The organism is Microvirga antarctica, assembly GCF_017921815.1.
GTDB lineage: Bacteria > Pseudomonadota > Alphaproteobacteria > Rhizobiales > Beijerinckiaceae > Microvirga > Microvirga antarctica.
This window is the reverse complement of record NZ_JAGEMM010000002.1, coordinates 452,147-567,489: the sequence shown is the minus strand read 5'-3', so window position 1 is coordinate 567,489 and position 115,343 is coordinate 452,147. Positions and strand designations below refer to the sequence as shown.

95 protein-coding genes and 3 tRNA genes (2 of these 98 running past the window's edge) are annotated in these 115,343 nt (G+C 63.5%); 20 read left to right on the top strand and 78 right to left on the bottom strand.

The genetic code is table 11. The annotated features are described in order from the left end of the window. Both J4G32_RS10005 and J4G32_RS10000 read right to left on the bottom strand, forming a co-directional pair. Window positions 1-846, bottom strand: partial view of a glycosyltransferase family 2 protein gene (locus J4G32_RS10005; RefSeq protein WP_210489425.1) — the 5' end (the start) only. It extends 993 nt beyond the left edge of the window; only the first 846 of its 1,839 coding nucleotides appear in the window; its start codon is at window positions 844-846; its stop codon lies off the left edge, out of view. Between the two features lie 270 nt (window positions 847-1,116). Further along, complete coding sequence (locus J4G32_RS10000) at window positions 1,117-1,575, bottom strand: hypothetical protein (RefSeq protein ID WP_210489415.1); 459 nt, start codon at window positions 1,573-1,575, stop codon at window positions 1,117-1,119. 842 nt (window positions 1,576-2,417) lie between these two features. Here J4G32_RS10000 and J4G32_RS09995 point away from each other — a divergent pair. Next, window positions 2,418-3,596 carry a polysaccharide pyruvyl transferase family protein gene (locus J4G32_RS09995; RefSeq protein WP_210489409.1) on the top strand — a complete coding sequence of 393 codons (1,179 nt, stop codon included), beginning with the start codon at window positions 2,418-2,420 and terminating at the stop codon, window positions 3,594-3,596. A 68-nt stretch (window positions 3,597-3,664) separates the two neighbouring features. On the opposite strand, the gene J4G32_RS09990 is transcribed toward J4G32_RS09995, so the two are convergent. The 6 genes from J4G32_RS09990 to J4G32_RS09965 form a co-directional block, all read right to left on the bottom strand. Continuing rightward, window positions 3,665-5,425, bottom strand: coding sequence for a tetratricopeptide repeat protein (locus tag J4G32_RS09990; RefSeq protein ID WP_210489399.1), 1,761 nt, complete (start codon window positions 5,423-5,425; stop codon window positions 3,665-3,667). Further along, window positions 5,422-6,267, bottom strand: a complete 846-nt coding sequence (locus tag J4G32_RS09985; RefSeq protein WP_210489392.1) for a glycoside hydrolase family 16 protein — start codon at window positions 6,265-6,267, stop codon at window positions 5,422-5,424. The genes J4G32_RS09990 and J4G32_RS09985 overlap by 4 nt, the downstream gene beginning before the upstream one ends. Beyond that, window positions 6,264-7,619, bottom strand: a complete 1,356-nt coding sequence (locus tag J4G32_RS09980) for a polysaccharide pyruvyl transferase family protein (RefSeq protein WP_210489387.1) — start codon at window positions 7,617-7,619, stop codon at window positions 6,264-6,266. The genes J4G32_RS09985 and J4G32_RS09980 overlap by 4 nt, the downstream gene beginning before the upstream one ends. After that, window positions 7,619-10,489, bottom strand: a complete 2,871-nt coding sequence (locus J4G32_RS09975) for a glycosyltransferase (RefSeq protein ID WP_210491359.1) — start codon at window positions 10,487-10,489, stop codon at window positions 7,619-7,621. The genes J4G32_RS09980 and J4G32_RS09975 overlap by 1 nt, the downstream gene beginning before the upstream one ends. Before the next feature lie 7 nt (window positions 10,490-10,496). After that, window positions 10,497-12,023 carry a DUF6212 domain-containing protein gene (locus tag J4G32_RS09970; RefSeq protein ID WP_210489367.1) on the bottom strand — a complete coding sequence of 509 codons (1,527 nt, stop codon included), beginning with the start codon at window positions 12,021-12,023 and terminating at the stop codon, window positions 10,497-10,499. A gap of 375 nt (window positions 12,024-12,398) precedes the next feature. After that, entirely contained in the window at window positions 12,399-13,121 is a 723-nt protein-coding gene (locus J4G32_RS09965) for a GGDEF domain-containing protein (RefSeq protein WP_210489357.1), read from the bottom strand. Between the two features lie 178 nt (window positions 13,122-13,299). Here J4G32_RS09965 and J4G32_RS09960 point away from each other — a divergent pair, with 178 nt between their 5' ends. After that, window positions 13,300-14,274: a hypothetical protein gene (locus J4G32_RS09960; RefSeq protein WP_210489348.1), complete on the top strand. Its 975-nt coding sequence runs from the start codon at window positions 13,300-13,302 to the stop codon at window positions 14,272-14,274. A 28-nt stretch (window positions 14,275-14,302) separates the two neighbouring features. Here the strand turns inward: J4G32_RS09960 and dnaE are convergent, their stop codons facing one another. The 32 genes from dnaE to J4G32_RS09795 all read right to left on the bottom strand — a co-directional run bounded on the left by dnaE (window position 14,303) and on the right by J4G32_RS09795 (window position 49,694). Beyond that, the gene (gene dnaE, locus J4G32_RS09955) at window positions 14,303-17,776 is read right to left on the bottom strand and encodes a DNA polymerase III subunit alpha (RefSeq protein ID WP_210489339.1); all 3,474 of its coding nucleotides are present in this window, start codon (window positions 17,774-17,776) and stop codon (window positions 14,303-14,305) included. Between the two features lie 470 nt (window positions 17,777-18,246). After that, entirely contained in the window at window positions 18,247-18,576 is a 330-nt protein-coding gene (locus J4G32_RS09950) for a DUF1330 domain-containing protein (RefSeq protein WP_210489326.1), read from the bottom strand. Between the two features lie 89 nt (window positions 18,577-18,665). Further along, entirely contained in the window at window positions 18,666-19,361 is a 696-nt protein-coding gene (locus J4G32_RS09945; protein ID WP_210489313.1) for an ABC transporter ATP-binding protein, read from the bottom strand. A gap of 4 nt (window positions 19,362-19,365) precedes the next feature. Then, window positions 19,366-20,664, bottom strand: coding sequence for a lipoprotein-releasing ABC transporter permease subunit (locus tag J4G32_RS09940; protein WP_210489301.1), 1,299 nt, complete (start codon window positions 20,662-20,664; stop codon window positions 19,366-19,368). Window positions 20,665-20,672: 8 nt separating this feature from the next. Next, a complete protein-coding gene (proS, locus tag J4G32_RS09935) occupies window positions 20,673-22,001 on the bottom strand; it encodes a proline--tRNA ligase (RefSeq protein ID WP_210489268.1) in 1,329 nt (442 codons plus the stop codon). A 480-nt stretch (window positions 22,002-22,481) separates the two neighbouring features. Next, window positions 22,482-22,817, bottom strand: coding sequence for a DUF1467 family protein (locus tag J4G32_RS09930; protein WP_210489257.1), 336 nt, complete (start codon window positions 22,815-22,817; stop codon window positions 22,482-22,484). An 11-nt stretch (window positions 22,818-22,828) separates the two neighbouring features. Further along, window positions 22,829-23,233 (bottom strand): methylmalonyl-CoA epimerase, encoded by a 405-nt coding sequence (mce, locus tag J4G32_RS09925; RefSeq protein ID WP_210489246.1) that lies wholly within the window; start codon window positions 23,231-23,233, stop codon window positions 22,829-22,831. 52 nt (window positions 23,234-23,285) lie between these two features. Beyond that, window positions 23,286-24,959, bottom strand: coding sequence for a ribonuclease J (locus tag J4G32_RS09920; protein WP_210489231.1), 1,674 nt, complete (start codon window positions 24,957-24,959; stop codon window positions 23,286-23,288). A 3-nt stretch (window positions 24,960-24,962) separates the two neighbouring features. After that, a complete protein-coding gene (locus J4G32_RS09915; protein ID WP_210489224.1) occupies window positions 24,963-25,787 on the bottom strand; it encodes a biotin--[acetyl-CoA-carboxylase] ligase in 825 nt (274 codons plus the stop codon). A gap of 1 nt (window position 25,788) precedes the next feature. Then, the gene (gene nuoN / locus J4G32_RS09910; protein WP_210489203.1) at window positions 25,789-27,228 is read right to left on the bottom strand and encodes an NADH-quinone oxidoreductase subunit NuoN; all 1,440 of its coding nucleotides are present in this window, start codon (window positions 27,226-27,228) and stop codon (window positions 25,789-25,791) included. A 7-nt stretch (window positions 27,229-27,235) separates the two neighbouring features. Then, window positions 27,236-30,787, bottom strand: coding sequence for an NADH-quinone oxidoreductase subunit L (nuoL, locus tag J4G32_RS21760; RefSeq protein ID WP_246504937.1), 3,552 nt, complete (start codon window positions 30,785-30,787; stop codon window positions 27,236-27,238). A gap of 19 nt (window positions 30,788-30,806) precedes the next feature. Next, on the bottom strand, window positions 30,807-31,115 hold the full coding sequence (gene nuoK, locus J4G32_RS09895) for an NADH-quinone oxidoreductase subunit NuoK (protein WP_210489176.1): 309 nt from the start codon (window positions 31,113-31,115) through the stop codon (window positions 30,807-30,809). A gap of 11 nt (window positions 31,116-31,126) precedes the next feature. Beyond that, the gene (locus J4G32_RS09890) at window positions 31,127-31,738 is read right to left on the bottom strand and encodes an NADH-quinone oxidoreductase subunit J (RefSeq protein WP_210489162.1); all 612 of its coding nucleotides are present in this window, start codon (window positions 31,736-31,738) and stop codon (window positions 31,127-31,129) included. A gap of 199 nt (window positions 31,739-31,937) precedes the next feature. Beyond that, window positions 31,938-32,426 (bottom strand): NADH-quinone oxidoreductase subunit NuoI, encoded by a 489-nt coding sequence (nuoI, locus tag J4G32_RS09885; protein ID WP_210489149.1) that lies wholly within the window; start codon window positions 32,424-32,426, stop codon window positions 31,938-31,940. Window positions 32,427-32,442: 16 nt separating this feature from the next. Beyond that, a complete protein-coding gene (nuoH, locus tag J4G32_RS09880; protein WP_210489130.1) occupies window positions 32,443-33,468 on the bottom strand; it encodes an NADH-quinone oxidoreductase subunit NuoH in 1,026 nt (341 codons plus the stop codon). Window positions 33,469-33,479: 11 nt separating this feature from the next. Further along, on the bottom strand, window positions 33,480-35,558 hold the full coding sequence (gene nuoG / locus J4G32_RS09875; RefSeq protein ID WP_210489116.1) for an NADH-quinone oxidoreductase subunit NuoG: 2,079 nt from the start codon (window positions 35,556-35,558) through the stop codon (window positions 33,480-33,482). A 9-nt stretch (window positions 35,559-35,567) separates the two neighbouring features. Continuing rightward, window positions 35,568-36,869 (bottom strand): NADH-quinone oxidoreductase subunit NuoF, encoded by a 1,302-nt coding sequence (gene nuoF, locus J4G32_RS09870; RefSeq protein ID WP_210489101.1) that lies wholly within the window; start codon window positions 36,867-36,869, stop codon window positions 35,568-35,570. A gap of 14 nt (window positions 36,870-36,883) precedes the next feature. Beyond that, window positions 36,884-37,945, bottom strand: coding sequence for an NADH-quinone oxidoreductase subunit NuoE (gene nuoE, locus J4G32_RS09865; RefSeq protein ID WP_210489088.1), 1,062 nt, complete (start codon window positions 37,943-37,945; stop codon window positions 36,884-36,886). A 110-nt stretch (window positions 37,946-38,055) separates the two neighbouring features. Further along, entirely contained in the window at window positions 38,056-39,246 is a 1,191-nt protein-coding gene (locus J4G32_RS09860) for an NADH-quinone oxidoreductase subunit D (RefSeq protein WP_210489071.1), read from the bottom strand. A gap of 9 nt (window positions 39,247-39,255) precedes the next feature. Further along, on the bottom strand, window positions 39,256-39,858 hold the full coding sequence (locus J4G32_RS09855; protein ID WP_210489056.1) for an NADH-quinone oxidoreductase subunit C: 603 nt from the start codon (window positions 39,856-39,858) through the stop codon (window positions 39,256-39,258). Window positions 39,859-39,872: 14 nt separating this feature from the next. Next, window positions 39,873-40,460 carry a NuoB/complex I 20 kDa subunit family protein gene (locus J4G32_RS09850; RefSeq protein WP_425515506.1) on the bottom strand — a complete coding sequence of 196 codons (588 nt, stop codon included), beginning with the start codon at window positions 40,458-40,460 and terminating at the stop codon, window positions 39,873-39,875. Then, complete coding sequence (locus tag J4G32_RS09845) at window positions 40,451-40,816, bottom strand: NADH-quinone oxidoreductase subunit A (RefSeq protein WP_210489040.1); 366 nt, start codon at window positions 40,814-40,816, stop codon at window positions 40,451-40,453. Before J4G32_RS09845 ends, J4G32_RS09850 begins: the two co-directional genes overlap by 10 nt. 399 nt (window positions 40,817-41,215) lie before the next feature. Beyond that, on the bottom strand, window positions 41,216-41,341 hold the full coding sequence (locus J4G32_RS09840) for a low affinity iron permease family protein (RefSeq protein ID WP_210489027.1): 126 nt from the start codon (window positions 41,339-41,341) through the stop codon (window positions 41,216-41,218). 187 nt (window positions 41,342-41,528) lie between these two features. Further along, window positions 41,529-41,605, bottom strand: a tRNA-Asp gene (locus J4G32_RS09835). 155 nt (window positions 41,606-41,760) lie between these two features. Then, window positions 41,761-42,303, bottom strand: coding sequence for a hypothetical protein (locus J4G32_RS09830; protein ID WP_210489008.1), 543 nt, complete (start codon window positions 42,301-42,303; stop codon window positions 41,761-41,763). 32 nt (window positions 42,304-42,335) lie between these two features. Beyond that, a tRNA-Val gene (locus J4G32_RS09825) sits at window positions 42,336-42,411 on the bottom strand. A gap of 147 nt (window positions 42,412-42,558) precedes the next feature. After that, window positions 42,559-42,837, bottom strand: a complete 279-nt coding sequence (locus J4G32_RS09820; RefSeq protein WP_210489000.1) for an HU family DNA-binding protein — start codon at window positions 42,835-42,837, stop codon at window positions 42,559-42,561. 191 nt (window positions 42,838-43,028) lie between these two features. Next, a complete protein-coding gene (gene lon, locus J4G32_RS09815) occupies window positions 43,029-45,458 on the bottom strand; it encodes an endopeptidase La (protein WP_210488987.1) in 2,430 nt (809 codons plus the stop codon). Window positions 45,459-45,878: 420 nt separating this feature from the next. Next, the gene (gene clpX, locus J4G32_RS09810) at window positions 45,879-47,147 is read right to left on the bottom strand and encodes an ATP-dependent Clp protease ATP-binding subunit ClpX (RefSeq protein WP_210488970.1); all 1,269 of its coding nucleotides are present in this window, start codon (window positions 47,145-47,147) and stop codon (window positions 45,879-45,881) included. Between the two features lie 228 nt (window positions 47,148-47,375). After that, on the bottom strand, window positions 47,376-48,008 hold the full coding sequence (locus J4G32_RS09805; RefSeq protein WP_210488963.1) for an ATP-dependent Clp protease proteolytic subunit: 633 nt from the start codon (window positions 48,006-48,008) through the stop codon (window positions 47,376-47,378). Between the two features lie 79 nt (window positions 48,009-48,087). Then, the gene (tig, locus tag J4G32_RS09800; protein WP_210491336.1) at window positions 48,088-49,500 is read right to left on the bottom strand and encodes a trigger factor; all 1,413 of its coding nucleotides are present in this window, start codon (window positions 49,498-49,500) and stop codon (window positions 48,088-48,090) included. Window positions 49,501-49,609: 109 nt separating this feature from the next. Next, window positions 49,610-49,694 (bottom strand) — tRNA-Leu (locus J4G32_RS09795). 188 nt (window positions 49,695-49,882) lie between these two features. Here J4G32_RS09795 and J4G32_RS09790 point away from each other — a divergent pair. Continuing rightward, window positions 49,883-51,229, top strand: coding sequence for a multicopper oxidase family protein (locus tag J4G32_RS09790; RefSeq protein ID WP_210488956.1), 1,347 nt, complete (start codon window positions 49,883-49,885; stop codon window positions 51,227-51,229). Here J4G32_RS09790 and J4G32_RS09785 read toward each other — a convergent pair. Next, entirely contained in the window at window positions 51,222-52,706 is a 1,485-nt protein-coding gene (locus J4G32_RS09785) for an NAD(P)H-hydrate dehydratase (RefSeq protein WP_210488943.1), read from the bottom strand. The genes J4G32_RS09790 and J4G32_RS09785 overlap by 8 nt on opposite strands. Window positions 52,707-52,899: 193 nt before the next feature. Between J4G32_RS09785 and J4G32_RS09780 the strand changes: the two genes are divergently transcribed. Beyond that, window positions 52,900-53,238 (top strand): P-II family nitrogen regulator, encoded by a 339-nt coding sequence (locus tag J4G32_RS09780; RefSeq protein WP_210488927.1) that lies wholly within the window; start codon window positions 52,900-52,902, stop codon window positions 53,236-53,238. A 67-nt stretch (window positions 53,239-53,305) separates the two neighbouring features. Then, window positions 53,306-54,715, top strand: a complete 1,410-nt coding sequence (glnA, locus tag J4G32_RS09775; protein WP_210488914.1) for a type I glutamate--ammonia ligase — start codon at window positions 53,306-53,308, stop codon at window positions 54,713-54,715. Between the two features lie 547 nt (window positions 54,716-55,262). Here the strand turns inward: glnA and J4G32_RS09770 are convergent. Together J4G32_RS09770 and J4G32_RS09765 are read right to left on the bottom strand one after the other, a co-directional pair. Next, window positions 55,263-55,916, bottom strand: coding sequence for an outer membrane protein (locus J4G32_RS09770; protein WP_210488882.1), 654 nt, complete (start codon window positions 55,914-55,916; stop codon window positions 55,263-55,265). Between the two features lie 97 nt (window positions 55,917-56,013). Beyond that, window positions 56,014-56,712, bottom strand: a complete 699-nt coding sequence (locus J4G32_RS09765) for an alpha/beta fold hydrolase (RefSeq protein ID WP_210488869.1) — start codon at window positions 56,710-56,712, stop codon at window positions 56,014-56,016. Window positions 56,713-56,875: 163 nt separating this feature from the next. On the opposite strand from J4G32_RS09765, the gene J4G32_RS09760 reads away from it, so the two are divergent. Next, window positions 56,876-58,480, top strand: coding sequence for a DEAD/DEAH box helicase (locus J4G32_RS09760; RefSeq protein WP_210488849.1), 1,605 nt, complete (start codon window positions 56,876-56,878; stop codon window positions 58,478-58,480). A gap of 37 nt (window positions 58,481-58,517) precedes the next feature. Here J4G32_RS09760 and J4G32_RS09755 read toward each other — a convergent pair whose 3' ends face one another. Both J4G32_RS09755 and J4G32_RS09750 read right to left on the bottom strand, forming a co-directional pair. After that, complete coding sequence (locus tag J4G32_RS09755) at window positions 58,518-58,913, bottom strand: TfoX/Sxy family protein (RefSeq protein WP_210488832.1); 396 nt, start codon at window positions 58,911-58,913, stop codon at window positions 58,518-58,520. Window positions 58,914-58,915: 2 nt separating this feature from the next. Continuing rightward, window positions 58,916-59,296 carry a HesB/IscA family protein gene (locus J4G32_RS09750; RefSeq protein WP_210488804.1) on the bottom strand — a complete coding sequence of 127 codons (381 nt, stop codon included), beginning with the start codon at window positions 59,294-59,296 and terminating at the stop codon, window positions 58,916-58,918. Window positions 59,297-59,472: 176 nt separating this feature from the next. On the opposite strand from J4G32_RS09750, the gene ybaL reads away from it, so the two are divergent. After that, window positions 59,473-61,242 carry a YbaL family putative K(+) efflux transporter gene (gene ybaL, locus J4G32_RS09745; protein WP_210488779.1) on the top strand — a complete coding sequence of 590 codons (1,770 nt, stop codon included), beginning with the start codon at window positions 59,473-59,475 and terminating at the stop codon, window positions 61,240-61,242. Here ybaL and J4G32_RS09740 read toward each other — a convergent pair. The 7 genes from J4G32_RS09740 to J4G32_RS09710 form a co-directional block, all read right to left on the bottom strand. Beyond that, on the bottom strand, window positions 61,229-62,485 hold the full coding sequence (locus J4G32_RS09740) for an FAD-dependent oxidoreductase (protein WP_210488747.1): 1,257 nt from the start codon (window positions 62,483-62,485) through the stop codon (window positions 61,229-61,231). The two genes, ybaL and J4G32_RS09740, sit on opposite strands and share 14 nt — an antisense overlap. 45 nt (window positions 62,486-62,530) lie before the next feature. Further along, the gene (locus tag J4G32_RS09735) at window positions 62,531-62,827 is read right to left on the bottom strand and encodes an SUF system Fe-S cluster assembly protein (protein WP_246504936.1); all 297 of its coding nucleotides are present in this window, start codon (window positions 62,825-62,827) and stop codon (window positions 62,531-62,533) included. Between the two features lie 97 nt (window positions 62,828-62,924). Then, complete coding sequence (locus J4G32_RS09730) at window positions 62,925-64,163, bottom strand: cysteine desulfurase (RefSeq protein WP_210488721.1); 1,239 nt, start codon at window positions 64,161-64,163, stop codon at window positions 62,925-62,927. 49 nt (window positions 64,164-64,212) lie between these two features. Beyond that, window positions 64,213-65,508, bottom strand: coding sequence for a Fe-S cluster assembly protein SufD (gene sufD, locus J4G32_RS09725; RefSeq protein ID WP_343232625.1), 1,296 nt, complete (start codon window positions 65,506-65,508; stop codon window positions 64,213-64,215). 19 nt (window positions 65,509-65,527) lie between these two features. Beyond that, entirely contained in the window at window positions 65,528-66,280 is a 753-nt protein-coding gene (gene sufC, locus J4G32_RS09720; RefSeq protein WP_210488661.1) for a Fe-S cluster assembly ATPase SufC, read from the bottom strand. A 128-nt stretch (window positions 66,281-66,408) separates the two neighbouring features. Then, a complete protein-coding gene (sufB, locus tag J4G32_RS09715; protein WP_210488625.1) occupies window positions 66,409-67,881 on the bottom strand; it encodes a Fe-S cluster assembly protein SufB in 1,473 nt (490 codons plus the stop codon). Window positions 67,882-67,948: 67 nt separating this feature from the next. Then, window positions 67,949-69,121 carry a cysteine desulfurase family protein gene (locus tag J4G32_RS09710; RefSeq protein WP_210488589.1) on the bottom strand — a complete coding sequence of 391 codons (1,173 nt, stop codon included), beginning with the start codon at window positions 69,119-69,121 and terminating at the stop codon, window positions 67,949-67,951. Between the two features lie 222 nt (window positions 69,122-69,343). Between J4G32_RS09710 and J4G32_RS09705 the strand changes: the two genes are divergently transcribed. Continuing rightward, entirely contained in the window at window positions 69,344-70,000 is a 657-nt protein-coding gene (locus J4G32_RS09705) for an alpha/beta hydrolase (protein ID WP_210488562.1), read from the top strand. A 154-nt stretch (window positions 70,001-70,154) separates the two neighbouring features. Here J4G32_RS09705 and J4G32_RS09700 read toward each other — a convergent pair whose 3' ends face one another. Beyond that, window positions 70,155-71,948 (bottom strand): M10 family metallopeptidase, encoded by a 1,794-nt coding sequence (locus tag J4G32_RS09700; RefSeq protein ID WP_210488548.1) that lies wholly within the window; start codon window positions 71,946-71,948, stop codon window positions 70,155-70,157. Window positions 71,949-72,314: 366 nt separating this feature from the next. Here J4G32_RS09700 and tyrS point away from each other — a divergent pair, with 366 nt between their 5' ends. Next, complete coding sequence (gene tyrS, locus J4G32_RS09695) at window positions 72,315-73,577, top strand: tyrosine--tRNA ligase (RefSeq protein WP_210488524.1); 1,263 nt, start codon at window positions 72,315-72,317, stop codon at window positions 73,575-73,577. Window positions 73,578-73,586: 9 nt separating this feature from the next. Here tyrS and J4G32_RS09690 read toward each other — a convergent pair whose 3' ends face one another. Beyond that, window positions 73,587-77,042, bottom strand: a complete 3,456-nt coding sequence (locus J4G32_RS09690; RefSeq protein WP_210488424.1) for a hypothetical protein — start codon at window positions 77,040-77,042, stop codon at window positions 73,587-73,589. Window positions 77,043-77,188: 146 nt separating this feature from the next. Here J4G32_RS09690 and bcp point away from each other — a divergent pair, with 146 nt between their 5' ends. Both bcp and J4G32_RS09680 read left to right on the top strand, forming a co-directional pair. Continuing rightward, complete coding sequence (bcp, locus tag J4G32_RS09685) at window positions 77,189-77,653, top strand: thioredoxin-dependent thiol peroxidase (RefSeq protein ID WP_210488411.1); 465 nt, start codon at window positions 77,189-77,191, stop codon at window positions 77,651-77,653. A 109-nt stretch (window positions 77,654-77,762) separates the two neighbouring features. Further along, on the top strand, window positions 77,763-79,025 hold the full coding sequence (locus J4G32_RS09680; protein ID WP_210488390.1) for a M10 family metallopeptidase: 1,263 nt from the start codon (window positions 77,763-77,765) through the stop codon (window positions 79,023-79,025). A gap of 20 nt (window positions 79,026-79,045) precedes the next feature. Here J4G32_RS09680 and prfB read toward each other — a convergent pair. The 3 genes from prfB to J4G32_RS09665 form a co-directional block, all read right to left on the bottom strand. After that, window positions 79,046-80,174, bottom strand: a protein-coding gene (gene prfB / locus J4G32_RS09675) for a peptide chain release factor 2 (RefSeq protein ID WP_210488339.1) whose coding sequence is annotated in 2 segments (ribosomal slippage) — window positions 79,046-80,104 and window positions 80,106-80,174 — 1,128 coding nt in all. Because the reading frame shifts where the segments join, the coding sequence is not laid out codon by codon here. Between the two features lie 100 nt (window positions 80,175-80,274). Next, window positions 80,275-82,698: a penicillin-binding protein 1A gene (locus J4G32_RS09670; protein WP_210488316.1), complete on the bottom strand. Its 2,424-nt coding sequence runs from the start codon at window positions 82,696-82,698 to the stop codon at window positions 80,275-80,277. Between the two features lie 146 nt (window positions 82,699-82,844). After that, a complete protein-coding gene (locus J4G32_RS09665; protein WP_246504935.1) occupies window positions 82,845-84,101 on the bottom strand; it encodes an N-acetylmuramoyl-L-alanine amidase in 1,257 nt (418 codons plus the stop codon). A gap of 643 nt (window positions 84,102-84,744) precedes the next feature. Here J4G32_RS09665 and J4G32_RS09660 point away from each other — a divergent pair. Beyond that, window positions 84,745-87,498: an Rne/Rng family ribonuclease gene (locus J4G32_RS09660; protein ID WP_210488293.1), complete on the top strand. Its 2,754-nt coding sequence runs from the start codon at window positions 84,745-84,747 to the stop codon at window positions 87,496-87,498. A 47-nt stretch (window positions 87,499-87,545) separates the two neighbouring features. Here J4G32_RS09660 and J4G32_RS09655 read toward each other — a convergent pair whose 3' ends face one another. After that, window positions 87,546-88,727 (bottom strand): pyridoxal phosphate-dependent aminotransferase, encoded by a 1,182-nt coding sequence (locus J4G32_RS09655; RefSeq protein ID WP_210488275.1) that lies wholly within the window; start codon window positions 88,725-88,727, stop codon window positions 87,546-87,548. A gap of 189 nt (window positions 88,728-88,916) precedes the next feature. Here J4G32_RS09655 and J4G32_RS09650 point away from each other — a divergent pair, with 189 nt between their 5' ends. From J4G32_RS09650 to aat, 5 genes are all read left to right on the top strand, one after another. Next, on the top strand, window positions 88,917-89,693 hold the full coding sequence (locus J4G32_RS09650; protein WP_210488237.1) for a DsbA family protein: 777 nt from the start codon (window positions 88,917-88,919) through the stop codon (window positions 89,691-89,693). Window positions 89,694-89,909: 216 nt separating this feature from the next. Continuing rightward, entirely contained in the window at window positions 89,910-90,377 is a 468-nt protein-coding gene (gene aroQ, locus J4G32_RS09645; RefSeq protein WP_210488169.1) for a type II 3-dehydroquinate dehydratase, read from the top strand. A 41-nt stretch (window positions 90,378-90,418) separates the two neighbouring features. Next, window positions 90,419-90,889: an acetyl-CoA carboxylase biotin carboxyl carrier protein gene (accB, locus tag J4G32_RS09640; RefSeq protein ID WP_210488146.1), complete on the top strand. Its 471-nt coding sequence runs from the start codon at window positions 90,419-90,421 to the stop codon at window positions 90,887-90,889. Window positions 90,890-90,894: 5 nt separating this feature from the next. Further along, entirely contained in the window at window positions 90,895-92,259 is a 1,365-nt protein-coding gene (gene accC / locus J4G32_RS09635) for an acetyl-CoA carboxylase biotin carboxylase subunit (protein WP_210488115.1), read from the top strand. A gap of 133 nt (window positions 92,260-92,392) precedes the next feature. After that, entirely contained in the window at window positions 92,393-93,076 is a 684-nt protein-coding gene (gene aat / locus J4G32_RS09630; RefSeq protein ID WP_210488095.1) for a leucyl/phenylalanyl-tRNA--protein transferase, read from the top strand. 5 nt (window positions 93,077-93,081) lie between these two features. On the opposite strand, the gene J4G32_RS09625 is transcribed toward aat, so the two are convergent. From J4G32_RS09625 to yajC, 6 genes are all read right to left on the bottom strand, one after another. Continuing rightward, the gene (locus tag J4G32_RS09625; protein WP_210488075.1) at window positions 93,082-93,693 is read right to left on the bottom strand and encodes a DUF2155 domain-containing protein; all 612 of its coding nucleotides are present in this window, start codon (window positions 93,691-93,693) and stop codon (window positions 93,082-93,084) included. Window positions 93,694-93,862: 169 nt separating this feature from the next. Beyond that, on the bottom strand, window positions 93,863-94,711 hold the full coding sequence (locus J4G32_RS09620) for a phytoene/squalene synthase family protein (RefSeq protein ID WP_210488060.1): 849 nt from the start codon (window positions 94,709-94,711) through the stop codon (window positions 93,863-93,865). 1 nt (window position 94,712) lies between these two features. Continuing rightward, the gene (locus J4G32_RS09615) at window positions 94,713-95,099 is read right to left on the bottom strand and encodes an Mth938-like domain-containing protein (RefSeq protein ID WP_210488041.1); all 387 of its coding nucleotides are present in this window, start codon (window positions 95,097-95,099) and stop codon (window positions 94,713-94,715) included. 4 nt (window positions 95,100-95,103) lie between these two features. Continuing rightward, window positions 95,104-96,042 (bottom strand): protein translocase subunit SecF, encoded by a 939-nt coding sequence (gene secF, locus J4G32_RS09610; protein WP_210488030.1) that lies wholly within the window; start codon window positions 96,040-96,042, stop codon window positions 95,104-95,106. Window positions 96,043-96,054: 12 nt separating this feature from the next. Further along, window positions 96,055-97,662 carry a protein translocase subunit SecD gene (gene secD, locus J4G32_RS09605; RefSeq protein WP_210488001.1) on the bottom strand — a complete coding sequence of 536 codons (1,608 nt, stop codon included), beginning with the start codon at window positions 97,660-97,662 and terminating at the stop codon, window positions 96,055-96,057. Between the two features lie 36 nt (window positions 97,663-97,698). After that, a complete protein-coding gene (gene yajC / locus J4G32_RS09600) occupies window positions 97,699-98,034 on the bottom strand; it encodes a preprotein translocase subunit YajC (RefSeq protein ID WP_425515505.1) in 336 nt (111 codons plus the stop codon). A gap of 193 nt (window positions 98,035-98,227) precedes the next feature. Between yajC and J4G32_RS09595 the strand changes: the two genes are divergently transcribed. Next, window positions 98,228-99,124, top strand: a complete 897-nt coding sequence (locus J4G32_RS09595) for an ATP-binding protein (RefSeq protein ID WP_210487943.1) — start codon at window positions 98,228-98,230, stop codon at window positions 99,122-99,124. 101 nt (window positions 99,125-99,225) lie between these two features. Here J4G32_RS09595 and J4G32_RS09590 read toward each other — a convergent pair whose 3' ends face one another. The 14 genes from J4G32_RS09590 to J4G32_RS09525 all read right to left on the bottom strand — a co-directional run bounded on the left by J4G32_RS09590 (window position 99,226) and on the right by J4G32_RS09525 (window position 113,591). Further along, complete coding sequence (locus J4G32_RS09590; RefSeq protein WP_210487923.1) at window positions 99,226-100,437, bottom strand: LysM peptidoglycan-binding domain-containing M23 family metallopeptidase; 1,212 nt, start codon at window positions 100,435-100,437, stop codon at window positions 99,226-99,228. Between the two features lie 115 nt (window positions 100,438-100,552). Next, window positions 100,553-101,278: a protein-L-isoaspartate O-methyltransferase family protein gene (locus tag J4G32_RS09585; protein WP_246504934.1), complete on the bottom strand. Its 726-nt coding sequence runs from the start codon at window positions 101,276-101,278 to the stop codon at window positions 100,553-100,555. 16 nt (window positions 101,279-101,294) lie between these two features. Then, window positions 101,295-102,056: a 5'/3'-nucleotidase SurE gene (gene surE / locus J4G32_RS09580; RefSeq protein WP_210491307.1), complete on the bottom strand. Its 762-nt coding sequence runs from the start codon at window positions 102,054-102,056 to the stop codon at window positions 101,295-101,297. Window position 102,057: 1 nt separating this feature from the next. Continuing rightward, on the bottom strand, window positions 102,058-103,422 hold the full coding sequence (gene serS / locus J4G32_RS09575; protein WP_210487896.1) for a serine--tRNA ligase: 1,365 nt from the start codon (window positions 103,420-103,422) through the stop codon (window positions 102,058-102,060). 101 nt (window positions 103,423-103,523) lie between these two features. Then, window positions 103,524-104,330 carry a twin-arginine translocase subunit TatC gene (gene tatC, locus J4G32_RS09570; protein ID WP_210487871.1) on the bottom strand — a complete coding sequence of 269 codons (807 nt, stop codon included), beginning with the start codon at window positions 104,328-104,330 and terminating at the stop codon, window positions 103,524-103,526. Next, entirely contained in the window at window positions 104,327-104,953 is a 627-nt protein-coding gene (gene tatB / locus J4G32_RS09565; RefSeq protein WP_210487836.1) for a Sec-independent protein translocase protein TatB, read from the bottom strand. Before tatB ends, tatC begins: the two co-directional genes overlap by 4 nt. Before the next feature lie 59 nt (window positions 104,954-105,012). Continuing rightward, window positions 105,013-105,267 (bottom strand): twin-arginine translocase TatA/TatE family subunit, encoded by a 255-nt coding sequence (locus J4G32_RS09560; protein WP_210487814.1) that lies wholly within the window; start codon window positions 105,265-105,267, stop codon window positions 105,013-105,015. A 57-nt stretch (window positions 105,268-105,324) separates the two neighbouring features. Then, window positions 105,325-106,449, bottom strand: coding sequence for an ABC transporter ATP-binding protein (locus J4G32_RS09555; protein ID WP_210487788.1), 1,125 nt, complete (start codon window positions 106,447-106,449; stop codon window positions 105,325-105,327). Continuing rightward, window positions 106,446-107,144: an SMC-Scp complex subunit ScpB gene (scpB, locus tag J4G32_RS09550; RefSeq protein WP_425515509.1), complete on the bottom strand. Its 699-nt coding sequence runs from the start codon at window positions 107,142-107,144 to the stop codon at window positions 106,446-106,448. The genes J4G32_RS09555 and scpB overlap by 4 nt, the downstream gene beginning before the upstream one ends. A 10-nt stretch (window positions 107,145-107,154) precedes the next feature. Next, window positions 107,155-107,955 (bottom strand): segregation and condensation protein A, encoded by an 801-nt coding sequence (locus J4G32_RS09545; protein WP_210487728.1) that lies wholly within the window; start codon window positions 107,953-107,955, stop codon window positions 107,155-107,157. A 42-nt stretch (window positions 107,956-107,997) separates the two neighbouring features. Next, the gene (gene nagZ, locus J4G32_RS09540; RefSeq protein WP_210487704.1) at window positions 107,998-109,014 is read right to left on the bottom strand and encodes a beta-N-acetylhexosaminidase; all 1,017 of its coding nucleotides are present in this window, start codon (window positions 109,012-109,014) and stop codon (window positions 107,998-108,000) included. Window positions 109,015-109,080: 66 nt separating this feature from the next. Next, on the bottom strand, window positions 109,081-110,469 hold the full coding sequence (locus J4G32_RS09535; protein ID WP_210487690.1) for an SPOR domain-containing protein: 1,389 nt from the start codon (window positions 110,467-110,469) through the stop codon (window positions 109,081-109,083). A 104-nt stretch (window positions 110,470-110,573) separates the two neighbouring features. Continuing rightward, complete coding sequence (gene argS / locus J4G32_RS09530; protein ID WP_210487663.1) at window positions 110,574-112,334, bottom strand: arginine--tRNA ligase; 1,761 nt, start codon at window positions 112,332-112,334, stop codon at window positions 110,574-110,576. Between the two features lie 48 nt (window positions 112,335-112,382). Further along, complete coding sequence (locus J4G32_RS09525; RefSeq protein ID WP_210487643.1) at window positions 112,383-113,591, bottom strand: deoxyguanosinetriphosphate triphosphohydrolase; 1,209 nt, start codon at window positions 113,589-113,591, stop codon at window positions 112,383-112,385. A 94-nt stretch (window positions 113,592-113,685) separates the two neighbouring features. On the opposite strand from J4G32_RS09525, the gene erpA reads away from it, so the two are divergent. Next, window positions 113,686-114,012: an iron-sulfur cluster insertion protein ErpA gene (erpA, locus tag J4G32_RS09520; RefSeq protein WP_210487619.1), complete on the top strand. Its 327-nt coding sequence runs from the start codon at window positions 113,686-113,688 to the stop codon at window positions 114,010-114,012. An 85-nt stretch (window positions 114,013-114,097) separates the two neighbouring features. Next, a protein-coding gene (locus J4G32_RS09515; protein WP_210487596.1) for a hypothetical protein crosses the window boundary here: on the top strand, window positions 114,098-115,343 show its 5' portion. 638 nt of this gene lie beyond the right edge of the window; 1,246 of the gene's 1,884 nt are visible here — the first part of the coding sequence; the start codon lies at window positions 114,098-114,100; the stop codon falls past the right edge of the window.

The following is a 115,343-nucleotide window of genomic DNA, read 5'->3' as shown; positions in this document are numbered from 1 at the left end:
GAGAATGGCCTCGGCGTCATCCTTGGTCGTGGTCGCATGAATGGGTCCGAACCAAGCCGCCGTTTGGGCGTCCGGCTCCAAAGCCACGAGATAGTAGCTTTTGTCCACCGCCTCGTCGGCGTTCGGTACGATCGCCACGAAGCCGTGCTCGTTGGAGCGGGTCGTCAGTGCCTGTATGCTTGCGAGATGGTCGTGAACATCCTGCCGCGCGCGCAGCGCCCAGGCGGATTGCGGCACCCAGGAACCGAAATCGGACGTGACCAGATGCATCTGCCGTCCAGGCAGATTGGCAATCCAGCCATCGACCAGAAGCGCCGAACCGCCAGCGATGACGCGGTCCACATGAGACGGCCCAAGCCCCTCGGCATGCTCGATCCGGGTCGTCGCTTTTAACACCATCGCGATATCGGGACGCTCGGCATTTTGGAAAACACCGGCCATCAATTTGCCAATGGGCGTCGTGGCAAGCCGCTCGGCGTTGAACGCCGTGAAGGAGAGTGTCGTGCGCGCAAGATTCTGATCGCCTCGGGAGACGCTCGCTTGCCAAGAGCCCCTGAGATCCGGCGCAGTATGGCCCGGCGCCTCCGACAGCGGCACGAGATAAACATCCGTCCGCAGCTTTCGCGAGGCTGCCGTTCGCCGAGACGGATGAACCCTCTGAAGTGGAACCTGCTCGACCCGATCGAGAAGCAACCACCGCTGCACCGGGGACACAAGACGCACTTCATCGCGGACGACCTCGAACAGACCGTCCCGCAGGATATCGTCGGCCTCGGCGTCGCTCACGCGAACGACAGCGAATTGAACGCCGCAGAACGAGAACAACTCGTCAATCCCGCAGACCATCGTTCAATTGCCCCGCACTATTAAGAAAATACTTTGATTGCTCTTGATCTACTTATGATCCGGCACCGTTTCTTATGGTGACGGCCTCATGTGCGGTCAAGAATATTCGGCAGCATCGCAATGGCGTTCTCGAGGTTGGACCGATGCGCAGTGCCACACGATGAGTCACGCCAGCCTCTGCATCGCTCTTTTTCATCACCATCATACCATCACGTCGACTCGACACGTTCGTTTCGACAGGCACGTGTCGCAGACTGCGTTCCACGCTCTTCACGCCGGGCGCTTTGGTTTCCGTGCGCCACCTGCCGCTGCCCGGCTTTTGCCCGATAGCTGCTTCAGTTGAAGATACGCATTGCGCTCCTCATTGCGCCCGTAGCGGATCCAATGGTCGGTCGCGCTGGCGACGCCACCCGACTCGATACCTTCGGCAATATCGGGATAAAGCGTCAGGTAGGCCTCCTCGTCGACAACCACATCGCAGGGGATGCGGTCTTCGTAAAAACCGTGCTCAACGTAGTGCTGCGAGGCGCTGGCCACATCGCCCGCCCTGGTCGCCTCATCGACGTCCGGATAACGGGATCGATAAAATTGCTCGTCCACAGGGATGGATCGCGCCATGACATCCAGCAGCCGGTCAATCGCGGCCTGCGGATAGACTGTTTGCGTGTCGAGCTTGATCGCGAGACTGTCGAGTTCGCCCTGAAGCTTTTCGAAATTCCAAACCGCCATGTGCGATCTCCTGCTAGAATGCGGCGGCTGAACGGTGAAGGCCGGACGAGACCGGAAAGGCATGCGTCCAATACCCATTCAGACGTACCCACTTTGTAAACGGATGCGCCACACTGCCCGCCCCGGCGATGTCGCGCCGGCTTCGCGAGCACAGTTCGCGGCCGCGAACGGTCGTCGCAAACGCCACCCGTCCTCGCCACGCCACACGAGAAATGGCCCGTCTGCCGCGAGAAATTGAGATAAAGCTCATAGACTTAGCAGACGATGACGCCATTATAGCCGAACCGGACATGCAAATTCTCGACGTCAGTCCTCATGGCGCTCGGCTGCCGATTTTTTGAAGGCATTCCGATGAGGCGTGCTCGTCGTTCTGCTTTCGTAAGGTCAATGCCGATGGGATGCAATACCTAAACGGATTACTCCTAAAGAATCTAATCAGCTGGCACCTCGGTGCGTGTCGACGGCGCAACTGTTCCGTGCACGACCTGCAGCAATCTGCCCGATGGGCCTCAGAATTGAATCCGCAATGGGTTGGGACGGCAAACACTCATTTGCCAGACAACCTCCCATGCGCTTGCAACTGCGAGCACTCGGTATCGCTCGACTGGCCGCAACGCGGCCACCGAAAGAGTGAGCGAAAAACAAGGCTGGCAGCGCTAGGTCACCGGTTGCAGCTCACGTCATTCACACCCGCAACCTCGCCGGAAGTTCCAGCCCGCCCCGACTGATTTATCGGACCCGAGCGATTGTCACTGGACGAATATCCAGCAGCAACCTAGTAAATCTGACAATCCTGCCAAATCTGCTTCGAACTCGATTATGTTTAGCGCAAGGGCATCATCATGACCGCTGTCAAACGCATTGCTCTCATGGCAACCGCGAGAAGTGTGCCCGACCTGTATCAGGCCGACGCCGAGACATTGTACAATTTTCAGGGCGGAAACACTGGCAACGTCGCCTTTGTTAACGCGATTTCCTCCCATTTGAGCGGCGACGTGACCGTCGTTTCCTGGAATGCCAGCGCGGATGAACTGAAGCGCGCCGGCGACATCGTTGTGATTGCGTGCGCCAACCAGCTCGGTTCTCATACGGATCTTGGAAAGACGGCCAGCAACCTCGACGGTGCAGGCCTGCCCATCGTTGCAATCGGGCTTGGTGCGCAAGCCGACTCGCAAGCGAAGGACGCGACTATCACTGAGGGCACGCGCCGCTGGGTTGAGGTCATCGCCGCACACAGGTCCACTGAGCGCCCCAATATCGGTGTTCGGGGGCAATACACTCTCGAACAGATGGACAAGCTCGGCCTCGCCGAGCAAGCGGTCGTCGCCGGGTGCCCGTCAAATCTGACCAATTTATCGTTTGATTTCGTATCGCTCGTCGAAGCACGGGTGAAGCAGAAAGTCGCACTGGTCGCCTCCGCCATCGGGCATCCGTTCTCGCCGGAACTGGCCGACATCGAGCGTCAGATCCTCAACTTGGTGGATCAGACAGAAGGCACTTGCATCGTTCAGCATGGTTTGAGCATGATCCGACTTGCAACGGCGGAATTCGACAAGATCGATGCAGCGCTGCTAGAGACGTCGCGTCGTTATTTCCGGCCCAACCTCACCCTTGATGAGTTTCGGATTTGGTGCCGGAAGCGCATGCTGGCTTTTGGCGACGCGGACAGCTGGATGACCTGGACGAAGAGGTACGATTTTGTCATCGGACCGCGATTCCATGGTGTCATGCTGGCCATCCAGGCAGGCGTGCCGGCGGGTTGTGTCGCTCATGACAGTCGGACACTCGAGTTGTGCCAGACCATGGCAATCCCGGTGCGGATGTACGACAGTTTTAAGTCACCTCTCACGCTGGACAACTTGTCTGAGACGTTCCAGTTCGATGCAGCGTCCTACCGGGCCACCCGCGCCAGCTTGGCTAAAGCCTATGTCGGACTTTATGCTGCGGCGGGTATCTCATACGACGGCAGATTGGATAAAGTCGTTGCAAACTCGGCCGGCAAGCAGCATCAGGCAGCCTGAAGTTGACGCAAGAGGATGGACGCTCCTCACCCGTCCTCACCTGCCCGCCAACGTCCCTTGTCTGATTTTCACCCGGCCGCGGCACTCTCCCGCCCCTTCCCGCGCAGCCGCTCCAGCGTCACCTGCGCCCAATCCCAGTCTGGCGCCAGCGCGGCGCAGTGGGATGCCTCTTCGATGGCTTCTGGGCGGTTGTTCAGAAGTTCATGCAGTCGGGCGCGGACCATGTGGATCTCGGCGCGCTTGCGGGGTTCGAGCGTGAAGGCGAGCAGCGTGTCGGTGGCGCGCAGGCCTGCCTCGGGCTGCGTTCCGGTGTTGGCGCGCAGATTTGCGAGCTTCAGCAGCGGCCAGACCCAGTCCGGCTTGGTCGCGGCAGCTTTCTCATAAGCGTCGGCTGCATCCTCGACATGGTTGAGGCCCTCGTGACTGCGTGCAAGAAGCTGCCACGCATCCGGCGAGCGTGGATGTCGGGCGATGTACGGCCGCAGCTCGGCGATGGCGGCATCAAACTTCTGCTGTCGAAACAGGACCTGCGAAAGCTGATAGCTCCACCAATCCACGCCGGGCTTGAGGGCAATGGCCTTGCGAAGTTCGATTTCCGCGAGATCCGGGCGATCCAGCCGCATGAGCGTGAGCGCCAACTGGTGCCGCGACCGGCCGTTCCAGGGCTCGGCCGCGACCGCGCGGGTCGCGAACGCATGCGCCGCGTCGAGCCTGTCGCCGGTACGTGACAGTTCGACTGACAGGAGGTGCTGAGCCTCTGGATTGTCAGCATGATGCTCTTCGAGTTTTCCCACCAGGTCGGCTGAGAGGGCGTGGCCCGCCTGGGCACGCAGAAGCGCTTCATAGATTGGCGCGAGCGGGAAGATCGCTGGGTCGACGGTCGCAACCTGACCGTCGAGTTCGATGAGATCGACAGGCGTCAGCAATTTCAGCTTGTCCCGCACGACAGACACATAGGTGAATGAGGCGGTATCAACGGGCGGCTCAACCAAAAACCGTTCAACGAACTGGGCCAGCACAACGTCCGGCCTATAAGCTTCGATCAGCTCGCGATCGAATGTCTTGCCATAGACATAGACGAGCGTGCTGAAGCTCTCTTTCAAATAGGGAAGAAGATTGCCGCCGAAGGAATCGCCGAACATGACGCAACGCGGCAATGTCGCGTCCCTGTTGACGAAGACCCGGATGCGGCCGCGGTTTGGGATGCGATTGTCGAACGCCAGTCTTCCGGACGGCGCAGCAATCCGCGCCGACAAGGTTGGCGCAGAGACCTGCGGTTCCAACTTCACGCCGAGATCACCCACAAAATCGACGGTCGCGAAACTGAGCCGTGACGGATCGAGACGCAGGGGCTCGATACCGCAATCCGAAAGGCCGTCGCACAAGGCCTGATAACCGATATAAGCGCCAAGCCCGCTCCAGTGGGTGTCGGTGCGCGGATAGACGATGCCCTGCCCTTTTCCCTCTCTGATGGCGTCCAGAGGATAGATGATCTGCCTTGCCCGTTCCGGGTCGAGAGCCGTCATGATCTGTTGGACGGGCCGATCCGTCGCAATCTCGATATGCGACGGCAGGTTCTCGGAGTAGACCAGTTCCTTGTTGGGCGCCACGAACATCAAGTGGCGCGCCCCGATGGAGGCCGCGTAGGCGTCGCGTCCTTCGATCAGCGTCACCCAATCGTCCAGGCCCGCCGCGTCGAGCGCGTAACGGCCCGTGATCTGGTCGATCACGCGGTTCGAATCCTGGTCGAGGAAAATCCATCCGTCCGTACCGAGAAGGTACTTCTTGCTTCGATCCGTGCGAGAGGTCGACTCAAGATCGTCAATCATTGGCACCACCGCGAAGCCGTTGGCCGGCCGTCCTGGTTCTGGAAGATTCGCACCTGTCGAACGACTGTGGCGGCGCCGCTTACGTCGCCATCGTCCTTTCCAGCAAAGCCCGCCACTGCGTTGCTGATGAGCAATTGCGCGGGCGTGTGAGCAAACGTGTTCTCGACCTCGTAAATGGGTTCGTCATCGAAGAAGAACTGGAACCTGTCCGCCTCCCACAACATACCATAGCGATGGAAAGACGATGCCAGGTTCAATTCTGCCCGATGGGTCTTTGACAGGACCATGCGATCGGGCAGCCAGCGTCGTGCCGTCACCTGGACAACGTTGGGAAACTTCGCCTCCACCACATCGAGCTCGAACCGCGTGTCTCCCTCTGTCGGGCGATCGGAGGTGAGCCAGAACGCATTGTTGACGCCGGGCTCGTTCGCGATGCGCATCTCGCATTCGAAATAGCCATATTGCTGCCTGAAGGCCCGCGTTCGCACATAGCCGCCCACATAAGGGCGCCTTGTATCGTCGCGATCAGGATTGCGTCGGAGCTGCAGCGCGAGCCCATCGGGCGACACGGCCACATTCTCCGGCAACCGCACCGATTTGGTGACACCGCTCTTTTCAGAGACCTTGATCCACCGCTCGTCGAAAGCGGCAGCATCCGTGAAATCATCCGCAAACGACGTCGTCCATGTTCCACAGAGCCTTTGCAGGGCGACAGGCAGGGGAGCGTCCCGGAGCGCCCAGGCCGGCTGTCCACGCAGGCCCGCCGAAGCCGCTCCGAGCGCCGCAAAGCCGAGGAGGGAACGGCGGCTGAGACCGCCGCGCAGGGGCTGGAAAGCCCTCATACGGCGACCTTCGCTGCCGGTTCAGGGGCTTTCTTGCCGTTGGCGGCCCGCAAGGCCGTTTCGAGATTCCAGGCGCGATTGCGCAGGGTTTCGACTTCGCCGGTCATGAAGTCGATCTCGCTGCGAAACCATCCGACAGCTTCCTGAACGCCATGGGGCACCTGCACCAGATTGGGAGTCGAGAGCGGCTTTTCGGGCGGCGCGGCGACCGGCTTGGCGAGAACGTGATGAAGGCCGTTCTCGGTGAGGAACCGATGATACTCGGCATAGTTCAGGCGGTAGACGTGCTGCGCCTTGGAGAAATCCGCCCGCTCAAGCGTCTTCTCAAGATTGATCGGCAGATAATCCTCGATCTCGATCGACGGGACGGCGAAGAGCGAGGCGAGTTCGCGAATGCGCGAATCGTAGGTGAAGAAGATGGCGGGAATGCCCTGGTGGAGCGCGATGACGTTGCCATGCAGCCGGAAGCCCACCATGACGTCGACATTCGCCGCTGCGTCTGCGGCCCATTCGTCGATATCGAAGAACGCGCCCATCCGGTTGTTGAGCATCTCCTCCGCCTCGGGATGGCCGAGAAGGTTGAACTTGGTCAGGATCGCCTTGATGTTGTTCTGCTTGTCCTGGCCGGTTGAAAAAATCGCGAGCGTCTCCTCTCGTTCTCCCTGGGAGTAGAGCCGGCTTGAGGGTCGCTTGGCCACCGCATCGATGAGCGCGCGCTGCATGCGGTTCGTCTTGGTGGCATTGCTCGCATAGTCGGCCGAGAGATACTTGTTCAGTGTCAGGCCGATGCGGGCCGTCGTCGGGTCGATCGACTTGATCGTGATGGACGGCTTGAGCGATCGATAGAAGCTTGGGCACCCAATGACGCGCACGTTCTTGATGCCGAGATCGTTGAAGATTTCCGCGCTGTAGAAACCGCGCACCCCGATGGTCTCGCATTTGTCGGCAATGATCTTCCAGGCTTCCACCGTTCCCTTCGGAACCGCAAGTTTCTTGTATTTTCCGGCCTGGGCGCCAACGCCGATGGCCACGACGTTGCCCTTCAGCTTCTTCAAAAGGGGCACCACGTGGCCGAGATCGACAGTCTCTGTCAGGTAGTTCGAGCCACGGATGACCGTGGCGTCGTACATATCGTCCTTCGGCCAGAGCGCCTCGTTGGCCGCATGCGAAAACTGCAGGTTCCGCACCTCGTCATAGGCCAGCGCCTTCAGCGTGGCATCATAGACGAGAACGTCCCCGGTATTGATGCCGCCCTTGTTGAAGGCCGCGAGCGGATCGTCAAATTTCAGGTAGGCGGATTTGTTGCCCGGCTTGACGGCCGCACCGCCGTTCAAAACAAAAAGTCGTTTCATCACTTGACCCTCAAATGGAACATGTTGGCTGATCGCGCCGCAGCAACCTGCGGCGGCCTGTGCGCCGGGAGATCGCCCCGGTCGCGTGTTTTTGACTCTCGTGGCGTCCTCTGGCCCGAGGAAGCGGCCTCGGCAGGCGGATCAACGGCCGGCGGCTCGACAAGTCTGAGCGCGCTCTCGGGTGGTGAGACAGCAAGTCGATCCGGGAACCACTCCGACAATTGCTGCACCAGTGGCGCCACATTGCGGTCCCAGGTCAGCGAAGCGTTCCGCTCTGCCGCGGTCTCCGACAGGCGCCGCACCCGCGCCGGATCTCCGGCGAGCGCCGTGATCACTGCGGTGAGGTCACGAATGACGGCTCCGTCGTCGCTGGACCGGATCACCACGCCGTCGACGTCGTCCGCGATGAGTTCTTCGACCGCACCCACGGCCGTCGCAATGGGGACACAGCCCAGACGCTGCGCTTCGAGAATGGTCAAGGGCGCACCTTCCCAGCGGGACGGCAGCACGATGGCATCAGCCCAGTTGAAGGCCCTGCTGAGATGGCGGCTCGAATAGACCGGCGATTCGACTGTGAGGCCGATTTCATTGAACCGGCTCTTCCAGGAGCCGCCTCCCGCTTGATCGAGAACCTCGCTGCCGATGACACGCCAGTTGACCGGAACCCCCTGCGCCAGGAGGTCTCGCGCCGTCGCGAAGAGCCGCTCGATCCCCTTTTGGGCGTCGAGCCGCCCAAGAAAAAGCAGGTTCAGCTTCTCACGCTGCGGACGGTTGCGTCGCGCCGTCAGCTGGGTGTCGCGTTCCTTTGCCGACATGGCGTAGCTCGCGGCATTCCGGATATGCATCAGCTTGGCACTGGGCACGCCCATGGCGTGGAGCCACTCGGTCATGTCGTGAGAGCACGTCAGGATCTTGTCGTAGACATGCTCGAACGCCAGGCTCAGATAGGGGTGGCCTGCATCGCGTCCCATCCTGGTCTTGTCGAGCACGTGCACGTAGTTGAGAACCTTGACCCCGCGTCGACGCAGGTCGCCCAGCACGGCGTTCACGGGCGCAACCTGGTTGTTGATCACGACATCCAGGCCCGAGAGAAATCCCAGGATATGATCGGCTTTGGCGCCGGCGTCATGACCCATCAGCAGATCATGGCCGGCGAATTGATTCGGGCCGCCCCAGAGCGGGTAATCATCCGCCAGAAAATTCACCGATTTGAACACGCCGTCGTTTTCCGGGACCCGGTTGTAGACCGGCTTGCCCATCAGAAAGAGGTGTACCTCGCAACCCGCGGCCTTGAGGGCCTGGGCAACCGCGTAGGCGACCTTCTCAACTCCGCCGAAACTGGCGATCGGCAACAGGAAGCCGACGCGCAGCGGATTTGCCCGATGCGGGAGCCGTGGCATGACCGGCGTTGCACCGACCGCCTTGCGGAGAAGTTCGAAATAGCGGTTGCGGTTGGGCAGGTAGGCGCTTCGCCACAGCCACCTTTCGCGCGGCTGCAGACGGTAGCCGGAATCGCGGAGCGCCCCCAGTGTCGCCAACAGTGCGTGGGTCTGGGACAGAGCCGTACTCTGAATCTCCCGCGCGGTGAAAGGACCCGTCACGACGATCTCGACGACGTCCGGAGCCGGGACCGCCCGCTTCAGCGACCGGATCCAATCGTCCGAGGCGTCTTCGGCGCAGGTGGAAAAGATGTCGAGCGAACACATCCATCCGAAGGGCTTGTCGCCAAGATGCTGGGTTTCGCTGATCTTGCGCAGATCAATCCCGACCTTCGTCGTGCTGCTCTCCAGCCGGATCGCGACGAAATGGTGTTTGGCGCAGAGACGCTCGCCAAGCCACAGCAGATTGTGAATGAGGCCAAGACGCGTCAACGCCTCCCGATGGGCTGCGGTCAACCAGATCAGGAATGGCGGAATGCCAAACGTCTCTGGCTCGGATTTCGCCGCCCAGAAACGGGTAACGAACTCCTCGAGGCTGCATTTCGGGTGGCTTGCCGTCGGATCGGTAAACAGGTCGACCGCGTAGGAGCCGATCCCGATGGCTACGTAGCGGGGCGCTTCCTCATGCTCCCATGTGAGCAAGGTGTCGGCTCCAAAGAGCTTTTTATGTTTCTGGTGAAGGTAGGTCAGAATGCCTTCACGGGTGCGATTGGAATCGCGCAGCATGCTCTCGGCGCGCTGCCGATATTCGAAGCCGAAGAAGGGGTAGTTCGCGCCCAGAAACCCGCGTCCGATGGCCTGAAGCCAGAAGTCCCAATCCTCGAACCCCGACGTCATGCTCTCATCGAAGCGGATGCCGGCATCGAGCAGGCGCCGCGACACGAGGCTTCCGGCCTCGCAGATATTGTCGAACGTCAGATGCAGCAGGCGCGAATATTGCGTGGCGTAGTTGCCGCTCCACTCGATGCCGAACTTGTCAATATTGGGATAGACCCAGTCTACCGTGTCGTCGGACTTGAGGAACGCCAGGACGTCGCGCATCGCGGTCGGCGTGATGCGATTATCGGCGTCGAGAAAATAGACAGCCTCGAGATCCGGGAAATGGCGCAGGGCGAACTCAATCCCGTAATTCCGCGCCGAGCTCAGGCCGCCATTGGCTTTGCGGAGATAGAACACGTTCTCGTGGGCCAGCGCATACGTGCGACCGGTTTCGGCGGTCTCCGGATAGGGGCAGCCGTCATCGACGATCACCGCCGCCACATCGAATGGAGCATCCTGGGCGAGAGCCGATTCGATGGCCTCTGAAAGCAGCACGGAATGCTTGTAGGCCGGGATCAGGATGGCCACGCGCGGGGAGAAGCGTGCAGGTCCAGGCTCGATCTCGGGCGGCGCGGCGATGGCGGTCAGGTGGTGTTTGACAAGGTCGAGCATCACGCCATCACTCCTTGAGCAACAGGCTGATGTCGCGGAACTTGGCCCAGGCGAAACTGCTGTCGCCAGGATCGGCCATGCGCGTCGCGAAGTAGACGTTCTGCCAGACACCGGCCTGCTCGCCGATAAAGCCGTTCAGCCGAGGCTCGTCGCCGACCGCCGCGCGCACCCATCCGGAAAACGCCTCGCCGCATTCCGGGCCCCGCTTTTCCTCGAGAAGCTGACGCGCGCCTTCGAGAGTGCCGGCGACAGCCAGCGCGAATTCCACATCCTGCGATTTCTCGTTGTTGATGATCGCATTGGCTGAAATGCGAAGGGTCTGTGGCGGACAGGCTGCCGGCAGCCGGCCGATGGTCATGCCCACGCTGGGCGGATGGCAGGCAATCGCCCGCTCCTGCGGCAACGGCAGAATGGCCGGAAACTCAAACGAGATCTCGTCACTGTTGGCCAGAGTGGCAAGTTCGAGAATGCTTGGAGCGACAGGGACGGCGGCAAACCCACCCTCCCCCGTGCGACGTGATTGAGCCGGCATGTAGTTGGCCCAGGCGGGAAGGACGACGCCCGGCATGCCACACCAGACCTGCAGGGCCAGGCTGTTCTTGACCAAGGAGGCGTTGTGGGCCGTGTCGCGGACATGAAACATGTCGAGCGGCTGCAGCCCTCCCAGGGACAGAAGTGGCATCTCATCGTCAGCGCCCTCAACCCGCAGGCGCAGCTTGAGAGTCCGCCGCAGGCCCGCAAGGCTTTTGGAGAGACCGAAATGGTTCCACCCGGCGGTGCATTTGGAAAGCGCCACCACCCAGGTCTCGACCACCCGGCCGTCTTCCATCGTGACGAGCTCCGCGTGAAGAACCGACTCGTCCCGCTTGCCGAGGCGCTCGAAATGAATCGCCACCGCACTCACACCGGCGCTTGCAACCGGGAGGATCTGTGAGATTCCATCCTGCGAGGCATCCGCCAGAACGTTGGATCGGGACGAGCTGCTGACGGGCTCGTTTGAAAAAGCCAGATCGAAAGGCTGAAGGCCCTGGCGATCGAGAAAGCTCTCGATGGTGGCGAAGCGATTCTGAAGGTTGTCGTTCAGGATGCGCAGCGCGCTCAGCTCGCGGGTGGATGATGCGATCCGCTTGGCGTCTGAGACAAGCAATCCGGCGAGCTTCTGGACAATCAACGCGACTGTGTCGACCTCCCGGCCGGAATGCCACTCCACCACCGGGGGAGGCACAGGAACGCCTCGGTCGCGGAGCCAGTCAAGGAGGCGCTTCTCCCGCCCGCGATGAAGGGGATTGATCAATATGGCCAAGGGGCAGAGTGGCGCTTCCCGAAGCTCGAACTTGTCGCCAAAGGCGTTGCACAGGATCGCCGAGTCATCTTTGACGCCTTCGAAGCCCAAAATCGTCACAGCATTCGACAGGCCGCGCGGAAATTCATCGTGCTCAATCCCCATGCGGAGCAGGACAGGCTCCCGCAGAACATCCAGCGCCAGCTGCGATGCGGGTGATGTCAGGCTTTGGTAGGAAATCTGAACCGTCATTTCTCTCATTCGTCCCCGGAGGTCGGAAGGCCATGCCTCATAAGAATACGATGACTATAAGAGAAGCGTGTCACAGATTTATATTGCAGCGCAACAATAAAAATACTTGCGCTTATAATATTGGCTTCCGTATCTAAATCTTGTTGTTATCGTTCTGAATTGTTTCGAAATTGAAACTAAATGCACGCCAAAGATCATTTGCGGCAATTATCCTTACCGCAACGCTCGTCGCTGCCGATAGTGACAAGTTCGGAGCGCGGTTCTTCGCGGCCAGCGACGCGGAAAAGGTCTGTCGGTCTGTGAGGACACGCGACTTGTGACGGGTTCACCCGCAGGCTGGAGCAGTCGGACCGGTTTGGAAGTGGGTCTCCGGCGTCAAGACACGACCGTGTTGCGCCCGCGATCCTTCGCCTCGTAGAGATTTCGATCAGCGGCCCGCATGACCTGCGCAAAGGTCACGCCGCCTGCGGCGGCAGCAATCCCGATGCTGACCGTGAGAACGTGGCGCTGGCCCTGCGGCAATCCGAATGGCAGACGCTCGATGCGCTGCCGGATCCGATCGGCCAGGTCGGCGGCTTCTGGCAGGGAGGTTCCGGCGGGGAGATACACGGCAAACTCCTCGCCGCCAATTCGCCCGGCGAGATCGCCGTCTCGCAAAGACCCTGCAATCTCGTTCGAGATCGCCACGAGAGCCTCGTCGCCAACGGCATGCCCGTAGGTGTCATTCACGCTTTTGAAGTGATCGACATCGAGCAGGAGAAGGGCCCCTTCCGGAGCCGACTCGCGTCGGACGGCTCTGACCATCGTCAAGAATGCCTCTCGGTTCAGAAGCCCGGTCAGATGATCGACCGTGGCGCGGCGCTCGAGAAGCGTGTGCGCAGCCGACAATTCCGCCAAGGCGGACCTGAGCCGGTCATGCTGCCAGAAGATATAGAGGGCGGTCGGGAAGGCTGTGAGAACGGGCAGAATCGCATTCATGACGAACACGAACATCGTGAATGGCTGATTGTTCGACCAACGAGCTGCGAAAGACACGATCTGGCTCACGGCCACGATAGTCGCCGTGACCAGAAAGGCCTTCCAGATGGTCTTGAGCATTATCGGCCTTCCGATCTGATGGTCCGCGCCTTCTATCGACGCGTTGCGGAAGGCGCGCAAGCGGCAGGGGCCGGAGAGTCGTTCGTGAACCTGACGCACAACACCATGGCCGAGCGCGGATCTTCATTGCCTACGCGACGATCTGGCGATCGGGCGCACGATGGGCTAGTCAACAACGATGTTGCGCTGGACAGGCTTCATCCGGGTGTTCCTCGTCGCCATCGTGGCCGGCGTGGCGTCGGCGAGCGCGTTGTCGCTCCTGTCTGACCCCTACTGGGCGTTTCGGAGCGATCCTCCCTGGTTGCGGGGTTCTTACGCGACGAACCGTCTTCTCGATACGGATGGCCGACTGGCAAAGCCGCTGCAATTTATTCTGAGGCCGCCACCTGAGACGGTGCTGCTCGGGAGTTCGGTGATGTATCGCGGGCTCGATCCGTCCACGCTGCCGATATCCCGAACACCGGCGTACAATTTCGGTCTCTCGGCGCTCATGGCCTATGAATTGCCGACCCTCGCCCGGCTCATCGTCTCCCGGCCGAGCCCACGCACCATCGTGATCGGCCTGGACTATTTCTCCTTCACACGCTTTCCCCTCGCGGCGCCTCTCAGCCCGGATCTCGATACGCCTGGGGGCCGCGCGCTGTTCGTCACCAACCGGGTCCTGAGCTGGCGCAGCCTCAGCGGCATTGGGATCGCGTTCGGTGGAGAAACCTACGAGCCGGGGGGCTGGGCTCTCAACGGGTTTCGCCAAACACCCGACCGCGATGCGCGGCTGACGGCTCAGGATGACGGTCGCCAGTTGGACAACCTCCTGCCCTTTGAACCGACCGCTCTGGTTGGGCTCGATGAGGCGCTGTCGATACTGCGCGACCGCCACGTCGTCCTGTATCTCTCTCCCCTCAGCAACGCGCAGCGGCGGATCTTCGCCGCAAAAGGCCTCGAGGGCGATCTCGATCGCTGGCGCTCGGCCGTCGCCGCGAGCGCCGCGACCCATGGGGTGCCGTTCCACGATTTGACCGATGACCGTCAGTTTGACGACTTCGATCCCCAGGTCGGCTCATCGCCCTCGTGGTTCGACAACCTGCATTTCAAACCTGCTGTCGGGCAGTGGGTGGTCGACGCCATCGACGTCGCCGGATTAGACGCACGTTAGCACCGGGCCGGCACCCAGCCCGCCGCCGTCAATTCATGTGGACGTCGACCACCCCAGGCACGGCCCGGAGCGCGCCCGCGATCTGCGGGGAGGCCATGTATTTTCCGGGAAGCTTCACCTCGACCTCGCGATCCCCATCGTCGAGGATCAGCACCAAGGACACCTCGCCCTCGCCCTTTGCCTTCAGGCGTTCGAACACGCTGCCGATGGGCCGCTCGTCACGCAGGAAGATCCGCATTCCTTTCTGGTGCTTCGAGATCGCCTCCTCAAGAGGCTCAGCCATCCCGATCCGCGCGCGGACCTCATCGCCCTCGAGACCCGCGGTCACCATCAGCACGACGGCGCTGCCCGGCTCGAGGATCTCGCGGAAGCGCTGCAATCCTTCCGAGAACACGATCGCCTCGAAATGTCCGGTCTGATCGGACAGGGTGAGGATGCCCATCTTGTTGCCGGTCCGCGTGCGCCGCTCCTGCCGGTCGAGAACCGTCGCGGCGATCCGCCCGACGGAATTGCCGGCCTTCACGGACCGGCAGAACTCCGTCCAGGTCTGAACCCGTAACTTCTTCAGGAGATCGCCGTACTCGTCCAGGGGATGGCCCGAGATGAAAAATCCAACGGCGTCGTATTCGCGCTGAAGCTTCTCGGAAGCGGGCCATGGCTCGTAGGGCGGAATGCGCAGCTGAACGTCGGACGAGCCGACGCCGCCGAACATGTCGATCATCCCGCCATTGGCCGCCTCCACCGCCTGCTGGGCAAGGCTCATCATGGCGTCGATGGACGCGCTTGCCCTGGCGCGGTCTGGTTCGAGCTCGTCCAGTGCGCCCGCGGCGATCAGGTTCTCGAGCGTGCGCTTGTTGAGGGAGCGCGGATTGATGCGCCGTGCGAAATCCGCGAGGTCCTTGAAAGGCACATCGCCGCGGGCCTCCATCAACGCCTCGATCGCTTGCCGGCCGACGCCCTTCACGGCCGCAAGCGCATACAGGATCGCCCCCTGCCCTTCGGCATCGTAATGCACGTCGAACACGACGCCGGACCGGTTTACCGAGGGCGGCTCGACCTTCAACCCGAGCCGCTGGGCTTCGCGCCTGAATTCGGACAGCTTGTCGGTGTTGTCGAGGTCGAGCGTCATCGACGCCGCGAGGAATTCGACCGGATAGTTGGCTTTCAGGTAGGCCGTCTGGAAGGCGACGAGCGCGTAGGCTGCGGCATGACTCTTGTTGAAGCCGTAATCGGCGAATTTTGCCAGCAGATCGAAGATCTCGTTCGCATTGCCCTTGTCGAGGCCGCCCGCGATGGCGCCTGACACGAACCGCTCGCGCTGGTCGTCCATCTCCTTCTTGATCTTCTTGCCCATGGCCCGGCGCAGCAGGTCGGCGTCCCCGAGCGAATAGCCGGAGAGGACCTTGGCCACCTCCATGACCTGCTCCTGGTAGACGATGATGCCGAAGGTCTCGCGCAACACCGGCTCGAGCTTGGGGTGGGGATACCAGTGCTTCTTGTTGTGCTCGTCCTTGCCGAGCTTGCGCGCGCAATAGACCGGAATATTGGCCATGGGACCCGGCCGGTAGAGCGCCACGAGGGCGATGAGGTCCTCGAAACGGTCGGCCTCCATCTCCACCAGCGCCTTGCGCATGCCGGCGCTTTCCACCTGGAACACGCCGACCGTCTCGCCGCGGCACAGGGCCTCGTAAGACTTGGTGTCGTCGAGCGGGAGCGCCGACAGATCGATCTCGATTCCGCGGCGAAGGACGAGGTCGACCGCTGTCCGCAGCACGGTCAGTGTCTTCAGGCCGAGGAAGTCGAACTTCACCAGCCCCGCCTGCTCGACCCATTTCATGTTGTACTGGGTCACGCGCATCCCGGTCTTGGGATCGCGATAGAGCGGCACGAGCTCCTGCAACGGACGGTCGCCGATGACCACACCGGCAGCGTGGGTGGAGGCATGGCGGTGAAGCCCCTCGAGCTTCTGGGCGATGGTCAGCATGCGGGCAACGACAGGCTCCTCCTCGATGGCCGCCTGCAGCTTCGGCTCGCCTTCGATAGCCTGTTTGAGGGTGACCGGATTGGCCGGATTCTGCGGCACCAGCTTGGTGAGCTTGTCGACCTGCCCGTACGGCATTTCCAGCACACGGCCGACGTCGCGGATCACGCCGCGGGCCAGCAGCGTTCCGAAAGTGATGATCTGGGCGACCTGCTCCTCGCCGTAGCGCTTCTGCACATACTCGATGACACGCTCGCGGCCATCGACGCAGAAATCGATGTCGAAGTCGGGCATCGAGACGCGTTCCGGATTGAGAAACCGCTCGAAGAGCAGGCCGAACCGGAGCGGATCGAGATCCGTCACGGTGAGCGCGTAGGCCACCAGCGACCCGGCGCCGGAGCCACGGCCCGGACCGACGGGAATGTCGTTGTCCTTCGCCCATTTGATGAAATCGGCCACGATCAGGAAGTAACCGGGAAACTTCATGCGCTGGATGACGCCGATCTCGAAGGCGAGCCGGTCGTGGTAGTCCTGCTCGGTCAATCCGGGCGCCGTGCCGTGGGCCGCAAGGCGCAGCACAAGCCCCTCCTCGGCCTGCCGCTTCAGTTCCGCATCCTCATCGAGCGGGACAAGATCGGAATCCGTTCCGAACCGGGGCAGGATGGGCTTGCGGGTGGTCACGCGGGTTGAGCACCGCATGGCGATCTCGACGCTGGCCTGCAGCGCATCGGGCAGATCCGCGAACAGCTCCATCATCTGCCGGCGCGTCTTGAAATCATGCTGGGGCGACAGGCGGCGACGGCTGCCATCCGACACCACGCGGCCGCTGGAGATCGCGAGCAGCGCGTCATGCGCCTCGAAATCACCAGTGGCCGAAAAGAACGGTTCGTTGGTGGCGACGATCGGAAGGCTGTTGCGGTCCGCGAGCGCGATCAGCTCGGCTTCGACAAGACGTTGCTCGTCGAGTCCGTGGCGCTGAATTTCCACATAGAGCTGGTGCCCGAAGGCCTGCTTGAGAACGTCCAGCCGGGCCTGTGCCACGTCAGGACGGCCACTGTCGCGCAGTGCCAAATCGAGGGGGCCGGTCAACCCGCCGGTCAGCGCGATGAGACCCTCGCAATGGGCCGCCAGGGCCGTTGACGGAAGACTTGGCGCATCTCCCAGCGGCACGCCGAAATAGGCGCGGCTCACAAGCCGCATGAGATTGCGATAGCCCTCATCGGTCTGGGCGAGGAGGACGATATTGGGCGGCTGCGGCGGCAGCCGGATGGTCGGATCAGGCTCCTCGAAACACACCGAGAGCTGAACCCCGGCTATCGGCTGGATGCCGGAGCCTGCCAGTTTCTCGGAAAATTCGAGGGCGCCGAAGAGATTGTTGGTGTCCGTCAGAGCAAGGGCGGGCTGCTTGTCGGCCTTGGCCAGTTCCGCGAGCTTCCCGATCTTCAACGCCCCCTCGAGAAGCGAGTAGGAGGAGTGCACGTGAAGATGCACAAAACCGATATCTTGAAGAATGCGCGCCATGAAACCCCGACTCAGACAGGGGTCTGTTTTCGCATGCGGCGGACCGGCCTCGCCAGACCCGACACCGCCGAATATCGACGCATGCCCGGTTTGGTTGTGAATGAGGCGCGGAGCCTGTGAATTGCGGGATCAGGCAAAGGGCGAGAGCGCCAGCGCCCAGATGGCCACCATGCCGCCAAACAGAGCCAGAGAGGTGATTTCAGCCGTTGTTTCGAGAAGGATGCGAACCATGTCGGTATCTCCATGTTCCTGACATGTTCATTATTGTTCGCTGTATGTTCTGTGTAAAGCTGTGAATTGTTCGTCCGGCGCGGGGAGTCAATGAAAGCTTAACGCGACGGAAGGTCTGTGACGAAGGGGTCGGTGCAGCCTCTGGGCTATAACTCTCGCCGCTGCCGACGCGCTCGCCCTCGCCGACCCGGATACTTCTCGTGGTCAGAACCCGCCTCTCGGCGACTGCTTGCGTCGAATCAAGCGAGCCTGTCGAGAATATCCGTCGCGCGATGGTCGTCAGCGACGCCGTCGATCAGGATGACATCCGAGGTGGAGTGGTCGGTCCGCAAGCTCAGGATCGCCCGATAGGCGGGAGAGGCGTACCACGCCCGAGCCTCTTGCCGGCTCGGGAACTGGATGGCGACCAGATCGCCGGACCAGTCCCCTTCGAGCACCTCGACCGGATCGCCGTGGAGAACAAACCGGCCGCCAAAGGGCACCAGCGTCGAGTCGATCCGCCGGAGATATTCGACAATGGCGGGGCCGATCTCGACGTTGCGAAGGCGGGCAATGGCAAAGGTTGGCATGGGGACGGCTCCATCGTTCAGGCGATGGGCCAACTCTGCCTGTGTCACGCGATGGGCGCGATAACCTGTGAGGTCATTGGATTTGCGCTTCAGCGGAGCGGCACGATGAGGCCGTCCCGGATGGTCACCTGTCGATCCATCCGCGCGGCGAGGTCAAGATTGTGGGTGGCGATCAGCGCGGCGAGCTTGGAGGCGCGCACGATGGCGACCAGCGTCTGGAAGACCCGATCGGCCGTCGTTGGGTCGAGATTGCCGGTCGGCTCGTCTGCCAGGAGCAGGCGCGGGGCGTTGGCGACGGCGCGTGCGATGGCGACCCGCTGCTGCTCGCCGCCGGACAATTCCCCCGGCCGATGATCGAGGCGCTTGCCGAGCCCCAGGAAGGTCAACAACTGGCTCGCGCGCTGGCGTCCGTCAGCCTTGCTGTACCCCCGGATCAGTTGCGGGATCACGACGTTTTCAAGAGCCGAGAATTCAGGCAGGAGATGGTGGAACTGATAAATAAAACCGAGGTCCTCCCGACGGATCCGGGTCCGACCGGCATCGTCCATCGCCGCTGTCGGTAACCCGCCCACATAGACCTCGCCGCCATCCGGCTTTTCGAGCAGTCCTGCCACATGCAGGAGCGTGGACTTGCCGGTGCCAGAGGGCGCCACGAGAGCGACGATCTCGCCGGGCCAGATGGCAAGATCCGCCCCGCGCAACACCTCGAGGGAGCCCTCCCCTTGCGCGTAACGGCGTTCGACCTTGGAGAGGAAAAGAGCAGGCTGGGGCTGGCCGGAGGACATGATTCTATCCGTAACGAAGGGCTTCGACCGGGTCGAGCTTTGCGGCGCGCCAGGACGGATAGAGCGTGGCGAGGAGCGAGAGAACCATGGCCATCAGCAGGATCGTCAGCACTTCGGTCGGATTGACGTCGGCAGGAAGCCTGCTCAGAAAATAGAGCTCCGCCGGAAACAGGTTCGTGCTGGTGAGCCGCGAGATGAAGCTGCGGATGCTCTCCACATTGAGCGCGAGAAGCAGGCCGAGGGCAAAGCCCGCGATGGTTCCCACAATGCCAATCGACGCGCCGGTGATGAGGAACACCCGCATCACCGCCCCCTTGGTGGCTCCCATGGTGCGCAGGATCGCGATGTCGCTGGATTTGTCCTTCACCAGCATGATCAGCCCTGAAATGATGTTGAGCGCGGCCACCAGGACGATGAGGGTCAGGATGAGGAACATCACGTTACGCTCCACCTCGAGGGCGCCGAAAAAGGTTCGGTTGCGCTGGCGCCAGTCCGTCATCAGGATCGGTCGGCCGGCGGCGGTTTCGATGGCGGCGCGCGCCTCGTCGACCTTGTCGGCATCGTTGAGATAGACCTCGATCAACTGGACGTCGTCGGGACGGTTGAAATAGCTCTGCGCCTCCGCAAGCGGCATGTAGACGAAGGTCGAGTCGAATTCCGACATGCCGATCTCGAACACCGCCTTGACCGGGTAGCCCTTGATGCGGGGCGCCGTGCCGAAGGGTGTCGATGCGCCGCGCGGGGTGATCAGCGTGAAGGTGTCGCCGGCCTGCAGCGAGAGCGACTCGGCAAGCCGCCGCCCGATGGCGACGCCCTCCCCCTTGTCGAAATCCTCCAGCGTTCCCTGCTGGATATTGCCGGCAATGTGCTCGATCTTCTTCAGATCCTTGGCCCGCACGCCGCGCACCAGCACGCCGCTGCCGCTATATTGCGACGAGCCGAAGGCCTGGCCTTCCACGAGCGGCATGGCGCGTTTTACGCCGGGCGCCGCGGCGATCCGTTTGGCGACCGCATCGTAATCGGTCAGCGGCGTCTCGATGGGCGCCACGAAGATATGACCGTTGATGCCGACGATCTTGTCGAGGAGTTCCTTGCGGAATCCGTTCATCACCGACAGCACCACGATCAGCGTGGCGACGCCAAGCATGATGCCGAGAAACGAGAATCCGGCGATGACGGAGACGAACCCTTCCCGACGCCGCGTCCGCAGATACCGACCCGCGAGCATCCACTCGAAAAGCGAAAATGGCTTCGTGCCGGACGTCACCTTCGGGGCCGCTTTGGGGGCAGTCGATGCGGTCATTGGGCCGGTCAACGCGGCGCCGTCAGGCGCGCGACCACGTCGTCGAGCGGCACGACCTGTTTATCACCCGTCGCGCGGTGCTTCAGCTCGACAGTGCCGTCCGCCAGACCCTTCGGCCCGATGACCACCTGCCACGGAATGCCGATGAGATCTGCGGTTGCGAACTTGCCGCCCGGACGCTCGTCGCGATCATCGTAGAGCACGTCGCGGCCGGCCGCCGTGAGTTCGCGATAGATCCGGCCGCAGGCCTCGTCGGTGGCAGAATCCCCGGCCTTGAGGTTCAAGAGCGCGACGTCGAACGGCGCCACCGCTTCCGGCCAGATGATTCCGTTCTCATCATGACTGGCTTCAATGATCGCCGCGATCAGGCGGCTCGGCCCGATGCCGTAGGAGCCCATATGGACGTCGTGATCCTTGCCGTCGGGCCCCGTAACCTTGGCGCCCATGGGAGCGGAATACTTCGTTCCGAAATAGAAGATGTGGCCGACCTCGATGCCGCGCGCGGAGATCTTGCGGTCGTCGGGCATCGCCTCGAAGGCTGCGCCGTCGTGCATCTCGGAGGTGGCGGCATAAAGGGACGTCCACCGATCGACCAGGGCCTGGAGGCCGTCGCGACTGTCGAAATCGGTGTCGATGGCAGGCGTCTCGTAATCGAGATAATCCGCGTGGCAGAACACTTCGCTTTCGCCGGTCGATGCGAGAATGATGAATTCATGGCTGAGGTCGCCGCCGATGGGGCCGGTATCGGCGCGCATCGGGATCGCCTTCAGGCCCATGCGGGCGAAGGTGCGCAGGTAGGCCACGAACATCCGGTTGTAGGAATGCCGCGCGCCCTCCTGGTCGAGGTCGAACGAATACGCGTCTTTCATGAGGAATTCGCGCGAGCGCATCACGCCGAAGCGCGGCCTGACCTCATCGCGGAACTTCCATTGGATATGGTAGAGATTGAGCGGCAGGTCCTTGTAGGAACGCACGTAGCCGCGAAAGATCTCGGTGATCATCTCCTCGTTCGTCGGACCGAAGAGCATGTCGCGCTCATGACGATCCTTGATCCGCAGCATTTCCTTGCCATACGCATCGTAGCGGCCGGATTCGCGCCAGAGATCGGCTGACTGGATCGTCGGCATCAGCAATTCGACCGCGCCGGAACGGTTCTGCTCCTCGCGCACGATTGCGTTGACCTTGTTGAGCACGCGAAGACCCAGCGGAAGCCATGCGTAGATGCCTGCCGATTCCTGCCGGATCATGCCGGCGCGCAGCATGAGGCGATGCGAGACGATCTCCGCTTCCTTGGGGGTTTCGCGGAGGATGGGCAGAAAGAAACGGCTCAAACGCATGGAACGCCTTCAGAATCGAACAGGTTGGCGGAAACGGTGGGACACCGGACGCGACTCGCAACAGCACACAACACAGCCATCTCCGAAAAGACAAGCGCGGATCGACCTGCCGTGGAAGCGCGGCTCCTTCTAATACCAAAGATCAATACTGGTGGTGCCGAAAATTGCGTCAGGGGGTGCTCAAAAAAGATGACATCATCTGTCGGGACGTTTATGAAGAGAATACTAACCTCTAAAACCTTCCAAGGTCAGAGGAGACGGTCCGAGTTTCGGGAGGAAAAAGGTCCTCGTGCGCCTTTCAGGCGACGGCGTGAGAAAGCCAAGGATTAAAATTGCCAAAAGGCATGTTAGGCAAGGCGAAAGCCTTGCTTTTTCTTTTTTGAACTGCGTGATCCGGACACAGATAGACTTTAACCAGTCTTGCTATTGGATGCACAATCCCCCCGCTGCGCCGATTAAAACCTCGCAGGGGCGTAGCCCTTAAAGCCCAGCCAGGGGCAGGACGCCCGCGGCGAAAACAAGCACAAAAGCTGCGACCAAAGTCGTCCAGAGCGCCTTTTCACGTAGCGCAGGTGTTGCCGGCGCACCGGGCTCGCTGCCCGCCACCACCTCTCCGGCCTCCGCCTGGCTCTTCACGCCAAAGGGCAGGATGGCGAAGAGCAGCGTCCACCAGATGATGAAAAAGAGGGCAGTGCCGCCGCTGATGCGCAGGCCGAAGGCCGCGACGACGATGCCGATGGCAATGATCGAAACCACAAGGATCGCGCCGAGTGTGAGCCAGAGCGAGCCGGCGAGTGTCTTCAGGCATGTGACCATCGACTGATCCCTTACGCTTGCTCGAGTTCAACGAGCGTGCCGTTGAAATCCTTGGGATGAAGAAAAAGCACGGGCTTTCCATGGGCGCCAATCCGCGCTTCGCCCGAACCGAGCACGCGCGCCCCATCGCGGACCAGGCTCTCGCGGGCCGTGACGAGATCGGGGACCTCGTAGCAGATGTGGTGAATGCCCCCGTCAGGATTGCGCTCGAGAAATCGGCCGATCGGCGAGTCGGTGCCAAGGGGTTCGAGCAACTCGATCTTGGTATTCGGGAGGTTCACGAAGACGACCGTCACGCCGTGCTCGGGCAGTGGCTCGGGCGCCGAGACGTCGGCGCCCAGCGTATCGCGATAGAGGGCGGACGCTGCCGCCAAATCGCGAACGGCAATGGCCACGTGGTTGAGACGACCGATCATCAAGCTTCCTCAGTGCAACCTATTGGCGCGCCCGGGATAGGGCGCACCGGTTCTATACCTCAATGACGAGCACGTGACAGGCGGGCTTCTTGCCCCAGGCCTCGTTCACGGCCGACCGGACGGCCCGCTGGACCGCATTCTCAACCGCCTCGGCATCGCGCCTTTTCACCTTCGACAAGCCGTCGAGAAGATTGCCCACCACATCCGCGATGATGTCGGTGAGATCATGGCCCTTCCGGTTCTTCGAGGGCAGGCCCATGGTTTCCACCACAGGATCGCCCGCGATCTCGCCCTTCGCATCGATGGCGATGGCCACGGTCACGATGCCCGCGAAAGCGAGCTTGCGCCTCTCCGGCAGCGCACGTTCACCGCCCTCGATGACGATATTGCCGTCCTTGTAGAGCCGGCCGACCGGAACGCTGTCGATAATCTTGGCGGCCCCGGGAGCCAGACGGACGTAGGATCCGTTGCGGGCACGAACCACTTCGGGAACCCCGAGGCTCTCGGCGAGCTTGGCGTGTTCGGCCAGGTGCAACGCTTCGCCATGGGCGGGAATGGCGATGCGCGGCCGTGTCCATTCGTACATGCGCGCCAGCTCGCCCCGCCGCGGATGCCCGGACACATGGACCATCTCGGTGCGGTCCGTGATGACCTCGACTCCCTGCTCGATCAGGCTGTTGATGATGGCGCCCACCGCCTTCTCGTTCCCCGGGATCGTGCGCGACGAGAAGATGACCCGGTCCCCCTTCGAGAGAGCGATATCGGGATGCTCGTCCTGGGCAATCCGCGCCAATGCGGCCCTTGGCTCGCCCTGCGAGCCAGTCAGAAGGGCCACGACCTTGTCGCGGGGCAGGTAGCCGAACGTCTCGGGCGGCCGGAATTCCGGGATCCCCTCGAGGTAGCCGCAATCATCGGCCACGCCGGACGTGCGATCCATGGCGCGCCCCACCATCACGACCTCGCGGCCGCATTCCCGCGCCGCTTCGGCAACCGACCGGATGCGGGCGACGTTCGACGCGAAGGTGGTGATCGCCACGCGATAGGGCGCATCGCGGATCAACTCGGCAAGCCTCCGGGCGACATCAGCCTCGCTGGGGCTGGTGCCGTCGCGCACGACGTTGGTGGAATCGCAGATGAGGGCCAGCACGCCTTCATCGCCGAGGGCCCGGAACGTGTCCTCGGAGGTCAGGCTGCCGAGATAGGGCGTGTTGTCGAGCTTCCAGTCGCCCGTATGGACCACGAGGCCATGCGGGGTCCGGATCGCCAGCGCATTCGATTCGGGAATCGAATGGGCGACCGGGATATATTCCACATTGAACGGCCCGATCTGCAGCGGCTCGTGTGTCTTGATTTCCCGCAGGTCGATCTTTGGCGCACCGGCTTCAGAAAGCCGCCGCGTTTCCAGCAGGCCAATGGCAAATTTCGTCGCATAGACCGGAGCGCGAAGCCGCGGCCACAGCTCCACCAGCGCACCGATGTGATCTTCGTGCGCGTGGGTGATGAAGATACCGAGCAGGTTGTCGCGCTCGTCCTCAATGAATCGGAGGTCGGGATAGACCACGTCGATTCCGGGCAGGTGCTCCTCGCCGCCAAAGCCCATGCCGCAATCGACCAGGATCCACTTGCGGCGGTTCTCCGGTCCGAAGCCGTAGAGGGCGGCATTCATCCCGATCTCGCCGAGGCCGCCGAGCGGGACGAAAACGAGTTCATCATTGGGGGAATTCATCGATCAAAACCTTGTGGTGCCAGGCACTAAGCCGGCGCTATCTGATTGCAAATTGGGAAAATATAGGTCGCCTGCATCAATGAGCTCCACACCCGAGGAGCTTTTCAACCGAAGACGCCCGAAAGGATCGAGACCGTCGAAAGTACCATTCTTCTGACCGGAGGGGAGCCGCACTGCGACCTCCTGCCCGATCCCGGCAGCGCGCTCCAGCCAGAGGCGGCGAATGCCCGCGAAGGGATCGTCGGGCGAGTGGCGCGCCGCCGCGCGCCACGCCGAGAACGCTTCCGCGAAACGCGCGGAAAGCGCCGCAAACACCGATTCGGGCTCCAGCCGAGGCGCGATCTGGCGCAGAGCAGCCGTCGGATACGGCGCAGCGGCCGGAGATAGCGCCACGTTCACCCCGAACCCGATCACGATCGCCAGTTTCTGCGAAGGTCCCACCCGGTGCCCCTCGAGAAGAAGGCCCGACACCTTGGCTCCGTCAAGCAGAAGGTCGTTGGGCCATTTGAGGGCCAGGCGCGGAGCACCCCAGCCGATCACGGACTCGACGGCCTCATGCAGCGCCAACCCGGCAACGAACCCCAGCTGCGGCGCTGTCGCCGGCGGGCAAGGATCAACGAGCAGAAGGCTGGCATAAACATTCCCGGGAGGCGACGACCAGGTCCGGCCGTGGCGCCCCCTCCCCGCGCGCTGTTCCCGCGCGACAATCCACAACTGACCCGGATCACCCGCCTGCGCCGCGCGCACAGCGTCGTCGTTGGTGGATTCGGTCGCAGAGAGCGCGAGAAGCCTGTATCCGGCGGATTCTGTCTCGGGCGCTAGCTGCACGTCAGAACAAGGAGCGCGCGGCGGCGCCTGCGGCCGCTGTCAGCGGAGCGGGAATCAACACATAGAGCACCACGAACGCACTCGACAGCGCCAGTACGAACCGGACGCCGGACGGCATCGGATCGTAGGCTGCGACCGCCTCGTCGAAATACATGACCTTGACGATGCGCAGGTAGTAATAGGCACCCACCACGCTGGTGACGACGCCGATGACGGCGAGCGCGACGAGATTGGCCTGAATAGCCGCTGTGAAGATGGCGAATTTGGCAAAGAAACCCGCGAGCGGAGGAATGCCCGCCAGCGAAAACATCATCATGGCGAGACAGAACGCGATGACAGGGTGAGTTCGCGCCAATCCCGACAGATCATCGACCGTCTCGAACATGACATTGCCGCGGCGAAGGCTGAGAATGCACGCGAAGGTCCCCAGCGTCATGGCGAGATAGATCGCCATGTACACGGCCACGCCCTGAATGCCCTCCGGCGTGCCGGCGGCGAGTCCGATCAGCGCGTAGCCCACATTGCCGATGGACGAATAGGCCATCAGGCGCTTGATGTTGCGCTGTCCGATGGCGGCAAAGGAGCCAAGGACCATCGAGGCAATCGAGATGAAGACGATGATCTGCTGCCACTGGCCGATAATGCCCGGAAACGCGTCGATGAAGACCCGGGTCGCCATGGCCATGCCGGCCATCTTGGGGGCCGCCGCGAAAAAGGCCGTGACTGGCGTGGGCGCGCCTTCATAGACGTCGGGGGTCCACATGTGAAACGGCACGGCCGAAATCTTGAAGGCGATGCCGGCCGCAACGAAAACGAGACCGAAGATCACGCCAAATCCGGCATTCCCCTGAAGTGTCGCCGCGATCGTCGGAAACGAGACACTGCCGGTGAAGCCATAGACCAGCGATGCGCCGTAAAGCAGCATGCCCGACGAAAGCGCGCCGAGAACGAAGTATTTCAACCCCGCCTCGGTCGAGCGCACATTGTCCCGGTCGAAGGCCGCGATCACGTAGGACGACAGGCTGAGCAGTTCGAGACCGAGATACAGCGCGATCAGGTCGTTCGACGAGATCACCATCAGCATGCCGATGGTCGAGAGCAGAATCAGGATCGGATATTCGAAGCGGTCGATACCAGCCCGGCGCATGAAATCGATCGACAGGATGATGCCGCCCGCGGACGCCACCAAGGTCAGCGATTTCATGAACTTGGCGAAGGAATCGATGACGAAGGACCCGTTCATCGTCTCGATGCGGTCGGACGGCAGCATGAGGACGGCGATCAAGGCCGCCCCTATCAGCGCGAGCGCCAGAACGTTCATGATGCCCGAAGAGCGTTCGCCGCGGATCGCACCGAACAGGACGAGCACGAGCACCCCCACCGCGAGAATGATCTCGGGGAGGACCGGGGCGAAGGCGGGGATAGCGAGGGCGGAATTCATCGTGACCTCAGTGTGCGGCAAGCGCCGCAGTTTTCACGGTGTGGAGCGCGGCCTCGTAGCTCTTCATGAGAGCCTCCGTCGGCGCGGCGAACGCGTCGAGGATGGGAGCCGGCTGCACGCCGTAATAAATGACGAGCAGAACGAGAGGTGCGAGGATGAGAATCTCGCGGCTGTTGAGATCCGTGATGGTCTTGAGCTGCGGCTTGTCCAGCACCCCGAAGACGACCCGCCGATAGAGCCAAAGGGCGTAGGCGGCCGACAGGATCACGCCTGTCGTGGCGAGGAGCGACACGGTGGTGTTCGCCTGGAAAGCCCCCAAGAGCGTGAGGAATTCACCCACGAAACCCGAGGTCCCCGGCAGCCCCACATTGGCCATGGTGAAGATCATGAACGCGACGGCGTAAAGCGGCATACGCTCGACGAGGCCGCCGTAAGCCTTGATCTCGCGGGTATGGATGCGGTCGTAGACGACACCGACGCACAGGAACAGCGCGCCCGACACCAGTCCATGCGACACCATCTGGAACATGGCCCCCTGCACGCCCTGCGGGTTCATGCTGAACAGGCCCATGGTCACGAAGCCCATATGGGCGACCGACGAATAGGCGATGAGCTTCTTCATGTCGGTCTGCACCAGCGCCACAAGCGAGGTGTAGATGATCGCCACCACCGACAGCGCGAACACCATCGGGGCGAAATAGACCGACGCATCCGGGAACATCGGCAGCGACACCCGGATGAAGCCGTACCCGCCCATTTTCAGCAGAATGCCGGCCAGGATCACCGAGCCTGCCGTCGGCGCCTCCACGTGCGCGTCGGGAAGCCAGGTGTGGACAGGCCACATGGGCATTTTCACCGCGAACGAGGCGAAGAAGGCAAGCCACAGCCATGTCTGCAGGTTTGACGCGAACTTGAACTGGAGCAGCGTCGGGATGTCGGTGGTGCCGGCCGCCCAGTACATCGCCATGATGGCGAGCAGCATCAGCACCGAGCCGAGCAGCGTGAAGAGAAAGAACTTGAAGCTCGCATAGATCCGGCGTTTTCCGCCCCAGATGCCGATGATCAGGAACATCGGGATCAGGCCCGCCTCGAAGAACAGGTAGAAGAGCACGAGATCGAGCGACGCGAAGACGCCGATCATCGTCATCTCGAGGACGAGGAACGCGACGAAATATTCCTTGATCCGAGTCTGGATCGAATTCCACGAGGCCAGGATGCAGAACGGCATCAGGAACGTGGTGAGCAGGATGAACGGCAGCGAGAAACCATCGACGCCGAGCTTGAAGCGGATCGTGTCGGTGAGCCAGGCATGGCTCTCGACGAGCTGGAACGCCGCCGATCCGGTATCGAAGCGGTTCCAGGCGACGAGCGACAGGAGGAAGGTCAGGACGGTCGTGGCCAAAGCCGCCCAGCGGGCGTTGCCGTTTGCCGCTTCGCTGTCGCCGCGCAAGGTCAGGATGAAGGCTGCTCCCACCAGGGGGAGGAGAAGCAGGCCCGAGAGAATGCCGAACCCGAGCATTAATGTGCCCCCCCGGAAGAGATAGAAGGTGATGAACGCCGCCACGCCGATGAGCATCGCGAAGGCGTAATGGTAGACATATCCGGTCTGGACACGCACGACGCCGCGGGTGACGTCGAGAACACGCGCCGAGATCCCGTCAGGCCCGAGCCCATCGATGATGCGCTGGTCGCCCATCCGCCACAGGAAGCGCCCAACGGCGAGCGAGGGGCGAACGAAGATCGCGTCGTAGAGCTCGTCGAAATACCACTTGTTCAGCAGGAAGCGGTACAGCACCGGATGATCGGCTGCGAGCTGGACGGGCTTCTTGGCGTCGATGATGTACATGTAGACGGCGAGCAGAAACCCGAGCGCCATCATCAGGGTCGGGATCAGCGGCACCCAGCCCGGCAGATGATGCATGGTCTCGAGAATGTGGTTGTCAGGCCGCGTATAGATTGCGCCCTTCCAGAATTCTTCAGAACCCTCGCCGATGAACGCCCCGTGGAAGATGAGGCCGGCGACGAGTGCGCCCAGCGCCAAAACAGCGAGCGGCACGAGCATGACCAGCGGGCTCTCATGCGGCTTGTGGTCCCCGTGATGGGCGTGGTCGTGATCCGCGTGGGCAGCGGGCTCCACATCATGGTTATGGTCGTCATGCTCGACGCCTTCGTGGCTGCCGGCGGCATGGTGGTCATGGGCATGGCCACCGGCCCAGCGCGAGGGTCCCTCGAAGGTGAGGAAGAAGAGACGCCAGGAGTAGAACGAGGTCATGAAGGCGGCAACGACAGTCGCCACGAACGCGAAGGTCCCGGCGCTCGAATGGGCCGCGTAGGCCGCCTCGATGACCGCATCCTTCGAGTAATAGCCAGCCGTGAACGGAAAGCCGGTGAGCGCCAGCGTTCCGATCGCCATCATGGCGGTGGTGAAGGGGATGTATTTGCGAAGCGCGCCCATATTGCGCATGTCCTGCTCGTGATGCATCGCGTGGATGACCGAGCCGGCGCCAAGAAACAGGAGCGCCTTGAAGAAGGCATGCGTGAAGAGGTGGAAGACGCCCACTCCGTAGGCGCCGACGCCCAAAGCCACGAACATGTAGCCGAGCTGCGAACAGGTCGAGTAGGCGATCACGCGTTTGATGTCGTTTTGCACCAATCCGACGGTGGCGGCGAAGAAGGCCGTGATCCCGCCGATCACCGTCACGAAGGTCAGCGCGGTCGGCGCGTATTCGAAGACGGGCGACATCCGGGCGACCATGAAGACGCCCGCGGTCACCATCGTGGCCGCATGGATCAGCGCCGAGACCGGCGTCGGGCCTTCCATCGCGTCAGGCAACCAGGTGTGCAGGAGAAACTGGGCCGACTTGCCCATGGCGCCCATGAAGAGCAGCAGGGCGGCGACCGTCATCGCGTGCCATTCGTGGCCGAGGAAGACGAAGCGCTGATCGGCAAGCTCCGACACGCGCGGGAAGATCTGTTCGAAGGACACGCTCTTGAACAGCACGAACAGGGTAAAGATGCCGAGCAGGAAGCCGAAATCGCCGACGCGGTTGACGATGAACGCCTTCATGGCGGCCGCGTTGGCCGATTCCTTCTGATACCAGAATCCGATCAGCAGATACGAGGCAAGGCCCACCCCTTCCCACCCGAAGAACATCTGGACGAGGTTGTCGGCCGTCACCAGCATCAACATCGCGAAGGTGAACAGCGACAGATAGGCAAAGAACCGCGACCGGTGCGGGTCCTCGTGCATGTAGCCGATGGAATAGAGATGAACGAGGGCCGACACCGTATTGACGACGACGAGCATCACCACCGTCAGCGTATCGATGCGAAACGCCCAATCCACCACCAGATCGCCGACCGACATCCACTGGGCGATCTGGATGCGGGTCGCGCCAGAGCCGAAGCCGACCTGAAAGAACGCCACCCATGACAAGACCGCGGCCACGAACAGGAGCGCCGTCGTGACGATCTCGCTCGGGCGCGGTCCGAGGATCCGCCCGAACAGGCCTGCGATGAGGAAGCCGACGAGCGGCAGGAAGACGATTGCGTGATACATGTCGCGATACTTCTGGGCCTCAGCCCCTCATCATGTTGACGTCTTCAACCGCGATGGAGCCGCGGTTGCGATAGAACACCACCAGAATGGCAAGTCCGATTGCCGCCTCTGCCGCCGCGACGGTGAGAATCAGCAGCGCGAAGACCTGGCCGACGATGTCGTTCATATGCGTCGAGAACGCCACCATGTTGATGTTGACGGCGAGCAGGATCAGCTCGACCGACATCAGGATGACGATCACGTTCTTCCGGTTGAGGAAGATGCCGAAAACGCCCAGCGTGAACAGCAGAGCCGCGACGGTGAGATAGTGGCTTAGTCCGATGACCATCCCGTGTCTCCTTAAAGGCCCTGGCGGAAGGGAACTTTCCGCACCTGCACGTCCTGCGCGGTCCGGGCGTTCTGGACCGAGATGTTCTGCCGGCGCACGCCGACCCGGTCCCGCAGCGTCAGCACGATCGCCCCGATCATGGCCACGAGCAGGATCAGACCGGCGGCCTGGAAGAAGTAGAAATAACGGGTGTAGAGCACCTGCCCCAGCGCCTCGGTATTCGTCATGATGTCGGGTGACGGGATGGGAACCGACGGCGAGCGCACGAGGGCGGGATCGATGATGTAGGCGCCGATCACAAGAGTGATTTCGAGGAAGAACACCACGCCGATCAGCGCGCCAAAGGGGAGATATTGCAGGAATCCCTGCCGCAGTTCGGCGAAATCCACGTCGAGCATCATGGTGACGAACAGGAACAGGACCGCGACCGCCCCCACATAGACGATCACCAGGATCATCGCCAGGAACTCGGCCCCCATCATCAGAAAGAGCCCCGCCGCATTGACGAAGGCCAGGATGAGGAACAGCACGGATTGCACGGGATTGCGCGAGGCGATCACCATGAAACCGGACGCGACCGTGATCGTCGCGAAAAGATAGAAGAAGGCGGCGGTAACCGTCATGCTCAAGCTCAGGCCGCGCTGTGCGGCCCCCTTCCGACGTGACTGCCGGCACGTCGTCCGGTCGCCCGTCTATAGTGTTTCACGTCAAGCGGGACAACCCGCCCGACTTCTCTCATCCCTGCCCTCGCCGGGCCGGGATCTCGTCACGATCTGGCGCGCCCTTACCGGTCGGGCGGATTCTTACCGGTAGGGCGCATTCTTACCGGTAGGGCGCATTCTTGGCGATGTTCTGCGCGATCTCGCGCTCCCACCGGTCCCCGTTATCGAGAAGCTTGGCCTTATCGTAATAGAGCTCCTCGCGGGTCTCGACGGAGAATTCGAGATTCGGGCCTTCCACGATGGCGTCCACCGGGCAGGCCTCCTGGCAGAGGCCGCAATAGATGCACTTCACCATGTCGATGTCGTAGCGGGTGGTGCGGCGGGTGCCATCGTTGCGGCGGGGGCCGGCCTCGATGGTGATCGCCTGGGCCGGACAGATCGCCTCGCAGAGCTTGCAGGCAATGCAGCGCTCTTCCCCGTTGGGATAGCGACGCAAGGCATGCTCGCCCCGGAAGCGCGGCCCGCGATGGCCCATTTCGAACGGATAGTTGATCGTCGCCTTCGGTTTGAAGAAATACCGCATGGCGAGGACGAACCCCGTCACGAATTCCTTCAAGAGAAGCGATTGTGCGGCCTGACCGAGTTTCATCGCGATCGATCTCCTCTTATCGCATGCCCGGCGCAAGGCCGGTTGCCATGAGCACGGTGGCCACGATGACGACCATGGCGAGCGAAATCGGCAGGAACACCTTCCAGCCGAGGCGCATGAGCTGATCGTAACGGTAGCGGGGCACCATGGCCTTCGCCATGGCCATCATGAAGAACAGGAAGCTCGCCTTCAGGATAAACCAGATCACGCCCGGCACCCAGGTGAAGGGCGCGAAGGGAATCGGCGACAGCCAGCCGCCCAGGAACAGGATCGTCCCGATCGAGCACATGGTCATGATGGCCACGTACTCGCCCAGCATGAACAGCAGGTAGGGCGTGGACGAATATTCCACCATGTAGCCGGCCACAAGCTCGGATTCCGCTTCCGGCAGATCGAAGGGCGGGCGGTTGGTCTCCGCCATGGCGGAGATGAAGAACACCACGAACATCGGGAACAGCGGCAGCCAATACCAGCCGAGCAGGCCGAAGCTCGAATTCTGCGCCTCGACGATCTTCGACAGGTTCAGGGTCCCGGCGCACATGAGGACCGTCACGATCACGAAGCCGATGGACACCTCGTAGGAGACCATCTGGGCTGCGGATCGCAGGGCGCCGAGGAACGGATACTTCGAATTGGACGCCCAGCCGCCCATGATGACGCCGTAAACGCCCAGCGACGAGATCGCGAAGATATAGAGGATGCCCACATTGATGTCGGCGATGGCCCAGCCGGCATTGAGCGGGATGACCGCCCAGGCGGCCAGCGACAGCACGCAGAACAAGAGGGGCGCCAGCAGGAACATGCCCTTGTTGGCAGGCGCCGGAATGACCGGCTCCTTCAGGACGAACTTCAAGAGGTCGGCGAAGGATTGCAGCAATCCCCAGGGACCCACGACGTTCGGTCCGCGACGAAGCTGAACGGCGGCCCAGATCTTGCGGTCGGCGAGAAGCGCATAGGCGATGAAGATCAGCAGGGCGACGAGCAGCAACAGGCTCTTGCCCAGCATGATGGCGACGGCGAGGACGATATCTCCGAATTCCATGATCGGTCCTCTTACTCTGCGGCTTCAAGCCGGAGATTACGGGCAAGTGCGGAGCACTCGGCCATGACCTGCGACGACCGGGCGATCGGGTTCGTGAGATAGAAGTCCTTGACGGGACTTGTGAAAGCCTCGCGTCCAGGGCTTCCGCCAAGGGCCGCCAGCGCGTTGAGGCCGGCCGCGCCATCGCTCGGAGCGATGCTGTCGATGGCCGCAAAATGCGGATGTTCCGCATAAAGCCGCTGCCGCAGGGCGGCAAGCGAGTCGAATGGAAGGCGATGGCCGAGGACGTCCGACAGCGCGCGCAGAATGGCCCAGTCTTCGCGGGCATCGCCGGGCGCGAACGCCGCGCGATTGGCCATCTGCACCCGGCCTTCGGTGTTGACGTAGGTGCCGGACTTCTCCGTGTAAGTGGCGCCCGGCAGGATCACGTCGGCGCGGTGCGCGCCGCGATCGCCGTGGGTGCCCTGATAGATCACGAAGGCGCCCGGCGCGATGTCGACCTCATCCGCGCCGAGGTTGAACAGCACCTCGACCGCGCCGTCCGCCATCTCGCGGGCGCTCAATGCGCCCTCTCCCGGCACGAAACCGAGGTCGAGAGCGCCGACGCGCGAGGCGGCCGTGTGCAGGACCGAGAAGCCGTTCCACTCGTCGGACACCGCCCCGACGGTCACCGCCAGCTGCGCCGCGAGCGACAACACGGCAAGACCGTTGGCGCCCGCGTAGGCTCCGGGGCCGACGATGATCAGAGGCCGCTTCGCGCCCTTGAGGGTGTCGAGGAAGCTGTGGCGGCCGGCCGCCACATCGGCGAGGGTCTCGGCTCCGGCACCGAGATAAGCATAAGGATAGGTCAGATCGACCCGCTCGCCGATCAACGCGATCGGGGGCGGCGCCATGCGCCAGCGCTTGCGGATGCGCACGTTGACGAGGGAGGCCTCGATGCGGGGGTTGGAGCCCACGATCAGGATTGCGTCAGCCTCTTCGATGCCCGCGATCGTGGCGTTGAACAGATAGGACGCGCGGCCATGGGCCGGCGACATCTGGCTGCCATCCTGGCGCGCATCGATGTTGGCAACGCCGAGCGCCGTCATCAGGCTCTTCAAGGCGAAGAGATCCTCGACGGATGCGAGATCGCCCGCGATGGCGCCGATCTTGTTGCGGTGCGTGCCCTTGACCCGCTCCGCGATAGCGGCGAACGCCTGCGGCCAGGTGGCAACCTGCAGGCGTCCATCGACCCGCACGAACGGCCGGTCGAGACGCTGGAGGCGCAGGCCGTCGACGATATGGCGCGCCTTGTCGGTGATCCATTCCTCGTTCACCGCCTCGTTCACGCGGGGAAGGATCCGCATGACCTCGCGGCCGCGGGAATCGACACGGATGGACGAGCCAACCGCATCCATCACGTCCACGGAATCGGTCTTGCTCAATTCCCACGGCCGGTAGTGGAACGCCTCCGGCTTGTGGGTCAGCGCGCCCACCGGGCAGAGATCGGCCGCATTGGACTGAAGCTCGGACCCGAGCGCCTTTTCGAGATAGCTCGTGATCTCCATGTCCTCGCCGCGCCAGATCGCGCCGAGGTCCTCGACGCCCGCCACTTCCGTGGTGAAGCGAATGCAGCGGGTGCAATGGATGCACCGGTTCATCGAGGTCTTGATGAGCGGTCCGAGATACTTGTCGGGCACCGCCCGCTTGTTCTCGTGATAGCGGCTCGTGTCGACCCCATAGGCCATGGCCTGGTCCTGGAGGTCGCACTGGCCGCCCTGGTCGCAGATCGGGCAATCGAGCGGATGGTTGATGAGGAGGAACTCCATCACCCCTTCGCGCGCCTTCTTGACCGTCGACGATTTCGTCAGAATTTCGGGCGGCTCGCCGTTCGGGCCCGGACGACAGTCGCGCACACCCCAGGCGCAGGATGCCACCGGCTTGGGCGCGCCCTTCACCTCGACGAGGCACATGCGGCAATTGCCGGCGATCGACAGGCGTTCATGGAAGCAGAAACGCGGGATTTCCGCACCCGCCGCTTCGGCGGCCTGCAGCAGCGTGAATTCCGGCGGGACGTCGACCTCGACGCCATCAACGATGATTTTTGCCATCTCGCTTCTCTACTCCGCCGCCAGCATGACGGATTCGGAATGCGGGTTGGCCGCATAATCGTCGATCCGCTTTTCGATTTCATGCCTGAAGTGCCGGATCAGGCCCTGGACCGGCCATGCCGCCGCGTCGCCGAGCGCGCAGATGGTGTGGCCTTCGATCTGTGTCGACACTTCGAGCAGCATGTCGATCTCGCGCCGCTGGGCGCGACCTTCCGACATGCGGGTGAGGACACGCCACATCCAGCCGGTGCCTTCCCGGCATGGGGTGCACTGGCCACAGCTCTCGTGCTTGTAGAAATAGGAGATACGCGTGATCGCCCGCACAATATCCGTCGACTTGTCCATGACGATCACGGCCGCTGTGCCGAGGCCGGATTTGAGGTTCCGCAGCGTGTCGAAATCCATGTAGGCGTCCATGATCTCGTGCGCAGGAACGCATGGCACCGAGGACCCGCCGGGGATCACAGCCAGAAGGTTGTCCCAGCCGCCGCGAATGCCGCCGCAATGAGTGTCGATCAGTTCGCGGAACGTGAGACCCATGGCCTCTTCGACGTTGCACGGCTTCTCCACATGACCGGACACGCAGAACAGCTTGGTGCCGACATTGTTGGGCCGTCCGATGGCGGAGAACCACGACGCGCCACGCCGCAGGATCGTCCCCGCAACCGCGATCGACTCGACGTTGTTGACCGTCGTCGGGCAACCATAGAGGCCCATATTGGCCGGGAACGGCGGCTTGAGGCGCGGCATTCCCTTCTTGCCCTCGAGGCTTTCGAGCAGGGCCGTCTCCTCGCCGCAGATATAGGCGCCGGCGCCGTGATGCAGGTAAAGCTCAAACGGGAAGCCGTGGATGTTGTCCTGGCCGATCAGGCGCGCCTCATAGGCCTCGTCGATGGCCTTCTGCAGCGCATAACGCTCGGCGACGTACTCGCCGCGAATGTAGATATAGGCGGCGTTCGCGTTCATCGCGAAGGACGCGATGAGGCAACCCTCGATCAGCAGATGCGGGTCGTGCCGCATGATCTCCCGATCCTTGCAGGTGCCGGGCTCCGACTCGTCCGCATTGACCACGAGATAGCTCGGACGGCCGTCCGATTGCTTGGGCATGAACGACCACTTCATGCCGGTCGGGAAACCTGCGCCGCCCCGGCCGCGCAGGCCGGACTTCTTCATCTCGTCGATGATCCAGTCGCGGCCCTTTTCCAGCAGGAACTTCGTGCCGTCCCAGTTTCCGCGCATCTTGGCGGCCGCAAGGTCCGGCGACTGAAGGCCGTAGAGGTTTGTGAAGATACGATCTCTGTCCTGAAGCATGTCACATCACTCCGTCAGGACGGTTTCTTGGTGGGATCGACGACGACGTCCGGCTTGCTTTCGCTGCCGTCGCGGCGCGCAGGCGCGTCGGACGGCGGCGTTCCTGCAACGGGAGTGGTCGGGGCATCGGGTGTCGCCTGACCGCTGCCGGGTTTCGAGGGCGTCGCCCCGTAGGATTTGTCGCTCTGCGGCGTCGGCACCGCGCCTTTGGACGTCTGGTCCACCGAGGCTCGGGTCTGGTCCGCCGCATCCTTGCGCTCGGCAGCGCTGACAGGCGCGTCGCCTTCCTTGACGCGCTTGGCAGGCGTATCAGCCGATTCCGTACCGATCGCCCGACCGGCATCCGGCTTGGCGGGCTTCGGGTTGGCAGCGGCAGTCGCCGTCGCGTTGGCCGCTTCGCCGGTTTCCACCGCCTTGATGGCCTCTTCCTCGAACCGCTTGCGCCATGCCCCAACGACAGAGCCGTCGTAAAGGGCGGGATCGGTCAGGGTCTTGACCGCGTCGGCGGGCTCGGACGAGCGCCGACCGCTCTGAGGACCGGGCTTGACGGGCCGTCCAGCCGCCAGATCGTCCAGCAGTTTCTCAAAATTCTCAGGCGCTAGATCCTCATAATAATCATGATTGATCTGCACCATTGGCGCATTGCAGCAGGCGCCCAGACACTCGACCTCAAGCCACGAAAAGTTGCCGTCGGCCGACACATGGCTCTGCTCGCCAACGCGCCGCTCGAGGATCTTTTTGATCTCGCCCGCGCCCCGCAACGCGCAAGGCGTCGTCCCGCAGAACTGGATGAAATGCTTGCCCACCGGGTCGAGGTTGAACATCGTGTAGAAGGTTGCCACTTCCAGCACGCGGATATCGGGCATGTCGAGGCGCACCGCGATTGCTTCGATGGCCTTGCGCGGCAGCCAGCCGCCCGTCTGCTCCTGGGCGCGCCACAGCAGCGGAATCACCGCCGAGGCCTGTCGGCCGGGCGGATATTTGGCGATCTGCTCCTGCGCAAAGATCTCGTTCTCGGGCGAGAACGCGAAGCTCTTGGGCTGGATGTCATCGGGCGCGAGCCTACGAACGGCCATTCACTTTCTCCTCATCGCCCTGGCCGGCTTGTGACCGGCCACCTGCGACTTGAACCTTGTCGCCCCATCGCTCCGAGGGGGCCTTCCCGGCAGCTGCCGGGTTAAATCAATCAGCGATCGACCTCGCCGAACACGATGTCGAGCGATCCGAGAATGCCCGCGACGTCGGCCAGCATGTGCCCGCGGCACATGAAGTCCATCGCCTGCAGATGCGCGAATCCCGGCGCGCGGATCTTGCAGCGGTAAGGCTTGTTGGTGCCGTCTGCCACGAGGTAGACGCCGAACTCCCCCTTGGGGGCTTCGACCGCCGCATAGACCTCGCCCGCCGGCACGTGAAAGCCCTCGGTGAAGAGCTTGAAGTGATGGATGAGCGCCTCCATCGAGCGCTTCATGTCCTTGCGCGAGGGCGGCGCGACCTTGCCGTCAAGCGTCGAGACAGGCCCTTGTCCGGCAGGCTCGCGCAGCTTGGCGACGCATTGCTTCATGATGCGCACGCTCTGGCGCATCTCTTCCATGCGGATGACCTGGCGATCGTAGTTGTCGCAGTTCTTGCCGACCGGAATGTCGAAATCCAGCTCTTCGTAGCATTCATAGGGCTGCGACTTGCGCAGATCCCACGCGGCGCCCGAGCCGCGCACCATGACGCCCGAAAAACCCCACTTCCAGCAATCCTCCAGCGACACCACGCCGATATCGACGTTGCGCTGCTTGAAGATGCGGTTGCCGATCACGAGCGTATCGAGATCGTCCACCACTTTCAGGAACGGATCGCAGAAGGCCTCGATATCGTCGATGAGCGCTGGCGGCAGGTCCATGCTGACGCCGCCTGGACGAATGTAGTTGGCGTGCATGCGCGACCCCGATGCGCGCTCGTAGAAGATCATCAGCTTCTCGCGCTCCTCGAATCCCCACAAGGGCGGGGTGAGCGCACCGACGTCCATGGCCTGGGTCGTCACGTTGAGAAGATGCGACAGCAGCCGGCCGATCTCGGAATACAAAACCCGGATCAGCTGCGCGCGACGGGGTACGGTGAGGCCAAGCAGCTTTTCCACCGCAAGGCAGAAGGCGTGTTCCTGATTCATCGGCGCGACATAGTCAAGCCGGTCGAAATAGGGGGTGGCCTGCGTATAGGTCTTGTATTCGATCAGCTTTTCGGTGCCGCGATGAAGAAGACCGATATGCGGATCGACCCGCTCGACGATCTCGCCGTCAAGCTCGAGCACCAGGCGCAGCACGCCGTGCGCTGCCGGATGCTGCGGTCCGAAATTGATCGAGAAGTTGCGGATGTTGTGTTCGGTCATGGCGGCCTCCTACCCCTTCGCCTTCTCGTCGCCCGGAAGCACATAATCGGTGCCCTCCCACGGCGACAGGAAGTCGAAGTTGCGGAACTCCTGGTTGAGCTTTACGGGCTCGTAGACGACGCGCCCCTGCCCTTCGTCGTAGCGAACCTCGACATAGCCGGTAAGCGGGAAGTCCTTGCGCAAGGGATAGCCCTCAAAACCGTAATCCGTGAGGATGCGGCGCAGGTCGGGATGGCCGGAAAACAGGATGCCGTATAGATCGTAGGCTTCACGCTCAAACCAGTTGGCGGCCGGAAACAGATCGATCACCGACGGAACCGGCGTCACCTCATCGGCCTCCACCTTCACGCGGATTCGGTGGTTCAGATGCGGGGACAGCAGGTGATAGACCACATCGAAACGCTGCTCGCGGCCCGGATAATCGGCGCCGCAGATATCGATGAACGAGATGAACCGGCAGCGCGGATCGTCGCGCAGGAACGCCAGAGTCCGCACGATGTCCTGCGACCGCACGACGATTGTCAACTCGTCGTAGGCAATGGCCTGTGCCGTGACGACATCGCCCAGCGACGCGCCCACATGATCGCTCAGAGCCTGGAGTTCAGCCTGCATGACCAGATCCTCGCTCAACGCTCGATGGTGCCGGTGCGGCGGATCTTCTTCTGCAGCAGGAGAACCCCGTAGAGAAGCGCCTCGGCCGTCGGCGGGCAGCCCGGCACGTAGATGTCGACGGGAACGATACGGTCGCAGCCGCGCACGACCGCATATGAGTAATGATAGTAGCCGCCGCCATTGGCGCAGGAGCCCATTGAGATCACGTAGCGCGGCTCCGGCATCTGGTCGTAGACCTTGCGGAGCGCGGGAGCCATCTTGTTGGTCAGGGTGCCGGCAACGATCATCACGTCCGATTGGCGCGGCGAGGCCCGGGGCGCAAAGCCGAAGCGCTCCACGTCGTAGCGCGGCATCGACATCTGCATCATCTCGACGGCGCAGCATGCGAGCCCGAACGTCATCCACATGAGCGAGCCCGTGCGCGCCCAGGTGACCAGATCCTCTGTCGAGGTGATCAGGAAGCCCTTGTCGGAAAGCTCGTCCTTGACGGACAGGAAATAGGGGTCAGAGGCGCCGATCGGCTGCCCGGTCGCCGGATCGAGAGCGCCGACGGGCTGCGGAGCGATCAGGGTGCCGGTGTGGGGGTTTGCGATCAATCCCATTCGAGGGCGCCCTTCTTCCATTCGTAGACAAAGCCCACCGTCAGAACACCCAGGAACATCATCATGGACAGGAAGCCGAACCACCCCAGGCCGCCGAACGTGATGGCCCAGGGGAACAGGAACGCGACTTCGAGGTCGAAGATGATGAACAGGATGGCCACGAGATAGAACCGCACGTCAAACTTCATGCGGGCATCGTCGAAGGCGTTGAACCCGCACTCGTAGGCGGACAGCTTCTCGACGTCGGGACGGCTATAGGCCACGATGAACGGAGCCACGAGCAACGCCAGCCCGATCACGAGCGAGACGCCGATAAAGATGACAAGAGGCAGGTAGTCGGCGAGAAGATTCGTCATGCGACACCTAACAAACCAAGGCAGGCAAAAAGCCTGAGGCAAACCATGAATTTAAGCCGCGACCGACTCTTTGGAAGGGCCTGCGACAATCCACGGATTGCGCGCGAGGCTTAGCTGAGATCCCCTTCCCTGACAAGTGTTTGCAGCGCAGCAAAAGAACCCTTCTAAACTAAGTGCCCGGGGTCCCGGGGGCCCCTTTCCTATCGTCGCCGGGGGTGGTTTTGCCCGGAACTTCACCGCCTTCGCACTCCACGTTGGACCCGGACTGCCTGAGGATCCTGTCGCGCTCTTCCCGAGACATGCGTTCAATCCCGACGAAAACCTCGCGGGACCGGCTTGCTCGGAGCCTTCGTCAAGCTTGGCCTGCATCGCCACACCGTCGCGATTTGGGTGTTCGGATCAGAAGACCATCAGGGAGGTGATGATGGTCGTGCCGATGTTCACGGTGAGCTGCCACAGATCCGTAGAGGCAAGGACCCACCCGCTCGCCGCCCTGACACGATGATCCCGGTTTGCCGGCAGCATGGGCAGCCCGCAGTGGAGAATCGGGTGAAATTGGCGGAGGCCCTTCAAGCTCAGCGGACATCGACGCTCAGCTTCGATGAGCAGGCGCAGTATTGAGCAGAGAAACTGAGAGGCCCGATCTGGCGTATCGAAAAGCACGCAACAGCAGCAGGGTCACGGTCTCATCAGGACGGCCTGACGGACGAAGTGGCGCGGGTGACGGGGCTCGAACCCGCGACCTCCGGCGTGACAGGCCGGCACTCTAACCAACTGAGCTACACCCGCGTAGGTGACCCGCCGAAGCGGTGTGGGGGCGGTATAAGGGGGGGTACTAACCGCTGTCAAGCGATCCCACACCTGCGGGTCCAAAAACATGGGTGGCGGCACCGATGCCTCGACCGGCGACGCTTCTGCGGGGTGCAAATACGCCTCGCGACACCTTAATCCGCGTTGAACTGGACGAAGGAAATCGACGGTGTGTGCGCCTTCGGCGGTGTCCAGAAACAGACCCAACTGTTGTAGGCGGCACTTGCCATGAAGCACACATGCGTGTCGGTTCTCGAGCGACCGCCCTGCCCCTGGAACTGGCCGTTGTTCCGTGTGCTGATATCGGCATCCCGATGAGGCTGAGCACAGCGGATGTCGGGGCGATTTTTGTTGGTGGCGAAGTCACTCAGGAAATCGCGTGTCCCGCCGCTCGCGTTGGAAAATGCGCGGGGCACATCCGACAGAACCCAGCCCCCCCGGTCGACGGCGACGACCGCCCGCAAGGCGCCGTCCCGCGCGAGGACGAGTCCCATTTGCTGCGCCCCGCGCGGGCTGCTCCGACACAGGGAGGAGTTCGCGACGAGACGGGAGCCTGGAAAGCTCGCCTCGAGCGTCGCGGCAAGCTTGGGCGGAAGCGATGCGTTCGCGGCGGCCGCGCGCAGTGCCGGACCGGACACCAGTAGAAATACTGCGAGGAATAAAACGCCTGCGCGCATGGACAAACCTCCTGGTCGCAGAGGCTTGGGCGTGGTGGGCGGTGACGGGCTCGAACCGCCGACCCTCTCGGTGTAAACGAGATGCTCTACCAACTGAGCTAACCGCCCATCAGGCACGTTCTGCGACTTTGTGCGAGCCGCGGAGGGACCTGAAGCGGTCCCGGAGATTGCCGTCTCGCCTCACATAAAAAGAGAAGGCCGACAACGCAAGCGCCGTCAGCCTTCTCAAGACGTAAAAGCCCGCGAAAAGCGCGCTTACTTGTTGTTGACGGCATCCTTCAAGCCCGCGCCCGCGCGGAACTTGGGGGTCTTCGACGCCGGAACCTTGACCTTTTCGCCGGTGCGCGGATTGCGCGCCTCGCCGGCGGCACGGTTCGTCACCACGAATGTGCCGAAGCCAACGATTTTCACCTCGTCGCCCTTCTTCAGAGCGCCGGTGATGGTCTCGATGGCGGCGTCGATCGCCTCACCGGCCTGGCCGCGAGACAGATTGACCTTCTCAGCGACAGCCGCAACGAGCTCGCCTTTGTTCATCCTGATGTCCTCCAGTGATCACGCGGGCAGCGTAACTTTGTGCCAACGTTTCAGGACGACTCGTGTGGCGCAAACGCCCACAGGGCGCAACCCCCGAAAGAACAGCCGCGGCCCGTTTTCCCTCCCACTTTGCCAAAAAAAGGCCCCCGAATCGACGATTCGGGGGCCAAAAACACTGACGTTGCGTCAGTTTAGTGTGCGATGACACCGCTCGTGTCATCTTCGGCCGCAGCCGGGTTCGGGTTGGCGCGAACCGGTGGCTCGTCCCACTCGATCGGCTCAGGCATCCGCACGAGGGCGTGCTGGAGGACCTGATCCATGCGCGAGACCGGAACGATCTCGAGCCCGTTCTTCACGCTGGCGGGAATGTCCACCAGGTCCTTGGCGTTCTCTTCGGGGATCAGCACCTTCTTGATGCCGCCCCTCAGGGCCGCCAGGAGCTTCTCCTTGAGACCGCCGATCGGCAGGACGCGTCCGCGCAGGGTGACCTCGCCCGTCATCGCGATATCCCGGCGGACCGGAATTCCCGTGATGACCGAGACGATGGCCGTGCCCATCGCGATGCCGGCCGAAGGACCATCCTTGGGCGTCGCACCTTCCGGCACGTGCACGTGGATATCCCGACGATCGAACATGGGCGGCTCGACGCCGAAATCGAGAGCCCGGGAACGGACGTAGGACGCCGCTGCAGAGATCGATTCCTTCATGACGTCCCGGAGGTTGCCGGTGACGGTCATCTTGCCCTTGCCCGGCATCATGATGCCTTCGATGGTCAGAAGCTCGCCGCCGACTTCCGTCCAGGCCAGACCCGTGACGGCGCCCACCATGTCCTCGGTTTCGACCTCGCCGTAGCGGAAGCGAGGCGGACCGAGGAACTCGGGCAGGTTTGCCGCCGTCACCGCGACAGACTTCACCTTGGAGATCAGGATCTCCTTGACGGCCTTGCGGTTCAGGTTGGCGATCTCACGCTCAAGGTTACGCACGCCCGCTTCGCGGGTGTAGCGACGGATGAGCAGGAGCAGACCTTCGTCGTCGATGGACCATTCCGACGGAGCCAGACCATGTTTCTTGGTGGCTGACGGAATGAGGTGCGTCCGTGCGATCTCGGCCTTCTCTTCCTCGGTGTAACCCGCGATGCGGATGACCTCCATACGGTCGAGAAGCGGTGCCGGGATGTTCAGCGTATTGGCGGTCGTCACGAACATCACGTTCGAGAGATCGTAGTCGACCTCAAGGTAATGGTCGTTGAACGCCTTGTTCTGCTCGGGGTCGAGAACCTCGAGCAACGCTGCCGACGGGTCGCCGCGGAAATCCATGCCCATCTTGTCGATCTCGTCGAGAAGGATCAGCGGGTTGGACGTCTTGGCCTTGCGCATCGACTGGATGATCTTGCCGGGCATCGAGCCGATATAGGTCCGACGGTGGCCCCGAATCTCGGATTCGTCACGCACGCCGCCAAGCGAGATGCGGATGAATTCGCGACCGGTTGCCTTCGCGATCGACTTTCCAAGCGACGTCTTGCCTACGCCCGGAGGTCCGACGAGGCAGAGGATCGGGCCGGTCAGCTTGTTGGCACGCTGCTGCACGGCAAGATACTCGACGATCCGCTCCTTGACCTTGTCGAGTCCGTAATGATCGGAATCGAGCAGGTTCTGGGCAGCCGTCAAATCCTTCTTCATCTTGGAACGGCGGTTCCACGGGATGCTGAGGATCCAGTCGAGATAGTTGCGCACGACCGTGGCCTCGGCAGACATCGGCGACATCTGGCGCAGCTTCTTCAGCTCGTTCTGGGCCTTTTCACGGGCCTCCTTCGTGAGCTTGGTCTTCTCGATCTTGTCCTCGAGCTCGGCCAACTCGTCACGACCTTCGTCGTCGCCGAGCTCCTTCTGGATCGCCTTCATCTGCTCGTTGAGATAGTACTCGCGCTGCGTCTTCTCCATCTGACGCTTCACGCGTGTCCTGATCCGCTTCTCGACCTGCAGAACGGAGATTTCACTCTCCATCAGGCCCAGAACCTTCTCCAGACGCTGCGCAACGGTCGGGATCTCGAGGATCGCCTGCTTGTCGGCAATCTTGATCGCGAGGTGCGACGCGATGGTATCGGCAAGCTTGGCCGGTTCGTCGAGCTGGGTCACGGCGGACACGACCTCGGGCGAAACCTTCTTGTTCAGCTTGACGTAATTCTCGAACTCCGAGACGACGGAGCGTGCGAGAGCCTCGGCCTCGATCTGGTCACCGACCTCGTCCGCGAGCGCTTCTGCCTCGGCTTCGTAATATTCATCGGTCCGGGTGTAGGCCTTCACCTGCGCGCGGCTCTGGCCCTCGACCAGCACCTTCACGGTGCCGTCCGGGAGTTTCAGGAGCTGCAACACGCTGGCGAGCGTTCCGACCTTGTAGATGGCGTCGGTGGCCGGATCGTCATCCGTCGCATCGATCTGGGTGGCCAGAAGAATGTGACGGTCCCCCTTGACCACTTCCTCAAGCGCGCGGATCGACTTCTCGCGGCCGACGAAGAGCGGCACGATCATATGCGGGAAGACGACGATGTCGCGCAGAGGCAGGACCGCGTAGGTCCCGGTCGAGCCCGGAATGACGGGCTGACGTGGCTTTGCTTGTGTCATGAAACGACATCCTTTCGACAGCGTCCACGAAGGGCCTCACCATGAGCACACTTGCGGACGAACAACCGGAACGCTCAAGCTCGTAATATGGGCTGCTTCCGGTACCCGGCACCACCCCTTGAATGATAAGCGGGCAATGACCGTGCGAGCATTGATGTGGAGAGGCAGGCACAATGTTTCAAGAAGTGAGACTGCCCCGTCGTGGTCAACTGCATAACCTCGAAATCGCGGAGCCTGTATGGGGGCCAGTCGGGCAACTTTCCCCGTCTCAGGCTCTTCCTTTTTATGGTCTGGATCACGCCTTTTGGCCATGGCCGCGGGCGGTTTCCGGTCCGCGGGCGGCGTCCTCTGTGAGGCCGTCCGCGCCGCGATCATCTTTTCGTGTCCCGCCCCGCGACCTACGCATGGCGGACCCTCACCTTACGCACTCACGCTCGCGGCCGGTTCGCCGCGATCGCCGTGGATAAAGAGCGGCTTGGCTTTCCCTTCAATCACCTCGGGGCCGATCACCACCTGCTCGACCGAATCGAGGCCTGGCAGGTCGTACATGGTCTCGAGGAGAATACCCTCCATGATGGAGCGCAGGCCCCGGGCGCCGGTCTTCCGGTCGATCGCCTTGCGGGCGATCATCGACAGGGCCTCGTCCTGGAAGGTCAGGTTGACGTTCTCCATCTCGAACAGGCGCTGATACTGCTTGACGAGCGCGTTCTTGGGCTCCTGCAGGATCTTCTTGAGGGCGTCCTCGTCGAGATCCTCGAGGGTCGCCAGGACCGGGAGACGGCCGACGAACTCTGGAATGAGGCCGAACTTCAACAGATCCTCAGGCTCGACGGAGCGGAAGATCTCGCCCGTCCGGCGATCGTCAGGGGCTTCCACCGAAGCCCCGAAGCCGATCGACGTCCCCTTGCCGCGGCTCGAGATGATCCGCTCGAGCCCCGAGAAGGCGCCGCCGCAGATGAACAGGATGTTGGTGGTATCGACCTGAAGAAATTCCTGCTGGGGATGCTTCCTTCCGCCCTGGGGCGGAACGGACGCGACCGTGCCTTCCATGATCTTCAGAAGGGCCTGCTGGACGCCCTCGCCCGACACGTCGCGGGTGATCGAGGGGTTGTCGGATTTGCGGGAAATCTTGTCGATCTCGTCGATGTAGACGATGCCGCGCTGGGCGCGCTCAACGTTGTAATCGGAAGCCTGCAACAGCTTGAGGATGATGTTTTCCACATCCTCGCCCACGTAGCCGGCCTCGGTGAGGGTCGTGGCATCCGCCATGGTGAACGGCACATCGAGGATGCGGGCGAGCGTCTGGGCCAGAAGGGTCTTGCCCGAGCCGGTCGGGCCAATCAGCAGGATATTGGACTTGGCCAGTTCCACGTCGTTGTGCTTGGTCGCGTGGGCGAGGCGCTTGTAATGGTTGTGGACCGCAACCGAGAGCACCTTCTTGGCGTGCTCCTGGCCGATCACGTAGTCGTCCAGAACGTGACTGATCTCCTTGGGCGTCGGAACGCCGTCGCGAGACTTCACGAGGGAGGATTTCGACTCCTCGCGAATGATGTCCATGCACAGCTCGACGCACTCATCACAGATGAAAACCGTCGGGCCGGCGATCAGTTTACGAACCTCGTGCTGGCTCTTGCCGCAAAAGGAGCAGTAAAGCGTGCTCTTGGAGTCGCTGCCGCCAGCTTTGGTCATTGTCACATCTCCAAATCGGAGCAGGTCCGGCGCACGCCGTCCTCCCACTCCTCTTAAGTTTAGGCGCGTCGGAACTAATGAAAGGTTCCGACGCTAAAAAAACAGTCGCTTAAATCCCTGGCTTCCCGAATCCTCATGCAAACACGCAAAACACTCGTGAGCAATAGGAACGGGCGAGCACGCTAAAAAGACGCACCGCTGAGGTTGCCAGGCTCAGCGCCACATGGCTTACACGGGTGGAGTTGCGCTTTCAGGACGCTTGGTAAGCACTTGATCGATAATACCAAATTCCTGGGCAGCCTCAGCCGTCATGAAGTTGTCCCGCTCGAGCGCCTGTTCGACCGAGGCGATGTCCCGGCCGGTGTGCTTCACGTAGATTTCATTGAGCCGGCGCTTCAGCGCTTCGCTCTCGCGGGCATGGATCATGATGTCGGTGACCTGCCCCTGGTACCCGCCCGACGGCTGATGGACCATGATTCGGGCATTCGACAGGGCAAAGCGCTGACCGGCCTCGCCGGCGCAGAGCAGCAGCGAGCCCATGGACGCGGCCTGTCCCACGCACAGGGTGGAAACCGGGCAGCGGATGAACTGCATGGTGTCGTAGATCGACAGGCCGGACGTCACGACGCCGCCGGGCGAATTGATATAGAAGGAGATTTCCTTCTTGGGATTGTCGGCCTCCAGGAACAGAAGCTGCGCCACAATCAACGATGCGGTGTAGTCTTCAACCGGTCCTGTCAGGAAGATAATCCGTTCCCGAAGGAGGCGCGAATAGATATCGAATGCGCGTTCGCCGCGATTCGACTGTTCGACGACCATCGGGACGAGGGTATTTGCGTAGAGGGCGACCGGGTCTCTCATCGTCTCACTGCTCCAAAGGACGACCGCGCATCGGCGCGGCCGTCAAGATGATGCAAGCGCGAGACGCTGAAAATCCGCGTTACTCGCTCTTGCTGGCTTTCTTCGCGCCCTTGCTCTTCGTCGACTTGGGCGCGGGCTTGGAGTCTGTCTCCTCGCCGTCCTCGTCGCCGAACAGGACCTCCTTGGAAACGGCCTCGTCGACCACCGTCACCTGGGACAGGATCTGATCGACCACCTTTTCCTCGAACAAGGGAGCCCGGATTTCGGCAAGGGCCTGCGGGTTCTTCTGATAGAAATCCCAGACCTGCTTTTCCTGACCCGGATACTGGCGAATCCGCTCGACGAGAGCCTGCGAGACCTCGTCGTCGGAAATCTTGATATCGGACTTCTCACCGATCTGCGCAAGGACCAAGCCGAGGCGGACCCGGCGCTCTGCGATCTTGCGGTAATCGGAGCGGGCGTCCTCCTCGGTGGTGTCTTCATCCGCGAAGGTGCGGTTGTTGGACTTCATGTCGCCTTCGACCTGCGCCCAGACAGCTGTGAATTCCTGCTCGACGAGGCTCGGGGGAAGCTCGAAGCTGTACTTGGCGTCCAGCGCGTCGAGGAGTTCCTTCTTCACCTTGCGGCGGGACTGGGCGTCGAAATCGCGCTGAACGGCGCCGCGCACGGCATCCTTCAGCTTGTCGAGCGATTCCATGCCGAAGCCCTTGGCCAGTTCGTCGTCGATCACGAGCTCGCCCGGCGCTTCCACGTCCTTCACGGTGACATCGAACTCAGCGGCCTTCCCGGCCAGATGAGGCGCAAGATAGTTCTCGGGGAAAGAGACTTTCACCAGCTTCGTATCGCCGGCCTTGACGCCGAGCAGCTGCTCTTCAAAGCCGGGAATGAAGGTGTTTGAGCCAAGCTCCACGCGAATGTCCTGGCCCGTGCCGCCTTCGAACTCGGTGCCGTCGATGCGACCGACGAAATCGACCACAACCCGGTCGCCGTCCTCAGCCTTGCCGGCCTTGGTTTCAAACGACCGGTTCTGCTTGGCCATCCGCTCAAGCGATTCGGTGACTTCCGAATCGGCCACTTCGAGGACGGGCTTCTTGACGGTGACGTCCTTGAGGTCGACCAGTTCGAACACCGGCAACACTTCCAGAGCGACCGTGAAAGCGAGATCGCCCTTGGCGTCCATCGCCTTCTCGATCTCGTCCTTGTCCTCTGGGAACTGGACCTGCGGCTCGAAAGCGAGCTTCAGGCTGTTGTCTTCGATGATCTTGCGGTTGGCTTCGTTTACGGCGTTCTGGACCACGTCCCCCATGACCGAGCGGCCATAGACGCGGCGCAGATGCCCAACCGGGACTTTGCCCGGCCGGAAGCCGTTGATCTTCACCCGGTCCTTGAGGTTCGCCAGCTCATCGTTGAGCCGCTTTTCCAGCTCCGTTGCCGGGAGTACGACCTTGAATTCCCGCTTCAAGCCCTGGGACAGAGTTTCCGTCACCTGCATGGTTCTAACCGCCTTCATTCTCGAAAAAATCTTTGTCCCAGGCCACGGCCGACGCAAGCTGCGCACGACCGGACCGACGGGCCCATCCGGAAACCAACCCTGACGGGATTGGTGCGGGCGGAGGGACTCGAACCCCCACGACTTTCGCCGCTGGTACCTAAAACCAGTGCGTCTACCAATTCCGCCACGCCCGCGCGGGAGGCGGCGCGCTGCACACGCGCCCCTCGTCCGGGACGGCGCTCTATAACACGCTCTGCAACGGGCGCATCAAAAAAGTTCGTGTTCACAATGGGCGGAAAGCCGGTCTGCCGCAACCGAACTTGGCCGGTCACGTTCAACCGTGTACCGGATAACACCACTTCGCAGCCGAGGCCTCTCCCGTATGATCACCCGACGCACCGCTACGGCAGGCCTCGCGAGCTCCCTCGCCTCCCTCTCCGGCAGGGCGAGCGCCCAATCTGCGCCATCCGTGCCACCTCGGTCGTCCGACGGGATCATGAGCGCGTTGAGGGCGGCCCCCGCCCCGACGCGCCTGAAGGAAGGATCTGTGGCAGCGGATCTCTGGCTGCTCGACGGCAAGCTTGCGCCTGCTTTCAGGATGGCCCACGGCTCCGAACTGCGCATGGCGCTCCGCAACGACACCGCCCTGCCCCTGTCCCTGCATCTCCATGGGGTCCGAGGCCCCAACGCCATGGATGGCGTCGGCGGCCTCACGCAGCAATCGATCCCTCCCGCCGGGACCTTTGAATACAAGCTCACGCCGCCCGATGCCGGCACCTATCTGATCCGGCCGTGCGTCATTGGCGGCAGCGCCCGTCCTCTCGAGCGGGGCCTGTCCGGTCTCCTGATCGTCGAGGAGAAAAATCCGCCGAAGGTCGATCGCGACGAGGCTTTGCTCATCGACGATTGGCGCCTCGAGGACGACGGGGCGCTGTCGCCGTTCGACGCCGACCCCATGGGCCGGCTCGGCAATGTGCTCAGCGTGAACGGTCGCAGCATCCCGCTGAAGATCGAGGCAAGGCCGGGGAGCCGCGTTCGCCTGAGGCTCGCCAACGGGTGCAACGCACGCATCATGCGCCTGCGATTCGACCGGCTGAAGCCCTATGTCATCGCCATCGACGGTCAGCCGACAGACACGTTCGAGCCGCTGAAATCATCCCTGCCCTTCGCCCCTGGAAACCGCTACGACGTGGTCGTGGACATGCCTGACGAGGCCGGGGCGAACGGGACCGTCACCGCTCTCATCGGCGAGGGCATCGCGCTGGTCGAGTTGGTCTGCATGGGCGAGCCCGTGGCGGCCCGCGAGTCCCTGACCCCCATCCCCACCAATCCCCGGCTGCCGGAGGCGATCAGGCTCCAGAACGCCTCCCGCAAGGACCTCGTCATCCGCTTCGGCGGCGAGGGCGCAAAAGTGCCCTGGACCATCAACGGGGCAGCGGGAGATGTGAAGGGCGCGGCTCTCAAGGTGAAGCGCGGGTCGCCCGTCGTCCTCGCGCTCAATAACCAGACCCCCGTCGTCCAGCCCTTTCACCTGCACGGCCACGCCTTCCGGCTGCTGCACGGCCTCGACGATGGCTGGGAACCCTACTTTCTCGACACCTTGCAGGTTCCGGAAAACCGCACCGTGCGCATTGCCTTCGTGGCCGACAATCCCGGCCGCTGGCTGCTGGCCTCAACCGTGATGGAGCGCTTCGATTCCGGGCTCTGGACCTGGATCGACGTCAGCTGAGAAGCCCCTGGAGAACCTGAGGAATAAGCTCCGGAAGGTCCTCGGAGATCAGTCCCGGACCGAACGCCGCTCCCGCTTCGGCGTGGATCCACACCCCCGCGGCGGCGGCCTCGAACGCGGGCAAACCCTGCGCCATCAACCCGGCGATGATACCGCCCAGGACATCGCCCGAGCCGGCCGTCGCCAGATACGGCGTCCCATTGACATTGACGGCCGCCCGCCCGTCCGGCGCGCCGATCGTCGTGTCCGCCCCCTTGAGCACGACGACGGCCCCGAGATACGAGGCCGCCCTTCGGACACGTTCGATTTTCGAAGGCGGATCAAGGATATCCGCATGGTCTTTGAACAACCGTTCGAATTCGCCGTCATGCGGGGTCAGGACGGCCGGCGACGAGCGAAACGCCTGATGCAGTTCCGACGCCAGGCCTTCGAAGGAGGTGAGCGCGTCGGCATCGAGCACCAGGCGCCGTCGGGCTTGGACCGCCACCGCGACCATGGCACGGGTCGCGGCCGTCACGCCAAGGGCTGGGCCCAGCACAAGCGCATTGAAGCGAGAATCGGCGAGGATCCCATGCAGTCCCTCGGCGCCGTCGCATCCACGCAGCATGACGGAGGTGAGCTGGGCTGCGATCACCCCGAGGGCTTCGGGCGGAGCGGCAATGGTCACGAGGCCAGCCCCAATCCTCAGCGCCGCCCGTGCGGCAAGCCTTGCCGCGCCCGTGCGGGTTGCTCCGCCCGAAGCCACGAGCACATGCCCGCGGTCGTATTTGTGCGAGGATGCTTCAGGCCGTGGGATGGCATCCTGCCAGAGAGCGGGAGCGTTGATGAAAGCCCGCGCCCCGGAGGCGGCAAGATCATCCGGCCCGACACCGATATCGGCGAGGGTCAATTGGCCCGGATAGGTTCGGCCCGGCATCAACACCTGGCCCGGTTTACGGGCCGCGAACGTGACCGTGCGGCTGGCCCGAACAGCGATCCCCCTCACCTGTCCGGTGCTGCCATCGATTCCGGACGGGAGATCGACCGCCAGAACCGGCGCGCCGCAGCCATTGACCGCCTCGACGGCGCGCCTTGCCGCGCCCTCAAGGTCACGGGACAGCCCGCCGCCGAACAACGCGTCGATGACAAGGTCAGCATCGAAGAACGAGAGGTCGGCGATCGGCAGGAAGCGGCCGTGCCATTCGGAGGCGACGATGGCGGCGTCCCCCACCAGAGCGGACGCTGAACCCAGCAGGCCGACCGAAACGTCATATCCCCGCTGGTACAGACGGGATGCGGCCACGAGGCCGTCGCCGCCGTTCTGGCCGGGTCCCACCAGAACGACGATCCGGGCGCCGGCGGAAACCATCGCTTCTGCCTCTTTGGCGACCGCTTCGCCCGCTGATCGCATGAGGATGACACCGGGCGTTCCGCGCCGGATGGCAGATGCATCGGCCAGATTCATCTCCCGGGGGGTCAAAAGGAGCTCCGGGGCCATCGAAAACGCTCTCATCGGGCCTCGCAGGAGGGGAAAAGGGGCCAATCGACCGGGAAATTCGCAGTTGCATAAACTTTAGCCACGACATGCCTCCCAAGGCAGCAGAACTTGCCAGAACGAAAACACGAGGCCGTGGAAGCGACCGATTTCTGGTGCTAAAAGCGGCAAATCCTCGAACTCAAGCGGTTGTCGGATGAAAAAGATCGAAGCCATCATCAAGCCCTTCAAGCTTGATGAAGTCAAAGAAGCCCTCCAGGAAGTCGGCCTGCAGGGAATTACCGTCATCGAGGCCAAGGGTTTCGGTCGTCAGAAGGGCCACACAGAGCTCTATCGCGGCGCCGAGTACGTCGTCGACTTCCTCCCGAAGGTGAAGCTCGAGATCGTGCTTCCCGACGACCTGGTTGACGCAGCCATCGATGCGATCCGCAAGGCGGCGCAGACCGGCCGGATCGGCGACGGCAAGATTTTCGTATCGACGGTCGAAGAAGCCGTCCGAATCAGAACTGGCGAGACCGGATCCGACGCGATCTGAGCTTGCTTTCCAAACCACGGCGATCAGCCGGGTATACACTCTAAGGGCAGAAGAGGACGACACGATCATGCAGACCGCCAAGGATGTGCTCAAGGCGATCAAGGATAACGACATCAAGTATGTCGATTTCCGTTTCACGGATCCGCGCGGCAAGTGGCAGCACGTGACCTTCGACATCGCGATTGTCGATGAGGAAGCGTTTGCCGACGGCGTGATGTTCGACGGTTCGTCGATCGCCGGCTGGAAGGCGATCAACGAATCCGACATGACACTCATGCCCGATCCGACGACCGCGCAATTCGACCCCTTCTTCTCCGCCTCGACCCTGTCGATCGTGTGCGACATTCTCGATCCGGCCACCGGCGAGCCCTATAACCGCGACCCGCGCGGCATCGCCAAGAAGGCCGAGGCCTATCTGAAGTCGACCGGCATCGGCGACACGATCTTCATCGGCCCGGAAGCCGAGTTCTTCGTGTTCGACGACGTGAAGTTCATGGCGTCGCCGTACAACACCGGCTTCAAGCTCGATTCGTCGGAACTTCCGACCAACGGCGACACCGATTATGAGGGCGGCAACCTCGGCCACCGCATTCCCACCAAGGGCGGTTACTTCCCCGTCCCGCCGCTCGATTCCGCACAGGACATGCGCGGCGAGATGCTCGCCGCCATGGCGTCCATGGGCGTCAAGGTCGAGAAGCACCATCACGAGGTGGCCTCGGCCCAGCACGAACTCGGCGTGAAGTTCGACACGCTCGTCCACATGGGCGACCAGATGCAGATCTATAAGTACTGCATCCACAACGTCGCGCAGTCCTACGGCAAGACCGCCACCTTCATGCCCAAGCCCGTCTTCGGCGACAACGGCTCGGGCATGCACGTGCACCAGTCGATCTGGAAGGGCGGCAAGCCGCTGTTCGCCGGCAACAAATATGCCGACCTCAGCCAGGAATGCCTGTGGTACATCGGCGGCATCATCAAGCACGCCAAGGCGCTGAACGCCTTCACCAATCCGTCGACGAACTCCTACAAGCGTCTCGTCCCGGGCTATGAGGCACCGGTGCTGCTGGCCTATTCGGCACGCAACCGTTCGGCCTCCTGCCGTATTCCGTGGACGACGTCGCCGAAGGCCAAGCGCGTCGAGGTTCGCTTCCCCGATCCCACAGCCAACCCCTATCTGGCTTTCGCCGCCATGCTGATGGCCGGTCTCGACGGCATCACCAACAAGATCGATCCGGGCGCTGCCATGGACAAGGATCTCTACGACCTGCCGCCGCGCGAGTTGAAGAAGATCCCGACCGTCTGCGGCTCGCTCCGCGAGGCGCTGGCCAGCCTCGACAAGGACCGCGCCTTCCTCAAGACCGGCGGCGTGTTCAGCGACGATTTCATCGACAGCTTCATCGAGCTGAAGATGACCGAAGTCGCCCGTTTCGAGATGACCCCGCACCCGGTCGAGTTCGAAATGTACTATTCCTGCTAAGCAGGCCGACATGCCACGTGCGGGCCTTAACCCCGCAGGCTTTCCTCAGCCGGGGCCCTCACGGGCTCCGGCTTTTTCGTGGCTGTCGTCGACGATCGCCATGGGGCGCTCCAAAGACGAGGGAGGCTCTTTCCCCAAACAAGGGAGCCTCGGTCAGCGAAAGCCGCTGTCGGGTGCCCCACCGCCGCGACGGCACGCGCCGGTCGCTGCCTCTCACCGACAGTCTGCTCGGCAAAAGCGGACGCGCCCCTGCGTCCCTGCGCTGGATCCTATGGCGCGGGTCGAGAGCATTCTCTCGACAAGCACAGGAGTGCGGCCCACGCGCGCCAGCGACGGATGCCCTTGCGCAGTGATCTCGGTCGGGTCGCGACGGGTTCGCAGCTTCTGCTTTGCATCCGACTTTGAGGACATGCGACGGCCGGAAGGATCGCCGCACGCGCCCAAGCGCCCGAGCGACTGAGCGACTGCGCGACTGAGCAGGCATTCCAGCAACAAAAAGGCCCGGGATCACCCCGGGCCTCTCTCGACGTCGCCGAAGCGACGGATCTTAGTAGGTGCTGAACTTGTAGTTCAGGCCGGCGCGCACGACGCCGAACTCGCGGTCGTTGTTGCGGCCTGCCAGCAGCGGACCATAGTAGCGGTCGTTGCTGTCGAGGTTCACGTAGAGGCCTTCCAGCTTCGCGGTCAGGTTGTTGGTGAAAGCGTATTCCACGCCGCCGCCTGCCGTCCAGCCGAAGTCGGAATCAGCGTAAGCGATACCGCCCGTGGCGTAGACCATAAACCGATCGAAGGCGACACCGACGCGAGCGCGGGTGGTGCCGAAGAACTCGTTGTCCGAGCCACGGCCAAAGTTCGCCTCGCCGATGTAGCGGCTGTTGTTGTTGCCGAGATCGGCGTACTGGATGTCCGTCTCGAGACCGATGACGAACTGGCCCATCTGGTAGTTGTAGCCGATCTGGCCGCCGCCGACGAAGCCGCCGTCGTTGTTGTTGCCGACGTTACCAAACACCGGGTCGATGTAGCTGTTGTTGTCGTTGGCCCAGCCGTAACCGGCGTTCACGCCGACGTAGAACCCGGTCCAGGTGAACATGGGAACTGCAGCGTCGACCATCGGAGCCCGGCGGCGCGACGGAAGGTCAGCCGCCGAAGCCGTGACCGACAGAGCAAGCAAGGCAACAGTGGAGAGAAGGATTTTTTTCATAGCGTTGATGGTCCTGATTCGTGAAACCCAATCACGCTATTACATCACTGCAACGTAATGTTCTGTCACTCTTGTGCAACACAGATGCAGTTTGACGTCAGGGCCGCTCCAGCCACAGGCGAAGGGCCGCGGTGACAGCCTCGGGCTCATCCAGGGCGGACAGGTGCCCCGCGCCCCGGACGACGAACAGGGAAGACCATTCGATCATCTCGGCCATTTCCCGCGCGGTCTCCACCGGCGTAATGGCGTCGCCCTCGCCCACCAGGACCAGCGTCGGGATCTCGATTTCCGACAAGGTCGGGCGCGAATCCGGCCGGCTCATGATCGCGCGCTGCTGTCGGATATAGGCAGCGGGGCCGGTTTCCCGCAGCATGTCGGCAACCACTTCCTTCAGGACCTCGTTGTCGCGGTGCCGGGCATGGACGAGCTTCGGCCAGGTATCGGCCAAGACGCCATCGAGATCGTCGGCTTCGGCCAGAGCGATCAATCTTTCGCGATTGTCACGGGCCTCGGCGGTGTCCGCGCCCGCGGTCGTATCGAGCAAGGCCAGCCGTTCGACACGCTCGGGTGCCTGGCGCATGATTTCCATGGCCACATAGCCCCCCATCGACAAGCCCGCGAGAGCAAAGCGGGCGGGCGCCCCTGCCAGGGCCCGCGCGGCGATTCCGGCAACCGTGTCGTCCTGGCGATGGTCCGCGACGGCAACGCTCATGAGTCCGCGGAAGGTTGCGATCTGGTGCTCGAAGAGCCGTTCTGTGTTGCCGAGACCGGGAATCAGGAGGAGCGTGTCAGCCATCGTCAAAATTTCCTTGGATTGACAAGCTGCTACCTTGTCCTATGGTCCGGCCGCACCTTTGCTTGAGCGGATCGCTCAGGTAGAACTCGTTTTGCGCCGGTTTGTTGCCGCCTCGAGCGGTCGGGATCGAAAGCGCCTCCAGACCCCATTGGTTATACCCCTCATGTCTTTCGCCGATCTCGGACTCAGCGAGAAAGTTCTACAGGCGGTCGCAGCCTCCGGTTACACGGAGCCGACTCCGATCCAGGCACAGGCCATTCCGCATGTGCTCAACCGCCGCGATGTCCTCGGCATTGCGCAGACCGGCACCGGCAAGACGGCGGCCTTCGTGCTGCCGATGCTGACCCGGCTTGAAAGCGGCCGGGCGCGGGCGCGCATGCCCCGCACTCTCATCCTGGAACCGACCCGCGAACTCGCCGCGCAGGTGCAGGAAAACTTCGACAAATACGGCATCAATCACAAACTCAACGTGGCCCTTCTCATCGGCGGCGTCTCCTTCGGCGACCAGGATGCCAAGATCGCCCGCGGCGTCGACGTGCTGATCGCCACGCCCGGCCGCCTGCTCGATCATATCGAGCGCGGAAAGCTGCTTCTCAGCGGCGTCGAGCTGCTGGTGATCGACGAAGCCGACCGGATGCTCGACATGGGCTTCATTCCCGACATCGAGCGCATCGTCAAAATGGTGCCGTTCACCCGCCAGACCCTGTTTTTCTCGGCCACGATGCCGCCGGAGATCCAGCGGCTCGCGGACGCGTTCCTGCACACACCCGTCAAGGTCGAGGTCGCTCGCGCCGCCTCGACGGCGGCCACGATCACGCAGCGGCTGGTCGCCACCGGCCGGGAGGACTTCGCCAAGCGCGAGACCCTCCGCGCCCTCATCAACGGTGCGACCGACCTGCAGAACGCCATCGTGTTCTGCAACCGCAAACGCGACGTGGCGGTCCTCCATCGTTCGCTTCTCAAGCACGGTTTCAACGTGGCGGCGCTCCATGGCGACATGGATCAGCGCTCGCGCACGGCAGCGCTTGACGATTTCCGCAGCGGGCTCGTTCCCCTGCTGGTCGCCAGCGACGTTGCAGCGCGCGGCCTGGATATCCCGGCCGTCAGCCACGTGTTCAACTACGACATCCCGCACCATGCCGAAGATTACGTCCATCGCATCGGTCGCACGGGACGTGCGGGCCGCGCAGGCGCTGCCTTCACGCTCGTGGCTCCGGGCGATGAGAAATCGCTCGCGGCGATCGAGAAGCTGATCACGGAGACCGTGGAATGGGACGGCCCGACCCTGGCCGACCGGCCGCCATCGGCGCCCTCCTCGGACCGACCCACCAAACGGCGGGTCCGCACCGGTTCGACTGATCGTGCCCGCGGCGGCCGACGCTCATCCGCAGAGGCCGAGGCGCCAACGGACCGTCCCGTCGAGGTCGTGGAGGATGCACCGCCCCGCGCCGAGCGCCCTGCCCGCACCCCGCGGCCACCTCGCTCGAATGACCGGCCACCTCGCTCAAGTGACCGGCCACCTGGCTCAAGTGACCGGCCTGTCGCAGAGGCCGAGGCTCCGCGTGCCGCACGGCCGCCCCGCGAGGAACGGCCCGCTCCGCGATCCGAGCCACGCACGGATCGACAGCACGAGCGGCCTGCGCGGTCGTCCGAGGACCGCTCCCGTCGCAATGATCACGATTCCGAGCCAGCGGTGCTAGGCCTCGGAGAACATGTGCCGGCCTTCCTGATGCGGTCGACCGCACCGAAGAAGCCGAAGGCCGAGTAGGTTTGGGCGGGCGCACGCAGCGCTGTGCCCGCACGGCCTAAGGATCTTTCTCCGACAGTGACTTCGTCTTCGCCGTCCTCGTTCTGGAGGGCGGCTTCGCCTTCGGGGCTGCCTTGGCCCTTGATCGTCGGGCCGCGCCCAGCGCCAAGGCGGCGAGGATTGCTGCCTCCTCGGGATCGTCGAGGGCGCTGTCAGGCATCAGCCAATAGCTTGTCGGCATGGGGTCGCCCGAGCGCCCTGTCACCATGAAGGGACGGGACCCGGAGGTCCGGAACCCTTCGATGGTCTCCTGATCGGTCTTGAGAAAAAGGCTCCCGCGGGCCTCGAGCGCAAACATCACCCCGTCCCGGTAGATCCCCTGTCCGCCGAACATCCGCCGGATTGCAACCTGCCCCAGATCTCGAAAAATCTCGCGGATCGCATCGGCGTCCATGGTCAATGCGCGGGCTGGAGCGCGTCCGGTGTCGCGGGCGTAATGGCGACCGATTCCCCGCATCCGCAGGCCGAGGTCTGGTTGGGGTTCCGAAACACAAATTGCGATGCGAGCTTGGTGGTTTCGAAATCCATTTCGGTGCCGAGAAGGAACAGAACCGCCTTGGGATCGACCAGAACGGTGACGCCCTTGTCTTCGACCACCTCGTCGCGGGGCTCCACCGCCTCCGCATAATCCATCGTGTACGACATGCCGGCGCAGCCGCCGTTCTTCACGCCGATGCGCACACCGACAATCGGCCGGTCGGCCTTGCCGATGATGTCCTTGACGCGGCTTGCCGCCGCGTCGGTCAAGGTGACCACCTTGAATCCCGCTAGTGTCATCGAGTCTCTCCTGACGACCGGGTTCAAGGCCCGGGCAGAACGAGGAATGTCTCCTACAGATAGGAGGTGGAAGTCCCAACGTCGAGATTTTTCCCCGAGAGGGTCGGGTTTTGGTTGACGATTCGGTGCCTTATCCAATCTAACGAAGCGGAACATTCAATCGAAAAGGAGAGCAGATGCCGCATCATACCCCACTGATTTCAACCATTGTGGTCGGTCTGGTCATGGCATTCGCTCTCGGTTCCCTGGCGCACCGCGTCAAGATATCCCCCCTCGTCGGCTACCTCGTGGCGGGGGTGCTCGTCGGGCCTTTCACGCCGGGTTACGTGGCAGACCAAGGGCTGGCGAACCAGCTTGCCGAAATCGGCGTCATCCTGCTGATGTTCGGCGTCGGGCTGCACTTTTCCCTCAAGGATCTCCTGGCCGTAAAGACCATCGCGATTCCAGGCGCGGTCGTGCAGATCGCCTTTGCGACAGTTCTGGGAATGGGCCTGTCCTGGATGCTTGGCTGGTCGATCGGGGCAGGCATCGTCTTCGGTCTTGCCTTGTCGGTCGCCAGTACGGTCGTCCTACTGCGCGCCCTTCAGGAGCGGCGGCTTGTGGAGACGGCTCGCGGCCATATCGCCGTGGGCTGGCTCATCGTCGAGGATCTGGCGATGGTGCTGGCGCTGGTCCTGCTGCCGGCCATCGCCAACGCGCTGAAGGATACCAACGCCGACCCGTGGATGCTGTGGGAATCGCTGGCGATCACTCTCGGCAAGGTGGCGGCCTTCGTGGCGATCATGCTGGTGGGCGGACGTCGGCTGATTCCCTGGCTTCTCCACTTCACGGCTCATACCGGATCGCGGGAACTCTTCAGGCTGTCCGTGCTCGCCATCGCTTTGGGCATCGCTTACGGGGCTGCCGTGTTGTTCGGCGTGTCGTTCGCGCTGGGAGCATTCTTCGCGGGCATGATTCTCAGCGAGTCGGAACTGAGCCAGCGCGCCGCCTCCGAAACGCTCCCGCTCCGGGACGCCTTTGCGGTGCTGTTCTTCGTGTCCGTCGGCATGCTGTTCGACCCGACGATCCTGATCCGCGATTTCGGCCCGGTGCTCGCGACCTTCCTGATCATCGTCGTCGGGAAATCGCTGGCGGCGCTTGCCATCGTGCGGCTGTTCGGCCACGGCAATGCCACCGCGCTGACGATTGCGGCGAGCCTCGCGCAGATTGGCGAATTTTCGTTCATTCTCGCGGGTTTGGGCGTCGATCTTGAGATTTTGCCCGAACGTGGCCGCGATCTCATTCTGGCAGGCGCGATCCTGTCCATCATCGTCAACCCGTTCCTGTTCACCTGGCTGGACCGCTGGACTGCCCGTGGCGAGGCGCGAAAGGCCGCCACCCTGGATGCCGTCGAGCCCATGGTGCCGGAGCCCGTCACGGCGCTCGTGACCACCGCGCTCACGGACCACGTGGTCCTTGTCGGCTACGGCCGGGTGGGCAAGTTCATCAGCGCGAAGCTGAAGGCCCGCGAGATTCCGTTTGTCGTCATCGAGAGCAACGAGGACAAGCTCGACCAGCTCAAGCAGGACGGCATCACGCCGATCATCGGAAATGCCGCCGATCCCGAGGTTGCGGCCGCCGGCAATATCGGGGCAGCCCGCTGCCTGCTGGTGGCCATCCCGGATTCGTTCGAGAGCGGTCAGGTCGTGGAGCAAGCGCGCGCGATCAACGCGGAACTCCCCATCATCGCCCGCGCCCATTCGGATGCCGAGCGCGAGCATCTGACCAAATATGGCGCAACGGCCATCATCATGGGCGAGCAGGAGATCGCCCGGGCGATGGTCAAGGGCATTCCCTGGGCCGACCCCGCGGCTCCGGTCCAGCACCCGCCCTCGCCTGGGCCGGACAATCCCCCGGTCTTCCCGGGACCGAGCGATCTTCCCGACCCCAAGCCTATGGCGGGGTGAAGGCGGGCGTCTCGATGTGTTCGGGCTGGAATCCCATCCCGACAATACGAGCGGGAATGCGCCGGAACAGCGGAATGCCAGCCAGAACACGCAGCAGCAGCGGGGCCGACAGGTTCCCTCTGCTCGCGAGCACTGGACTGATCAGGCGGTTTTGCATCATGACCTGAAAGGCCTGCGTGGTGCGGGTCGCCCAGTCGCGCCGGGCCTGAACCTTCGCCAAGAGCGCCATATCCGGCGCACCCTCGCGCAAGCGGGCGCTCAGAATATTGGCGGTCGCCACCGCATCCTGGATTGCCAGATTGATGCCGATCCCCCCGATCGGCGACATGGCATGCGCCGCGTCCCCGATGCAGAGCAGGCCGGGGCGCGCCCAGCGCACGAGGCGGTCCACCGTCACCGTCAAAAGCTTTACCTGATCCCAAGTCGCCAGCTCCTCGGCGCGGTTGCCGATGAACGGGGCAAGCTCCAAGATCCTTGCTCGGAACGCCGCAAGGCCGGCCGCGCGAAGATCGGCAAAGGTGCCTTTGGGGATCACGAAGGCGCATTGCCAATAGGTGTCGCGGTCGATCATCACCAGCATCTGGCCGGCACCGACCTTGCCGAGCAACTGGTCGGGATCGCCGGCCTGGCGAGAGAGCCGCATCCACAGCACATCCATGGGAGCGCCGATGTCGGTGACGACCAGCCCCGCCTTGTCGCGCACGACAGAGCGGCGCCCATCGGCACCAACCACGAGATCGGCCGCGACTTCCACGACGCCCTTCGGCGTGTTGACGCGCACTCCGGACACCGCTCCGTCCCCCGTGAGCAGGCCGGTACATTCGGCTTCCATCCAGAGCCGGAAATTTGGGTATTGGCGCGCGTGGTCGGCGAGGAAGTCGAGGAAATCCCACTGCGGCATGAGGGCCACGAACTTGCAGCGGGTCGGCAGGTGCGAGAAGTCGCCCAGGACCATCGGCGTGCCGCCAACCGTCAGGCTGACGGTCTGGGCCTCCTGATGCGGACGGGTGAGGAATTCGTCCAGGATGCCGAGTTCATGGAGGACCTCGAGCGTCGAGGGGTGGATCGTATCGCCGCGGAAATCCCGGAGGAAGTCGACATGTTTCTCGAGCACCAGGACCTCGACGCCGGCACGCGCGAGCAGCAGCCCGAGCATCATGCCTGCCGGCCCGCCGCCGACGATGCAGCAACGCGTTTTGTCCGTGGTGGTCACTGCCGCCAAAGCGGGAAGATCAGCCGTCATCGCAAGCCCCTCAGCGGGGCGTTTAAGCCTCCGATGGAGGCGAGATTACCACATGTCCAGGGCGACGCGCGCTTCATCCGACATCCGGCTCTGGTCCCACGGCGGATCGAACACCATGCTGACGGTCACGCTCTGGACCCCCGGCACCGCCGCAACGGCGTTCTCGACCCAACCGGGCATCTCGCCCGCCACGGGGCAGCCCGGCGCCGTGAGCGTCATGTCGATGGCCACGTTGCGGTCGTCGTCGATATCGACGCGGTAAATCAGGCCGAGTTCGTAGATGTCAGAGGGAATTTCCGGATCGTAGACGGTCTTCAGGGACGCGATGATGTCATCGGTCATCCGGTCCAATTCCTCCGGCGGTATGCCGGAAGTTTGGGAAACCTGAGGCGCGTTCGGCGCAGTCTCGACGGGGGTGTGGTCGTTCACAGGTCAATCCTCACGAGAACAAGGCCTCGGCCTTTTGCAGGGCCTCCGCCAGTTTATCGACTTCCGCCCGGGTGTTGTAGAGCCCAAATGAGGCGCGACAGGTGGAGGTGACGCCGAAACGCTCGAGCAGCGGCATCGCGCAATGGGTTCCGGCGCGGACCGCCACGCCCTGCCGGTCGATGACGGTCGCGACATCGTGGGCGTGGGCTCCCGCCATTTCGAACGCGATGATAGCGCCCTTACCCTTGGCCTTGCCGATGATCCGAATCGAATTCATCGCGCCGAGACGCTCGTGCGCGTAGTCCGACAGCGCAGCTTCATGAGCCCGAATCCGGTCGCGGCCAAGGGCCATCATGTAGCGCAAGGCCGCGCCAAGGCCGACGGCCTCGATGATGGCCGGCGTGCCGGCCTCGAAACGATGGGGCGGGTCATTATAGGTGATGGAATCGGTGCGGACCTCGCGGATCATCTCGCCACCGCCCTGATAGGGCGGCATCTGCGACAGCAGCTCCATCTTGCCATAGAGGACGCCGATGCCCGTGGGCCCATAGACCTTGTGGCCTGTCAGGACATAGAAATCCGCATCGAGATCGCGCACGTCCACGTCGAGATGCACGGCACCCTGCGCGCCGTCCACCAGCACGGGAACGCCATGGGCGTGGGCGATGCGGATGATGTCCTTGATCGGCGTCACGGTGCCCAGCACATTGGACATGTGGGTGATCGCCACGATCTTGGTGCGGGGGGAGATCAGTTTCTCGAATTCGTCGAGGAGAAAGTTGCCGTCGTCATCGACCGGCGCCCACTTGATCACCGCGCCCTTCCGCTCGCGCAGGAAATGCCACGGCACGATGTTGGAATGGTGCTCCATGATGGACAGGATGATCTCGTCACCCTCTCCGATCGCCATCCGGCCGAAGGAATCGGCCACGAGGTTGTAGGCCTCGGTCGCGGATTTCGTGAACACGATCTCGTCCACCGAGCCCGCGTTGAGGAATTCCCGGACGGTCTCGCGCGCCTGCTCGAAGGATTCGGTTGCGGCATTCGCCATGAAATGCAGCCCGCGATGCACGTTCGAGTAGCCGGTCTCCATGACGGTCGCCATCGCGTCGATCACCGCGCGGGGCTTCTGGGCCGAGGCGGCGTTGTCGAGGTAGACGAGAGGTTTGCCGTAGACCTGTTGGGCCAAAATGGGAAATTCAGCCCGAACAGCCTCGATATCATAAGGCGCGACGAGGGGTGCGTTCATATCCGGTGATCCTCTTGCGCCGCCACGACCTGATGGCGCATTGCCGATGCTAGGCGCGCGCCTTGAGCCATCCCTCGACGCTGGCGATCAACGAATCCCGCGCGGACTCGTTCTCCACGAACTCGATTGCCTGTCCCAAGAACGCCTGAACCAGAAGGCTCTCGGCCTCCTTGCGCGGCAGGCCACGGGCCATGAGATAGAACAGCAGCTCGTCGTCGAGCTGACCGCAGGTCGCCCCGTGGGCGCATTGCACGTCGTCGGCGAAGATTTCCAACTCGGGCTTGTTGTACATCGTGCCGCCGTCGGACAGCAGAAGGGCCGCCGACATCATGCGTCCGTCGGTCTTCTGCGCGTGCGACGGAACGATGATCTTTCCCTGAAACACCCCCGTGGCTTCACCGTCGATGACCGTCTTGAAGAGTTCGCGGCTTTCGCAATGGGGCACCGCATGCTCGACCATCAGGGTCGAATCCGCGTGCTGGCGTCCGGTGATCATCGTGACGCCGTTGATCTGCGCCTTGGAATTCTCGCCGTTGAACATGGCGAAGACCTGATGCCGTGACACAGCCGATCCCGCCACGACGTTGATGCTATTGAGGAAAGCATCCGCGCCGATCTTCACCGCCAGGGTCGACAGGGCCAGCGCCTCGTCGCCCTCGCCATTGAGGCGTACGTGCTGCACGTTCGTGTTGTCGCCGGCAACCAGTTCGATCACATCGTTGGGCTGATGGGCCGCCCCATGCGGGCTCTCATGGGTCTCGAGGATCGTCACCGATGCCCCGTCGTCGACCAGCACCAGAACGCGGGTTGCGGTGGCGACGGCGGCCGTGCTGGCGGTCACGAACCGCAGGTGAATCGGCGTTGCGACGGCGCCCGTCACCTTGATCATGACCCCGTCGGCCATGAACGAGGAATTGAGCTGGTAGACAGGGTTGTCCTTCGCCCACGGCACGGGGCTGAGGTGGGCCAGCCAGTCGTGGCCGGACGCGAGCGCCTCGGCGAGCGGGACGATCTCGACGCCTTCCGGGAGCTGATCGAAGGCAATCCCGTCCGACACGAAGTGGCCATCCACAAAAGGCACCTGCAAGGCCTCGACACCCACAAAGGCGCGGGCGGCCGAAAGCGCCGCTGCGGCGGTCGTGGATGATGGTTTGACCGCAAACGGAGCAACATCGTGCATGAGCTTGCGCAGGTCCGTGTACTTGAACTCCTCAACCCGCCGATGTGGCAGGCCGTTGCGGTTGAACGTCTCGAACGCCTGCGCGCGGGATTCCACATCCCCCGGCAGATAGGCCTTTGCGGCATCGAACGCCTGGACGAGAGCGGTCTCGGTCGGCGTCCTCATCAAGGTGACCTGGGCCATATCAGGCGGCCTCGGTCTGGCGATAATCGGCATAGCCGGTGGCCTCGAGCTCGATCGCGAGTTCCTTGCCGCCTGTCTTCACGATGCGACCCGCAGACATCACGTGCACCGTATCCGGCACGATATAGTTCAGCAGGCGCTGGTAGTGGGTGATGACGAGGAACGACCGATCGGGCGAGCGGAGCGAATTGACGCCCTCCGAGACGATCCGCAGGGCGTCGATGTCGAGGCCGGAATCGGTCTCGTCGAGGATGCAGAAGCGGGGCTCCAGCAACGCCATCTGGAGAATTTCCATGCGCTTCTTCTCGCCGCCTGAGAAGCCCACATTGAGACCGCGACGCAGCATGTCCTTGGGCACCTCGAGCTTCGCGGCCGCTGCGTTGACCCGCTTGATGAAGTCGGGCGTCGTCAGTTCGGTCTCGCCCCGCGCCTTGCGCTGCGCGTTGAGCGCGGCCTTCAGGAACGTCATGGACGCGACGCCGGGAATTTCGAGCGGATACTGGAAGGCCAGGAACAGGCCGGCGGCCGCGCGCTCGTCGGGGCCCATCTCCAGGATGTTCTCGCCGTCGAGGAGAATTTCACCGTCCAGCACCTCGTAGTCCGCCTTGCCGGCGATCACATAGGAGAGGGTCGATTTCCCCGAGCCGTTCGGCCCCATGATGGCGGCGACCTCCCCGTTATTCACCGTGAGGTCGAGGCCGTTGAGAATGCGCTTGTCCTCGATCTGGACGACGAGGTTCTTGATCTGAAGCATATCGAATTCCTTCATCTCGTCCTGCGGCGCGCATCGCGCGTCTCACGGGACGGTTCTTTGATCGTGCGCCGCGATGCCCGGGAGACGCCGCCTTGAGCGTCTCCTCCGGTTGCGCAGCCGATGGGGTGTTAGCCGACCGATCCCTCGAGCGAGATCGAAATCAGCTTTTGGGCCTCGACCGCGAACTCCATCGGGAGGTGCTGCAGCACATCCTTGACGAAGCCGTTGACGATGAGGGCCGTGGCCTCCTCGGCCGAGAGACCGCGCTGCTGGCAATAGAACAGCTGATCCTCGGAGATCTTGGAGGTGGTCGCCTCATGCTCGAAGACCGCACTGGCGTTTTTCGACTCGATGTACGGCACCGTGTGAGCGCCGCATCGATTGCCGATCAGCAGCGAGTCGCAATTGGTGAAGTTGCGGGCGTTGGTCGCCTTGCGGTGCGCCGAGACGAGACCCCGATAGGTGTTGTCGGAGCGTCCGGCGGCGATCCCCTTCGAGATCACACGGCTTGTCGTGTTGCGGCCGAGATGGATCATCTTGGTGCCGGAATCGACCTGCTGCATGCCGTTCGACACCGCAATCGAGTAGAACTCGCCCCGCGAACCGTCGCCGCGCAGGATGCAGGACGGGTATTTCCAGGTGATCGCCGACCCGGTTTCGACCTGGGTCCACGTGATGATCGAGTTCTTGCCGCGACAATCGCCCCGCTTGGTGACGAAGTTGTAGATGCCGCCGCGGCCTTCCGAATCGCCCGGGTACCAGTTCTGAACCGTCGAATACTTGATCTCGGCATCGTCGAGCGCGATCAGCTCGACCACCGCCGCGTGGAGCTGGTTCTCGTCCCGCATCGGGGCGGTGCAGCCCTCGAGATAGGACACATAGGAGCCCTTGTCGGCAATGATGAGCGTCCGCTCGAACTGGCCGGTGTTCTTCTCGTTGATGCGGAAATAGGTAGACAGCTCCATCGGGCAGCGCACGCCCGGCGGGATGTAGACGAACGATCCGTCGGTGAAGACGGCCGAATTCAAGGTGGCGAAGAAGTTGTCTGACACCGGCACGACGGTGCCGAGATACTGGCGCACCAGGTCCGGATATTCGCGGATCGCCTCTGAAATCGGCATGAAGATCACGCCGGCCTTGGCCAATTCGGCCTTGAAGGTCGTGGCGACCGAAACCGAGTCGAACACCGCATCCACCGCGACGCGGTTCTTGGGCTCGACTCCGGCCAGAACCTCCTGCTCGCGAAGCGGAATGCCGAGCTTCTCGTAGGTCCGGAGAATTTCGGGATCGACCTCGTCGAGGGATTTCGGCGACGGGAAGTTCTTCGGCCCCGCGTAGTAGTACATGTCGTTGTAGTCGATCTTGTCGTACGACACGCGCGCCCAGTTCGGCTCCGTCATGGTGAGCCAGCGCTTGTAGGCGTCAAACCGCCATTGCAGCATCCATTCCGGCTCGCCCTTTTTGGCCGAGATGAAACGAATCGTGTCTTCGGAGAGGCCCTTGGGAGCCTTCTCCATTTCGACATCGGTTTCGAAACCGTACTTGTATTGGTCGACGTCGATCAGGCGCACCTGATCGATTGTTTCCTGCACAGCAGGCATCTGTCTCTCCCACCGCTCACGGTTTCAAGGACCGCGGGTTGATGACATGGAACGAAAACACGCCCTCTCAGGCAGCGTCCGCTTTCCGCTTATATAGGGTGCCGGTCACTCTTTCGCACGTTTCCGCAAAGCGGACCACGTCCTCGTGAGTGGTCGTCCACCCCAGGCTCACTCGCAGGACACCGTCCGCCAGAACGGGGTCAACCCCCATGGCGTCCAGAACATGCGATCGTTTGACTTTCCCCGACGAACAGGCCGAACCCGACGACAGGGCGATGCCCTGGAGGTCGAAGGCGATCAGCGCCGTTTCGGCTTTCAGGCCGGGTATGGCAAACGCAAAGGTATTGGGCAACCGTTCTGATTGCTCGGCGATGATGATGGCTGACGGGGCGACGGCGCGAAGCCGCTCCTCGGCCTCCATGCGGAGGGCCAGAAGCCTGGCAGCCTCCGACTCCAGCGACGCCGCCGCGAGCGATGCCGCTTCACCGAACCCGACGATTGCGGGCACGTTTTCGGTTCCGGCGCGCGCGCCGCGCTCCTGTCCACCGCCCCGGATCAGGCGGTCGGCAATCTCCAACTGATCGGTGCCGAGAATCACCGCGCCCACGCCCTTGGGGCCGGCAATCTTGTGCGCCGACAGGGTCAGGGCATCGGCCCCGGTCTGAGGCAGGTCGATCGCGAGCCGGCCCGCCGCCTGGACCGCATCCACATGCAGAAGGCCCTGGTAGTGCCGGACCAGCGCGGAGACGGCAGCGACGGGTTGGACGATTCCAGTCTCATTGTTGGCCCATTGCACCGAGACCAGGGTTCGTCCCTCGCCGCTCTTTCCCAGATAGACCTCCAGCCAGTCCAGATCGATGACGCCATCGTGTCCGCAAGGCGCCAGCGCCACCTCGGAGAGGTCGAACCGGTGGCCGTTGAGGCCGCAGGGATGTTCGGTCGAAAGAAGGACGAGGCGCGCGGTTCGCCCATCGCCCAGCCGGCGGAAGGACGGGCTGAGCACCATATTGGCGGCCTCGGTCCCGCCGCTGGTGAAGATGACGTTCTTGGCCTTCGCGCCGACGAGCCGTGCCACCTGATCGCGGGCTGTCTCGATCGCCGCTCGGGCCGCGCGACCCTCCGCATGAACCGAGGATGGGTTTCCGGACAGGGTGAGCGCACGCGCCACAGCCGCCTGAACCTCGGGCCGGACCGGCGAGGTGGCGTTGTGATCAAGATAGACGCGCCCGTTCAAGGCCATAGGCTCGGAAGTCCTCACGAAAGTCTTGCAATTGACCTGGGTTGTCATGCTAAAGCACGGCAACCACATGAACTCGCGTTCACGGCGCCTCTGGCCGCCACGCGAATGATACGATAAAACAGTTTAGAATAGTTCTAAGACTTTACCGGGGTTGCCGGGCTCAAGTCAAGCCGGCACCGCCTTTCCCTCCCCATGGCGAGGGTGATCAAGAGGTCCAAATTCATGCCTGAGGTCGTCTTCACGGGTCCTGCCGGTCGTCTCGAAGGGCGCTATCAGCCTGCCAAGCAGCGCGGCGCGCCGATCGCCATCGTCCTGCACCCGCACCCGCAATTCGGCGGCACGATGAACAACCAGATCGTCTATAATCTCTATTATGACTTTGTGAACCGGGGGTTCTCGGTCCTGCGCTTCAATTTCCGCGGCGTTGGTCGCAGCCAGGGCGCGTTCGATCACGGCCAGGGCGAGCTCTCGGACGCCGCCGCAGCCCTCGACTGGGCCCAGGCCATGAACCCCGATGCGCGGGCCTGCTGGATTGCCGGCGTGTCATTCGGGGCCTGGATCGGCATGCAACTGCTCATGCGCCGTCCCGAGATCGAGGGCTTCATCTCGATCGCCGCCATGGCAAACCGATACGACTTCTCATTCCTCGCCCCCTGCCCGTCCTCCGGCCTCTTCGTCCACGGCTCCGAGGATCGCGTCGCACCGGTGAAGGATGTCGTCAGCGTCATCGAGAAGGTGAAAACCCAGAAGGGCGTCAAGCTCGAGCACGCGGTGATCGAGGGCGCCAACCACTTCTTCGACGGCCGCGTCGAGGAGCTGATGACCGCGGTCGGCGGCTATCTCGACATGCGCCTCGGCCCCACGGAAGAAGCCGCCTGACACGACCCTTGAGACGCCAATTGACAAACGGCAGGTCGCGGGACCTGCCGTTTTCGTTTGGCCGATTGTGGTGCTTTGGAACCGTCCCGCGTGCCGCAGATCGCCGCGACTGACGACGACGGTCGGTGTGCAGGGAACCGCCAAGAATCCCTGATCAGATGTTCATGAAGATGAAGTCGTTTGCCTGCAGCTTTGCCAGCTGAACGTTCACAAGTTCAATGCCGAAATCGCCCTTGGTGATAGACACATTGTTGCCATTCTGAACCGCTGCAGCGCTCACCTCCGCAAAGCTGGCAAAGATGTTCTTGTAGATCATGATCTCGTCCGGCGTCCCCGCGCCGGCGGCAAAATCGAGGATCTTTGCCTTCGTGCCGGGAAAAACGACGAAACGGTCATCACCTGCCCCACCTGTCATGGTGGCAGAGCCGCCATCGGTGACGATCAGCATATCGTCACCATCCTCACCGGTCAGCCAGTCGTTGCCACCGGAGCCAACGATCTGGTCGCCGCCGCTTCCGCCGAAAATGGCGTTGTCGCCTGCCGAACCGTAGAGCACGTCGTTGCCGAACGATCCGATGATGTTCTCAAACCCTGAGATCCGGTCGCCGTTGGCGATACCCCCGGAGGCCGTGTTCGTGCCGATATTGACGTTCACCCCCACGGCGGAATCGCTGTATCCGATCGTGTCGTAGGTGCCTGCGCCGCCATCCAGCGTATCCGCGCCAGCCCCGCCGGAGATGAGGTCGACCCCGTCGCCGCCCAGAAGCCTGTCGTTCCCGGTCCCGCCCGAAAGGGTGTCGTCGCCCGCATTGCCAGTGAGGACATTGTCCGCGGCATTGCCACGAATGTCGTCATTGCCGGTGCCACCCACGGCGTTCTCGATCAGGGAGCGCGGGTCATCATGGAATTGGAACGCGTTGTAGACGTTCCCGTGGGCATAGACGGATGAGCCACGATAGGCGAGTTGCTCTTGCGAAAACTTCACATAGCCGCCCGGCGCAAGATCGATCGATGTCGCCCCGTGATAATTCGAGACGTCATAAGTGTCGTTGCCGCCGCCATCCCAGACAGTCATGAAGATGTAGTTCCGGGCGGGCGCACCCTGTCCGACGCCATTGACGAACGCTTCGCCGGTGGTCGGGGACCAGTTATAGACGGTATTTCCGCTATTGGTCGTGAAGTCCGCGCCATACATCGCCTGCAAGGCGGCGACGTCATACTGCATGAAGGTTTGGGGCGAATCCGAGAATGTCTTGTACGACATCACGGTATATTCAACACTGTCGTGCTCGGCGCTCATCGTCGGCAATGAGCCACCGGACTCGTGAGAATGCTTCAAACCGAGTGAGTGGCCAAGTTCGTGCAAGGCCAAATATGCATTGTAGGTCCCCGTCGCCGTCACGTCGTAGTGCAGCCAGACATCGCCACTATAGAAGGGCACTCCCGGATAGTAGGCATGGCTCCGGTTGATCACGCTGCCGGGATTGAAGCCAGAGATCTGCAACGTCGCGTCATTGCGGCCGGCATATTCCAGAGACAGATTGGTGAAGCTCTCGACCGAGGTCATCCCCATTTTAGGGCCACCGGCATAGGGACTGTATCCCTCGAGCGCATAGCGCACCGCCTGCTCCGTCCCGAACTGTGCCGTGCGGTAGCCGGACGCGCTCGGGTTGATCAACTGGTAGTCCCAGCGCGAATCCGGGAAGCTGTAGGTCACGACGGACTTGTTCCACTCCGACCCTGACAACAGTGCGCGCACATCGGACGGCAGATCGTTGTGGGTCGAGAACTTGACTCCTGGCATCGAATAGGGGGCCGTGTCTGCAAGGGCCGAGAAGATGCCGAGGGGCGCGCCCGAAACATTGTTGGACACGTAATTATAGACCGCGCTCACCTGTTGAGACACCCAGTTCCCGACGGTGGTCCAGATCGGAGCGCCTGCTGCCATCAGAGCAGGATCCATGCCGTTCAAAGACGATGGAGCCTCGAGACTTTCGCCGTTCGGACCCCACAACGGCGCGGAACCTTCAGTGTCACTTTGACCCGTCGAGGAGGCGCTTACCAGGGGCGTGCCTCCACTAGTCGCTTGAGTGTGGTTGCGCATCGTAAAGCCCCCTCATGCTCTTAACGTTTTGTTATACTATCACGCAAACCGCATGCGTCAATGGCGTCGCCGGGGCGAAGAGATGCTCTTGGGGGCAGCAGGCTTTTCCAGCGCTGCGGCGAACGCCCTTATCTGAAATCTCTTGTGGGTATAGGGACACGCCGATAGAGGTTTGGCCTCCATTCCACTGTCCGAGACTCGAGAAACGCGATGAACGCGCCGAAATCCGATTTTCTGAAGGTGCTCACCGAGCGCGGCTTCATTCACCAGACCTCCGATTTCGAGGGTATCGATGCGGCGGCCATTGAGGGCCGACTCACGACCTATGTGGGATATGACTGCACCGGCCCCTCTCTCCATGTGGGGCACCTGCTGTCGATCATGATGCTGCACTGGCTTCAGGAGACGGGAGCCGGAAAGCCGATCGCGCTCATGGGTGGCGGCACGACCCGCGTCGGAGATCCATCCGGCAAGGACGAGAGCCGTAAACTGCTGACGCCCGAGCAGATCGAGGACAACAAGACGAGCCTGAAGGGCGTTTTCGCCCGTCTCATCACGTTCGGCGACGGCCCGCGCGACGCGATCATGGTCGATAACGCCGAATGGCTGACCAAGCTCAACTACATCGAGTTCCTCCGCGATGTCGGCCGCCACTTCTCCGTCAACCGCATGCTGTCCTTCGATAGCGTGAAGCTCAGGCTCGAGCGCGAGCACGAGCTGTCGTTCCTCGAATTCAACTACATGATCCTGCAGGCCTACGATTTCGTGGAATTGCACAAGCGCTACGGCTGCATCCTGCAGATGGGCGGATCGGACCAGTGGGGCAACATCGTCAACGGGATCGACCTGGGCCGCCGCTCGGGAACCTCGCAACTCTACGCCGTGACCTGCCCGCTCCTCACCACCGCGTCCGGGGCCAAGATGGGCAAGACTGCCTCCGGCGCCGTTTGGCTCAACGCCGATATGCTCAGCGCCTATGATTACTGGCAGTTCTGGCGCAACACCGAAGACGCCGATGTGATCCGCTTCCTGAAGCTCTTCACGCTGCTGGGGATGGACGAGATCCATAAGCTCGCAGCGCTTGAGGGCGCCGGCGTCAACGAGGCCAAGAAGGTGCTGGCGACCGAGGCCACCGCTCTCCTTCACGGGCGCGAGGCCGCCGAGGTGGCGGCCGAGACCGCACGCCAGACGTTCGAGCAGGGAGCCCTTTCCGAAAGTCTCCCGACCGTGGAGATCCCGGCCTCGTCACTCGATGCGGGGCTCGGCGTCCTGACGGCCTTCGGGCCGGAATACGCCAAGCTTCTCCCCTCCACCGGGGAAGCGCGCCGTCAGGTGAAGAGCGGCGGCTTGCGGGTGAACGATCAGATTGTCACGGACGAGCGCGGGGTCCTGCGCACCGCCAACCTCACACCCGAGGGCGTCATCAAGCTCTCGTTCGGCAAGAAGCGCCACGTGCTGCTGCGCGCCGTCTGACCCTGTCGGTCAGCGTTCGGGCGTCGTCGGGAGCGATCCCGTCGGCGCCTCGCCGCCCGCGCCGAACAGCTTGCGGAGGAAACCCGGCGCCACGGCCGAAAGCGGGTTGACGGTGAGCGTCGGTCCCGCCACCGGACCGCTGACGCGGAAATTCACCGCAAACAGACCCTCATATTGTCCGCCGCCCAGAAGCGGGCCGAAGAGCGGGACCTGCGCAAAGGCGTTGTTCAACCCGTAGGCCGGCACGAAGGTGCCCGACACATCCATCTTGTCGCGGGCATTGTCGATATAGCCCCCAAGAGTGAAGCCAACCTGACTGCCGAAGACAGCCGCATCCTTGAAATCGAGACGCCCGGCCGAGCGCGTGAAATCCACCCGCGCCTTGCTGAACCGGGCCTCGTTCACGTCGACGCGAACCGCCTGCGGCTTGCCCGCGCTGTCCTGCCCCGCCACCACCTGCGTCTGTGTCGGGATGATCCGCCGCAGGGCCGGCTCGTTGCTGAGCGAGAAGTCGCGCACGGTCAGGACACCGGCCTGGGGCCCGTCGCCGGTCCCCATCTGCAGGACGAGATCGCCGCCGCCCATGCGCTTGTAGATGTCGAGAAACCGCAGAAGCGAACCCGCATTGTCGGATTGCACGACAATCTGCGGGCTCCCACCGGGAGCGCTCACGGTCCGAGCGGTGAGGTTCGTCGCCCCGAGCCGGCCCTTGAGATCGAGCTGGCGCATATTGTCCTTGCGGACCGAGGCTTTGACAGCGGCGTTGGTGATCGCCTCCTCGTTGAAGCCTGTCAGGATATTGAGATTGAGGTCGAGGTCGAAGTCCCGGCTGTCGCGGGTCGAGCCGGCGTTTCGGCCCGTCGCCGGCGGCGCGTCGGCCGCCTTCGCGAAGGGTCGGGCATCGCCCACATTGCCACGTATCACAACCTTGTAGACGCCCCCGGAGCGATCGACCTGCGCGCGCATGTCGTCGCCCGGCGACAACTTGAACGTCGAGAGATCCGCCTTGTCGAGACCGCCATCGGCGTTGAGGCTGGCGCTTCCGCGAAACTGCGTCGCTCCGCTATCGAGCTGGAGATCGCGAATTTCGGTCGCGGACGCGTCTGTCGTGGTGAAGGACAGCTTGGCGGCTCGGCCAGCGGGCTTGACCCAACCGGGAACGAGTTGGTCGATGGCGACCTTGGTGAGATCCGCATCCACGCGCAGCCCGGGTTTTGCTTCCTTGCCCAGGGGTACCACAACCCTCAGGGGCAACGTCCCGGTCAGTTGGCTGCCGAAGGACAGTCCACGCTTGGCACGCGCCGCCTCGTCGAGATTGAAGGTCACGTTCGCCTCGCCCCCGCCTGGCGTCTGGTGAAGGTCGATGACGGCCGGGCTCCCGCCGATCCTGCCATCCCCCTTGATGGTGAGATCGCCCTTGTCGTACGCGATGGCGACCTTGGCCCCTTCCAGCTTGTCCTTCCCGAAGATCTTGTCGATGCCCAGATCGGTGACTGTTCCGCTGACCGCAATGGGCAAATCGGCGAAGGGCGGGATATGCTTGACCGGCAGTCCGACCCTCACTTTCAGGTCGGCATTGCCCTTCATGGCCGCAGGATCCACCTCGAAGCCCGCCATCTCGTGCACGAGCGGCTGCTGCAGCAGCGCGCCCAGGCCATCAGCGCCGCCGGTCAGGCGGAAATCGATGGCCGCGGCCGCATCCGGCCGCCAGTAATTCTCCAGAACGAAAGACCCGTCAGACCCGGTCATGTGGCGGCCGCCGTCGAGATCGACCCGCGCGGACGGGGCGCGCAACCGCACATCGACGCCGCTCACCACGCCCGTCACATTGGCCTGCGACAGGGGCGCCAGCCCTTGGGCAGGAAAGAACACGCCATCGGTAATGGCAAAATCGATTGCCAGCGACTCAGGAGCGATGGGGCCGCCGTTGACGGCGCGCGTCATCTCGGCCCCGGACATGGCAACTTTCAGATCCATGGACTCGACCCGCCCGCCCTTGAGGCTGCCGATCAGGAACTGCCGGACCGGAAGATTGGCGGCTTCCGGCCAAAGGCGGAGCGCCGTGCGCACGGAGGTCTTGGCGCCTCGCACCTTGAGCGCCAAGGCACCCGGATCCGTGGCCGACGCCAGCACGCCGTCGATCTCCGCCGACAGATCCTCTCCGCGCAGCCGCAAGGATTTGAGCACAACCCCTTCGGGCCCTGACAGCTCTCCCGCCAGACTGGCGATGCGCACGGGCGAGTCGCCGGCAGCCGCCCCTGACAGCACGATGTCCTTGCCGGCGAGCGCGAGGGTCCAGCCGTCATGGGGCACCCGCGTCGTAAGCCGGCCGGTCAGCGTTACCTCGTTCTGTCCGCCGCGCATGTGCAACCTGACGAGATCGAGGGCCTTGGCGGCCTCGTCCCACGAGACGGCAATATCGGAATGCTCGACGATGATGGGCGAGGTGTCCTTGTCATGAACCTGGACCTGACCGGCCTCGCTCGACAGGGTGGCCTTGAGCTCGGTCACACGTCCCGCCGAATAGGCAGCGTCGACCCGTCCCGAAAACGCGAGGTCCGTGGTTGCGGGCAGGGCCGACTGACCAGCCAGGAGCAGGATGTCCTGGATCGGCGCGCCTTTCGCGTGAATCTCCGCACGATAACCGCCGGCGCCATCGGGATCGGCATCGCCGTTCAGCTCCCAGGCACCCTGCGAGCCCTCGAGACTGGCTTCGAATCGGCGTCCGCCGTCATCGGCCCAGTCGAAGGTGGCATCGACCCGGTTGAAAGCTGCGCGCTGGCGCTGGTCGGCGTCGACGAAGATCAGTCGCGCATTTGTCAGCCGCGCGCGATCAAGGGAGTTCAGGATGCTCTGCGGGCCAACGATAAGGTCGAAGAGCGAGCCGACCACGTTCGAAACAGGTGACGCATCGGGTGCCGCAACGCCCGGCCGGGGCGCAACCTCGATCAAGGGCCCTGGTCCGGTCGGAGCAGGCTGCTCTCCCCCCTCCCCGGGCGGCACCGGCGAGAACGTCAGGGCCCCGTCACGGGCAACAAGCACCCGCAATTGAAGGTCTCTCACCTCAATGGATTTCGGCTGCAGATTCCCGGTGAGAAGGGAAACGCCATCGACGCTGACCACGGCGGAGGGCGCCCGCAGCACCAGTCCGCCGGCAGGATCGCGCACGTCGAGCCCGTTGGCCCGCAAGGCGGGAGCGCCGCCGTGAAGTTCCAGCGCCGTATCTCGCAATGTCACGGACCAACCGGGCCCGATGCGGGCCGCAATCGATTCCGCGACCCGGTCCGGAAGGCTTCCGAAGCTGAGCGGTCCCGCCGACAGGCGCATGTAGAGGAGGCCGAATGCCACGGCGATCAGGACAGCGACGGCCACACACGAATAGGCCGATCCGCGCACGACCCGCGCAACCCGGCTCCGCTTGACCGGTTTGCTCCGGCGGGACTTGAGTCTGGATAACGGCTTCATTCTGATGTCGTCTGCAACCCGGCTCAAGTAATCATGGAAGGGAATCAGAGGGAGACCTTAGCCCTCTTGCGCACGCGCCGCGACCATGTCTTTCAATGATTGCGGCTGTTTCCAATCATCACAATCCGTCGAAAGGAAGGCGATCCATGACCCTAGCAGCAGGCGATACCGCCCCGGCTTTCACGTTGCCGGCTACTGGTGGACAGATGCTGACACTGGATGGCCTGAAGGGGCGCAAGGTGGTGCTGTATTTCTACCCGAAGGACGATACCAGCGGGTGCACACTGGAGGCGCAGGCTTTCCAGCAGATGAAGGCGGATTTTGCCAAAGCCGATACCGAGATCGTCGGTGTCTCGCCGGATGCCATGAAAAGCCACGACAAGTTCCGGGCGAAATACGATCTCGATTTCACGCTCGCGTCCGACGAGACGAAGACCATGCTCGAGGCCTACGGGGTGTGGGTCGAGAAGAGCATGTACGGACGCAAATACATGGGCGTCGAGCGCACGACCCTGTTGATTGACCGCGACGGCAAGATCGCGCGCGTGTGGGAGAAGGTGAAAGTCCCTGGTCACGTAGAGGAAGTGCTGGCTGCAGCCCGCGCTCTATGAGCGCATGTCTAGGTCTTTGCTCGTCGTGTAGGATCAATTCACCGAGAGTCGTGCATGCCATGTTCATCGGCAACCTGCTTTCATCCTCAGGTAACGGGAGATTTGGTGAATGTATGCGCCGCGCGTCGCTGAACAGGGGCATGGCTGGGACGATTCCGGCGCCCAGGCGCTGAGCGCCCCGGCCTATAGTGCCGGGCCGGCGGTCAGGGTGTCGGATTTTCGCGGCATCCTGTCGGGGGAGAGCTGGGTGTCGTCGCCCACGCTGAAGGCCACCGCGAAGCCGGGCTTCATCACGTATTCGTTCCCGAAGGCCATGACGCTGGGCGACCGGGAGGTGCTGGGATCGATTCGCGACAGTTGGGCGCCGTTCGCCACGCAGGACATCCTCGATGCCCGTGCGGCCCTCAAACAATGGGGCGACGCATCGGGAATCCGGTTCCTTGAGACCAAGAGCAATCACGGCGACATCCAGTTCAGCTGGATTTCGTCAAACAGCTCTGCTTTCGCCTATTACCCCTCGACCGAGACGGAGAACGTCAGGACCCTAACGTATTTTACATCGTTCGGCGACATTTCAGGCAATGTCTACCTGAACCCGGCCTATCGCAGTTATTTCAAGGAAGACACGGCCTTCAAGGCCTACACGCTGCTTCATGAGGTCGGCCATGCAATCGGCCTGAAGCATCCCTTCGCGACCTCGAACCTGAACAAGCGCCTGCTCTCCTCATCCGTCGATCACGTCAAAGCGACGGTCATGGCCTACACGTCGGGAGATGATGCGTCGCCGACCGCCCTCGGACCGCTAGATCTTCAAGCTGTCCAGCACATCTACGGAAAGTCCGGAACGGACGGCAAGCATCTGGCGAGTTGGGCCTGGAATGCGAAATCGGAGGTCCTGGCGCAGACCGGGAAGGTCGGAAACGACGTGATCCTCGGCACCAGCGTGCGGGACGTCATCAAGGGGATGGCGGGCAACGACCGGCTGCAGGGGCTGGTGGGCAACGACGTCCTGATCGGCGGTGCCGGCAGCGACATCCTGATCGGCGGCCCGGGCCGCGATACCTTTCGGTTCGACACCAAGACCGTCTCGTCTCGCTATGCCGACAAGATCATCGACTTCGTCGTGACGGAGGATCACATCCAGTTCACCCGGGCGGCCTTCGCAAAGGTGGGGGCGAAGGGGCATCTCAAAGAGAATGCCTTCGCGTTCGGCACGAAAGCGACGTTGGACACCTCACGGGTCATGTACGACAAGGACCACACCGGCGCGGTCTTCTATGATCCTGACGGAACCGGCTCGCAAGCTGCGGTCAAGCTTGCCACGCTCTCATCCGGGCTCAACATCAAGGCGAGCCATTTCCTGATCATCTGAGGAAATGGCCCGCAACGTTGCTAGTCGATATCCTCGACCTCCGCCTCGTTGCCGTAAACGCGCTGCGCCAGCGAGGCTTCCATGAAGGGATCAAGATCGCCGTCGAGCACATCCTGCGGGCTGGTCGATTGCGTGCCCGTGCGCAGATCCTTGACCATCTGGTACGGCTGCAGCACGTAGGACCGAATCTGGTGACCCCAGCCGATCTCGGATTTCGAGGCTGCTTCCGCGCTCGCCTTTTCCTCGCGACGTTTTAGCTCGGCCTCGTAGAGGCGGGCGCGCAGCATGTTCCAGGCGGTGGCCCGGTTCTTGTGCTGGGAGCGCTCCTGCTGGCAGGCGACCACGATGCCGCTCGGGATATGGGTGATGCGGACCGCAGAATCCGTCGTGTTCACGTGCTGGCCGCCGGCGCCCGAGGAGCGGAACGTGTCGATCCGACAATCGGATTCCTTGATCTCGATGTTAATCCGGTCATCCACCACCGGATAGACCCACACGGACGCAAAGCTCGTATGGCGGCGGGCGTTTGAATCGTAGGGGGAAATCCGCACGAGCCGATGGACACCGGATTCGGTCTTGAGCCAGCCATAAGCGTTATGGCCCTTGATCAGCAGCGTGGCGCTCTTGATCCCGGCCTCTTCGCCGTCGGTGACCTCCAGCAGTTCGACCTTGTATTTCCGGCGCTCGCCCCAGCGGGCATACATGCGCTGCAGCATCGAGGCCCAATCCTGGCTCTCCGTTCCGCCGGCGCCCGAATGGACTTCCACATAGCTGTCGTTGCTGTCAGCCTCGCCGGACAGAAGCGTCTCGACCTGCCGGCGCGCGGCCTCCGCATGGGCGGCGCGGATCAGTTCCTCGCTGTCCTTGACGGTTGCGGCGTCGCCCTCGGCATCGCCCAGTTCGATCAGCGTGATCGCATCCTCGAGGTCTTGCTCGAGGCGGCGGATCGCCGAGATCTGGTCCTCGAGCGAGGTCCGCTCGCGCATGATCTTCTGCGCCGCGTCGGCATCGTTCCAAAGGTTGGGATCTTCGGCGAAGGAATTCAGTTCGGCGAGGCGGCGCTGGGCGTTGTCCCAGTCAAAGATGCCTCCTCAGCAGTCCGATCGACTGCTTGGATTCGTCTACGAGATGTTCGATTTCGGCGCGCATGGTCTCTCAAAACTTCCGACTAGGGGTCGCGGCGTCATACTTTCAGGACCGACAGCTGTAAAGCCGCCGGCCTCTACGTCACATATGGATGAGGGTGAGTTTAATACAATCCGCCGACACTTCCCGGGGGCAGCGCACGCTGCGCCTCGGGGGCGAAATTCTGAGGAGGCTCGACCTCGACCGGAATGTAGCTTTCCGGCGGACCGGTGCCCGGCTTGAACGCCTCGACGATCACGCCGCCACCCTCTCCCGAGCCGGCACGAAGGCCCGTCGAGGCATTGACCCGGATCAGCTTGATGCCCGGCGGCACACGGAACGGCGTGGCCGGCTTGTCCTTGAGCGCCATCTGCATGAAGTCACGGAACACCGGAGCAGCGTACTGCCCGGCAGTCGCGGCATTGCCCAGCGAGGCGGGCTTGTCGTAGCCGATGAACACGCCGACGGCGAGATCCGGCGAGAAGCCGACAAACCACACGTCCTTGGCGTCGTTGGTCGTGCCTGTCTTGCCGGCGAGCGGCTTGCCGACCGCCTTGACGCTCTGCGCGGTGCCACGCTGGACCACGCCTTCGAGGATCGACGTGACCTGATAGGCCGTCAGCGGATCGATGACCTGCTCGCGATTGTCGGTCAGGCGCGGCGCCGCGCCGCCATCCCACTCGGCCGCATCGCAGCCGGTGCATTTGCGGTCGTCATGGCGATAGATCGTCTTGCCGGAACGGTCCTGAATGCGGTCGATCAACGTGGGCTTGATGCGGCGGCCGCCATTCACAAACATGGAATAGGCAGCCGTCATCCGCATGACCGTCGTCTCGCCGGCGCCCAGCGACATCGACAGCAGGGGCAGCATGTCGTCATAGACGCCGAACCGCCGCGCATATTCCGAGATGGCCGGCATGCCGACCTCGTTGGCGAGACGCACCGTCATCAGGTTCTTGGAATGCTCGACGCCATAGCGCAGCGTCCGCAGGCCCGCCGACTTGCCGTCATAGTTCGAGGGTGCCCAGGCCGCCTGCCCTGGTCCCATATCGAGCACGAACGGTGCGTCGAGAACCTGGCTTGAGGGCGTGTAGCCCTTGTCGAGGGCGGTCGCGTAAACGATCGGCTTGAAGGACGAGCCCGGCTGGCGCATCGCCTGGTTGGCGCGGTTGAACTCGCTCTGGTCGAACGAGAAGCCGCCGACCATCGCGTGAACGCGGCCCGTATAGGGGTCCATGGCCACGATGGCGCCGGAGATTTCAGGAATCTGACGGAGGCGGAACTGGTCGGGCTTGCCGTCGATCGGCTCGACATAGATCACGTCGCCGCTGGCGAGCGCCTTCTCGACCCCGCGCCGCGTCCATTTCACGCCGTCGGCGCCCACGTAACCGATCTGGCGATCCACGACGACCTGTCCGGAACCGCCCTTCTTGGGCTGGAGGCCGATCCGCGCCCGTCCACCCGCAACCTCGAGGACGACCGCGAGCCGCCAGGGCTGGACGTCGCCGAGGACCGGAACCTCGGCCAGCGCCAGGCCCCATTCGCGACCGGTGAGTTCGAGTTTCTGCTGCGACCCGCGCCAGCCCCGCGCCTCGTCGAAGCGCACAAGGCCATCGACCAGCGCCTTGCGGGCCATGGCCTGCATCTGCGGGTCGAGGGTGGAGCGGATCAGGAGACCGCCTTCGTAGAGGGTCTCTTCCCCGTAACGGTCCGCGATGTCGCGGCGGACGCCCTCGGCGAAATACCCCGACGCGATGCTATTGGGCGAAATCGACCGGGGAGAGACGACAAGCGGCTCCTTCTTGGCGACGTCACCGTCTTCACGCTTCACATAACCGTTATCGACCATGCGATCGATGACCCAGTTCCGGCGGTCCAGGGCCGCCTGCTTCTGCCGGTAGGGATGATAGTTGTTCGGTGCCTTCGGAAGAGCCGCCAGATAGGCCACTTCCGCGACGGTCAGTTCATGGACCGACTTGCCGAAATAGTTAAGGGCCGCCGCCGCGACGCCGTAATTCCCCAGACCGAGATAGATCTCGTTGAGATAGAGCTCGAGGATCTTGTCCTTCGGGAAGGTCGCCTCGATCCGCAGCGCCAGCAGCGCCTCGCGGATCTTGCGCTGGTAGGTGCGCTCATTGGACAGCAGGAAGTTCTTGGCGACCTGCTGCGTGATGGTCGAGGCCCCCTGCTCGCGGCGTCCGCCCGAGCGGAAATTGGCCACGATGGCGCGCACGATGCCCTCGGGATCGATACCCGCATGTTTGTAGAAATTTTTGTCTTCGGCCGACAGGAACGCCTCGATGACGAGCTTCGGCATGGCCTGCATCGGCATGTAGAGCCGCCGCTCGCGGGCATATTCGGCGATCAGCGAGCCATCAGAGGCGTGCACGCGGGTCATCACCGGCGGCTCGTAATCGGCCAGCTGGGCGTGATCGGGCAGGTCCTTGGAGAACATGAAATAGCCGACAGCCAGACCAGCCGCCGCGATCAGGAAAAAGATGGTCCCGACGCTGAACAGAAACCCGAAAAATCTAAGGACGAAGCGCATCCGAAAGTGTTCCGTTCTCGGCGCCCTGCGCCCGGTTATGCTGATCTGCCGACGCAACCGCCGGCCTCGAGACCGGCCGGCACCGTTGGCCTGTCCGTTCTGTTAACCGAGGAATCGCGTCCCCGCCACGGATATCCACACGGTTTCTATGGTGAAACTGCGGCAGCCCCTTGGCGCGCCAGTCTTTGGGCGAAAAAGCGGTCAATGGCGACGGCCATCGAGCCGATCGCCTTGCCGCGCCACTCATCGGACACCAGCAGATCGAGGTCCTTGCGGCTCGACAGGTAACCGAGTTCCAACAGGACCGACGGTACGTCATGCGCGCGCAGGACCCGGAAGCCGGCCTCGCGCCGGGGATTCTTGTTCAACTGGGCGACCGAGTCGAGCTCGCCCACGAGCCGGCCAGCGAAGCGATGGGAGAAGCTTCGCGTCTCCCGGGACGTCAGTTCCTGCAGGATATCGACGACCTCGTCGGGGCCGTCGGTGGAATCCATGCCGGCCGCCGCATCGGCCTTGTTCTCGCGGTCTGCCAGGCGTGCCGATTCCGCGTCCGAGGCCCGCTCGGCGCCGGTATAGACCGTCAGTCCGCGAACACCCTGGCCGCCCGAGATCGAATCGGCATGAATGGAGATGAAGAGATCGGCCTTCGCGCCCCGCGCGGCACGCACGCGGTCTCCGAGTGAGATGAACACGTCCTCATCGCGCGTTAAGACAACGCGGTAATAGCCTGAATTCGAGAGTCTTTTTCTCAGTTCACGGGCGAAGGTGAGGACCAGATCCTTCTCGACGATCCCATTGGCGCCGTTGGCACCCGGATCGATGCCCCCATGACCCGGGTCGATGACGATGATCGGGCGCTCGTCTGCCTTCTCGGCCACCGCCTCCCGCTCAGGTCCGACCTTGGCTGACTTGGCAGGGTTCGCCGCCATGACCTTGCGAAACTCGTCGCGGTCAGCGTGTTTCAATTCGATGATCAGAACCGCGGCGCCGCCGGGCGCATCCGTCTGCACCCTGATATCGGCCACCGTTGCCGGCTGGCTGAGATCGATCACGACCCGCGACCGTCCGGGAGCGAACAGGCCAAAACGGTAGGAGGCGATCAACCCTTCCCGCTTGCTGCCCTGATCTGTGGGGACGTGGAAGGCGACCTCAGGCAAATCGACGATGACACGGTCCGGACCTTCCATCAGATGGGCGTTCGCTTCGACCGGTTCCGAGAGAGTGACAGAAAAGAGGGTGCGGTCCGCCTCGGCGCGGACCGTCACCGCAGCGGCGATGACACTCGTCGATGCGGGCCGTGCGATGCCGTTGCCGCCCTGTGCCCACGCGTCCGGAACGCCCGCGACTGCAACAGCCGCCAGAATCATAACGCAAAGAAGGTGAGTAAGCCGTTCGATGTGCATCCCGAGCGCCAACCGTTCCGAGTGCCCCTCCATAACCCATAGGCAGTGTTAGGTTAACGAATTGTCACGGAGAAAGGCCGAAACATGCAGCACTGTTGCACGCGCGGCACAGTGGTGGGGGCTTGCCTGTTCATCACGTTGACCTTGCGGCTGCATCTCACCTTGCCAAACGCTGTCGAGGCTCTGTAATGATGGGCGTCCCGTCCGGCATGGCCGAATCTGACGACGGGTCCGCGGAGACGGTTGTGTTGACCGATCCTCTGGACCCCACGTCACCTCGACAGGCTCACGGACAGGCAAAGTGGCGATGTGATCGCCGTATATCCCGATGGCCGGCTTGGTCCGGTTCATCGATTTCGAAAGGGCCGTCGTTGAATGGTTGCGGTAGCGATGTCAGTTATGACTGTCGTCTCAGCATCGTTCAATGCGCGTGATCGGTTTCGCGCCCGCCCATGTTCCGCTCAACCCGGCATGGCGTCGGCCCAATTCAACCCAGAATGCGCCCTTGTGAGGCGCACGATGGCGATCGACAGTAATTTGAACGCAATACAAGCCCGCTGCCGACTTTCGCGGCGAGGCCTCCCGCCCCTTTCGCGGCTCCTGCCTCAGGTTCTGCCCCCGGTCGCCATGTCGAGAGTTCAACATGGCAAACAAGATGCTTATCGATGCCTCCCACCCGGAAGAGACCCGGGTCGTGGTGGTACGTGGCCAAAAGGTCGAGGAATTCGACTTTGAGTCCGCAACCCGCAAACAATTGCGGGGCAATATCTATCTGGCCAAGGTAACGCGCGTCGAGCCGTCCCTCCAGGCAGCCTTCGTGGAATATGGCGGCAACCGCCACGGCTTCCTCGCCTTCAGCGAAATCCATCCGGATTATTACCAGATCCCGGTCGCCGACCGTCAGGCGCTCCTCGAGGCCGATGCGGAAGCGCAGCGCGAAGAGGAACGTGAGGAAGAGCAAAAGCGCAACCGCCGTCGTCGGTCCGCGCCAAAACGGACGCGCCATGACCCTGCGGTTATCTCCGCCGAGGGCGACGCCCTCCCGATGGGCGAGAATGGCGAGGCCCTGGAATCCTCTCCCGAGGCGACCGATGGCGACGTTGAAATCACGAGCGAGACCGCCGAGGACATGACGCTCGCGGCTCCGAGCACGGAGCCCGCGGATTTTGTTCCGCCGATAGAAAGCCTTGCGACCAGCACGGCGGACCTGCCCGAGATGAATGCCGTGACATCCACCGAGGCCGGTGACACAGCCGAAGCGTCCGACGAGGATGCCGAGGACGACGAGCATGGCGATGACGAGCACGGGGAAGAAGACCCCGACCAGATCGTCGAGCAGCTCGGCGGCGGCGATGCCGAGGAGGACATTCCTCATCGGCCGCGCGTGGCCCGCAAGCAGTACAAGATTCAGGAAGTCATCAAGCGTCGCCAGATCCTGCTGGTGCAGGTCGTCAAGGAAGAGCGCGGCAACAAGGGCGCGGCGCTCACCACCTACCTGTCGCTGGCCGGCCGCTACTCGGTGCTGATGCCCAATACGGGACGGGGCGGCGGCATCTCGCGCAAGATCACCAACACGGCCGACCGCAAGCGTCTCAAGGAGATCGCCCAGGACCTGTCAGTGCCCGAGGGCATGGGGATCATCCTGCGCACCGCCGGCGCCTCGCGGACCAAGCCCGAGATCAAGCGCGACTACGAATATCTGATGCGCCTGTGGGAGAGCGTGCGCGAACTGACGCTCAGCTCGTCCGCACCGTCGCTGGTCTACGAGGAAGGCTCGCTGATCAAGCGCGCCATCCGCGACCTCTACAACAAGGATATCGACGACGTCACGGTGTCCGGCGAGGAGGGCTACCGGGAGGCCAAGGACTTCATGCGCATGCTCATGCCGAGCCATGCCAAGATCGTCCAGCCCTATCGGGATCCGCAGCCGCTGTTTGCCAAGCACGGGGTCGAAGCCCAGCTCGACGCCATGTTCTCCAACAACGTCACGCTGAAATCCGGCGGTTATCTCGTCATCAGCCCCACCGAGGCGCTGGTCTCCATCGACGTGAACTCCGGGCGCTCGACCCGGGAGCACAATATCGAGGACACCGCCTACCGCACCAACCTCGAAGCGGCGGAAGAAATCGCCCGTCAGCTCCGCCTGCGGGATCTCGCCGGCCTCATCGTCATCGACTTCATCGACATGGAAGAGAAGCGGAACAACCGCACCGTCGAGAAGAAGCTAAACGAATGCCTCAAGAACGACCGCGCCCGGATCCAGGTGGGCCGCATCTCCCCCTTCGGCCTGCTCGAGATGTCGCGCCAGCGCATCCGGACCGGCGTCCTGGAATCGTCGTCCATCCCGTGCGTCCATTGCGCCGGCACCGGATTCGTCCGCTCGACTCCCTCGGTTGCCCTGCATGTGCTGCGCTCGATCGAAGAGACGCTCATCAAGAATGCCGGCTACAACCTGATCGTGCGCACGCGCATGGAGGCGGCGTTCTACATCCTCAACCAGAAGCGCATTCACCTGCGTGAACTGGAGACCCGGTTCGGCGTCGCCATCAGCATCGTGGCCGATGACAGCCTTCTCGGCACCACCAACTACGCCATCGAGCGCGGCGAGCCTGCCCTGCGGGTCGAACACAAGGCCGCAGCCACCGGCGTGCAGATCGACACGATCCTGCCCGTCGACGAGGCTGCGGATGCGGACCTCGAGATCGAAGACGAGATCGAGGTCGAAGTCGAGATCGAGGGTGAGGAAACCGACGTGGAAGCCGGCAGCGAGGCGCGCTCGCCGGACGACGAGCGGGACGAAGAGGGTGACGGCACCCGCCGCCGCCGCCGTCGGCGTCGCCGTCGCGGTCGGGATCGGGATGCGTCCGGCGCAGAGATCGGGTCCGATTCCGAGACGGGCGAAGCGCTTGCTGCCGATGAATCGGACGGCGAGTCCGAAGGGACCGTCGAGCCCGCAGAAGCTGGCGAACGTGTCATGTCGGAGGCCGAGACCGCCGAGGCGGAAGAGCGCGCCGGTCGCCGTCGTCGCCGGGGACGCCGGGGCGGTCGGGGTCGCAGCCGTGAAGACGGCGCCGAGACCACGTCCGAGTTGGCCGAGGTGTCCGACACAGCGGCCGTTGACGATTTGCCTGCGCCCATCGCGGGCGACGAGAGCATCGAACAGCCCATCGATGAGCCGGCCCCGCAGCGCCGCGAAGAGATCCGCTCCGTGCCGATCGTCGAGTCGATTACGAAAACGCCCGAGCCTGAGCCTGAGGCCGAACCTGAAGCCGTTGCTGCGCGGCCCGTCGCTCCCGCGCCGGAGCCCGTGGCCGTCGTGCTGACGCCGACGGACCCCGACCGGCCGAAGCGGGCGGGCTGGTGGTCCAAAGCCAAGTCGGTCATCAGCGGGCATTGATGGCTAGGAGGGGCGCGCCCCTCCTGCCCGATCCTGCGGGAAAGTCTCTATTTCAGCCAGGTCGCGAGGCGGGACACCGTCTCGCGACAATCGTTTTCGGACCCCGCGAAGGAGAGGCGCATGTAATGCGCACCGTCGACCGGGTCAAAATCCAGCCCCGGCGTCGCGGCAATCCCCGTCTCGTCCAGCATGCGCCGGCAAAAGCCGATGGAATCGTTCGTGAAACGGGCGATGTCCGCATAGATGTAGAACGCACCGTCGACGGGGTGCATGTCGGCGATTCCGATCCTCGGCAATTCCTCAAGCAGAATAGCGCGGTTGCGGGCATAGCCGGCCTTGACGGCCTCCAGTTCCTCAATGGCGTCGAAGGCTGAAAGGGCGGCCACCTGCGACAGGAACGGCGGCGAGATATAGAGGTTCTGCGCCAGCCGCTCGATGGGCCGCACCGCCCGCTCGGGCACGACCATCCAGCCGATCCGCCAGCCGGTCATGCAGTAATACTTCGAGAACGAGTTGATAATCACCGCGTCGTCGTCCGAGGACAGCGCGGTCGAGGCCGGCGCCGCATAGGTCAAGCCGTGGTAGATTTCGTCCGAGATGAACCACAGCCCAAGCCTTCGGCAGGTCGCGCCGAGGGCGGACAGGGCATCGCGGCCGATCATGGTGCCGGACGGGTTGGCAGGGCTCATGGCCAGAATGCCGTGGATCGGTTTTTCCCGATGGGCCGCTTCCACCGCCTGCGCGGTCATGATCCATCCGTCCGCCTGCGTCAGCGGAATTACCACCGGCTCGAGATCGAGCGCCTCGAGAATGTTGCGATAGGCTGGATAGCCCGGTGCCGTGATGGCGATCCGCTGGCCCGGGTCGAAGAGACTGAGGAATGCCAGCACGAAACCCGCCGACGAGCCGGTCGTCGCCACGACCCGCTGCGGCGAAACACTGACCCCATAGGTGTCCTGATAGTGCCGCGCGATCCGTTCGCGCAGAGCCGACAGTCCCAAAGCCTCTGTGTAGCCGATCCGTCCGGATTCGAGCGCCCGCATGGCCGCGTCCCGGGCCGCCCGGGGTGCCGGCGCCGATGGCTGCCCCACTTCCATGTGCACGACGTCGCCACCTTGCCTTTCTTTTGCCGCGGCGGCGCTCAACACATCCATGGCCAGAAACGACGAGACGCGTTCGACGCGGCGCGAGACCATGGGCAGGCGAGGGTTCGCAAGAGCTTTTGTCATGCTCGCGTCCTAGCGCCTTGGCGTCCGCGTCTCAAGACTTTCCGATTCCTCGAGGCGCGCCACGAAGGCGTGAATTGAGATATCGACGCGAAACCGCTAATTCTGCTGGGGAATCAAGCTTTCGATGGACGCTCCCCGATCCGTCTCCGGCGACCCTCACACCGGTCGTCGCGCCAACAAGGACCTCCGATGCGATTTTCGCTCACCCGCTCCCTTCCCGTCGCCGCCCTCATGGGCGCCCTCGCCTTCGGCTCAACCGCGATGGCCCAGGCCCCAACTTTTTCCGATTCCCAGCGCCAGGCGATCGGTGAGATCGTACGGGATTACCTCATGAAGAACCCCGAGGTGCTGCAGGAGGTGATCGGCGAGCTCGAAAAGCGCCAGGCCGATGCCCAGCGCGTCTCGCAGGCCGGCGCTCTGAAGGAGACGCGCGACACCCTGCTGAACTCGCCCCATTCCCTCGTGGTCGGCAATCCGGCCGGCGACGTCACCCTGGTGGAATTCTTCGACTATAATTGCGGCTACTGCAAAAAGGCGCTCGCTGACGTTCACAGCCTGGTCAAGAGCGACCCCAAGCTGCGCATCGTCCTGAAGGATTTTCCTGTTCTCGGACCGGATTCCGTCGAGGCAAGCCGCGTCGGGCTGGCGGTGAAGAACCAGATCCAGGGCGACAAGCTCTACGATTATCACGTCAAGCTGATGGAAAGCCGCGGCCGCGTGAACGGCGAGCGCGCTCTGGCGGTTGCCAAGGAGATGGGCCTCGACGTCGCGCGCCTGCAGAAGGAGATGGCCGGCGCCGAGGTGAAGGCTGCCATCGAGGAGAATGCGGGTCTGGGCGACAAACTCGGGCTGACGGGCACGCCGGCTTTTATCATCGGCGAGGAGATCATCCCCGGCGCGGTCGGGCTCGAGCCCCTCAAGCTTGTCGTGGCCAATACCCGCAAATGCGGCAAGGCCACTTGCTGATCGCCATCCGGGCGACGGGGCCGAATTCCTCTCGCGGGAGCGGAGCCCTCGCGTGAATTCGATGGCCCGTGGCAGTGTTTCCCGCCCGCCTGATCAACAAGCAGCGCGGGACTGTCACGGGAAAGACTTGGTTTTACCCTTCCCCCTGCGCGGGGATTTGGCTAAGACGAGCGTTCGGCTCCAGTCTTCGGGGCTTCCCGGAACATTTCTCTCGCAATGATCACCGTCCACGTCCTGAACGGACCCAACCTCAACCTTCTCGGCCGTCGCGAGCCGCAGGTCTACGGCCACATGACGCTGGCCGAGATCGAGCGGATGGTCCGCGAGCGGGCGACCGGCATGGGCGTGGCAGTGACGTTCCGTCAATCCAATCACGAGGGTCAGCTCGTCGACTGGATTCAGGAGGCGGGCGCCCAGGGAGCCGGCATCGTGATCAATGCGGGCGCCTACACCCACACGTCGATCGCCCTCCGGGATGCCATTGCCGGCAGCGGTGCCCCGACGGTCGAGGTTCACCTGTCGAATGTTCACGCCCGCGAGACGTTTCGCCACCGGTCCCTGATCGCGCCTGTCTCGCTTGGCGTGATCTGCGGATTTGGGCCGATGAGCTATCTGTTGGGCCTCGAGGCCATCCACCGCGCGCTTGCGGAGCGCTCGCCCCAGGACACGCCGTCCAAGCATTAGTTTGAAATGACACTCGTTCCTCAAGTATGAGAGGCAGCCTGATGGCCAAAGACACCCCTTTCGACCCCGATCTCGTGCGCGAACTCGCAGCCCTGATCTCCAATACTGACCTGACCGAAATCGAGGTTGAAAAGGGCGATCTGCGCATTCGCGTCGCGCGCATGGTCAACGCTGCGCCTGCCATATCCTATGCTCCGCCGGTGCAGAGCGCCGTCATCGCTCCGCCGCCCACCGTTGCCGAGGCTGCCTCCACCGCCAAGGCCGCCGCAGCAGCCCATCCGGGCGCCGTGCTGTCGCCGATGGTCGGCACCGCCTATCGCAAGCCATCGCCGGAGGCGAAGAACTTCGTCGAGGTGGGCTCCAAGGTGCAGGTCGGCGACAAGGTGCTGCTGGTCGAGGCCATGAAGACGTTCAACGAGATCACCGCGCCCCGCGCCGGCACGGTCACGGCGCTCTATGTCGAAGACGGAACGCCGGTGGAATATGGCGAACCGCTCTTCGTCATCGAGTGACGGCGATGTTCGACAAGATTCTCATCGCCAATCGGGGCGAAATCGCTCTTCGCATCCTGCGCGCCGCCAAGGAATTGGGGATCGCGACCGTCGCCGTCCATTCGACAGCCGACGCTGATGCCATGCATGTGCGGCTCGCCGACGAAAGCGTCTGCATCGGCCCGCCGGCCGCCCGCGACAGCTATCTCAACATCCCGGCGCTGATCGCCGCCTGCGAGATCACCGGCGCCGATGCGGTCCATCCGGGCTACGGCTTTCTTTCGGAGAATGCCCGGTTTGCCGAGGTGCTGGATCATCATAACATCGCCTTCATCGGCCCGAAGGCGGAGCATATCCGCATCATGGGCGACAAGATCGAGGCCAAGCGGACCGCCAAACGCCTCGGTATCCCGTGCGTCCCCGGCTCCGAAGGCGGCGTGACCGATGAGGGCGAGGCCCTGCGCATTGCCAAGGACATCGGTTTCCCGGTGATCATCAAGGCCGCTGCCGGCGGCGGCGGACGCGGCATGAAGGTCGCCCGCACCGAGGCGGACCTCGTCCACGCGCTGCAGACGGCCAGAACGGAGGCGAAGGCGGCGTTTGGGGACGATGCGGTCTATATCGAGAAATATCTCGAGAAGCCGCGTCACATCGAAATTCAGGTGCTCGGCGACGGCAAGGGCAATGCGATCCATCTGGGCGAGCGCGATTGCTCCCTCCAGCGCCGGCACCAGAAGGTCTGGGAAGAAGGGCCTTCCCCTGCCCTCAACCTGGAGATGCGCGAGCGCATCGGCGGGGTCTGCGCCCGCGCCATGCAGGACCTGCACTATAGCGGCGCCGGCACGATCGAGTTTCTCTATGAGGACGGCGAGTTCTATTTCATCGAGATGAACACCCGCATCCAGGTCGAGCATCCGGTCACCGAGATGATCACCGGGATCGATCTGGTGAACGAGCAGATCCGCATTGCTGCCGGGGCCCCCCTGTCGGTGAAGCAGGAAGACGTCCGCTTCGATGGGCATGCGATCGAATGCCGGGTCAATGCAGAGCACCCATCGACGTTTCGTCCCTCGCCGGGCACGATCAGTTATTTCCACACCCCGGGAGGCCTTGGGGTGCGGGTCGATTCGGCTGCCTATCAGGGCTACCGAATCCCCCCGCACTACGATTCCCTCGTCGGCAAGCTGATTGTCCACGGCCGCACGCGCAACGAATGCCTCATGCGGCTGCGGCGTTCGCTGGACGAATTTGTCGTCGACGGCGTCGACACCACCCTGCCGCTGTTCCGCACGCTGGTTCGCAACCCGGACATTCAGAACGGCCAGTACGATATCCACTGGCTCGAGAATTTCCTGAAGACCGGCGGCATCGCGGACGTGGACAACATCTGACCATTCGGGTGATTCGGAATTCCTGCGCCGACCCGGATCATTTTTGGGCGGATTGCTGTAAAATCCCGGCGACCGGCCTGACATCCGGTCCCGCGCGGCCTATTCTGGGCTGCTACGAACGGGTTTTTGCCGGATGAGTCGAGCCTCGGATCGCGCTCTCGAGATCACCCCTGAAATTCTGCTCAGGGCCTACGCGGCCGGCATTTTCCCGATGGCGGAGGATGCGGACGACCCCAGCCTGTTCTGGGTCGAGCCGCGCGAGCGTGGCATCATCCCCCTGCAGGGCTTCCACGTCTCCAAGCGTCTCGCGCGCACCATCCGCTCCGACATTTTCGAGATCCGGGTCGATGAGGATTTCGACGCCGTGATCGACGGCTGTGCGGCGCCGGATTTCGACCGCGAGAAAACCTGGATCAGCGGCCGCATCCGGCACCTTTATGGTGAATTGTTCGATGCCGGTTTCTGCCACACGGTCGAAGTCTACCGGGACAATGTGCTCGTCGGCGGGCTCTACGGGGTGCGGCTGCAGGGGGCCTTTTTTGGCGAGAGCATGTTTCATCGAGACCGGGATGCCTCCAAGGTCGCCCTCGTTCACCTCGTCGCCCGGTTGAAAAAGGGCGGGTTCACGCTCCTCGACACCCAGTTCGTGACGCCTCACCTCGCGCAGTTCGGCGCCATGGAAGTGCCGCGCCGCACCTATAAGCAGATGCTTCGTTCAGCCATGGAACACAGCGCCGCGTGGGACGTGTGGCCGGACGGAGAAGTCATCAGCGGCGAGGAAGCCCTGGCGGCGATCGCTCTTTCCGAGCGCCACTGAGGCCCCTATCGGTCGTTGGTGCGATCGTTGTTGATGATCGGAGCCGCCGGGGCGCGCCTGATGGGCACCTGAGGCCGCAGAGGTGCCGTGTCGATGGGCGGCGGCGGCGGAGCTGTCTGGGCACCGGGAGCCGGGGTCATGATGTCGCCTGGCCGAGCGGCTTCGGTCGGCGGCGGCCTTGTCTCGTCGATCGGCGGCAATTCCTCGACCGCATCCTTGGGCTCGGGGATGATCTCCCTGCCGCCTTTGCAATCGACGAGCCAGATATCGTAGACCGGGTGCTCGATGCCGTGGAGCCCGGGGCTCGAGGCGAACATCCAACCGGAGAAAACCTTGCGGGCCTTGCCGTCAGGACCGGTTTCCTCGACTTCGACGAACGAGGTTGTGTTGGGGTTCTCGTTCGGCGGCTTGGTGAAACAAACCCGCGACTGCATCCGCAGCGCCCCGAATTGGACGGTTTCGTCGACACCCACTTCGAAGGAGACGATCCGCCCCGTGATCTTGTCGAGGCCCGAGAAAACCGCGGTCGGGTTCTTGATGCGGTCGGCCTGCGCGCCGGACGCGCCACCGATCAAGGCCGCGAGAATGAGGGCAGCCCGCTTCGATCCGATATTCATAGGGAAACCACACTCTCGTTCGACCGGCCAAGCGTGGCCGTCCGTCTCTTCCTGCATCGCGTTAACATGCCAACAGTGTTGGAAAAAGGGCATCAATCGGGAAAGCCTCGCGCGGCGTGTGAATATCGCGCCCACGATCGCACTCACGCTCTCGCCGTCCGCCCTGCCCTCACGACCACCCCTGCCAGAGCGCGAGCACCTTCCGCCATTTCGGCACGTCCACCAGGGTATTGAACGGATCGTAGCCCCGGCGCTCCATCTGGCGGAGATAAGGCTCGATGAGGGCGAGCGAGCGATAGGCCGGCCGCGCCTCTACCGTGATGGTCGCCCTCAGACCCCGCACCTGCTGCGCGTGCCAGCGGGCGACCGCCCGCATGTCAGCCAGCGCCCCGATCAGACCCGGCCCGCCGCGTCCGTTCACGATATCGTCCCGCACCACCCCATGGCGCGACAGGATATCGGCCGGAAGATAGATCTGTCCCCTGCGGGCATGCCAGGGGAAGGCGCGCAGCAACCCGACGATGGCATAGGCTACGCCCGCATGTCCCGCTGCATCGGCACTTCCGCCATCCGCGCCGCCCGACAGGATGATCGAGGACAACCGGAACAGGCTGGACGACGTCTCGCCGCAATAGCCTTCCAGATCGTTCATGCTCGGCATCGGATCGTCGTAGAGATCGAACACCCGGGCGTCGATGAGATCGACAAGCGCCTGGCGCGGCAGACGAAACTTCACGATGGTGTCGTCGAGGGCGGCAGCCAGCGGATTGGCCTTCACGTCGCCACGGGCCTCCCCCTGCAGCGCATCGCGCCACCATTGCAGGCGGATCTCGCCGATCATGGCCTCGCGGACGGAATCGCGCACGCGGGCAATCTCGTGGCTGAAGGCCGCAAGGGCATAGAGATGCGTGCGCTTGTCGGCCGGAGCAAACTGCGCGGCGAGGAATCGATCCTCGTCGGCCTCGCGCACGAGATCCTGGGCATGGTGATAGGCGAATGCGAGCGGATTGTCGGCCATGTCAGGGCACGGCGATCAAGGCCGCGCCGACCTTGCGGTTTTCCGCCAGCAGAATGTTGTAGGTCCGCGCCGCAGCCCCGGTCTGCATGACATCGAGACCGATCCCGGCCTCCCGAATCTGCGCCCGCAGACTCGCGGGAAACGCTGCGATGTCGAGGCCGGTGCCAAACAGGAGCAGTTCCAGCTCCGATCCTTCGCCAAAGATTGGCGCGAGGCTCGCGGCCGTCAGTTCGGCCATCGATGTGACCGGCCAGGCCACAACGCCGGACGGCAGGGCCAGGATGGAGCCGCGATGGGACATTTCGGCGAACCGGAAGCCCCCATTGCCATAGGCGTCGATCAGGTGCCGCCCGGGCACGAAGCCGTCATAGATGCGGCCGCTGCTCATGGCCTCACTCCGCCGGCGCGACCTTGCCCCCGACGGTCCTCGCCGCTTCCGAGCCGCGCAGGCCGATATAGATCAGCATCGGCGACGAGATGAAGATGGCCGAATAGGTGCAGATCACAACGCCGTAGAGCATCACCTGGGCAAAGCCCTCGATGGCCCGTCCGCCGAACATCACCAGCGCCAGCAAGGAAAGGGCGGTGGTGACCGCCGTCATCACCGTGCGCGACATCGTGTTGTTGATGGACAGGTTCAACAGTTCCACCGACGGCATCGTCTTGTAGCGGCGCATCAGTTCGCGCGTGCGGTCGAACACCACGACCGTCTCGTTCAGCGAATAGCCGACGATGGTCAGGATCGCCGCAATCGACGTCATGTTGAATTCGTGGCGGGTGATGACGAAGAAGCCGAGCGTCAGGACGATGTCGTGCAGGGTGCCGATGATCGCGCCGACAGCCAGTTCACGCTCGAACCGGAACCACAGATAGAACAGCACCGCGATGACGGCCAGAATGATGCCGATGGTGCCCGATTGCACGAGCTCGCCGGAGACGCGCGGTCCCACGGTCTCAACACGCTGGAAGTCGTATTCAGCCCCGAAGGTGTCGCGCGCCTTCTGGACGACAGCGCTTTGGGCTGCTTCCCCGCCGGACTGGATGGCAAAGCGCAACGAGATGCCACCGGCGCTGCCGAATTCCTGCACCTCGACTTCGCCGAAGCCGAAGCCTTCCGCGGCGCCGCGCACCTTGGCGACATCGGCCTTGCCCGACTTCGCCTGCAATTCCATGAGCGTGCCGCCCTTGAAATCGATGCCGAAGTTGAGACCGACCGTCAGCAGCAGGATAACCGTGGCGAGCGACAGGATGGCCGAGAACGGAAACGAAAACCGCCGGAACTTCATGAAGTCGAAACGGGAGTCGTCGGGCCAGAGGCGGATGAGGCGCACGATGAGAGCTCCTTAGAACGGAAGGGTTTTCGGACGCATCCAATGATACCAGAGCGCGATCATCATACGCGTCAGGGTCACGGCGGTAAGAACCGTGGTCAGGATGCCGAGAATGAAGACGACCGCGAACCCGCGCACCGGACCCGAGCCGAGGAAGAACAAGATCACGGCGGCAATCGCCATCGTGCTGTTCGAATCGATGATCGTGGCGAAGGCCCGGTCGAAGCCGGCCTGGATGGCCGAGACCATGGATCGGCCGGAGCGGAACTCCTCGCGGATGCGCTCATAGATCAGCACGTTCGAATCGACCGCCGTGCCGATGGTGAGCACGATGCCGGCAATGCCGGGCAGCGTCAGCGTCGCCTCGAGAATCGACATGAGCCCGAAGATCAGCCCCACATGGACGACCAGCGCGATGTTGGCGAAGAGACCGAACAATCCGTAGGTGGCGAACATGAAGATGACGACGAAGATGGTCGCCACATAGGTGGCTTTCTTGCCCGCCTCGATCGAATCCTGTCCGAGGCCCGGCCCGACGGTGCGCTCCTCCACGATGGTCAGCTTGGCCGGCAGGGCGCCGGCGCGCAGCAGGATCGACAGGTCGTTGACCTGCTGGACGGTGAAGCGGCCCGAGATCTGCCCGGCTCCGCCGGTGATCGCCGACTGGATGGTCGGCGCCGAGATGACCTCGTTGTCCAGAACAATGGCGAGCGGACGGCCGATCGCCTCCGTGGTCGCCTGTCCGAAGCGCTGGGCGCCGCGGATGTTGAACCGGAAATTGACGATGGGCTCCTGGGTCCGGCTGTCGAAGGCCGGCTGGGCGTCCACGAGGTCGCTGCCGTCGACGATGACCCGGCGCTCGACAGGAACGCGATTGCCCGCTTCCTCCCGCATGGGAAGCATGTCCACGTCGGCCGCGCCCGGCTGGGCGAGCAGGCGGAACTCGAGCTTGGCGGTCCGTCCGAGCAGTTCTTTCAGCCGCTGCGGATCCTGCAGGCCCGGGACCTGCACGAGGATGCGGTCGGCGCCCTGGCGCTGGATGCTGGGCTCCGTCGTGCCGGTGACGTCAATCCGTCGGCGAATGACCTCGATGGCCTGCTCGACGGCGCGACGGACCTTCTCGTTCACGCCGGCTTCGGAGTAGGTCAGCGTGATCAGGCCGTCCGGCGTCACCGCCACGTCGAGATCGCGGCTTCCGCCCTGCCCCAGCACGGCGCTGCCGAGCGGCTGCGACAATTCCCGCAGCTTGGGCAGCACCCGGTCGCGCTCGGCGACATCCGGAACCCTGATCTGGGCGCCGCGGGGGGTGACCTGAATGCCGCCGGCCGGCGACACGCGGGTCTCGCGGAGAATCCGGCGGACATCGTCTCGCAGCTGGACCGTCTGCGTGCGCATCAGGTCCTGCACATCGACCTCGAGCAGGACGTGAGAACCGCCCTGCAGGTCGAGGCCGAGCACAATGGCGCGGGAGGGAATCAGCCAGGACGGCACCCATCCGGGCAGGGAGCGCTGAAACGACAGGCGCTGCTCGCGGCTCATCATGCTCGGAACGGCGAGCAGAAGGCCGATAACGATGATCCCCATCGTGAAGATGATCTTCGATTTCGAGAAGCGCAGCATCGTCAGCTCAACCTTTTCTTACGCAACAGGCGGGATTCAAGCCTTGACCGGCTCGCCCTTGGTGCGCACTTCCGAGACCATGGCGCGCGCCACCTTGACGTTGACGCCGGTGGCGATCTCGACGTCGATGTCGGGCGAACCCTCGACCACCTTCGTGACCTTGCCGATGATCCCGCCCGAGGTCACGACCGTGTCGCCACGCCGCACATTCTTGATCATCTCCTGGTGCTCGCGCACCCGACGCTGCTGCGGGCGGATGATCAGGAACCACATGATCACGAAGATCAGGATGAACGGCACGAGGTTCGTGATGAGGGAGGTCATCCCCTCCCCGCTGGGGAGGCCTTGCGCGAAAGCGGGCGAAATGAACAAGAGGCTCTCCATGAATGATGGCGCGTGGCTTGCCCGAAAAGGGGCCTGCCCGCGCCATATGAGGTTAAAACGTGCCGGACTATACCCATCGACTTCACGAAATCAATGAAGTTGCGGGCTTTTCCAGAGGAGCCGTGCATGGACCGGCCCTGCCTTGTGCGCTAAGCACATCCGTCACCCCTCCCGAGCCCCCATGACGCATTCATCGCCACCTCCCCCGCCCAGCCCGCTTTCTCCTGACGCCATGGCGCTTTTTCAGCGCATTGCCGATGCCCTCGAGCGCCTGGCTCCCCCGGTCCGCCACGGAGCCGATTTCGGCAGCGCCGACGCCTTCGTCTGGCATGCGGCCGGCCGCAGGCTGTCGCCGGTTCCCAAGGTCAACCGGGTCGAGATGAGCCTGCTGCGGGGAATCGACCGGGTCCGCGATATCCTGTCCGAGAACACCACCCGTTTCGCAAAAGGTCTTCCGGCCAACAACGCCCTTCTCTGGGGCGCCCGGGGCATGGGCAAATCCTCCTTGGTGAAGGCCGTCCATGCGGAGATCAATCACCTGCGCGACACGCAGGCGCTGCCGCTCAAGCTGATCGAGATTCATCGGGAGGATATCGAGACGCTCCCCGACCTCATGAGCCTCATCCGCGTCGATCCGCACCGCTTCATCATCTTCTGCGACGATCTCTCGTTCGACTCGGACGACACCACCTACAAGTCCCTGAAGGCGGTGCTCGAAGGCGGCATCGAGGGTCGGCCGGACAATGTCATCTTCTACGCCACCTCGAACCGAAGGCACCTGATGCCCCGAGAGATGGTGGATAACGAGCGCTCCACCGCCATCAATCCGGGCGAAGCCGTCGAGGAGAAGGTGTCGCTGTCGGATCGGTTCGGGCTCTGGCTCGGCTTTCACAAATGCAGCCAGGACGAATATCTCGACATGGTCTTCGCCTACGTGGCCCATATCGGCCTTGTGGTCGACGCCGACACGACCCGCGCAGAGGCGCTCGAATGGGCGACGACCCGGGGCGCGCGATCGGGCCGTACGGCCTGGCAATTCATCCAGGATCTGGCCGGCCGTAACGGCAAGGCGATCTGACCGGCTCCTGCCGCCGCGCATAAAAAAGGGACGGCGGCTGAGCCCGCCGTCCCCCATGCGGCCGACCCCGATGGGGGACGGCCGGTAAACCGTGTGACAGCCTAGCCGCCGAGATGTTTCATCGGGTCGACGGGCGTTGCGCCCTTGCGGATCTCGAAGTGAAGCTGGGGCGAAGTGACGTTGCCGGACTGGCCCGACGTCGCGATGACCTGGCCGCGCTTGACCGCCTCGCCGCGCTTGACGCTGAGCGCGCCGTTATGGGCGTAAGCCGACACGAAGCCGTTCTCGTGGCGGATCAGGACGAGGTTGCCGTAGCCCTTCACCTCGCTGCCCGCATAGGTCACCGTGCCGGCCTCGGTGGCCTTGACGGGGGTGCCTTCGGGCACCGCGATATTGATGCCTTCATTGCCGCCATTGGCGCCGAAGCCCGCGATCACGCGGCCTCGGGCAGGCCAGCGGAATTCACCCGACGACGTGTCGGCGGAGACGCTGGCGGTCTGTTCCGGATCGGCGACCGGCGCCTTGGCGACGGCGGGCGCTGCCGTGACGGCCGGCGCAACGGGGGCTGGCTTGACCGGCTGGACGGCCGGAAGAGCCGCGACCTTCTGCGGCGCAGACGCGGCAACCGGTGCGGGAGCCGACACCAGCGGTTCGGCCGTGGCTGACGCCACCTTGACCGGCTGGGCTGCGACTGCCGCGGGCTGGCTTGCCACCATGCCCGGACGCACGCGCTTGGGGGCCTCGACCACTTGGACGGGAGCGGTGGTCTTCGAGGAATCCACCAGGCGGAACTTGGTATTGCCCGCGGGCTGCGCGGATGCGGTGACGCTGCGGACCGGGGCTGCTGCGACCTGCATCGGAGCGCTTGACTGGGCCAGCGCCGCGGTGCCGTGGGCCGGGATCGTCAGCCGCGTGCCGGTCGTGATCTGGTTTGCGTTCGACATGCCGTTGGCAGCAAGGATCGTGCTGGCCGACACGCCGTAGCGCTGGGAAATCATGGTCAGGCTGTCGTTGCTCGACACGGTGATCTGGGTGCCACCGCCAGCATGAGCCGCCTGCTGGGACTGCATCGGCGGAAGCGCCTGGGTCTGGATGGAGGCGGTCTGCATCGGCTGCATGCCGGCAGAGGACGATGCGGCCGGCGCGGCACTCGCCGTCTCGGCCCGCGCGCTATTCGAAAACGGGTTCGAAAACGGCGTGTCCGTAAACCGCATGGTGTCCGAACTGCAGGCCGCAGCCGCACTGCCGACCAAGCTCACCAGAGCGATCCGCGATACCGCGACCCAATGCCCCGAACCCACACGCTGACGCATAATCCACCCCAACCACAACGCAACTCGATGACGTGATTAAAAACAGATTCAGGTTAAGCAACCGTTGCCGGGTCAGACTTTGTCGAATGGTTCCGATGAAATTTTTGAGGCATTTTCAGAGGGTGGTGGCGGCACCCTCGAGCAGCGCGGCGAGCCTCAGATTCGCGCCGTAATCCTGGCGGAACTCATCGTCGTCGAGACGGTCCACCCGCACGAGGCGCGGCAGCCCCTCGGTCTTCAAGGCGCCGACCACCCGGCCGCCGGGGGCCACCAGCGCGAGAAGCGGCGCCGGAATATCGCCCCAGGCGCCGTTGAGAAGAATACGGTCGAACCGCTCGCGCGGGCGCGCGGCGAGCCCGTCGCCGACTTCGATGCGGGCGGTCGTTGCCTCGACGATCCTGAGGTGCTGAACGGCGCTCGCCGCGAGGGTGTTGAAGCGCTCGACGGACACCACCTCGCCGCCGAGCTTGGCCAGCAGCGCCGTGACGTAGCCGCTCCCCGTCCCGATCTCGAGGATGCGGTGGCCCGGCTGGACGCCAAGCGCCAACAGCATCGTGGCGACCGTGCGCGGCGCGGTCATCGTCTGGCCGCAAGCGAGCGGCAGAGACACGTCGGTCCGCGACAGATCGGTGAAGCGGCGGGGCGCGAAGACGTCGCGCGGCACCAGCTCCATGGCTCGCAGCAGGGCGATGTCGCGAATGCCCCGCGCGCGAAGGGAGAGGATGAACGACGCCGCGCCGACGGCCTCGTCGCCCGCCTCATCGGCGAGCGCGTCATATCCGAGCCCTTCCGCATCGAACGGCAAATACATCTGGTTCGCGCGCGGAATTTTGCCCGTCATGGGATGTGCCGTTTTCCTAATCGAAAAGCTGCGCGTAGCGGGTCAGCGTGGGTTCGTCCGTCATGTCCAGACGCAAGGGCGTCACGGAGATGCGGCGGTTGGCGATGGCCCAGAGGTCCGTGCCGTTGCCGGGGGTGAAAGGTTTGCGCTCGAAGCCGATCCAGAAATAGGCATTGCCGCGCCCATCCATGCGCTCGTCGAGCTTGAGCAGCTCCTGCGTGCGTTGCCCTTGCGTGGAAACGCCGTAGCCTTCCACGTCCTCGGGCTCGCAATCGGGGAAGTTGACGTTGACCAGGATGCCCTTGTCGATCCCCGCCTCGAGAATGCGGCGAATGACCTTCGGGCCGTGATGCTCGGCGCATTGCCATTTGAGGTCGTTCCGGCTTGTCGCCCCGTATGCCTGCGACAGGGCTATCGACGGGACGCCCAGAATGGTGCCCTCGATGGCGCCCGCCACCGTGCCCGAATACGTCACATCCTCGGCCACGTTCTGGCCGCGATTGACGCCGGACAGAATCAAATCGGGCCTGGCGTCGCGCATGAGGTGGCGCACGCCCATGATGACGCAATCGGTGGGCGTGCCCTTGACGGCAAAATGCCGGTTCGAAATCTCGCGCAGGCGCAGCGGGTCGTTGAGCGACAGAGAATGCGCAACGCCGCTCTGGTCGGTCTCCGGCGCCACGACCCAGACATCGTCGGACAGGGCGCGCGCAATCGTCTCGAGGGTCTTGAGGCCGGGGGCGTGGATACCGTCGTCGTTGGTGCAGAGAATGCGCATGTCAGTCATGTCGTTCGATGCGGGTGAGGCCGCCCATATAGGGCTGAAGCACGGAAGGGATTGTGACGCTGCCGTCCTCGTTCTGGTAATTCTCCAGCACCGCGACGAGCGTGCGGCCGACAGCGAGCCCCGACCCGTTGAGGGTGTGGACGAAGCGGGGCTGCTTGTCGCCGGGCGCCCGATAGCGGGCATTCATGCGCCGCGCCTGGAAATCGGTGCAGACCGAGCAGCTGGAAATCTCGCGATACATCCCCTGCCCCGGCAACCAGACCTCGATGTCGTAGGTCTTGGCGGAGGCAAAGCCCATATCGCCGGTGCACAACGTCATGGTCCGGAACGGAAGGTCGAGCTTCTTGAGCACGGCCTCGGCGCTTGCCAGCATACGCTCGTGCTCGTCGGCCGACGTCTCCGGTGTCGTGATCGAGACCAGCTCGCATTTGACGAACTGGTGCTGCCTGATCATGCCGCGCGTATCGCGCCCGGCCGATCCCGCCTCGGCCCGGAAGGACGGCGTCAGCGCGGTGAAGCGGAGCGGCAACTCGGCCTCGCTGAGGATCGATTCCCTGACGAGATTGGTCAGCGTGACCTCAGCGGTCGGAATCAGGCCGAAGCGCGAGTCCTTGAAGGCCTTGCGCATGGCCTCCGGCTCAACGGCGCCGGCGGCCAGCGCTGCTACGAACCCGTCGAGCGCCGAGCCCGGAAAAGCCCAGAACTGGTCATCCTCGAATTTCGGCAGTTGCGCGGTGCCGAACATGGCGGCGTCGCGCACCAGCAGCGGCGGGCTGATTTCCGTATAGCCGTGCTCGGTGGTGTGCAGGTCGATCATGAACTGGCCGAGCGCGCGCTCAAGGCGCGCAAGACCGTGCCGGAGCACGACGAAACGCGCGCCGGACATCTTGGCCGCGGCCTCGAAATCCATCATCCCGAGATCTTCGCCGATCTCGAAATGCTGTTTGGCGGCGGCGAGATTCTTCGGGTTTCCGACCCGGTGACGCTCCACGTTGCCGTGCTCGTCCGTACCCAGCGGCACGTCGTCCTTCGGCAGGTTCGGGATCGCGGCCAATGCCGCATGAAGCGCGGCCTCGGCCTCGCGCTCGGCGTGCTCGAGCTGGGGGGTGCTTTCCTTGAGCGCCGAAACCTGCGCCATCAGCTCCTGCGCGCGCGCCTCGTCCTTCCGGCCCTTCGCCTGGCCGATCTCTTTCGACAGGGCGTTCCGGCTCTCGGTTGCGGCCTGGAGGGCCGAAATCGCGCCCTTGCGGCGGTCGTCCAGCGTGATCAGGCCGGCTGACAGCGGCTCCAGGCCCCGGCGCGCAAGGCCCGTATCGAAACCTGCGGGGTTATCGCGGATGGAACGGATGTCATGCATGGGAAAGAACCGTGCTCACAAGACGCGGTCCCTGTCGCCGAAAACATGACCGCCTCGCCAGAATGCCAAGGGTGGCGGTCGCCTGATAGTGCCAGATGGCCCTAGTCGGCTGCCGCGCGCGCGGCCTCGGATTCCGCACGCTTCTTCTCGACCATTCGGACCGAGAGGATGGAAGCCTCGTAAAGAAGCAACGTTGGCACCGCAAGGGCGAACTGGCTGATCACGTCCGGCGGCGTCAGGACGGCGGCGAGAATGAACACCACCACGACGGCGTAGCGCCGCTTGTCCTTGAGGAACTGCGAATCGATGATTCCGGCCCGGGCCAGCAGCGTCAGGACCACCGGCAGCTGGAAACAGACGCCGAAGGCGAAGATCAGCGTCATGATCAGGGAGAGGTATTCGCTGACCTTGGGCAGGAATTCGATCGCCGGGCTGGTATCGGTCGCGAGTTGCTGCATACCGACAGAAAACCGCATGAGGAGCGGCATGGCGATGAAGTAAACAACCGACGCGCCAAGCGCGAACAGAACCGGCGTCGCCACCAGATACGGCACGAAGGCACGCCGCTCGTTCTTGTAGAGGCCGGGGGCGACGAACTTGTAGATCTGGCCGGCAATGACCGGAAATGCCAGGAAACCCGCGCCGAAGGCCGCCACCTGAAGCTGGGTGAAGAGATATTCGAGCCCGTGGGTATAAACGAGATGCGCCTTCTCGGGCGAGCCAACGGCCACCACGTACGGCCAGACGAGGATGTTGTAGATCGTCTTCGCACCGGCAAAGCACAGGAAAAACATCAGAACGAACGCCACCATCGCCTTGATGAGGCGGGACCGGAGTTCAGTGAGATGCTGGATCAGCGGGGCGCGCGACGCCTCGACTTCGTCCTCGTCAACTTTTACGTCGCTCATTCGGCTTTTGCGTCCGGTTTCACGGAGGGCGTCACGGGCGCGGCCGCTTGCTGGATCTCTGCGGGTTTCGGTTGTTCGATGGCGGGCGGCTCGGCAATCGGGGCCAGCTCCCTGGAGGCTCTCAGTTCGTCCGACAGGTCTTCGGCCCGATTGGCCTCGGCCTCCCGGTTGAGGTTGGCCGTGTAAGTCGCGAGGGGATCGACGAGCGGCGGCGTCGAGGGAACCGACATGACCACAGGCGGCTCGAGAGGCGACGCGGAACCCGCCTCGCCCCTGCCTTGCGAGGCGGCATCGGAGGCGCTTTCGCCCGCTGTCTTCTCGGACGACGAGGCTGGCGCCTCGATGGCGCCCTTCAGCTCATCGCGAATCGCCTGGATCGGATTGATGCCCTTGTGAATGGTCGACACCGACTCGTTCATCCCCTGAAGCTGCTTCTTCACGTCGTCGAGCTCGGCCTCGCGCATCGCCTCGTTGAACTGACCCTGAAACTCGGCAGCCATTCGCCGTACCTTGGCGGTCATGTTGCCGACAGTGCGCAGCGCCTTTGGCAGATCCTTCGGGCCAATAACGATCAACGCAACGGCGCCGATCACCATCACCTCACCCCAGCTCATGTCCAACATGAAGCGGTCCCGACCTTGCCTTTGATGGGAAGAATGTCAGCCGATCGGCACGGGGCCGGTCAGCCGATCTTGTGGTCCGAGGTCGCGCTGGTCGTGGTCGCGCCGGGGGGCGTGCGATGATCGATCGTGTGCACGACCGGATCGACAGGCGGCACCACTGGCTTGTCGGGCGCGTCCTCCTCGGACATGCCCTTCTTGAAGGCTTTGATGCCCTTTGCGACATCGCCCATCATATCGGAGATCTTGCCGCGTCCGAACAACAGGACGACGATCAGACCGACGACGATCCAGTGCCAAATGCTAGCACCACCCATGGCAACCCTCCTGCGCCTCGTTGGGCGCGGCATATGAATGCGTAACGTGCGGCCAACCTAGGGATCGGACGCGGCGAAAACAAGGACATCCTTCGCGTTGATCTCGATACCCACATCCTGACCTTCCCGAACGCCAGCGGAATCGCGGATTCGGCCCTGGAGAGGACGGTCGACGCCCTGGACGTCGATATGGACCAGATCGACCTCGCCCAGGAAGCGCCGGGAGACCACCCGGCCCGGCAGGCAGAAGCCCGCAGGCTTCAGGCGAAGACCCTGCGGCCGGATGCAGACGACGGCAGGACCGTCGGGCAGGCCCGGCGCGGGAAAGACGCCGACCGGGCAGGAAACGCGGCCATTCTTCACCTCGCCGGGGATTTCATTGAAATCGCAGAAAAAGCGCGCGGCGAACAGATTGGCCGGGGCGGAATAGAGTTCCTCCGAGGGCCCTTGCTGGATGATCCGGCCCGCCCGCATCAGCACGATCCGGTCGGCGATTCGCATGGCCTCCTCGGGGTCGTGCGTCACCACGATGGTCGTGGCGCCGGTTTCCCGCAGAATGGCCACGGTCTCGTCGCGCACGGCGTCGCGCATGCGCCGGTCGAGATTGGAAAACGGCTCGTCCATCAGGAGAACGCCTGGCCGCGGAGCAATCGAGCGGGCGAGTGCCACCCGCTGCTGCTCGCCGCCGGACAGGGTGTGCGGAAACTCGTCCGCATAGCGTTCCAGCCCGACACGAGACAGCGCCCGGCGGGCGGCGATGCCGGCCTCGGCGGCCGACAGGCCGGTGAGGCCGAACATGACGTTCTGCTGCACGCTCATGTGTGGGAAGAGGGCATAGTCCTGAAACATCAAGCCAATGCCCCGGGCCTCCGGCTCGATAAAACGGCCAGGGCCGCTCGCCTGCTGGCGGTCGATGAGGACCCGCCCGGAGGTGGGCGTCTCCACACCGGCCGCGATCCGCAGGAGGGTGGTTTTGCCGCAGCCGGAATGGCCGAGCAGACACACCAGTTCGCCCGCCTCGATCGTCAGCGAGATGCCGTCGAGGACATCGATGGCGCCGTAGGTCTGGACGATGTTCTCGAAGGTGAGTTGCGCCGGGATCGACGCCCCCGTGGTCCCTCGCTGGCCCCACCGCGGCAGACGAAACCGGTCCCGGACGGGCTCCGGTGCGGGGTCGCTCATTCGTCGCCGTCCCCCAGTTCCATGGGGAGGAACAGGTCATCCTGGTCGAGCGGATCCTCGTCGGGCCGGAGCGTATCGTCGTCGGACGGGATCGGCACGGACAGGTCGGACGGGACCCTCCCCTCCAGGAAGCCCGCGCCCTTCAGTTCCTCGAGCCCGGGCAGGTCGTCGATGGCGTCGAGCCCGAAATGGTCGAGAAAATGGGGGGTCGTGCCGTAGGTGACCGGGCGTCCGGGCGCCCGTCTGCGGCCGCGCAGGCGCACCCAGCCGGTCTCAAGCAGCAGATCGAGGGTGCCTTTGGAGGTTGCGACGCCGCGAATTTCCTCGATTTCGGCCCGCGTCACGGGCTGGTGGTAGGCGACGATGGCCAATGTCTCCATGGCGGCGCGCGACAGCTTTTTCTGTTCGACGACGTCGCGGGCGAGAACGAAGGACAGATCGCTTGCAGTCCGGAAGGCCCAGCGGCCCGACACGCGCACCAGATTGACCCCGCGCCCGGCATATTGCGCCGATAATTCGTCGAGGATCGCCGCGACGTCGACGCCTTCCGGCAGGCGACCGGCAAGCTCCTCGACGCTGAACGGTTCGGCCGAGGCGAACAGAAGCGCCTCGGCGATGCGGAGGGCCTCGCCGCGGTCCGGCCCGGCCGAAGGCGCGTCGACCATCTCGGTCTCGTCCGCGACATCCTCCCTCATGCTTTCCATCTCAGGCTCCTGCATCCGCCGGGTCCGGCACGGCCCTCACCCAGACGGGGGCGAATGCCTTTTCCTGGCGGACGCTCAGTTTTCCCTCGCGCACCATTTCGAGGGTCGCGGACAATGTCGAGGCGAGAATGGTCGGGCGCATGGCAGGCTCGACCATGTAGGTCATCAGATAGGCATCGAGGCTGGTCCAGTCCTTCAGATGGCCCACAAGGCGCTCCAGCGCTTCCCGCGCCTCGGCCAGGGACCACACATTGCGCTGATGCAGTTGCACCCGGGCGTTGAACTGCTTCTGCCGCTGCCGGGCATAGGCCGCCAGCAGGTCGTAAAGAGTCGCCTGATACTGTGAATCCTTGTGGACGACGACCGCTTCGGGCGCTCCGCGACCGAAAACGTCACGGCCGAGCCAGTTGCGCTCTCCGAGCTTGCGGGCCGCTTCGCGGATCACTTCGAGGCGGCGAAGGCGCAGCGCGAGCGCGGTGGCAAGGTCCTCGGCGCTGGGTTCCTCGCCCTTTGGCGGCTCCGGGAGAAGGAGGCGAGATTTCAGATAGGCAAGCCACGCGGCCATCACCAGGTAATCGGCCGCAAGTTCGAGGCGCATGCGCCGGGCGGCCTCGATGAAGGCGATGTATTGCTCAGCCAGCGCGAGGATCGAGATCTTGTGCAGATCGACCTTCTGCCGCCGGGCGAGTTCGAGCAACAGGTCGAGCGGGCCTTCGAATCCGTCCACATCCACGAGGAGCGCCGGTTCCCCGTCCGCTCGCTCGACGCGTTCGACATCCTCGAAGGGAAGTACGTTCGCCATCAATCCATCAACCCAGATCTGCTGATTCGCAGCTTCCGCCCCTTAGGCGACCATCGCAAGCGCGGCGTCAAGCCGGGCCCGGGCGTCCACAGGATCGAGCGGCTCAGGCTCGTGGCGGACCCGCTGGAGCGCCGCGTCGGCGCGCCGCAGGGCGTCTCCCGACAGCAGCGGGGCCGCATCCGCGACCGCCGCCATCTCGTCCATGACGCCGTTGCAATGGAGAGCCATGTCGCAGCCTGCGGCGAAGGCCGCCTCCGTCTTCTCCCGGAACGTCCCGCTCAGCGCCCGCATCGAAAGATCGTCGGTCATGACAAGGCCGTCATACTGGAGATGGCCGCGCACGACCTCGTCCATGACAATGCGCGAGGTCGTGGCCGGCCCGTCGCGGTCGAGGGCCGTGTAGACCACATGGGCGGTCATCGCGAGAGGCATGTCGCTCAACATGCGGAACGGCGCGAAATCATGCTGTTCGAGATCCGCGCGCGACGCATCGACGATCGGCAGGGCGAGATGGCTGTCCGCGCCGGCCCGGCCATGTCCGGGCATGTGCTTGATGACGGGCAGGACGCCGCCCGCGAGCAATCCCTCGGCGGCGGCCCGTCCGAGCACGGCCACCTGTTCGGGCGTCCGCCCATAGGCACGGTCACCGATGACGTCGTGCGCTCCCTCGGTGGGGACATCGAGAACCGGCATGCAGTCAACAGTGATGCCGACGGCTTTCAGGTCATGCGCCATCAGCCGTGCGCCGAGGCGAACGATTTCCCGGCCGAGCAGCGGGTCGCTGGCGTGAAGGTTTCCGTAGACACGGCCAGAGGGGTATTTGGGCCAGTGCGGCGGACCCATCCGCTGAACCCGGCCGCCCTCCTGGTCGATGAGGATAGGCGCGTCCCATCCGACGGTGTCCCGCAGGGCGGTGCAAAGAGCTCGCACCTGCCCGGGGGAGTCGATATTGCGCTTGAAGAGAATGAAGCCCCAGGGCGACGCGTCCCTGTAGAAGGCCGCTTCATCGGGGCTGAGGGTCAATCCGGAACATCCGGCAATCAAGGCGCGGGAGATCATGCCCGCGCCTTACGGTTCCTGTCGGGCCCGGTCAAGCCGCGGCCTTCGACGGTCCGGAAAGCCAACTCAGTTCTTGGCGACGAAGCACTGGCCGCCCTGGCCCTGCACGGACGAGCAGAGGGAGGACGCGTCGTCGCGGGACATCGGCCCGGCGCGGACGCGGAAGACCGTGTTGCCGTTGACCTCGGCCTTGCGAATCATCGCGACCTGCCCGGCCAGCTCCGGATATTTCTTCTGGAACTGGCTGAAAGCGGATTGCGCCTCCTTTTCGGTGCCCCGCACGGCAAGCTGAACCGAGAAGCCGCTGACGGAAGCCTCTGACGTCGTCGCGCCGGCCGTGGCTGCAGGAGCCGTCGGCTGGATCGACGCCACGCGCTGCGGCGCTGCGGCCGGGGTCTCGGCGGAAGCGACCGCTACGGGCTTTGCCGCCGGAGTCGTTGCGGCAGCCCGGGGGGCTGCGGGCGGTGCCGCGCCAGCCGGCATCGTCATGGCGGCCGGAGCCGCGACGGGCGCTTTCGCCTCGGTGTCCTGGCGCGCCAGGGTGCCGTCCGGCCTGATGGCGATGGTGCGGACCTTCTTGGGCTCACCCAGATTGAGACCGGGAGCGGCCGGCGGATGCGCGGGGCCGGCCGAGCCGGTGGATTCCGCAACGGCACCGCCATTCATGCGAACCGTCTGCTTCACGTCGACAGGCTGCTCGGAATTGCTCACCACCTTGGTCTCGCCGCTCTGCGCACGCTCGTAGATCTGCTTGTTCTGGTTTGGAATCTCGACACCGCCGGGGTTCTGCGGCGCGACCTTGATCGGCTCGTTGCTCGCCGCGATCAGCGGAGGCTCGCCGCTGCTCACCGCGGACGAACGACCGCCCAGGACGAACGCGCCGGCCCCGCCGATCACCACCACGCCAAGAACCGCGCCTAAGGCAAGCGCAGCCTTGCGCGACCGGCCTCGCGGCGGCGGCGCGTAGGCTGCCTCATCGTAAGAAGCGGCCTGCGGGGCGGCCTGGCCGTCGTAATAATCCTGGGCGTAGCCGCCCTGGTCATAGGCCTGGGGGTCGCAGGCGGCCGGGTCTACGGCCGCCGGCTGCTGATAGGCATAGCCGTCCGGCAGGGCCCGGGTCGCTGCCGCATGCTGGGCATGGTGGGCGTCATCCTCATAGTCGTAACCCGTCGGCTCTCGCCGGCCATACGGGTCGAACGCCGCCGCAGGTGCGACATCGCCACGCACCGCGAAAAGCTGATCGTGGGACGCCTGAGCCCCGCCGCGGGAACGGGACGGCTCGTTGGAGAGCAGGGACGCGAAGGGATCGTCCTGCCCGCCGATCCGGGCCAGATCCGCGAGCGGATCGTGACGATGGCCGACCGATGGCGCTGGCGCGCCCGATTGGGCCTGCGCGAGTTGGCGCTCGATCTCATTCAGATCGACCGCGAAATGGGGCTTCTGTGTTCCGCTCATAGCGCCGAACCTCCGGTAATCCGACGCCCGCGATGGCGGCTGCGTCGGCACGACGGAACGGCTTCCGAGCGCTACACCAGAAACGATATTCCGTTCCGGGCAATCTAACGCATTTCGTCGGGAGCCGTCACGCCCAGGATAGCCAGACCAGACGCCAGGACGCCCTTGAGGGCATACACAACAGCGAGTCTCGCTTTCGTTGAATCTTCATCAGTTTGATTAACAAAGCGTAATTGCGGCAAGTCTTTGCCCTTATTCCACAAAGAATGGAACGCGCTGGCGAGATCATAGAGGTAGAATGCCGCACGATGAGGCTCGTGCGCGAGGGCCGCGGCCTCGATCATCCGCGGAAATTGCGCGATCCGGTGAATCACGTCGCGTTCCGCATCGTCAGTGAGAATCGACAGATCAGAGCCGGCCAGAGCCTTCGGCGAGAGGTCCGCGTTCGGAAATGCCTCGCCGGCCTGCCGAAGAACCGAGGCGCACCGCGCATGGGCGTATTGGACATAAAAGACCGGATTGTCCTTCGACTGCTCGACGACCTTGGCGAGGTCGAAGTCGAGCGTCGCGTCATTCTTGCGAAACAGCATCATGAAGCGGACAGCGTCACGACCCACTTCATCCACCACTTCACGCAACGTCACGAAGTCGCCGGAACGCTTGGACATTTTGACAGGCTCGCCGTCGCGCAAAAGCTTCACGAGCTGGCACAGCTTGACGTCGAGATCGCCCTTGTTGTCGGTGACGGCTTTCACGGCGGCCTGCATCCTCTTGACGTAGCCGCCGTGATCGGCGCCCCACACATCGATCATCGAGGCGAAGCCGCGCTCGAACTTGGAGCGGTGATAGGCGATATCCGAGGCGAAATAGGTGAACGATCCGTCGGATTTCAAAAGCGGCCGGTCGACCTCGTCGCCGAAGGCGGTGGCGCGGAACAGAAGCTGCTCCCGGTCGTCCCAGTCCTCGTCCTTCTGGCCCTTCGGCGGCGCAAGCCGGCCCATATAGACGAGATCGCGTTCGCGCAGTTCAGCGATCGTGCGGGCAACCGCGCCGCCATCATTTTCCTGCAGGGAGCGCTCCGAGAAAAAGACATCGTGATGAATGTCGAGGGCTGCCAGATCCTCGCGGATCATGTCCATCATGGCGTCGATCGCCACGTTGCGGACGAGCGGCAGCCATTCCGCCTCTGTCTTGCCGAGCAGGCTGTCGCCATGCTCCCGGGCGAGGCGTTCCCCCACCGGCTTGAGGTAATCACCCGGATAGAGCCCCTCCGGCACCGCGCCGATATCCTCGCCCAGCGCCTCGCGGTAGCGCAGATAGGCCGACCGGGCCAGCACATCGACCTGGGCGCCGGCGTCATTGATGTAATATTCGCGGCTGACCTTGTGGCCGGCATAGTGCAGCAGCTCCGACAACGCGTCGCCGAAGACGGCGCCCCGGCCGTGGCCCACATGCATGGGCCCGGTGGGATTGGCCGACACGAATTCCACATTCACCGGCACGCCTCCCCCCTGCCCGCTGCGGCCGAATCCGTCCGTGTCGAGGACGGCGGCCCGCAGGATTTCGTGCAGGACGTGGGCTTCGAGCTTGATGTTGATGAAGCCCGGGCCGGCAATATCGACTTTCACGATGCGCGGATCGCCGGCGAGATCGGCCACGAGCAAATCGGCGAGGGCGCGGGGATTCATCCGCGCTTCCTTGGCCAGAACCATGGCGGCGTTGGTGGACAGGTCCCCGTGCGTGCTGTCGCGAGGCGGCTCCACCACCACGCGGCTCGAATCGAGACCGGCCGGAATCTGGCCTGCTGCGGCGAGCCGGCCGAGGGCGTCGGCAACACGTTTCTCAAACAGACCGAAAATGTTCATCAGGTTCAATCTCGATAGGGCCACGAGCCCTTGAAAGCTTTGGCGCGCCTAGCGCAAGTCCGGCGTGACGTCAAACAGGCGGCGGTGCTCGAGGAGCGCATAACGGTCGGTCATTCCGGCGATGTAGTCAGCCACCCGGCGCGCCAGCCGGGGCGTGTCGTCGCGCGCCACGCCGTCATGCCACTCGTCCGGCATCGCCGTCGGATCGCCCATGAACCGCGCAAAAAGGTCGTTCAGTACCGCATCGGCTTCCTTGCGGACGGCCATGACCTTGGGGTGGCGGTACATGTGCGGATAGAGGAAACCCTTGATCGCCGCGTCGGCCGCCTGGAGGGCAGCGGAGAAGCAGATGGTCGTTTCCCCAGCACCGCGGATTGCCGCGGCGCTGTCCGGGCAAAGCAGGCCCAGCCGCCGCTCGGCCTCCGCCACCACGTCCTCGACGAAGCGGGTGATGACCCGGCGCACGAGTTCGTGGATGCGCCGGGACGGATCGAGCCCGGGATACAGCGCATCGATCTCGCGCAGCAGATCGTCGAGAAACGCCACCTCGCGCAGGGCCTCGATCGAAAACAGCCCCGCCCTCAACCCATCGTCGATGTCATGGGCATTGTAGGCGATGTCGTCCGCGATGGCGGCCGCCTGGGCCTCCCCGCCCGCATGGGTCGACAATTCGAGATCCTGGAGGCCGTTGTATTCGAGGATCGCCAGCGGCACGCCGCGCTTGCGGTAGCGGAATGTCGGCCGTCCCGCCGCGTCGGTGAGCGGGGCGTTATGCTTGACAAGCCCTTCGAGGGTTTCCCAGGTGAGATTCAGGCCGTCATAAGCGGCATAACGGCGTTCCAGCCGGGTGACGATCCGCAACGCCTGGGCATTATGGTCGAACCCGCCGTAGGCGGCCATGCAGGCCTCCAGCACGTCCTCGCCCGTATGGCCGAAAGGCGTGTGGCCGAGATCGTGCGAGAGGGCCAGGGCCTCGGCCAGATCCTCGTCCAGGCCCAGGGAGCGAGCGAGCGCCCGGGCGATCTGGCTGACCTCGAGCGTGTGGGTCAGGCGGGTCCGGAAGTGGTCGCCCTCATGATAGACGAAGACCTGGGTCTTGTGCTTGAGCCGGCGAAAGGCGGATGAATGGATGATCCGGTCCCGATCGCGCTGGAAGTCGCTCCGGGTGGGCGACACGGCTTCCGGATAGAGCCGGCCACGGCTCTCCCAGGGATTGCTCGCATAAAGCGCCCGCCATCGTTCGCCAAAGGGCCGCACGCATCATCCCCCGGGTTGAAGCTTCCTCGACGGGCCCTTACCTTGCTCTTAGGACGTTGTCCAAGATAACGTCCGCCCGAGGACTGGATCCACGATGAGCGACATTACCCTGACCGAGCGCGCCGCGCGACGGATCAACGAAATCATGCAGGCCGAGCCGGAAGGCTCAATGCTGCGCATCAGCGTGAATGGCGGCGGCTGTTCGGGCTTTCAATACGCGTTCGATGTCGATGCCGACCGGCAGGATGCCGACCTCGTCATCGAGCGGGACGGCGCGACGGTCCTGGTCGACGACGTGTCGATCCAATACATCGACGGCTCGGTCATCGATTTCGTCGACGATCTCATGGGCCAGTCGTTCAAGATCGAAAACCCCCACGCGACTGCGTCGTGCGGCTGCGGGACGTCGTTTTCGCTCTAAACTCCGCCCTCGCATCCAGACGGATCATTTGATACACAGTTCGGCGCCATCCCGGCGCCGATTTTCTTTGGCCGGAGGGGGCCCCATGAAGCGACTGACTCGGTGCGGCCTGAGCGGCCTTGCAGCCATCATCGGATTTTCGGCCTGGCAATGGGAGCCGACGGTCGGCCACAACCTGGCGACTGAGTTCGATGGTGGCACCCTTTCCGTGGGCGCGATCCGGGCGCCGCTCTGGAATGTCGCTTTTGCCCAGAGCGCCAACACCCTCACCCTGGACAATGTCACCCTGACATCCGGCACCACGGGATATCAGGCCAAGCGGATCGAGTTCTCGGGCCTCACGTCCTCCAGAGGCGATATCGACGCCCTCCTGTCGAAGACCTCATCGGAACCCTTCGCGGTTCGGCTGGCCCGTCTCAACGCCCAGCAGATCCGCATCCCCGAGCTCAAAGCCGTTGAGAAGGTCGGCCCCGAGACGCAGACGGTTACCTATCGAAACGTCGTTCTGAGCGACGTCAAAGAGGGGCGGGTCTCAGAGGTCGTGGCCGAGGCCACTGTCGGGCAAATCACCAGCGGTAAAATCAAATCGACGTTCAATTACGGTCGCGCCGCGATCAGCGCCCTCGACATCCCGGCGCTCATTCGCGTGTACGAAACGAAAGCCCCGGCAGGAGACAATCCCTTCGCGCGGATCCATGGCGCATTCTCCGTTGACGGCATTGCCGTGGACAGCGGCCAGGATGGCATCGTGAAGGTGGGTCGTATTTCCGGCCGCGATTTCATGGCCCGGCCCATCGCCGATTCGTGGGTCGGCGGGTCGGCCTTCCTCGCGGAGGTGTCGGGCAAAGATGACCTGTCCCCGGACCAGCAGAGCCGTCTCATCGCCACGATTGCCGATTTCCTGGGCAGCTTTGAAATCGGCTCCATCGAGGCCACCGACTTCACCATGACGGGCGGCAAGGCCCAGCCTGGAACAACGGCCAGGATCGGCCGGATGTCCTATCGCGGCGCGACCGCCACGCAGCCGGGCGAATCGCGGATGGAGGGGTTCGAAATCGTCGAGCCCAAGACCCGGGTGGCCATCGCCGGCATGGCGATGACGGGTTTCTCGCTGACGCCGACCATTGAGGGACTGAAGAAGCTTCGGGGCAAGTCGTTCGAAGATGTGGACGCCGCGACCCTGCGCAGCCTCACCCCCACGCTCGGCGCCGTGAAAATCGAGGGCATCGATATCGATTCTCTGACGCCGTCAGTCGGCAGCACGTTCACGCCCGGCGTTCCCGGGAAGACGAACAAGGTGCGCTCGGCGATCCGCTCAATCGAGTTCCTGG

Excerpts from the sequence above, each read along its gene's own strand:
- secD (WP_210488001.1), bottom strand. The coding sequence starts at position 97,662 with ATGCTGCGCTTCTCGAAATCGAAGATCATCTTCACGATGGGGATCATC.
- J4G32_RS09615 (WP_210488041.1), bottom strand. The coding sequence starts at position 95,099 with ATGAGCAGCGGCCGCATCTATGACGGCTTCGTGCCCGGGCGGCACCTG.
- tyrS (WP_210488524.1), top strand. The coding sequence starts at position 72,315 with ATGAACGCGCCGAAATCCGATTTTCTGAAGGTGCTCACCGAGCGCGGC.
- J4G32_RS09585 (WP_246504934.1), bottom strand. The coding sequence starts at position 101,278 with ATGACGGGCAAAATTCCGCGCGCGAACCAGATGTATTTGCCGTTCGAT.
- J4G32_RS09975 (WP_210491359.1), bottom strand. The coding sequence starts at position 10,489 with ATGCTCGACCTTGTCAAACACCACCTGACCGCCATCGCCGCGCCGCCC.
- J4G32_RS09700 (WP_210488548.1), bottom strand. The coding sequence starts at position 71,948 with ATGGCAGCAGGCGCTCCGATCTGGACCACCGTCGGGAACTGGGTGTCT.
- ybaL (WP_210488779.1), top strand. The coding sequence starts at position 59,473 with ATGCCGCATCATACCCCACTGATTTCAACCATTGTGGTCGGTCTGGTC.
- J4G32_RS09750 (WP_210488804.1), bottom strand. The coding sequence starts at position 59,296 with ATGACACTAGCGGGATTCAAGGTGGTCACCTTGACCGACGCGGCGGCA.
- nuoI (WP_210489149.1), bottom strand. The coding sequence starts at position 32,426 with ATGAAACTCGGTCAGGCCGCACAATCGCTTCTCTTGAAGGAATTCGTG.
- surE (WP_210491307.1), bottom strand. The coding sequence starts at position 102,056 with ATGCGCATTCTCTGCACCAACGACGACGGTATCCACGCCCCCGGCCTC.
- J4G32_RS09830 (WP_210489008.1), bottom strand. The coding sequence starts at position 42,303 with ATGCGCGCAGGCGTTTTATTCCTCGCAGTATTTCTACTGGTGTCCGGT.
- J4G32_RS09890 (WP_210489162.1), bottom strand. The coding sequence starts at position 31,738 with ATGACGGTTACCGCCGCCTTCTTCTATCTTTTCGCGACGATCACGGTC.
- J4G32_RS09770 (WP_210488882.1), bottom strand. The coding sequence starts at position 55,916 with ATGAAAAAAATCCTTCTCTCCACTGTTGCCTTGCTTGCTCTGTCGGTC.
- J4G32_RS09545 (WP_210487728.1), bottom strand. The coding sequence starts at position 107,955 with ATGGCGAACGTACTTCCCTTCGAGGATGTCGAACGCGTCGAGCGAGCG.
- J4G32_RS09740 (WP_210488747.1), bottom strand. The coding sequence starts at position 62,485 with ATGACGGCTGATCTTCCCGCTTTGGCGGCAGTGACCACCACGGACAAA.
- tig (WP_210491336.1), bottom strand. The coding sequence starts at position 49,500 with ATGCAGGTGACGGAAACTCTGTCCCAGGGCTTGAAGCGGGAATTCAAG.
- dnaE (WP_210489339.1), bottom strand. The coding sequence starts at position 17,776 with ATGGCGCGCATTCTTCAAGATATCGGTTTTGTGCATCTTCACGTGCAC.
- nuoN (WP_210489203.1), bottom strand. The coding sequence starts at position 27,228 with ATGAATTCCGCCCTCGCTATCCCCGCCTTCGCCCCGGTCCTCCCCGAG.
- J4G32_RS09950 (WP_210489326.1), bottom strand. The coding sequence starts at position 18,576 with ATGCCAACCTTTGCCATTGCCCGCCTTCGCAACGTCGAGATCGGCCCC.
- J4G32_RS09855 (WP_210489056.1), bottom strand. The coding sequence starts at position 39,858 with ATGCAGGCTGAACTCCAGGCTCTGAGCGATCATGTGGGCGCGTCGCTG.
- J4G32_RS09850 (WP_425515506.1), bottom strand. The coding sequence starts at position 40,460 with ATGGGATTGATCGCAAACCCCCACACCGGCACCCTGATCGCTCCGCAG.
- nuoL (WP_246504937.1), bottom strand. The coding sequence starts at position 30,787 with ATGTATCACGCAATCGTCTTCCTGCCGCTCGTCGGCTTCCTCATCGCA.
- J4G32_RS09805 (WP_210488963.1), bottom strand. The coding sequence starts at position 48,008 with ATGAGAGACCCGGTCGCCCTCTACGCAAATACCCTCGTCCCGATGGTC.
- J4G32_RS09735 (WP_246504936.1), bottom strand. The coding sequence starts at position 62,827 with ATGACCGATGACATCATCGCGTCCCTGAAGACCGTCTACGATCCGGAA.
- J4G32_RS09820 (WP_210489000.1), bottom strand. The coding sequence starts at position 42,837 with ATGAACAAAGGCGAGCTCGTTGCGGCTGTCGCTGAGAAGGTCAATCTG.
- tatB (WP_210487836.1), bottom strand. The coding sequence starts at position 104,953 with ATGTTGGACATGAGCTGGGGTGAGGTGATGGTGATCGGCGCCGTTGCG.
- J4G32_RS09945 (WP_210489313.1), bottom strand. The coding sequence starts at position 19,361 with ATGTCCTCCGGCCAGCCCCAGCCTGCTCTTTTCCTCTCCAAGGTCGAA.
- serS (WP_210487896.1), bottom strand. The coding sequence starts at position 103,422 with ATGCATGACATCCGTTCCATCCGCGATAACCCCGCAGGTTTCGATACG.
- bcp (WP_210488411.1), top strand. The coding sequence starts at position 77,189 with ATGACCCTAGCAGCAGGCGATACCGCCCCGGCTTTCACGTTGCCGGCT.
- nuoG (WP_210489116.1), bottom strand. The coding sequence starts at position 35,558 with ATGGCAAAAATCATCGTTGATGGCGTCGAGGTCGACGTCCCGCCGGAA.
- J4G32_RS09765 (WP_210488869.1), bottom strand. The coding sequence starts at position 56,712 with ATGGCTGACACGCTCCTCCTGATTCCCGGTCTCGGCAACACAGAACGG.
- J4G32_RS09620 (WP_210488060.1), bottom strand. The coding sequence starts at position 94,711 with ATGGCCGACAATCCGCTCGCATTCGCCTATCACCATGCCCAGGATCTC.
- J4G32_RS09535 (WP_210487690.1), bottom strand. The coding sequence starts at position 110,469 with ATGAGCGGAACACAGAAGCCCCATTTCGCGGTCGATCTGAATGAGATC.
- nagZ (WP_210487704.1), bottom strand. The coding sequence starts at position 109,014 with ATGATCTCCCGCGCCTTGATTGCCGGATGTTCCGGATTGACCCTCAGC.
- lon (WP_210488987.1), bottom strand. The coding sequence starts at position 45,458 with ATGACACAAGCAAAGCCACGTCAGCCCGTCATTCCGGGCTCGACCGGG.
- J4G32_RS09790 (WP_210488956.1), top strand. The coding sequence starts at position 49,883 with ATGATCACCCGACGCACCGCTACGGCAGGCCTCGCGAGCTCCCTCGCC.
- J4G32_RS09655 (WP_210488275.1), bottom strand. The coding sequence starts at position 88,727 with ATGACAAAAGCTCTTGCGAACCCTCGCCTGCCCATGGTCTCGCGCCGC.
- J4G32_RS09940 (WP_210489301.1), bottom strand. The coding sequence starts at position 20,664 with ATGACCGCATCGACTGCCCCCAAAGCGGCCCCGAAGGTGACGTCCGGC.
- J4G32_RS09995 (WP_210489409.1), top strand. The coding sequence starts at position 2,418 with ATGACCGCTGTCAAACGCATTGCTCTCATGGCAACCGCGAGAAGTGTG.
- J4G32_RS09970 (WP_210489367.1), bottom strand. The coding sequence starts at position 12,023 with ATGACGGTTCAGATTTCCTACCAAAGCCTGACATCACCCGCATCGCAG.
- J4G32_RS09665 (WP_246504935.1), bottom strand. The coding sequence starts at position 84,101 with ATGCACATCGAACGGCTTACTCACCTTCTTTGCGTTATGATTCTGGCG.
- sufC (WP_210488661.1), bottom strand. The coding sequence starts at position 66,280 with ATGCTTCAGATCAAGAACCTCGTCGTCCAGATCGAGGACAAGCGCATT.
- J4G32_RS09930 (WP_210489257.1), bottom strand. The coding sequence starts at position 22,817 with ATGGTCACATGCCTGAAGACACTCGCCGGCTCGCTCTGGCTCACACTC.
- J4G32_RS09705 (WP_210488562.1), top strand. The coding sequence starts at position 69,344 with ATGCCTGAGGTCGTCTTCACGGGTCCTGCCGGTCGTCTCGAAGGGCGC.
- sufB (WP_210488625.1), bottom strand. The coding sequence starts at position 67,881 with ATGCCTGCTGTGCAGGAAACAATCGATCAGGTGCGCCTGATCGACGTC.
- accC (WP_210488115.1), top strand. The coding sequence starts at position 90,895 with ATGTTCGACAAGATTCTCATCGCCAATCGGGGCGAAATCGCTCTTCGC.
- scpB (WP_425515509.1), bottom strand. The coding sequence starts at position 107,144 with ATGAGGGAGGATGTCGCGGACGAGACCGAGATGGTCGACGCGCCTTCG.
- J4G32_RS09960 (WP_210489348.1), top strand. The coding sequence starts at position 13,300 with ATGTTGCGCTGGACAGGCTTCATCCGGGTGTTCCTCGTCGCCATCGTG.
- mce (WP_210489246.1), bottom strand. The coding sequence starts at position 23,233 with ATGATCGGTCGTCTCAACCACGTGGCCATTGCCGTTCGCGATTTGGCG.
- J4G32_RS09710 (WP_210488589.1), bottom strand. The coding sequence starts at position 69,121 with ATGGCCTTGAACGGGCGCGTCTATCTTGATCACAACGCCACCTCGCCG.
- J4G32_RS09840 (WP_210489027.1), bottom strand. The coding sequence starts at position 41,341 with ATGCTGCCGGCAAACCGGGATCATCGTGTCAGGGCGGCGAGCGGGTGG.
- nuoH (WP_210489130.1), bottom strand. The coding sequence starts at position 33,468 with ATGGAATTCGGAGATATCGTCCTCGCCGTCGCCATCATGCTGGGCAAG.
- J4G32_RS09680 (WP_210488390.1), top strand. The coding sequence starts at position 77,763 with ATGTATGCGCCGCGCGTCGCTGAACAGGGGCATGGCTGGGACGATTCC.
- J4G32_RS09560 (WP_210487814.1), bottom strand. The coding sequence starts at position 105,267 with ATGGGTGGTGCTAGCATTTGGCACTGGATCGTCGTCGGTCTGATCGTC.
- J4G32_RS09990 (WP_210489399.1), bottom strand. The coding sequence starts at position 5,425 with ATGATTGACGATCTTGAGTCGACCTCTCGCACGGATCGAAGCAAGAAG.
- argS (WP_210487663.1), bottom strand. The coding sequence starts at position 112,334 with ATGAACATTTTCGGTCTGTTTGAGAAACGTGTTGCCGACGCCCTCGGC.
- J4G32_RS09625 (WP_210488075.1), bottom strand. The coding sequence starts at position 93,693 with ATGAATATCGGATCGAAGCGGGCTGCCCTCATTCTCGCGGCCTTGATC.
- J4G32_RS09860 (WP_210489071.1), bottom strand. The coding sequence starts at position 39,246 with ATGACCGAACACAACATCCGCAACTTCTCGATCAATTTCGGACCGCAG.
- J4G32_RS09920 (WP_210489231.1), bottom strand. The coding sequence starts at position 24,959 with ATGAATTCCCCCAATGATGAACTCGTTTTCGTCCCGCTCGGCGGCCTC.
- J4G32_RS09670 (WP_210488316.1), bottom strand. The coding sequence starts at position 82,698 with ATGCGCTTCGTCCTTAGATTTTTCGGGTTTCTGTTCAGCGTCGGGACC.
- J4G32_RS09985 (WP_210489392.1), bottom strand. The coding sequence starts at position 6,267 with ATGAGGGCTTTCCAGCCCCTGCGCGGCGGTCTCAGCCGCCGTTCCCTC.
- J4G32_RS09785 (WP_210488943.1), bottom strand. The coding sequence starts at position 52,706 with ATGGCCCCGGAGCTCCTTTTGACCCCCCGGGAGATGAATCTGGCCGAT.
- nuoF (WP_210489101.1), bottom strand. The coding sequence starts at position 36,869 with ATGCTTCAGGACAGAGATCGTATCTTCACAAACCTCTACGGCCTTCAG.
- J4G32_RS09730 (WP_210488721.1), bottom strand. The coding sequence starts at position 64,163 with ATGAACGCACCCCTCGTCGCGCCTTATGATATCGAGGCTGTTCGGGCT.
- aat (WP_210488095.1), top strand. The coding sequence starts at position 92,393 with ATGAGTCGAGCCTCGGATCGCGCTCTCGAGATCACCCCTGAAATTCTG.
- J4G32_RS09965 (WP_210489357.1), bottom strand. The coding sequence starts at position 13,121 with ATGCTCAAGACCATCTGGAAGGCCTTTCTGGTCACGGCGACTATCGTG.
- J4G32_RS09555 (WP_210487788.1), bottom strand. The coding sequence starts at position 106,449 with ATGAGCGACCCCGCACCGGAGCCCGTCCGGGACCGGTTTCGTCTGCCG.
- J4G32_RS09690 (WP_210488424.1), bottom strand. The coding sequence starts at position 77,042 with ATGAAGCCGTTATCCAGACTCAAGTCCCGCCGGAGCAAACCGGTCAAG.
- erpA (WP_210487619.1), top strand. The coding sequence starts at position 113,686 with ATGAGCGACATTACCCTGACCGAGCGCGCCGCGCGACGGATCAACGAA.
- J4G32_RS09780 (WP_210488927.1), top strand. The coding sequence starts at position 52,900 with ATGAAAAAGATCGAAGCCATCATCAAGCCCTTCAAGCTTGATGAAGTC.
- J4G32_RS09590 (WP_210487923.1), bottom strand. The coding sequence starts at position 100,437 with ATGCGTCAGCGTGTGGGTTCGGGGCATTGGGTCGCGGTATCGCGGATC.
- J4G32_RS09660 (WP_210488293.1), top strand. The coding sequence starts at position 84,745 with ATGGCAAACAAGATGCTTATCGATGCCTCCCACCCGGAAGAGACCCGG.
- proS (WP_210489268.1), bottom strand. The coding sequence starts at position 22,001 with ATGCGTTTGAGCCGTTTCTTTCTGCCCATCCTCCGCGAAACCCCCAAG.
- tatC (WP_210487871.1), bottom strand. The coding sequence starts at position 104,330 with ATGAGCGACGTAAAAGTTGACGAGGACGAAGTCGAGGCGTCGCGCGCC.
- accB (WP_210488146.1), top strand. The coding sequence starts at position 90,419 with ATGGCCAAAGACACCCCTTTCGACCCCGATCTCGTGCGCGAACTCGCA.
- nuoE (WP_210489088.1), bottom strand. The coding sequence starts at position 37,945 with ATGGCCGTTCGTAGGCTCGCGCCCGATGACATCCAGCCCAAGAGCTTC.
- J4G32_RS09650 (WP_210488237.1), top strand. The coding sequence starts at position 88,917 with ATGCGATTTTCGCTCACCCGCTCCCTTCCCGTCGCCGCCCTCATGGGC.
- J4G32_RS09760 (WP_210488849.1), top strand. The coding sequence starts at position 56,876 with ATGTCTTTCGCCGATCTCGGACTCAGCGAGAAAGTTCTACAGGCGGTC.
- nuoK (WP_210489176.1), bottom strand. The coding sequence starts at position 31,115 with ATGGTCATCGGACTAAGCCACTATCTCACCGTCGCGGCTCTGCTGTTC.
- sufD (WP_343232625.1), bottom strand. The coding sequence starts at position 65,508 with ATGAGGACGCCGACCGAGACCGCTCTCGTCCAGGCGTTCGATGCCGCA.
- aroQ (WP_210488169.1), top strand. The coding sequence starts at position 89,910 with ATGATCACCGTCCACGTCCTGAACGGACCCAACCTCAACCTTCTCGGC.
- J4G32_RS09595 (WP_210487943.1), top strand. The coding sequence starts at position 98,228 with ATGACGCATTCATCGCCACCTCCCCCGCCCAGCCCGCTTTCTCCTGAC.
- clpX (WP_210488970.1), bottom strand. The coding sequence starts at position 47,147 with ATGACCAAAGCTGGCGGCAGCGACTCCAAGAGCACGCTTTACTGCTCC.
- J4G32_RS10000 (WP_210489415.1), bottom strand. The coding sequence starts at position 1,575 with ATGGCGGTTTGGAATTTCGAAAAGCTTCAGGGCGAACTCGACAGTCTC.
- J4G32_RS09755 (WP_210488832.1), bottom strand. The coding sequence starts at position 58,913 with ATGGACGCCGATGCGATCCGCGAGATTTTTCGAGATCTGGGGCAGGTT.
- J4G32_RS09845 (WP_210489040.1), bottom strand. The coding sequence starts at position 40,816 with ATGACGAATCTTCTCGCCGACTACCTGCCTCTTGTCATCTTTATCGGC.
- glnA (WP_210488914.1), top strand. The coding sequence starts at position 53,306 with ATGCAGACCGCCAAGGATGTGCTCAAGGCGATCAAGGATAACGACATC.
- J4G32_RS09980 (WP_210489387.1), bottom strand. The coding sequence starts at position 7,619 with ATGAAACGACTTTTTGTTTTGAACGGCGGTGCGGCCGTCAAGCCGGGC.